111 protein-coding genes, 1 tRNA gene and 1 pseudogene (1 of these 113 only partly in view) are annotated in these 114,507 nt (G+C 58.1%); 68 read left to right on the top strand and 45 right to left on the bottom strand.

Annotated features, from left to right (window positions below):
• Positions 1-9 precede the first annotated feature (9 nt).
• Positions 10-501 carry a hypothetical protein gene (locus K3754_RS16915; protein WP_259938785.1) on the bottom strand — a complete coding sequence of 164 codons (492 nt, stop codon included), beginning with the start codon at positions 499-501 and terminating at the stop codon, positions 10-12.
• Between the two features lie 150 nt (positions 502-651).
• Complete coding sequence (locus K3754_RS16910; RefSeq protein WP_259938784.1) at positions 652-1,176, bottom strand: flavodoxin domain-containing protein; 525 nt, start codon at positions 1,174-1,176, stop codon at positions 652-654.
• A 220-nt stretch (positions 1,177-1,396) separates the two neighbouring features.
• On the opposite strand from K3754_RS16910, the gene K3754_RS16905 reads away from it, so the two are divergent.
• Positions 1,397-2,611, top strand: coding sequence for an adenylate/guanylate cyclase domain-containing protein (locus K3754_RS16905; RefSeq protein WP_259938783.1), 1,215 nt, complete (start codon positions 1,397-1,399; stop codon positions 2,609-2,611).
• A gap of 26 nt (positions 2,612-2,637) precedes the next feature.
• Here K3754_RS16905 and K3754_RS16900 read toward each other — a convergent pair whose 3' ends face one another.
• Entirely contained in the window at positions 2,638-3,525 is an 888-nt protein-coding gene (locus K3754_RS16900) for an adenylate/guanylate cyclase domain-containing protein (protein WP_259938782.1), read from the bottom strand.
• Positions 3,526-3,847: 322 nt separating this feature from the next.
• Here K3754_RS16900 and K3754_RS16895 point away from each other — a divergent pair, with 322 nt between their 5' ends.
• A complete protein-coding gene (locus K3754_RS16895; protein ID WP_203209971.1) occupies positions 3,848-4,591 on the top strand; it encodes a HisA/HisF-related TIM barrel protein in 744 nt (247 codons plus the stop codon).
• Positions 4,592-4,838: 247 nt separating this feature from the next.
• On the top strand, positions 4,839-5,495 hold the full coding sequence (locus tag K3754_RS16890) for a hypothetical protein (protein WP_259938781.1): 657 nt from the start codon (positions 4,839-4,841) through the stop codon (positions 5,493-5,495).
• A 2-nt stretch (positions 5,496-5,497) separates the two neighbouring features.
• On the opposite strand, the gene K3754_RS16885 is transcribed toward K3754_RS16890, so the two are convergent.
• From K3754_RS16885 to K3754_RS16860, 6 genes are all read right to left on the bottom strand, one after another.
• A complete protein-coding gene (locus tag K3754_RS16885; RefSeq protein WP_259938780.1) occupies positions 5,498-6,244 on the bottom strand; it encodes an IclR family transcriptional regulator in 747 nt (248 codons plus the stop codon).
• Positions 6,245-6,260: 16 nt separating this feature from the next.
• Complete coding sequence (locus tag K3754_RS16880) at positions 6,261-7,010, bottom strand: amino acid ABC transporter ATP-binding protein (protein WP_203209974.1); 750 nt, start codon at positions 7,008-7,010, stop codon at positions 6,261-6,263.
• The gene (locus K3754_RS16875) at positions 7,010-7,678 is read right to left on the bottom strand and encodes an amino acid ABC transporter permease (RefSeq protein WP_259938778.1); all 669 of its coding nucleotides are present in this window, start codon (positions 7,676-7,678) and stop codon (positions 7,010-7,012) included. Before K3754_RS16875 ends, K3754_RS16880 begins: the two co-directional genes overlap by 1 nt.
• 103 nt (positions 7,679-7,781) lie before the next feature.
• Positions 7,782-8,579 carry a transporter substrate-binding domain-containing protein gene (locus K3754_RS16870; protein WP_203209976.1) on the bottom strand — a complete coding sequence of 266 codons (798 nt, stop codon included), beginning with the start codon at positions 8,577-8,579 and terminating at the stop codon, positions 7,782-7,784.
• Between the two features lie 35 nt (positions 8,580-8,614).
• Positions 8,615-10,339 (bottom strand): thiamine pyrophosphate-binding protein, encoded by a 1,725-nt coding sequence (locus K3754_RS16865; protein WP_259943388.1) that lies wholly within the window; start codon positions 10,337-10,339, stop codon positions 8,615-8,617.
• 559 nt (positions 10,340-10,898) lie between these two features.
• Positions 10,899-11,516, bottom strand: a complete 618-nt coding sequence (locus K3754_RS16860; protein WP_259938776.1) for an alpha/beta hydrolase — start codon at positions 11,514-11,516, stop codon at positions 10,899-10,901.
• A 359-nt stretch (positions 11,517-11,875) separates the two neighbouring features.
• Between K3754_RS16860 and K3754_RS16855 the strand changes: the two genes are divergently transcribed.
• The 6 genes from K3754_RS16855 (at position 11,876) to K3754_RS16830 (ending at position 17,292) form a co-directional block, all read left to right on the top strand.
• On the top strand, positions 11,876-12,721 hold the full coding sequence (locus K3754_RS16855) for a GlxA family transcriptional regulator (RefSeq protein ID WP_259938775.1): 846 nt from the start codon (positions 11,876-11,878) through the stop codon (positions 12,719-12,721).
• Between the two features lie 61 nt (positions 12,722-12,782).
• Complete coding sequence (locus K3754_RS16850) at positions 12,783-13,430, top strand: ABC transporter permease (protein ID WP_259938774.1); 648 nt, start codon at positions 12,783-12,785, stop codon at positions 13,428-13,430.
• Positions 13,427-14,530 carry an ABC transporter ATP-binding protein gene (locus tag K3754_RS16845; protein ID WP_259938772.1) on the top strand — a complete coding sequence of 368 codons (1,104 nt, stop codon included), beginning with the start codon at positions 13,427-13,429 and terminating at the stop codon, positions 14,528-14,530. Before K3754_RS16850 ends, K3754_RS16845 begins: the two co-directional genes overlap by 4 nt.
• The gene (locus K3754_RS16840; protein WP_231024302.1) at positions 14,527-15,261 is read left to right on the top strand and encodes an ABC transporter permease; all 735 of its coding nucleotides are present in this window, start codon (positions 14,527-14,529) and stop codon (positions 15,259-15,261) included. Before K3754_RS16845 ends, K3754_RS16840 begins: the two co-directional genes overlap by 4 nt.
• Before the next feature lie 19 nt (positions 15,262-15,280).
• Positions 15,281-16,159 (top strand): glycine betaine ABC transporter substrate-binding protein, encoded by an 879-nt coding sequence (locus tag K3754_RS16835; RefSeq protein ID WP_259938769.1) that lies wholly within the window; start codon positions 15,281-15,283, stop codon positions 16,157-16,159.
• Complete coding sequence (locus K3754_RS16830; protein ID WP_203209984.1) at positions 16,156-17,292, top strand: mandelate racemase/muconate lactonizing enzyme family protein; 1,137 nt, start codon at positions 16,156-16,158, stop codon at positions 17,290-17,292. Before K3754_RS16835 ends, K3754_RS16830 begins: the two co-directional genes overlap by 4 nt.
• Before the next feature lie 700 nt (positions 17,293-17,992).
• Here K3754_RS16830 and K3754_RS16825 read toward each other — a convergent pair.
• Entirely contained in the window at positions 17,993-18,958 is a 966-nt protein-coding gene (locus K3754_RS16825) for a LysR family transcriptional regulator (protein ID WP_259938766.1), read from the bottom strand.
• Between the two features lie 93 nt (positions 18,959-19,051).
• Between K3754_RS16825 and K3754_RS16820 the strand changes: the two genes are divergently transcribed.
• The 5 genes from K3754_RS16820 (at position 19,052) to leuD (ending at position 24,759) form a co-directional block, all read left to right on the top strand.
• Positions 19,052-19,993, top strand: a complete 942-nt coding sequence (locus tag K3754_RS16820; RefSeq protein WP_259938765.1) for a TAXI family TRAP transporter solute-binding subunit — start codon at positions 19,052-19,054, stop codon at positions 19,991-19,993.
• 65 nt (positions 19,994-20,058) lie between these two features.
• Positions 20,059-21,894: a TRAP transporter fused permease subunit gene (locus K3754_RS16815; RefSeq protein ID WP_259938764.1), complete on the top strand. Its 1,836-nt coding sequence runs from the start codon at positions 20,059-20,061 to the stop codon at positions 21,892-21,894.
• Complete coding sequence (locus K3754_RS16810) at positions 21,891-22,721, top strand: amidohydrolase (protein WP_259938763.1); 831 nt, start codon at positions 21,891-21,893, stop codon at positions 22,719-22,721. The genes K3754_RS16815 and K3754_RS16810 overlap by 4 nt, the downstream gene beginning before the upstream one ends.
• Positions 22,718-24,139, top strand: coding sequence for a 3-isopropylmalate dehydratase large subunit (gene leuC, locus K3754_RS16805; RefSeq protein ID WP_259938762.1), 1,422 nt, complete (start codon positions 22,718-22,720; stop codon positions 24,137-24,139). The genes K3754_RS16810 and leuC overlap by 4 nt, the downstream gene beginning before the upstream one ends.
• Positions 24,136-24,759, top strand: coding sequence for a 3-isopropylmalate dehydratase small subunit (leuD, locus tag K3754_RS16800; RefSeq protein ID WP_259938761.1), 624 nt, complete (start codon positions 24,136-24,138; stop codon positions 24,757-24,759). Before leuC ends, leuD begins: the two co-directional genes overlap by 4 nt.
• Positions 24,760-25,166: 407 nt before the next feature.
• Here the strand turns inward: leuD and K3754_RS16795 are convergent, their stop codons facing one another.
• The 4 genes from K3754_RS16795 to K3754_RS16780 all read right to left on the bottom strand — a co-directional run bounded on the left by K3754_RS16795 (position 25,167) and on the right by K3754_RS16780 (position 28,061).
• Positions 25,167-25,808 (bottom strand): LysE family translocator, encoded by a 642-nt coding sequence (locus tag K3754_RS16795; RefSeq protein ID WP_259938760.1) that lies wholly within the window; start codon positions 25,806-25,808, stop codon positions 25,167-25,169.
• 219 nt (positions 25,809-26,027) lie between these two features.
• Positions 26,028-26,789 (bottom strand): ADYC domain-containing protein, encoded by a 762-nt coding sequence (locus K3754_RS16790; protein ID WP_259938759.1) that lies wholly within the window; start codon positions 26,787-26,789, stop codon positions 26,028-26,030.
• Positions 26,755-27,051 (bottom strand): hypothetical protein, encoded by a 297-nt coding sequence (locus K3754_RS16785; protein WP_259938757.1) that lies wholly within the window; start codon positions 27,049-27,051, stop codon positions 26,755-26,757. Before K3754_RS16785 ends, K3754_RS16790 begins: the two co-directional genes overlap by 35 nt.
• 59 nt (positions 27,052-27,110) lie before the next feature.
• On the bottom strand, positions 27,111-28,061 hold the full coding sequence (locus tag K3754_RS16780) for a homocysteine S-methyltransferase family protein (RefSeq protein ID WP_203209994.1): 951 nt from the start codon (positions 28,059-28,061) through the stop codon (positions 27,111-27,113).
• 543 nt (positions 28,062-28,604) lie between these two features.
• Here K3754_RS16780 and K3754_RS16775 point away from each other — a divergent pair.
• Positions 28,605-28,817, top strand: a pseudogene (locus K3754_RS16775) (DUF1330 domain-containing protein); the annotation flags it as partial.
• Positions 28,818-28,843: 26 nt separating this feature from the next.
• Here K3754_RS16775 and K3754_RS16770 read toward each other — a convergent pair.
• Complete coding sequence (locus K3754_RS16770; protein ID WP_203209996.1) at positions 28,844-29,791, bottom strand: GlxA family transcriptional regulator; 948 nt, start codon at positions 29,789-29,791, stop codon at positions 28,844-28,846.
• Between the two features lie 26 nt (positions 29,792-29,817).
• Here K3754_RS16770 and K3754_RS16765 point away from each other — a divergent pair, with 26 nt between their 5' ends.
• Together K3754_RS16765 and K3754_RS16760 are read left to right on the top strand one after the other, a co-directional pair.
• Entirely contained in the window at positions 29,818-31,080 is a 1,263-nt protein-coding gene (locus K3754_RS16765; RefSeq protein WP_259938753.1) for an MFS transporter, read from the top strand.
• A 27-nt stretch (positions 31,081-31,107) separates the two neighbouring features.
• Positions 31,108-31,728: a LysE family translocator gene (locus K3754_RS16760; RefSeq protein ID WP_259938751.1), complete on the top strand. Its 621-nt coding sequence runs from the start codon at positions 31,108-31,110 to the stop codon at positions 31,726-31,728.
• Positions 31,729-31,785: 57 nt separating this feature from the next.
• On the opposite strand, the gene K3754_RS16755 is transcribed toward K3754_RS16760, so the two are convergent.
• The 3 genes from K3754_RS16755 to K3754_RS16745 form a co-directional block, all read right to left on the bottom strand.
• The gene (locus tag K3754_RS16755) at positions 31,786-32,583 is read right to left on the bottom strand and encodes an anti-sigma factor (RefSeq protein WP_259938749.1); all 798 of its coding nucleotides are present in this window, start codon (positions 32,581-32,583) and stop codon (positions 31,786-31,788) included.
• Complete coding sequence (locus K3754_RS16750; RefSeq protein ID WP_259938747.1) at positions 32,583-33,089, bottom strand: RNA polymerase sigma factor; 507 nt, start codon at positions 33,087-33,089, stop codon at positions 32,583-32,585. The genes K3754_RS16755 and K3754_RS16750 overlap by 1 nt, the downstream gene beginning before the upstream one ends.
• 418 nt (positions 33,090-33,507) lie before the next feature.
• Positions 33,508-34,101 (bottom strand): ATP-dependent Clp protease proteolytic subunit, encoded by a 594-nt coding sequence (locus tag K3754_RS16745; RefSeq protein WP_259938745.1) that lies wholly within the window; start codon positions 34,099-34,101, stop codon positions 33,508-33,510.
• Positions 34,102-34,687: 586 nt separating this feature from the next.
• Between K3754_RS16745 and K3754_RS16740 the strand changes: the two genes are divergently transcribed.
• Both K3754_RS16740 and K3754_RS16735 read left to right on the top strand, forming a co-directional pair.
• Positions 34,688-35,323 (top strand): FMN-binding negative transcriptional regulator, encoded by a 636-nt coding sequence (locus tag K3754_RS16740; protein WP_203210001.1) that lies wholly within the window; start codon positions 34,688-34,690, stop codon positions 35,321-35,323.
• Between the two features lie 131 nt (positions 35,324-35,454).
• On the top strand, positions 35,455-36,804 hold the full coding sequence (locus tag K3754_RS16735; RefSeq protein ID WP_259938744.1) for a PLP-dependent aminotransferase family protein: 1,350 nt from the start codon (positions 35,455-35,457) through the stop codon (positions 36,802-36,804).
• 278 nt (positions 36,805-37,082) lie between these two features.
• On the opposite strand, the gene K3754_RS16730 is transcribed toward K3754_RS16735, so the two are convergent.
• Genes K3754_RS16730 through K3754_RS16720 form a run of 3 tightly spaced genes read right to left on the bottom strand, consistent with a single transcriptional unit; the run spans position 37,083 to position 38,490 of the window.
• Complete coding sequence (locus tag K3754_RS16730; RefSeq protein WP_259938743.1) at positions 37,083-37,730, bottom strand: hypothetical protein; 648 nt, start codon at positions 37,728-37,730, stop codon at positions 37,083-37,085.
• Between the two features lie 37 nt (positions 37,731-37,767).
• Positions 37,768-38,289 (bottom strand): SRPBCC family protein, encoded by a 522-nt coding sequence (locus tag K3754_RS16725; protein ID WP_259938741.1) that lies wholly within the window; start codon positions 38,287-38,289, stop codon positions 37,768-37,770.
• Positions 38,290-38,292: 3 nt separating this feature from the next.
• Positions 38,293-38,490 (bottom strand): tautomerase family protein, encoded by a 198-nt coding sequence (locus K3754_RS16720; RefSeq protein WP_203210005.1) that lies wholly within the window; start codon positions 38,488-38,490, stop codon positions 38,293-38,295.
• Between the two features lie 23 nt (positions 38,491-38,513).
• Between K3754_RS16720 and K3754_RS16715 the strand changes: the two genes are divergently transcribed.
• Positions 38,514-39,470 (top strand): LysR family transcriptional regulator, encoded by a 957-nt coding sequence (locus tag K3754_RS16715; protein ID WP_259938737.1) that lies wholly within the window; start codon positions 38,514-38,516, stop codon positions 39,468-39,470.
• A gap of 114 nt (positions 39,471-39,584) precedes the next feature.
• On the opposite strand, the gene K3754_RS16710 is transcribed toward K3754_RS16715, so the two are convergent.
• On the bottom strand, positions 39,585-40,223 hold the full coding sequence (locus tag K3754_RS16710) for a TetR/AcrR family transcriptional regulator (RefSeq protein WP_259938730.1): 639 nt from the start codon (positions 40,221-40,223) through the stop codon (positions 39,585-39,587).
• A complete protein-coding gene (locus K3754_RS16705) occupies positions 40,223-40,879 on the bottom strand; it encodes a hypothetical protein (RefSeq protein ID WP_259938729.1) in 657 nt (218 codons plus the stop codon). The genes K3754_RS16710 and K3754_RS16705 overlap by 1 nt, the downstream gene beginning before the upstream one ends.
• Before the next feature lie 111 nt (positions 40,880-40,990).
• Between K3754_RS16705 and K3754_RS16700 the strand changes: the two genes are divergently transcribed.
• The 10 genes from K3754_RS16700 (at position 40,991) to K3754_RS16655 (ending at position 48,980) form a co-directional block, all read left to right on the top strand.
• Positions 40,991-41,947 (top strand): alpha/beta fold hydrolase, encoded by a 957-nt coding sequence (locus K3754_RS16700; RefSeq protein ID WP_259938728.1) that lies wholly within the window; start codon positions 40,991-40,993, stop codon positions 41,945-41,947.
• 2 nt (positions 41,948-41,949) lie between these two features.
• Positions 41,950-42,408: an SRPBCC family protein gene (locus K3754_RS16695; RefSeq protein WP_203210010.1), complete on the top strand. Its 459-nt coding sequence runs from the start codon at positions 41,950-41,952 to the stop codon at positions 42,406-42,408.
• A gap of 26 nt (positions 42,409-42,434) precedes the next feature.
• The gene (locus K3754_RS16690; protein ID WP_259938727.1) at positions 42,435-42,881 is read left to right on the top strand and encodes an SRPBCC family protein; all 447 of its coding nucleotides are present in this window, start codon (positions 42,435-42,437) and stop codon (positions 42,879-42,881) included.
• Between the two features lie 279 nt (positions 42,882-43,160).
• Positions 43,161-43,730: a TetR/AcrR family transcriptional regulator gene (locus K3754_RS16685; protein WP_259938726.1), complete on the top strand. Its 570-nt coding sequence runs from the start codon at positions 43,161-43,163 to the stop codon at positions 43,728-43,730.
• A 55-nt stretch (positions 43,731-43,785) separates the two neighbouring features.
• A complete protein-coding gene (locus K3754_RS16680; protein ID WP_259938725.1) occupies positions 43,786-44,502 on the top strand; it encodes a hypothetical protein in 717 nt (238 codons plus the stop codon).
• Complete coding sequence (locus K3754_RS16675) at positions 44,499-45,497, top strand: SDR family oxidoreductase (RefSeq protein ID WP_259938724.1); 999 nt, start codon at positions 44,499-44,501, stop codon at positions 45,495-45,497. The genes K3754_RS16680 and K3754_RS16675 overlap by 4 nt, the downstream gene beginning before the upstream one ends.
• A gap of 335 nt (positions 45,498-45,832) precedes the next feature.
• Positions 45,833-46,417: a TetR/AcrR family transcriptional regulator gene (locus K3754_RS16670; RefSeq protein WP_259938723.1), complete on the top strand. Its 585-nt coding sequence runs from the start codon at positions 45,833-45,835 to the stop codon at positions 46,415-46,417.
• Positions 46,418-46,662: 245 nt separating this feature from the next.
• Positions 46,663-46,980 carry a DUF1330 domain-containing protein gene (locus tag K3754_RS16665; RefSeq protein ID WP_259938721.1) on the top strand — a complete coding sequence of 106 codons (318 nt, stop codon included), beginning with the start codon at positions 46,663-46,665 and terminating at the stop codon, positions 46,978-46,980.
• 57 nt (positions 46,981-47,037) lie between these two features.
• Positions 47,038-48,042, top strand: a complete 1,005-nt coding sequence (locus K3754_RS16660) for a zinc-dependent alcohol dehydrogenase family protein (RefSeq protein ID WP_259938719.1) — start codon at positions 47,038-47,040, stop codon at positions 48,040-48,042.
• Positions 48,039-48,980 carry an alpha/beta fold hydrolase gene (locus K3754_RS16655; RefSeq protein ID WP_259938717.1) on the top strand — a complete coding sequence of 314 codons (942 nt, stop codon included), beginning with the start codon at positions 48,039-48,041 and terminating at the stop codon, positions 48,978-48,980. Before K3754_RS16660 ends, K3754_RS16655 begins: the two co-directional genes overlap by 4 nt.
• A 367-nt stretch (positions 48,981-49,347) precedes the next feature.
• Here K3754_RS16655 and K3754_RS16650 read toward each other — a convergent pair whose 3' ends face one another.
• Both K3754_RS16650 and K3754_RS16645 read right to left on the bottom strand, forming a co-directional pair.
• Positions 49,348-50,154, bottom strand: coding sequence for an alpha/beta hydrolase (locus K3754_RS16650; RefSeq protein ID WP_259938716.1), 807 nt, complete (start codon positions 50,152-50,154; stop codon positions 49,348-49,350).
• Between the two features lie 203 nt (positions 50,155-50,357).
• Positions 50,358-51,086, bottom strand: a complete 729-nt coding sequence (locus K3754_RS16645; protein ID WP_203210020.1) for a FadR/GntR family transcriptional regulator — start codon at positions 51,084-51,086, stop codon at positions 50,358-50,360.
• A 149-nt stretch (positions 51,087-51,235) separates the two neighbouring features.
• Between K3754_RS16645 and K3754_RS16640 the strand changes: the two genes are divergently transcribed.
• The 6 genes from K3754_RS16640 (at position 51,236) to K3754_RS16615 (ending at position 58,984) form a co-directional block, all read left to right on the top strand.
• On the top strand, positions 51,236-52,324 hold the full coding sequence (locus tag K3754_RS16640; protein WP_203210021.1) for an ABC transporter ATP-binding protein: 1,089 nt from the start codon (positions 51,236-51,238) through the stop codon (positions 52,322-52,324).
• Positions 52,321-53,244, top strand: a complete 924-nt coding sequence (locus K3754_RS16635) for a carbohydrate ABC transporter permease (RefSeq protein WP_203210022.1) — start codon at positions 52,321-52,323, stop codon at positions 53,242-53,244. The genes K3754_RS16640 and K3754_RS16635 overlap by 4 nt, the downstream gene beginning before the upstream one ends.
• Positions 53,241-54,077 carry a carbohydrate ABC transporter permease gene (locus tag K3754_RS16630; protein WP_203210023.1) on the top strand — a complete coding sequence of 279 codons (837 nt, stop codon included), beginning with the start codon at positions 53,241-53,243 and terminating at the stop codon, positions 54,075-54,077. The genes K3754_RS16635 and K3754_RS16630 overlap by 4 nt, the downstream gene beginning before the upstream one ends.
• Before the next feature lie 48 nt (positions 54,078-54,125).
• Positions 54,126-55,442, top strand: a complete 1,317-nt coding sequence (locus K3754_RS16625; RefSeq protein WP_259938712.1) for an extracellular solute-binding protein — start codon at positions 54,126-54,128, stop codon at positions 55,440-55,442.
• A gap of 81 nt (positions 55,443-55,523) precedes the next feature.
• Complete coding sequence (locus K3754_RS19870) at positions 55,524-57,068, top strand: alpha-N-arabinofuranosidase (protein WP_311201441.1); 1,545 nt, start codon at positions 55,524-55,526, stop codon at positions 57,066-57,068.
• Positions 57,065-58,984 (top strand): NAD(P)/FAD-dependent oxidoreductase, encoded by a 1,920-nt coding sequence (locus K3754_RS16615; RefSeq protein WP_259938711.1) that lies wholly within the window; start codon positions 57,065-57,067, stop codon positions 58,982-58,984. The genes K3754_RS19870 and K3754_RS16615 overlap by 4 nt, the downstream gene beginning before the upstream one ends.
• On the opposite strand, the gene K3754_RS16610 is transcribed toward K3754_RS16615, so the two are convergent.
• From K3754_RS16610 to K3754_RS16600, 3 genes are all read right to left on the bottom strand, one after another.
• Positions 58,981-60,573 (bottom strand): GMC family oxidoreductase, encoded by a 1,593-nt coding sequence (locus K3754_RS16610; RefSeq protein WP_259938710.1) that lies wholly within the window; start codon positions 60,571-60,573, stop codon positions 58,981-58,983. The two genes, K3754_RS16615 and K3754_RS16610, sit on opposite strands and share 4 nt — an antisense overlap.
• A gap of 30 nt (positions 60,574-60,603) precedes the next feature.
• Complete coding sequence (locus tag K3754_RS16605) at positions 60,604-61,353, bottom strand: SDR family NAD(P)-dependent oxidoreductase (RefSeq protein WP_259938709.1); 750 nt, start codon at positions 61,351-61,353, stop codon at positions 60,604-60,606.
• Positions 61,354-61,986: 633 nt separating this feature from the next.
• Positions 61,987-62,412: an SRPBCC family protein gene (locus K3754_RS16600; protein ID WP_259938708.1), complete on the bottom strand. Its 426-nt coding sequence runs from the start codon at positions 62,410-62,412 to the stop codon at positions 61,987-61,989.
• A 697-nt stretch (positions 62,413-63,109) separates the two neighbouring features.
• Between K3754_RS16600 and K3754_RS16595 the strand changes: the two genes are divergently transcribed.
• Positions 63,110-63,910, top strand: coding sequence for an alpha/beta fold hydrolase (locus K3754_RS16595; RefSeq protein WP_259938706.1), 801 nt, complete (start codon positions 63,110-63,112; stop codon positions 63,908-63,910).
• 4 nt (positions 63,911-63,914) lie between these two features.
• Positions 63,915-65,264, top strand: a complete 1,350-nt coding sequence (locus K3754_RS16590; RefSeq protein ID WP_259938704.1) for an HWE histidine kinase domain-containing protein — start codon at positions 63,915-63,917, stop codon at positions 65,262-65,264.
• 206 nt (positions 65,265-65,470) lie between these two features.
• Here the strand turns inward: K3754_RS16590 and K3754_RS16585 are convergent.
• A tRNA-Thr gene (locus K3754_RS16585) sits at positions 65,471-65,545 on the bottom strand.
• 83 nt (positions 65,546-65,628) lie between these two features.
• Here K3754_RS16585 and K3754_RS16580 point away from each other — a divergent pair.
• The 10 genes from K3754_RS16580 (at position 65,629) to K3754_RS16535 (ending at position 73,770) form a co-directional block, all read left to right on the top strand.
• The gene (locus K3754_RS16580; protein ID WP_259938703.1) at positions 65,629-65,814 is read left to right on the top strand and encodes a hypothetical protein; all 186 of its coding nucleotides are present in this window, start codon (positions 65,629-65,631) and stop codon (positions 65,812-65,814) included.
• Between the two features lies 1 nt (position 65,815).
• Positions 65,816-67,084: a UDP-N-acetylglucosamine 1-carboxyvinyltransferase gene (gene murA / locus K3754_RS16575; RefSeq protein WP_259938701.1), complete on the top strand. Its 1,269-nt coding sequence runs from the start codon at positions 65,816-65,818 to the stop codon at positions 67,082-67,084.
• Positions 67,084-67,554 (top strand): DUF2948 family protein, encoded by a 471-nt coding sequence (locus K3754_RS16570; RefSeq protein ID WP_259938699.1) that lies wholly within the window; start codon positions 67,084-67,086, stop codon positions 67,552-67,554. The genes murA and K3754_RS16570 overlap by 1 nt, the downstream gene beginning before the upstream one ends.
• Before the next feature lie 304 nt (positions 67,555-67,858).
• Positions 67,859-69,427: a DUF4214 domain-containing protein gene (locus tag K3754_RS16565; RefSeq protein WP_259938697.1), complete on the top strand. Its 1,569-nt coding sequence runs from the start codon at positions 67,859-67,861 to the stop codon at positions 69,425-69,427.
• 120 nt (positions 69,428-69,547) lie between these two features.
• Entirely contained in the window at positions 69,548-70,849 is a 1,302-nt protein-coding gene (gene hisD, locus K3754_RS16560; protein ID WP_259938695.1) for a histidinol dehydrogenase, read from the top strand.
• Between the two features lie 96 nt (positions 70,850-70,945).
• Positions 70,946-71,425, top strand: a complete 480-nt coding sequence (locus tag K3754_RS16555; protein ID WP_203210045.1) for a UPF0262 family protein — start codon at positions 70,946-70,948, stop codon at positions 71,423-71,425.
• The gene (locus K3754_RS16550; RefSeq protein WP_203210046.1) at positions 71,426-71,896 is read left to right on the top strand and encodes a low molecular weight phosphatase family protein; all 471 of its coding nucleotides are present in this window, start codon (positions 71,426-71,428) and stop codon (positions 71,894-71,896) included.
• On the top strand, positions 71,893-72,285 hold the full coding sequence (locus K3754_RS16545; protein ID WP_203210047.1) for a ketosteroid isomerase-related protein: 393 nt from the start codon (positions 71,893-71,895) through the stop codon (positions 72,283-72,285). Before K3754_RS16550 ends, K3754_RS16545 begins: the two co-directional genes overlap by 4 nt.
• A 167-nt stretch (positions 72,286-72,452) precedes the next feature.
• The gene (locus tag K3754_RS16540; protein WP_259938691.1) at positions 72,453-73,154 is read left to right on the top strand and encodes a DNA helicase; all 702 of its coding nucleotides are present in this window, start codon (positions 72,453-72,455) and stop codon (positions 73,152-73,154) included.
• Positions 73,155-73,170: 16 nt separating this feature from the next.
• Complete coding sequence (locus K3754_RS16535) at positions 73,171-73,770, top strand: GNAT family N-acetyltransferase (protein WP_259938689.1); 600 nt, start codon at positions 73,171-73,173, stop codon at positions 73,768-73,770.
• A 6-nt stretch (positions 73,771-73,776) separates the two neighbouring features.
• On the opposite strand, the gene K3754_RS16530 is transcribed toward K3754_RS16535, so the two are convergent.
• Positions 73,777-74,127 carry a hypothetical protein gene (locus tag K3754_RS16530; RefSeq protein WP_238937783.1) on the bottom strand — a complete coding sequence of 117 codons (351 nt, stop codon included), beginning with the start codon at positions 74,125-74,127 and terminating at the stop codon, positions 73,777-73,779.
• 247 nt (positions 74,128-74,374) lie between these two features.
• Here K3754_RS16530 and K3754_RS16525 point away from each other — a divergent pair, with 247 nt between their 5' ends.
• The 5 genes from K3754_RS16525 to K3754_RS16505 all read left to right on the top strand — a co-directional run bounded on the left by K3754_RS16525 (position 74,375) and on the right by K3754_RS16505 (position 78,752).
• Entirely contained in the window at positions 74,375-74,941 is a 567-nt protein-coding gene (locus K3754_RS16525; protein WP_259938684.1) for an MAPEG family protein, read from the top strand.
• Positions 74,942-75,052: 111 nt separating this feature from the next.
• Complete coding sequence (lepA, locus tag K3754_RS16520) at positions 75,053-76,852, top strand: translation elongation factor 4 (RefSeq protein ID WP_259938683.1); 1,800 nt, start codon at positions 75,053-75,055, stop codon at positions 76,850-76,852.
• Between the two features lie 280 nt (positions 76,853-77,132).
• Positions 77,133-77,315 carry a hypothetical protein gene (locus tag K3754_RS16515; protein WP_259938682.1) on the top strand — a complete coding sequence of 61 codons (183 nt, stop codon included), beginning with the start codon at positions 77,133-77,135 and terminating at the stop codon, positions 77,313-77,315.
• 35 nt (positions 77,316-77,350) lie between these two features.
• Positions 77,351-77,863 carry an alkylphosphonate utilization protein gene (locus tag K3754_RS16510; RefSeq protein WP_259938681.1) on the top strand — a complete coding sequence of 171 codons (513 nt, stop codon included), beginning with the start codon at positions 77,351-77,353 and terminating at the stop codon, positions 77,861-77,863.
• A 58-nt stretch (positions 77,864-77,921) separates the two neighbouring features.
• Positions 77,922-78,752 (top strand): 3-keto-5-aminohexanoate cleavage protein, encoded by an 831-nt coding sequence (locus tag K3754_RS16505; protein WP_259938680.1) that lies wholly within the window; start codon positions 77,922-77,924, stop codon positions 78,750-78,752.
• Here the strand turns inward: K3754_RS16505 and K3754_RS16500 are convergent.
• Genes K3754_RS16500 through K3754_RS16465 form a run of 8 tightly spaced genes read right to left on the bottom strand, consistent with a single transcriptional unit; the run spans position 78,749 to position 86,520 of the window.
• Positions 78,749-79,225, bottom strand: a complete 477-nt coding sequence (locus K3754_RS16500) for a class I SAM-dependent methyltransferase (RefSeq protein ID WP_203210056.1) — start codon at positions 79,223-79,225, stop codon at positions 78,749-78,751. The genes K3754_RS16505 and K3754_RS16500 overlap by 4 nt on opposite strands.
• Positions 79,222-79,980 (bottom strand): polysaccharide deacetylase family protein, encoded by a 759-nt coding sequence (locus K3754_RS16495; protein WP_259938678.1) that lies wholly within the window; start codon positions 79,978-79,980, stop codon positions 79,222-79,224. The genes K3754_RS16500 and K3754_RS16495 overlap by 4 nt, the downstream gene beginning before the upstream one ends.
• Complete coding sequence (locus tag K3754_RS16490; protein WP_259938675.1) at positions 79,977-81,113, bottom strand: glycosyltransferase family protein; 1,137 nt, start codon at positions 81,111-81,113, stop codon at positions 79,977-79,979. The genes K3754_RS16495 and K3754_RS16490 overlap by 4 nt, the downstream gene beginning before the upstream one ends.
• Positions 81,110-81,697 (bottom strand): histidine phosphatase family protein, encoded by a 588-nt coding sequence (locus K3754_RS16485; RefSeq protein WP_259938673.1) that lies wholly within the window; start codon positions 81,695-81,697, stop codon positions 81,110-81,112. The genes K3754_RS16490 and K3754_RS16485 overlap by 4 nt, the downstream gene beginning before the upstream one ends.
• Positions 81,694-82,767: a glycosyltransferase family 4 protein gene (locus K3754_RS16480; protein ID WP_259938671.1), complete on the bottom strand. Its 1,074-nt coding sequence runs from the start codon at positions 82,765-82,767 to the stop codon at positions 81,694-81,696. Before K3754_RS16480 ends, K3754_RS16485 begins: the two co-directional genes overlap by 4 nt.
• Positions 82,767-84,008, bottom strand: a complete 1,242-nt coding sequence (locus K3754_RS16475; RefSeq protein ID WP_259938669.1) for a glycosyltransferase family 4 protein — start codon at positions 84,006-84,008, stop codon at positions 82,767-82,769. The genes K3754_RS16480 and K3754_RS16475 overlap by 1 nt, the downstream gene beginning before the upstream one ends.
• Positions 84,005-85,216, bottom strand: coding sequence for a glycosyltransferase family protein (locus K3754_RS16470; RefSeq protein ID WP_203210062.1), 1,212 nt, complete (start codon positions 85,214-85,216; stop codon positions 84,005-84,007). The genes K3754_RS16475 and K3754_RS16470 overlap by 4 nt, the downstream gene beginning before the upstream one ends.
• Before the next feature lie 23 nt (positions 85,217-85,239).
• Entirely contained in the window at positions 85,240-86,520 is a 1,281-nt protein-coding gene (locus tag K3754_RS16465) for a nucleotide sugar dehydrogenase (RefSeq protein WP_259938667.1), read from the bottom strand.
• 191 nt (positions 86,521-86,711) lie between these two features.
• Between K3754_RS16465 and K3754_RS16460 the strand changes: the two genes are divergently transcribed.
• Complete coding sequence (locus K3754_RS16460; RefSeq protein WP_259938664.1) at positions 86,712-89,141, top strand: mechanosensitive ion channel family protein; 2,430 nt, start codon at positions 86,712-86,714, stop codon at positions 89,139-89,141.
• A gap of 55 nt (positions 89,142-89,196) precedes the next feature.
• A complete protein-coding gene (locus K3754_RS16455) occupies positions 89,197-89,973 on the top strand; it encodes an MBL fold metallo-hydrolase (protein ID WP_259938662.1) in 777 nt (258 codons plus the stop codon).
• A 115-nt stretch (positions 89,974-90,088) separates the two neighbouring features.
• Here the strand turns inward: K3754_RS16455 and K3754_RS16450 are convergent, their stop codons facing one another.
• From K3754_RS16450 to K3754_RS16435, 4 genes are read right to left on the bottom strand one after another with little or no spacing between them, the layout of a single operon-like run.
• Complete coding sequence (locus tag K3754_RS16450; protein WP_259938660.1) at positions 90,089-91,243, bottom strand: ABC transporter permease; 1,155 nt, start codon at positions 91,241-91,243, stop codon at positions 90,089-90,091.
• Complete coding sequence (locus tag K3754_RS16445; protein WP_259938658.1) at positions 91,240-92,268, bottom strand: ABC transporter permease; 1,029 nt, start codon at positions 92,266-92,268, stop codon at positions 91,240-91,242. The genes K3754_RS16450 and K3754_RS16445 overlap by 4 nt, the downstream gene beginning before the upstream one ends.
• A complete protein-coding gene (locus K3754_RS16440) occupies positions 92,265-94,172 on the bottom strand; it encodes an ABC transporter substrate-binding protein (protein WP_259938656.1) in 1,908 nt (635 codons plus the stop codon). The genes K3754_RS16445 and K3754_RS16440 overlap by 4 nt, the downstream gene beginning before the upstream one ends.
• Positions 94,165-95,934 carry an ABC transporter ATP-binding protein gene (locus tag K3754_RS16435; protein ID WP_259938655.1) on the bottom strand — a complete coding sequence of 590 codons (1,770 nt, stop codon included), beginning with the start codon at positions 95,932-95,934 and terminating at the stop codon, positions 94,165-94,167. The genes K3754_RS16440 and K3754_RS16435 overlap by 8 nt, the downstream gene beginning before the upstream one ends.
• Positions 95,935-96,078: 144 nt before the next feature.
• On the opposite strand from K3754_RS16435, the gene K3754_RS16430 reads away from it, so the two are divergent.
• The 9 genes from K3754_RS16430 to K3754_RS16390 all read left to right on the top strand — a co-directional run bounded on the left by K3754_RS16430 (position 96,079) and on the right by K3754_RS16390 (position 105,864).
• Entirely contained in the window at positions 96,079-96,567 is a 489-nt protein-coding gene (locus tag K3754_RS16430) for a class I SAM-dependent methyltransferase (protein ID WP_259938654.1), read from the top strand.
• 163 nt (positions 96,568-96,730) lie between these two features.
• Positions 96,731-97,507 carry an IclR family transcriptional regulator gene (locus K3754_RS16425; RefSeq protein WP_259938653.1) on the top strand — a complete coding sequence of 259 codons (777 nt, stop codon included), beginning with the start codon at positions 96,731-96,733 and terminating at the stop codon, positions 97,505-97,507.
• 37 nt (positions 97,508-97,544) lie between these two features.
• A complete protein-coding gene (locus K3754_RS16420) occupies positions 97,545-99,641 on the top strand; it encodes a 3-hydroxyacyl-CoA dehydrogenase NAD-binding domain-containing protein (protein ID WP_259938652.1) in 2,097 nt (698 codons plus the stop codon).
• Positions 99,638-100,810, top strand: a complete 1,173-nt coding sequence (locus K3754_RS16415; protein ID WP_203210072.1) for an acetyl-CoA C-acyltransferase — start codon at positions 99,638-99,640, stop codon at positions 100,808-100,810. The genes K3754_RS16420 and K3754_RS16415 overlap by 4 nt, the downstream gene beginning before the upstream one ends.
• Positions 100,811-100,822: 12 nt before the next feature.
• Positions 100,823-102,028, top strand: a complete 1,206-nt coding sequence (locus K3754_RS16410; protein ID WP_259938651.1) for an acyl-CoA dehydrogenase family protein — start codon at positions 100,823-100,825, stop codon at positions 102,026-102,028.
• Positions 102,025-103,158 (top strand): acyl-CoA dehydrogenase family protein, encoded by a 1,134-nt coding sequence (locus K3754_RS16405; RefSeq protein ID WP_259938649.1) that lies wholly within the window; start codon positions 102,025-102,027, stop codon positions 103,156-103,158. The genes K3754_RS16410 and K3754_RS16405 overlap by 4 nt, the downstream gene beginning before the upstream one ends.
• Positions 103,145-103,573: a PaaI family thioesterase gene (locus tag K3754_RS16400; protein WP_259938647.1), complete on the top strand. Its 429-nt coding sequence runs from the start codon at positions 103,145-103,147 to the stop codon at positions 103,571-103,573. The genes K3754_RS16405 and K3754_RS16400 overlap by 14 nt, the downstream gene beginning before the upstream one ends.
• Positions 103,570-104,340 carry an oxepin-CoA hydrolase, alternative type gene (locus K3754_RS16395; RefSeq protein WP_259938646.1) on the top strand — a complete coding sequence of 257 codons (771 nt, stop codon included), beginning with the start codon at positions 103,570-103,572 and terminating at the stop codon, positions 104,338-104,340. The genes K3754_RS16400 and K3754_RS16395 overlap by 4 nt, the downstream gene beginning before the upstream one ends.
• Positions 104,341-104,370: 30 nt before the next feature.
• Positions 104,371-105,864, top strand: coding sequence for a class I adenylate-forming enzyme family protein (locus K3754_RS16390; RefSeq protein WP_259938645.1), 1,494 nt, complete (start codon positions 104,371-104,373; stop codon positions 105,862-105,864).
• A gap of 9 nt (positions 105,865-105,873) precedes the next feature.
• Here the strand turns inward: K3754_RS16390 and rpe are convergent, their stop codons facing one another.
• The 3 genes from rpe to K3754_RS16375 form a co-directional block, all read right to left on the bottom strand.
• The gene (rpe, locus tag K3754_RS16385) at positions 105,874-106,563 is read right to left on the bottom strand and encodes a ribulose-phosphate 3-epimerase (RefSeq protein ID WP_259938644.1); all 690 of its coding nucleotides are present in this window, start codon (positions 106,561-106,563) and stop codon (positions 105,874-105,876) included.
• A 97-nt stretch (positions 106,564-106,660) separates the two neighbouring features.
• A complete protein-coding gene (locus K3754_RS16380) occupies positions 106,661-107,662 on the bottom strand; it encodes an NAD-dependent epimerase/dehydratase family protein (RefSeq protein WP_259938643.1) in 1,002 nt (333 codons plus the stop codon).
• Complete coding sequence (locus K3754_RS16375; RefSeq protein ID WP_259938642.1) at positions 107,659-110,862, bottom strand: 2Fe-2S iron-sulfur cluster-binding protein; 3,204 nt, start codon at positions 110,860-110,862, stop codon at positions 107,659-107,661. The genes K3754_RS16380 and K3754_RS16375 overlap by 4 nt, the downstream gene beginning before the upstream one ends.
• Positions 110,863-110,962: 100 nt before the next feature.
• On the opposite strand from K3754_RS16375, the gene K3754_RS16370 reads away from it, so the two are divergent.
• From K3754_RS16370 to K3754_RS16355, 4 genes are all read left to right on the top strand, one after another.
• The gene (locus tag K3754_RS16370) at positions 110,963-111,982 is read left to right on the top strand and encodes an ABC transporter substrate-binding protein (RefSeq protein ID WP_203210081.1); all 1,020 of its coding nucleotides are present in this window, start codon (positions 110,963-110,965) and stop codon (positions 111,980-111,982) included.
• A gap of 72 nt (positions 111,983-112,054) precedes the next feature.
• Entirely contained in the window at positions 112,055-112,822 is a 768-nt protein-coding gene (locus tag K3754_RS16365; protein ID WP_259938641.1) for an ABC transporter ATP-binding protein, read from the top strand.
• A complete protein-coding gene (locus K3754_RS16360; RefSeq protein WP_203210083.1) occupies positions 112,815-113,621 on the top strand; it encodes an ABC transporter permease in 807 nt (268 codons plus the stop codon). The genes K3754_RS16365 and K3754_RS16360 overlap by 8 nt, the downstream gene beginning before the upstream one ends.
• Positions 113,622-113,783: 162 nt before the next feature.
• A protein-coding gene (locus tag K3754_RS16355; RefSeq protein ID WP_203210084.1) for a D-amino acid aminotransferase crosses the window boundary here: on the top strand, positions 113,784-114,507 show its 5' portion. Its footprint extends 206 nt past the window's final position; the window shows 724 of its 930 coding nt (coding positions 1-724); the start codon lies at positions 113,784-113,786; the stop codon falls past the right edge of the window.

Genomic DNA, 114,507 nt, shown 5'->3' with positions numbered 1-114,507 from the left:
ATCGTGATACTAGGCCGCGGCGTTGGCCTTTGGGGCTGCCGCAGTCTCAGGCGCGGCGGGCGTCTCCGCCGCAGGCTTGGACGTTAGCAGCGTTTCCATATAGGATTTGCTACCCTGAGCGGGTGAATTTGCAACAGGCGCAATGCTGTCGATCAACGCACGTGTGCGTGCCTGTTCAATCCGGTTCTCCGCTGCGCGGCGGTCGGCCGCGATCTTGGCCGCATCATCATCCAGAGCGGAAACAGATGCGCGAGATGGCGCGCCATCGCTGGCTGCAGCCGGACCTCTATCCGCAACCGGTTTGGCTTGCTCTGCCTTTGAGGGCGGGTTGGAATTATCAACTTCTGTCGTCTGCTCTGCCGCTTTCTGCTCAGAGGGTTTTGGCTCTTGCTTGTCCTGACCGTCAGACACTTCCGCCTTCTTGGGCGATTTGTCCTCTGGCTCAGAGTTAGCCGATGATGTGCCTTGCGGCGCACCGATGAGTGGCGAGATTAAGTTCATACTTGTGCCTCCTTAACTTTGAGATGGCTCTCGTGGAGCGCCGGTTAAAGTCGGAAACTGGCAGAACTATGGTAATTTCATGATGGGAAACCAGCGGGGCGCCAAATTTTGAACAGCGGCGGATCAGAAGGCTGCGGAGACCACAGGCGGTTAAGCATCCAAAAAGGCGCTGACCTCAGCACGCAGTCTGTCCCAATCAGTGAATTCGCGAACGCCGTCCACCAGATCGACCTCTCGCCCGTCCAAGAGAACATTCTGCACGATCTGGCTTTCGAAATAGCCGTAGCTGCTGGCGCGAACAGCACCGGCAAGCAGAAGCTCGCGGTTGGGTTCAAACCGTGTGCGCATTTCCATCTCGGTCAGATATTCCTGCGCTTCTTCAAGCCCGTCAGGGAATGCAGCCTTTAGGCTGACAGAAATGATCATGGTTTGCAGGGCTTGCAGATCTTCCCGACTGGCAGATACCAGGACTTCAAAGCCTTGCGGGTGACGTCGCTCATGCACCGGTGCGGCCAGGATGACCTTGTCGATACCTTCAAAAGAAATGGGCGCCAATCTGTCCGATGTGTTGAACAGCCGCACGCCGTGTCCCGCCGCACGTATCTGTGCCTCCACAGCGTCAACAACCTTGCCCGTCTGTCCTTCGACGGTTTCGTAAATAATGAGCAATTCCATTGTGCACCCCATCTCTTCCTCCGCCAGAAGGGCAGAGGTCCATCGCTGCTCAAGTGACCTGCAAGGTTATTTCTACATGTCTCGGGCGGACGGGCTTTGTTCTAGATCAAAGCGGCGGATTTATTCGGGCTGCATGTGTGCCGGTCGGCGGTTCATCTGCTAGGGTGTCTCAATATTTCGATGTTTTGGTCCAACGATGAGCGATGCCCAGAGGTGCGAGATGAAAAATTCACAATATCTTCTTCCGGCCAATGCGGACGACCCTTGGAGCCTGCTTGATCCAGCCAAGGTCAAGAAAGCTATCTCCATTCGCGATTACATGTTGGGAGAGGGCAGGTTCAATGCCGACGCAAACGACACGCTCACCACCTTGGCAGAGCAACTTGTATCTGCGGGGCTGCCATTACACCGATGCGTGACCATTGTCCGCATCTTGCACGCAATAAATTCCGCATCTTATCGGGTTTGGGAGCAAGGGCGAGGAGCTACCGCAAACGTCTTTCCATACATTGGAACGGCGTCAACCGAATATGAGACATCGCCCTCAGCCCTCGCGCATGAAACAGGGCGGTGGGTCCGGTTCAACCCTCAAGACCTACAGGAGACAGACTTCAACCTCGTGCCAGAACTCAAACAAGCCGGGCTAACGGACTACATCTGTGCGCCGACGCTCATGGCCAATGGAATGCAGAATATTTTCTCCTTTGCAACGCAGGCGGAGGCCGGCTTTAGCGACGTGGATGTCGCCCTGTTGCGGGCAACCTTTCCGGCAATCGAAGCCTGTCAGGAAATTCTTGTGATGCACCGGATCTTGAAAGAGGTCACACGGATGTACGTGGGCGAAGAGCCGCATGAGAGGATACTTGCGGGCGATGTGCATCGCGGCGAGGTGACCCGGCTCAGATCTGCAATCCTGTTTGCGGATATGCGTGAATTCACGCTGTTGACCTCTGATCTGTCAGCCGAAAGTGCGACAGCCCTTCTAAATGAATACTATGATTGCGTGGTTCCCGCTGTCGAAAACAATGGCGGCGAGGTTCTCAAATTTATCGGCGATGGTGTATTGGCCATTTTCCGTGCCGGGCAGGATGATGCGAAGGCTTGTGCCAAAGCACTGTGCGCGGCCCGCCAGGGGCGTCTGGCTGTGGCGGACCGGCGCAAGAGCGCGGAGATACAGTTTGACGTAGGTGTTGCACTGCATTTTGGCGAAGTTGCATACGGCAACATCGGCTCCGGTGCCCGGCTCGACTACACTGTGATCGGGCGCGACGTTAATCTGGCCAGCCGCTTGGCCGACATGTGCGGAACACTGGGCAAAGCGATCTTGGTTTCAGAGGAAATTCGCCAACATCTGAGTGACGAAGCCTTTGAAAATTGCGGCTCCTACGAACTGAAAGGGCTTGCTGGCAAGATCCCGGTCTTTTCGGAAGGCTAGGGGCTTGATCCTAGGATCCGGAACAGTCAGTCCGTGGCAAATTCGATCTTCATCTTCTTCGTGTCGAAAGACAGCGCATTCGCTTTTTCGGCCTTTTCATCCGCCCCCAGAAAAATCAGACCGCTGCCATTCAGCAGGGTGGTCCTTCGATGGATTGAGATCGCTTTGCCGTCATCGGTTTGAATGACGCTACCGGTGGAGCTGATGTCCGAAAATTCCAGCTCCCCTTGCCGCATCGAAACAACCGCATGTTTGCGCGAGACCCAAGCGTGGCCCATGACGATGTCATTGTCGATGGCGCGCCCGATGGACAGTTTTTCCCCCTCACCAACCTGCCAACTTCTGTCGGCATAAGCCAAACGGGCAAAGTCTGTGCCGTTAACCTGGGCCTTCTTGGGTTTGACAACTGTGGCCGTCTGCAAAGATAAATCGCTGGCAGAGCAGGAATAGACTCTGGTCGTCGTTTGTTTGCCCTTGAGCTGTAAATCACCAATCAGCGTCAGTTGCTGTTTTGATATTGGCATCAAGCCGTCAAAACATGCATCGCCCAGCAATATCTCCCCCGGCTTGGCTATGGATGCCAAACGGGCCGCTGTATTCACAGGCGTGCCGTAAATATCTCCGTCGTGGGTCAGAATCTCGCCAACGTACATGCCAACATGGACCGCCAAGTCGGCGTGCCAATCTTCATGGATCATCTTCATTGCGGCCTGAAACGCGCTGTCGGACTGATCGAAGTAGCTCAGCACATCGTCACCCTGCGATTTAACGCAATGCCCGCCGTGCTGCTCAATGATTTGGCGCATTCTCGTCAGGACATCCGTAATCTGCTCCAGGGCAAGCGCATCGCCTACAGCTTCATAAAGCTGCGTGCTGCCAGTGACGTCGGATATCAGAACGCAAGCAAATGGCATCGCAATTGGTCACCGGAAATCAATTGATAGGTTCGTTGGGGCAGGGAACGAGGGTAATTTTTTGAGGATACCGCGGCGTGGTTGGAAATAGCAACATTAACGATTTGGGGATCAGGACACCAGAATGGTTGGCTCCCGGACTGCGAAAGCAACGGATATCAGCCGTTGTCTTCGGGCTTGTGGCCGTCAGAACGCTGTTCGCTAATTTCAGTTTTGTCTCAAATTCTGCTATATTGGTCGCTTCTTCTCACGATTTTGAGCGCGAACCACAGCTACGGGTAGTGGGCCTGAGCCAAACGATCCCCTTGATAGGAAACCTGCCATGATTCTCTACCCCATGATTGAACTGCTCGAAGGTCGCTGTGTCAGCCTTTTCCGCGGGCGTACGGAAGAGCCCCAGATTTGGCATATCGACCCAATAGAAAAGGCCAAAAGCTTTGCCGAGGCGGGCGCGGAATGGCTTCACATCACCGACTTTGATGCGATGTCGGGTGATGAGCGGAATTCCGATCTCATCAGGGAGATCATTCGCGTCGTTGGAATCCCTGTTCAATTGGGCGGTGGTTTTCGAAGCGTCGAGCGCATCGCAGAGTGGGTCGACCACGGTGTGGGGCGCGTTGTCGTTGGCACGCTGGCATTGCGGCAGCCCGATCTGGTGAAGGAGGCGGCCAAGCTCTTTCCTGATCAAATTGTGCTCGCAGTGGATGTATTTGAAGGCCATGTGGTCAGCGACGGCTGGAAAGAGAAAAGCGCGTTTACGCCATCGGCATTTCTGGAGGCGTTCCAGAGCGATCCATTTGCCGCGATCATTGTGACCGACATCGGGGCGGAAATAGGAGATGCAGAAGACAGTGTCGCCCTGATCTCCCAACTGGCGAGCGAGGCCAATTCTCCGGTTGTGGCCAGAGGGCTGATCCGTTCCCTTGACGATTTGTCACGGTTGAAATTTGTGCCGCAGGTTTCGGGTGCATTGATCGGGCGGGCATTGTTCGATCGTAGCATCGAGATAGAGGATGCGCTTCAAATCGCACGCCCGGAAATCGGCAGCCGCGCCGAATTTATCTAGCAGACCGACCAAGACCACCAGACTGTCACCCCGATTGTCTGGTGGCCCGCCAGCCCGCTGGCTGTCCTGCCCATGAGTGCTTTGTCGGGGCAACCTCGGGAAGGGGGTACAGTACCTATGCCAAAGCTGGTTTGCCAAAAATTCCTAATTTTGCTAAAGTCAGGCTCCACATTCTCCTAGATTATGGGCCCTTATGGGACAGGTTCCACAGATAATTCATGTCACAAGACGGTGGCTACTGTCTGGTTTGAGTGCTTCATTGGCAATGGTTTCCTCTCATGGCGTTGCCAACGCAGAAGGAGGCGGAGGATCGGACGAGCGCCCGTCTTCATCCCACAATATTGATAAGAACCCACCAAAGAAGAGGTCGAAAAAAATAAGTGTAATCTACACGCAGAAAAACCTCAAAAACGTCAAAGACAGAGATCTCAGGACCGCGATCCGTGGCAACAAGGAGGGTCATAGTATTGTGATCGAAGGTTTCTCAAAAAAGATGTCATCGGTCATATTCGAGATGATGTTGGTTTGGCGAGAAACAACGCTTACACATTTCAATGACCTGACCAAACTTAGGACAAAAAAGAGCAGGAAAAGACGCCTGGAACATTGGCTTGTGCTGGCAGAAGACAGGGTTTCAGTGCTCGAATACATTGCGAGATCGCAAAAATCAATTGATCCTAATAACCCCGAACTCAGAAGAGTGAAGCGAATGTCAGAACTGATCCGTATCTGGTATCGCAATCCCATGGAAGGGGCGCTGAACAAGCCCCAGAAAAAGCCTGCAAAGAAAACACCCCAAAAGAGTACCCCAAAAAAGTCAGACACCAATGCTGTGACAGACTTCTTCACAAAACTCACCGGGAAAGAGGCGCCACAGAACGAGGAGGCTGCGGGCTCACGATGAGTTCAGCTGGCCCAATAATCGTCCCCGAACTGCTGTCCAATCGTTTGCAGTTCCTTTTCTAATATGGGGTCAAGATCCGCCGCATTTTTCTGCTGCGCTTGGTACGACATGCTGATGCCGATTGGATAATCGTTGGCGACGCCCATGATCGCCCCTGCGACGGAAACAATGCCGGGAAATGCTTCCTGGCGTGAATAGGCCAAACGGGTTTGCCTGATCTCATCTAGTTCTGTAATCAATTCGGTGCGCGTCTGAAGGCTTCGCCCCGTCAAACTTGGCAGGGTTTCATCATACAATTCTTTGATGGTGCGATCTGACAAACGACTTAACAACGCTTTGCCCATCGCTGTTGTATGCGCAGGTAGGCGTTGCCCCAGACGTACGGATATCAATATGGGTGTCGATCCCTGATGGTGACGCAGCAGTATGATTTCACGTTTGTCCAATACAGCAAGCCATGTGGAAAGACCCGTTAGAAGTGAGATATGGGCCAAACTTTCCGCGATGGCATCCAGATTGAAATTTAGCGGACGATATTGAACACCCAGTTCCCAGGCTAGCGGCCCTGCCACGTATTGGCGTGACTTGGGCACTTGTTCAATCAGTCCACTGTCACGTAGTGACGCCATCAGACGAGAGGCGCTGCTTCGTGGCAGGTCAAGTGCCGTGCAAATCTCGCTCACCGATATCGGCTTTGGTGATGCCGCAACAAGCTTCAAAGCCTTTGTCATGTTGTTGAGGGTCTTCATATTGTTTTGCTCGACTTCAGGCGTTTACAATCGCATTCAAAAACTCTTTGGTGCGTTGAGATTTTGGTGTGCTGAAAAAATCTGTTGATGGTTCGAATTCGACCACTTTGCCAGCATCGAGCAACATGGCCCAATCAGACACGGTTTTTCCAAATCCGATTTCATGTGTGACGACGATCATCGTAACATTCTTAATGCTCTTGAGTTCGCGGATCACCCCAAGAACCTCTTCTTTCTTTTCCGGGTCAAGGGCGGATGTGGGTTCATCAAACATCAACAGCTCCGGGTTCATGGCCAGTGCCCGCGCAATTGCAACCCTTTGGCGTTGACCGCCGGATAATTCGCAAGGGTAGGCTTGCATTCGGTCGGTGAGCCCAATGAGGTCCAGCAAGTCTTTCGCCTCATCTTCAGCCCTGGATTTGGGCGTTTTCATAACGCGTCGCGGGGCCAGCGTGATGTTATCCAACACGGACATATGGGGAAACAGGTTGAAGTTTTGAAACACCAGACCCGTACCCTGCCGTGCCGACTCCCGTTGATTGGGATCGCTCAAATCAACATGCCGGTCGCCGATCGTGAGCGAGCCAGCTTCAACCTGCTCTAATCCGTTCAGGCATCGCAGGAGGGTGCTTTTGCCACAACCACTTGGCCCACATATCATCAGCGTATCGCCTTTATTGATGCTTAAATCAATATCGCTAAGAATGGTCGTGTCCCCATATTTCTTAGTCAGGCCGCTAATATTAAGAAAAGGTTTCTCGGACATCAGACGCTCTCCCATTTGCGAAGTTTCTCGAGGCGACGCATTGCCACAGTGAAAGACAGGATGAGTGCCACATAAACAACGGCAGCCCCTGTATAGAGTTCGAGAGGACGAAAGAATTGAACAGTCAGTTCCTGTGCGCGGAACATCACTTCGGGCACAGCAATCAGCACGGTGACAGTGACGTTCTTGATTATCGTAATATGCACATTTGTCAGTGCGGGAAGGGTTGAGAAGAAGCCTTGGGGGATGATCACAAACCTCAAAGTGTCCATTTTCGACAACCCGAGTGACCAGGCCGCCTGGCGCTGCGTGCCGGGAATTGCTTGCAAACCACCACGGAAGGCCTCACAGGCCAGCGCACTGCCGTTCAAGGACAAGGCAAGTATGCTGCTTTGTGTCGGGCTCATTGATAGGCCGGTGAGAATTGGAAATACATAATGAATCCAGATCAACAGGACCACAACCGGCAAGGTGCGAAATACATCTACGACGACAGAGCTGGCCATGCTGAAAATACGGACGGGAGAAAGATGTGCCGCCGCCAATATCATGCCGACAATTGTCGCTATTAAAATGCTTGGAAAGGCGATGATGACCGCATACCAAACACCCCCGGCAAGGTAGTCCCCGTATTGGAATAGAATTCCAAATTCAAAATTGTAGTTCATGCCGCCCTCTCCATCATATGATCCTCGGTTTATCTAGGGTCTTGATCCTAGGCCGAAGCCTGTAAAGCTCCGGCCCAGTTAAATTGCAGTCAGCCAATGACGTTTAGTTCGGGCCAGTCGCCAAGCTAGCAGGCATGCCCCAACGTTCGGCAAGTTCAACATACCATCCACGCAATTGCATCGTGTGGATATAGGTATTCAAGAACACCAGAAGCTCCGGATCGTCATATCGCACAGCATGATTCAGGCTATTCCATTCAATGACAGAAGGATCAAACTCGAGCGCCCGAAGTTCTGAGCGTTCTTCGGCGCGTTTCGTGTTGGAGATTGAATCGCCAATATAAGCAGCTGCTTGGCCCTGCATCACTTCAAGTACGGCAGCACCAGTATCTGAATAGGACGCCACCTCTGCCTTGTCGAACACACGTGCCGCCAGCCGATGCGCGCTTGTACCCGAAACGACTGTGATTTTATTTCCCTCTTGGTTCAGGTCTTCGCTTGTTTGAAAGGGGCTGTCAGTGCCGACCAGCGCCAGAGGGGATAGGAAGCCCCAACCATCGGTAAACGCGACGGCTTTTGAGCGTTCAGGCGTTGCGCCCATGCCCGTCATGATAACGTCCCATTTGCCGGCCTGAAGACCAGCAATCAGCCCGCTCCAGGTGGTGTTGATCAGTTCGATCTCGATGCCCGTCAGCTCTGAAAGCATTGCAATATCGTCAACGATCAGGCCTTCAAATTCCCCGCTGGATGGGTTTTTTGCAACAAACCCATTCCAAGGGGCAACACCAACGGTCATCTTGTTTGACGACATGATCCGGTCAAATGTTTCCCCGGCCCAAGCGGTCGTGGAAATTGTACATACCGCAGCAACGACAATACTTTTAATCAGTGAATACACCATGTTTTAGTCCTCCATGTATTGGTTTCTTGTTCTGTTTAGTGACTTGTTGGGGCATCTCCGTCGCGATCCAGCCCCAGGATCGGCGCCATGGCACGATTGTCCACGACGACATCTATGAGGTAGAGTTTCTTGCTTTTCAGGCCGCGGTCGACGGCGGCTGGTATCTCGGCTGGATCTTCAACACGCTCCCCGTCACAATGAAGTGCCTTGGCAAGAACCGCGTGGTCGATATCCGAAAGATCGCACTCTCCGTATTCATCGAACAACTTTTGCTCAAAGTGCTTTTGGAAGCCTAGGGTTGCGTTGTTGATAACAACAACAACGACGGGAATATCGCACCTCGCAGCAGTCTCCATCTCGGCCATGACATAACCGAAAGCCCCGTCCCCTGTCAGGCAGACAACCTTCGCACTCGGGTCAGCTAGCTTAGCGCCGAGGGCCGCTGGCAAAGACCAACCGATACCGCCCGTGCCACGGGGCGACAGGATGCGCCCGCCGACGGATACATTATCGATATGGCTGAACGCCCAGCCGGTAACATAGCTTGCATCCGTCACCAAAATGGTCTGGGGATCCATCCGATTGGATATTTCGCCAAGGACGCATTCAGGACGCATTGGAATCGCCGTTGAGGTAGAAATTTCCTTGAATGAAGCTTTCCACTCGTTGTTCTTCGCAACAAGCGCCTCGCCAATGGCACCGGACCGGCCGGGTTTGTTGGTGACGGGCGATGCTATAAGCTCGGCCAGTGTCTCGCGGGCGTCGCCGATCAATGTCACATCCGTCCGGAAATTCCGTCCCGGTTCCTCGGGATCAATATCAAGATGGATGATACGTGTTTCAGGCCCCGGCTGTTGCCAGTTCATGTAGCAAATCTGGCCTGTTCGCGATCCAACGATCAGGACGACATCAGCCTTGCTCACGGCCTCATTCGAAATATGGCCACGTCCATATATGCCACTGGTTGACGATCCCAACGTACCCGCCGAAAGCGGGTGACTGTCGGGTATTGTGCCGCGTCCGTTCATTGTCGTTGCAACCGGAGCACCAAGGCGCTCGGCTAGGTCGATTACCTCTTGCGAGGCCCCTGACAGGATGCTGCCGCCTCCGGCAATTATGACCGGCCGCTCAGCACTTGCCAACAACCCTGCTGCCATCTCGATTTCAGCTTTGGCCGCTCTGGGCCGTGAGGCTGGGAACGTCGCGAACTCCAGTTCGGCATATGTATCCGCTGTCGTTTCGATATTCATAATATCAGCCGGGCATAATATTGCGACCGGGCCAGGGCGACCGCTGGTGGCGCTGCGAAATGCTCGTCGAATTACTTCGCAACAACGTTCTGGCGTATCAATCCGCAAGACCTTCTTGGTAAAGGGAGTGAGCGCTGCAATATGGTCAATCTCGCTGCTCGCATTGCGTTCACGCTGGTTTGCAGGGATCTCTTGAATCAAGGCGATGACAGGGATCGAGCTTTTCTGTGACTCGAGCAAACCGGTAATCAAGTTGGTGGCACCTGGCCCGAAAGTGGATGTGCAAATGCCCGGACGCTTGGACATTTTGGCATAGCCATGCGCCATGATCGCCCCGTGTTTCTCGTCCCGGATGGTGATCGGTCTGATCTTTGTTCGATCTAGATGGTGATAGAGATAAACCGGATCCTCCATACCAAAGAGAAACTCGACGCCATACAAGGCCAGCGTATCAGCCATCAACTGGGCCACTTTGGCGGTTCTCGTCTGGCTCGATAGTCTTTCGTGCATCTCGAATAAGCTCCATATAGCGGGATTAATTTTCACCTAAAGCGAAGCATCTGGATGTTTTCCTGTCAAAATATTATTGAAATAACGCCAATATTAAGCATCGGCGCCAGACAATTGTCCCACTATATGAGAAGTTGCAGTTCTGACTTTGCCAATTTCTCGGTGCGCGTGCATCGAATCAACATATTCGATGACTGGCTCCCGATGTCCTCAGCCAAGTTGACGGGGCACGGATCAGCATAGATGTTTCTGCTTCGCGCAGCGCCCATCTGAGGTTGACATCACGGGCGTTGACGATGTTGGCAGGATTTGTTTTTCACCAAACTTGCGGCGCGAAGGGGTTAAGCCGATCTATGGTGCCGCCATTTTAGACGAGGTGAAGCGGTCAGGATCATCGACAGCGAAGTGGTAACTGTGCGCTGCAAATGAACCACTCGCCGCCATTGCTATCGGCAAGCTCGCGGGTCATCGACGCGGGGTTTGCCATGCGACTTGTCAATGACCTTAGAAAGCCCTGCGGGAGGCTTGCTTAATTGTGCTGCCGTGACCCAGGAAGAGCCTACCCCAAGGCCAACGACTGAAGCCAGCGCCCTGCGGTCAGCACGGCCTGTGTTGCAGGAGCCTCTTTGCCAGCATCACGCAAGAAGCCGTGCCCTGCACCCGGCGTCACATGGACGTCGAAGGTTCCAAGTCCATGCAGTATATTGCGGTCATCGGCCAAAGGCTCGCGATCCCCGGTGAGGACAAGGCAGGGTGGTAACCCCTGCTCCCAACGCGCGGAAAGATCAGGAGCGCCAAGACGCCCATACATCTTTTTGACTGCTGCGGCATCGAGACCGTTTTCCTGGCTTCCCCATCGCTCAACAGACGCCCCCGGCGCTGCGCCAAGTGCGGGATAACCCAGCACCAGGGCCTCCGCCAGATCGGAGCAAGCCAAAGCAAGCGCACCACCGGCGCTGTCTCCGCCGACATAGACTGGTCCTGTTATCCGGCGACACCAGTTGCGGGCATGTCGGGCCTGCGTGGGCCATTTTGCCTCGGGCGCAAGTGGCCAGAGTGGCAGTATGCAGGTCATTCCGGCGGTCTCAGCGATCCATGCGGCCGGGGCCAGCGCCCGCAAAGGGTGACCGGCGACAAATCCACCGCCATGCCACCAAAGCAGCGTTGCTGCATTCATGGACGAATGCGAAGGATCAACGATCAATGCACCCTTCACCCGCCGCACGGTAACGCCAGGCGGCAAACAACCGCGCTTCCGCCCTTCGATCCGGTGAGCGCGTCGTAATGTTTCGGAAGATGCCGTTGCCCAATTCGTCATTCGGGACTACTAACCCGACATTGGTCTAGGATGCCAGTAATGACAGGCACTGTAGGTTTGCTTTTTGCTTTATGATGTCCGTAGATCGCAACAGATATCCCCAGTTCGTTCTAAAACACCCCCCCCGCAAACCTAAGCGAGTGGGCGTGGTCGTGCTGCGCGGGTTCCCTGCCATGGCATTCGCTGCGTTGATCGAGCCAATTCGCGCGGTAAATGGAATGACGGGACAACCCTTCTACGACCTGAAGGTGATCGGATGTGACCCCATTGTTCCATCCTCGGGGGTGCTGTCTGCGCGGCCCGATCTCATCGCGCCGGCGTTGCCAGATATGGATCGTATCATTTTGTTATCTGGAGGCGATGCAGCAACGGTCGATCTTGCCCCGCTTTTGCCTTGGCTTCGAAAAATGGACAGAATGGGGGCTGAGATAGGGGCCGCCGCAGATGGTGCCTTTGCGCTCGCTCGGGCAGGATTGTTGAACAGTCGGCGCTGCGCCGTGCATTGGACCGCGCGCGCCGCCTTTGCGACGCGGTTTCCGGAAATTCCTCTTGAACCCAGCCTCTGGGTGATCGAAAGGCGGCGGCTGACATGTGCGGGCGGTACGGCGGCGCTGGATATGTCGCTCGAACTCATCGCGCTTGACGCAGGCGCTGCTTTGGCGGACGCGGTGGCGGACTGGTTCAGTCATACCCGGCGCAAGGGCGCGGGTGCGCTTGGACCGCCGCCGCCAGCAGCGACCTTGCCGGAAGGGCCCATTCGGGCCGCCGTCACGGCATTGGAACAACAGATCGAGACCGGGTTCGATGTCCACGCACTGGAAACGGAGTCAGGTCTTGGCCGCGACGCTCTCGAACGTCGATTTAATGCAATCCTCGGTGAAGGACCGGCGGCCTACCTGCGCCGGATGCGCCTGAATCGTGCGGCAGAACTGCTCCAATCTACGGACCTATCCATCGCGCAGATCGCCCTTGCCTGCGGATATGCAGATGCGGCGGCCTTTTCGCGCGCTTTCAGAACCAAAACCGGTAGTGCGCCAAGGAATTTGCGGCGGCCAGCACATTAGCGGCGGCTGAGGGCAAAGCGCCAGCTTCGATTCGGGCGTCCCTTGAGAAAAGGGGGACGCCATGGAAACGATCAACTTCGCAGCTCAGAACTGGCAGGTGATCCTGGAACGCGCGGGCGAGCATATCGTCATCGTTGCCGCGGCCGTGGGCATTGCCATCCTAACCGCCGTGCCGTTGGGCATCGCGATCACGCAGAACCGGCGCGCGGCGGATGCGGTTCTTTATGCAGCGTCAATCCTTATTACTATCCCCTCTGTCGCGTTGTTCGGGATCATGATCCCTTTGCTGGCCCCCATCGGCCACGGCATCGGCGCGGTGCCCGCCGTGGTGGCCATTGTGCTCTACAGCCAGCTTCCCATCGTGCGAAACACATATACAGCTATCGCCGATGTCGATCCTGCCCTCCGCGAGGCCGCAATGGGTATGGGAATGCGCCCCTTTCAAAGGTTGGGACAGGTGGAGATCCCGTTGGCCCTTCCCGTTATCATGGCGGGTGTGCGTACGGCGGTCGTGATGTCCATCGGCGTCACTGCCATCGCCGCCTATATCGGCGCGGGTGGCCTGGGTACTTTCATTAGTCGGGGCATCGCGCAATCCGACCCGCGCCAGCTGATTACCGGTGCCGTCGCTGTCTCGCTGCTGGCCATCGCGGCGGATCTTGGCCTTGGCGCTTTACAGCGCGCTCTGACGTCGAAAGGCATCCGATGATCCGTCTGGAAAATGTGACCAAGGTGTTTGACACCGTGACCGCCGTGGACCGCGTGAACCTTGAGGTGCCAAAAGGGGAGATCTGCGTCCTGCTTGGCCCATCGGGCTGCGGCAAGACAACGACGATGCGGATGATAAACCGGTTGATCGAACCTACCTCGGGCCGCATCCTGATCGATGGAGAGGATGTGACGCAGGGCGATCCGGTCAAGCTGCGGCGGCGCATAGGTTACGTCATCCAACAGATCGGCCTGTTCCCCAACAAGACCGTGGTGGACAACATCTGCACCGTGCCGGATCTACTGGGGAAGCCGCGCAAGGAGAGCCGCGCCCGGGCGGCGGAGCTTCTGGAGATGGTGGCGCTGGACCCGGCGGTCTTCCTCAACCGCTACCCGCGCGAGCTGTCAGGTGGACAGGCGCAGCGCATCGGAGTGGTACGCGCGTTGGCCGCGGATCCGCCCGTTATGTTGATGGATGAACCTTTCGGTGCCATCGACCCGATTAACCGCGAGGTCATCCAGGATGAGTTTCTGCGCCTGCAACGCCGCCTTGGTACGACGGTGGTTCTGGTCAGCCATGATCTAGACGAAGCGATCAAGCTCGCGGACCGGGTCGCGATTCTGCGTGACGGCCGCCTGATGCGCTACGCCCCACCAGCGGAGCTTTTGTCCGATCCGGGTGATGCCTTTGTCGAGGACTTCTTGGGCCGTGACCGTGCGTTGAAACGCCTGCGGTTGGTGTGCGCGGGCGACGCGATGGACCGCAATCCACCGCGCTTGCTGCTGTCGGACACGCAGGCCCGCGCGCGTGAAATTTTCGAAGCGACGGCGGCACCAGCCCTCGTCGCGGTCGGCCCGCGCGGACGGCCGAGAGGGCTGATCACCCGCGCCGCTGCCGATGGTGCGGGCACGGTGGCCGAACACGCCACACCCGTCGCCGCCACCTGCCGGGTAGAGGATGATCTGCGCCTTGCTGTTGCTGCAATGCTGGCCGACAACATGCCAATCATCCCCTGTGTGGATGCCGAGGGCATTCTACGTGGCACGTTGAATTTCGCCGACGTGACTGCCGCCCTTTCAGAAAAGGATACGGCACCGTGAGGCTGCTTCTATCCTCTTTCAAACCGCTGCGCGGACCGGCGATCCTGCTGGGCGTCTTTCTGGCGGGCGCGTGGTTCTGGGCATCGGGGCTCGGCCCCTCGCTGATGTCTTACCGTCCCGATATCGCTTATCTCGGCGTGCAGCATGTGATTTTGGTGCTGTGGTCCGGGGGCTTGGCGATCCTCGTCGGTTTGCCTGCAGGCGCAATCCTGTCACGCCCCCGGTTTCGCCGTGCGTCGGAGACCGTGTTGCAGGTTTTCAACCTAGGCACCACGATCCCCACGCTGGCAGTGCTTGCGCTGTCGATGTCGTTGCTGGGCATCGGCACGCCACCTGCCGTCTTTGGCCTCTTCGTGGCCACCCTGCTGCCCATTGTGCGCAACACGCACGCTGGGCTCTCCGCCGTTGACCACAGTTTGATCGACGCCGCGCAAGGCATGGGAATGACACCCTCGCAAACGTTTTTCCGCGTTGAATTGCCCAACGCGCTTTTCGTGATTTTCGCCGGGTTGCGCACGGCGCTGGCGATCTGCGTCGGTACCGCCCCGCTCGCCTTCCTGATCGGTGCGGGCGGCTTGGGCGAACTTATTTTCACCGGCATCGCTCTTTACGATCAAGGGATGATGCTGGCTGGAGCAATCGCGGTGGCAGCACTCGCGATCTTCACCGACTTCCTCGTGGGGCGCCTGCAATGGGCGCTGGTGCCGCGAGGGGTCAATCCACTCCGATGACCAACAAAAGGATTTGAACATGATACGCAATAAACTGATGGCCCTTGCCGTCGCCATGGGCATGGCGGCCCCCGTTGCCGCACAAGAAATTACCGTTGGCGGCAAGGGTTTCACTGAACAGCTCATACTGGCCGAAATGACCACCCGCCTTCTGGAAGCCAACGGTTTCGAGGTTGAAAAGGCCGATGGCATGGGCACCACCGTGGTGCGGCAGGCGCTGGAATCGGGCGCTGTCGATCTTTACTGGGAATATACCGGCACTTCGCTGGTGACCTTCAACAAGGTCGAGGAACGCCTGTCGCCCGAAGAAACCTACCAGCGAGTGAAGGAGCTGGATGGAGAAAAAGGGCTGGTTTGGTTGGCGCCGTCAAACGCCAACAACACATACGCCTTGGCGATCCGTAAGGATGACCCCGTGACCGAAGGGATGGCGACTCTCTCCGACCTCGCCGCCGCATATAGCGAGGGCCGCGCAGTGCTGATGGCCACAACAGCAGAATTCCCGCGCCGCGACGATGGCCTTCTGGGCTTGCAGGAGACCTATGCTTTCGAAGCGGGGCGCGCGAACATCCGTCCCATGGATGGCGGTCTGGTCTTCGATGCGCTATCGAGCGGTAACGTTAACGTCGCCGTTGTGGGCGCAACTGATGGCCGGATTGCAGCGATGGACCTGCAACTGCTTGGGGACGATAAAAGTTTCTTTCCCAACTACGCGCTGGTCCCCGTCGTGCGGGCCGAAGTGCTAGAGGCCAATCCGCAGATCGGCACCCTGCTGGAAGATCTTTCCGGTCGGCTGAACGATGCGACTATGCAGCGACTGAACGGAATGGTGGACGTGAACGGTCAATCCGTGGAACAAGTGGCTGAAACCTACCTGAGTGAAGAAGGCCTGCTATGACGGACGGCGCATCCGCCCCCCGCGCGGGGGCGCCTGTCATCGACAGTATCCGGGTGACGCCTCTGCGTCACCCACTGCGCACCCCCTACCGGTGGTCGCAGGGGACAGAAACGCATTTCCACACTCTGCTGATTGAAGTGCGGTCGGGCGATCTGACGGGCATCGGTGAATGCACCGCTGCTCCCGATCCGCAGGCCACCGGGATGATTGTCCGGCGCGTCGCCGAGGGGCTGACCGGGCAAGACCCTTGGCACCATGCCGGACTTCTTGCTGCGGCGTGGAAGAAGCACTGGACGGTCTGGGGATGCGTCGTGCCACGGCAGTTCGCACAGGTCGCCAGCGGGCTGGAGATGGCCTGTCTCGATCTTTGCGGCAAGCTGGCGGGCCGGCCGGTCTGGGACTTGCTGGGGGGCGCGGTCCGCGACAGCGTGGGCTACTTCCATTTTCTTCAGGGGGAAACACCGGAAGAACTGGCCGAAGATGCACGCGACGCAGTGGCCAGGTCCATGCCTGTCCTTTACCTGAAAGTCGGGATGGGCGAGGCACGCGACATTGCGTCGGTCCAAGCCGTTCGCGCCGCGGTTCCCAACACGCGGCTGCGGCTAGATGCCAATGAAGGTTGGCCAGTGGAAGTGGCATTGCGCATGCTGCGCAGGATTGCAGAATACGATATCGAGTATGTCGAACAGCCCACGCCTGCCACCTCGACCGAAGCGCTGGCGCGGCTGACTGCGCGTTCGCCCATCCCGATCGGGGCGGATCAGGCGGTGTTCTCGATTTCAGACGCGCACCGGGTTGTGGCAAACGGCGGGGCAGACATGCTTGCAGTTGGCCCACGCGAAGCGGGGGGGCTACGTGCAACGCGGCATGTAGCGGCGCTGGCCGAAGGCGGTGGCATGACACTGTGTATCCATTCCTCGATGACGACCGGCATAACCACCGCCGCCGAACATCACGTCGCGCGGACGATCCCAAACCTTGACGATGCGAACCAGATCATGTGGCAACTGCTGGAACGCGATATCGTGGCCGCGCCCGACCTGACCCCGGTTGCAGGGCACCTTGCTCTGCCAGCGGTTCCGGGGCTGGGCATCACGCTTGACCCACGCGCTGTCGACGCCGCCCGTGCCTGATACAACAGCGGCGACCTCCGGATCGGAACTGACCAGATCTCGCGGCGAATTGCACCGTAAGAAGCTGGTAGCCGGAGGAAGCTAAGGAGCCGGAATGAGTGGGCAAACCTTGGGGAGTTCCTCCGACAGCTGTGGTTCGCTGGCGATTTGACTTGCTTGTTCCTGCTCTGATTTGACGAAGTCACCGGCGATTGCGATGGGCGGTTGTGTGCCTGCAATGATGGCAAAATTCCCGCAATGTTCCCTCGGCAGCTTTTGTTACCCAATCCGCTGTCGGTTTGAGAGGTGATCGGGCGCCGGCCTGTGACCCCCTTGGTGTGCCCGTTCATCAGACCGCGACACGACCCAGGCGCGGACCCGGCTCGCATGTGCCCAATCGCTGCTTGAATTCGGATATCGCCTTCGCGGACAAGGTCGAGGCTATTTCAGCATTCCGCCTGACCGCCCTATGTCGCTGTCAGAAGGGCAGGGCGGGTCGTCGCACAATAAGCCTTCGTCAGCGGCGCCCACGCCGTTGGAAATTGCATTGACGCCCTGCGCATCCGCGACCAGACGGAAATGGGATCGGGCCACAGCCCTATGCTCCGCTTGATATCCTGACAGGCTATCTTGAGAAATGCACCTCTGAGGGACGTTTCAAATAGGCGGCCGTGCCAAGGTGAGCCAGACAGTTCATATTAAATGGTCGCAGCTCGTGAGCTCAAACCACTGCACGCAGTTGGCGGAACTCTTGCAGGACCATTTCTCGGAACAAACGGCGGGCGGCGAAAGAGGGACTGTCAGCACGCGAGATCAAGAAAGTGTCCAGCCAGGCCCAGGGTTCCGGAACATCATGAATGCGTACCGTTTCACGGTCTGCCAAGCGCTCCAATGTAGACAAGGGCAGAACCGTCACACCCATTCCGGCCGCCGCACAGCTGATGCGCATCTCGATATTTGCCATTTCAATCAGCCGGATCGGAGCATGCGCCCCCTCGGACCACCACTCTTCTACCCTTGCACGTTGAACGCAACCGGTTGGTGCCGCGAGAAAGGTAAATTCGTCGGCGTCCGTTATTTGATCTACCGTCAGGGCAGAGACCAGCACCAACCGTTCACGACGCACCTGTTCGGCCTTGAACAGTGGATCACGGACTTCACGATTGACAATTGCACAGTCAAGTTTGTGGTCGCGTACACCCGCAATCAGGGTTTCTGTCACGCCTGAGGTGACCTCGAGGCTGACATCGGGATAAGACAGGTGGTACTGCGCAAAAACACGCGGCAGATAGAGCGTGGCGGCGGTATCCGTGGCTCCCACTTTCAATGTACCCTGGGGCAGATCGTCGTGACGCACCGCTTTTTCCGCCTCATCAAACAGCACCATCGCCTTTTTGGCATAGTCCAGCAGCACCCGGCCTTTCGGGGTCAGGATCATTCCTTGCCGTTCGCGTAAGAAAAGAGGCTGACCGATCTCCTGCTCGAGCTGTCGGAGCCGTGCGGTCACCGCCGAAGGAACGCAGCACAATTTATCGGCCGCCCGAGTGACGCTGGCGGTTTCGGCAACTGCCTGAAAAGTCTTGAGCGCTGAAAGGTCCATGACCGCTCCATCCATGAGAAAAACTGTCGCCGGTACAATAGCGGAAAAAGGCAGGCACGGTCCATTCGTCATTGGAGAAGGCGGCATTCAGATAATATCAATTGCGTTGTGGCACCCGCATTGCATCCTGTCGGGACATTTACCGCCGGGACTGTTCATGGCGGATCTAGGGAGGATCAGATGATGAAGTTTCTATCGACACTGGCGCTAGCCGCTATGGTTTCAAGCCCGGCTGCTGCCGACACGCTACGCTGGATGACAGGTTCGCCGGGCGGGTCTTTCTATCCACTGGGCGGCGCACTCAAAGGGTTCCTGGAAGAGGAACGGCCCGATCTGAAGCTGGAGGTGGTGAACGGTGGTGGGATCGCCAACATCAAGGGCGTGGGCACAAATAAGGCCGTGCTTGGGTTTGCCAACTCGGTCACGACGGTCGATGCACTTAACGGTGCCGAGCCGTTTGGCACGCCTCATACCGATGTCTGCAACGTGGCCGCACTTTACCCGCAGTATTTCCAGATGGTTGTCCTGAAGGACAGCGAGATCAAATCACCTGCGGATTTCAAAGGCATCTCGCTTGCCAGCCAAAAGGCGGGTACCACGGGGGAACAGTTTGCCCGGCTGGTGCTCGGCGTGAACGGATTGAGCTATGACGATCTGGGACGCTTGAATCAAGTCGGTTACAACGATGCCGTTTCGATGATGAAGGATGGAAACGCTGATGCCTTCACGCTTGTGACCACGGCTCCCGCCGGTGCGGTCATGGACCTTGCCGCGGCGCGAGACATCCGCATGTTGCCCGTAGCCGATGCCACATATGAAACGCTGAAGCAGAATATGCCGGGCCTGCAACTGGGGGCGATTCCGGGCGGTACCTATCAGGGTGTCGACGAGGACACGGCCGCGCTGACTTGGTCGGCTCACATTATCACGCGCTGCGACGCACCGGACGACTTGATCTATGCGCTGACCCGCAACGTCCTTGAACATGCAGAGGCGCTTGGCGGTGTCGCCAGCGCAGCCAAGGGGCTGGACCTGGAACGCATGAGTCAGGATTTAGGCGTGCCATTCCATCCCGCAGCCGCAAAGTTCTATGCCGAGAACGGCATTGAGGTTGCCAAGTAATCCTGCCGATTAACATCAAAGCCCCTCGCCGGAGATGGCGAGGGGCCGCATTCAGGTTTCATAACATGCGTCATCTCGTAACTCTTGGCAGGGCAGTGGCCTTGTTTATGGCTGTCTATCATCTGTGGATTGGCTATTTCGGGGCGCCAAACGCGCTTATCATGCGCAGCGTGCATCTGGGTCTCGTGCTTACGATCACCTTCCTGATGATCGACTGGCGAGGGAAGAAGGACACACCGGGAATAGCCGAAGTGGCACTGGTTCTCCTGTCCATCGGAGTTGCCGCATACCCTATTGTTGAAATCGACTATATCTATAACCGCTTCTATCTGATTGACCCGATCAAACCCGCCGACTGGGTGTTTGGTATTGCCGCAAACCTGTTGGTGATCGAGGCCGCGCGTCGTTTGATGGGGTGGCCGCTGGCCATTACCGCAAGCATTTTTCTGGGATATGCGATGTTCTTTACCAATATCGCGCCGGGTGAATTGATTGAACAAACCTACCTGACGACTGAAGGCATTTTTGGCATCCCGCTAGCTGTATCGGCCACTTTCATCACGCTATTTGTCCTGTTCGGAGCATTGATCGAGAAGATGGGGATCGGCCAGTTTTTTGTCGATTTCGCGCTGGCTCTGGCTGGGCGCACTTCGGGCGGTGCGGCAAAGGTGGCGCTGATTACCTCGTCGCTGTTTGGCACAGTGTCCGGAAACGGCGTTGCCAATGTCATGACAACCGGTGTTTTTACCATCCCGATGATGAAAAAGGCCGGGTTCCGGCCGAATGTCGCCGGCGCGGTCGAGGCTGTTGCTTCAACCGGTGGACAGATCCTGCCGCCTGTCATGGGCGCGTCGGCCTTCCTAATGGCCGAGTTCATCGGCACATCCTATGCCCAGATCTGCCTTTATGCGTTGATCCCCGCGTTGCTCTATTACGCCACCGTATTTGCCGCGATCCACTTCGAAGCGCGGGCCACAGGTCTGGAGGGGTTGCCGGCGGATCAGACGCCAAAACTGGGCAAGGTGCTGATCGAGAACGGACATCTTTCCATTCCGTTGCTCGTGATTATTCTGTCGCTGGTCTCCGGTTATTCGGCCCAATTCTCTGCTCTGGCCGGTATTGCCAGCGTTGTTCCCGTGGCCCTCCTGCGCAAGTCGACACGCAGCAATGTAACGGTCCGTAATGTTCTGGATGCGCTTGTAGAGGGTGCGCGCAACGCGGTGCTGATTGCCACGGCCTGTGCCACTGCCGGTATTGTAGTCGGGGTGATTAACATCACCGGCATTGGGCTGGATTTTAGCCAGGCCGTGCTTCGCCTTGCAGACGAGAACCTATACTTGGCCCTTATCCTCGCCTCAATGGCCGGCATTGTGGTCGGCATGGGGATTCCGACCGCACCGGCCTATATCGTTCAGGTCGCGCTGTTCGTGCCGACACTGACAGAGTTGGGAATTCCGGTGCCGGCGGCGCATATGTTTGCATTTTATTTTGCCATTTTGTCTGGCCTTACCCCACCTGTCGCCATCACGGTTTATGCGGCAAATGCCATTTCGGGTGCGGGGCTTTGGCAGGGATGTGCAGCGTCGATGAAGCTTGCTGGTACGGCTTATGTCATGCCATTCATGTTTGCATTGTCACCTGCAATCCTGACACTTGGCACCGGTTCCGAGATTGCGCAGACGGCACTGACCGCGCTTTTAGGTGGTGTATTGCTGGCAGCGGGCTTTCACGGTTGGTTGCTGTCCTCGCTTGCTGCACTCCTGCGTCCCGTCGCGGTGGTGGCAGGGCTTTGCCTGCTGGGGCCGTCGGGGCTGCTGGATCTGGCCGGACTGGCACTTGCGGCACCGGTGCTTTTTCTTTCAGCACGCGCACGTCGCAACCCTGAGGAGACCGGGGCATGATCCGCACCGAGGCACAGCTGCTGCCCGCGGGGGCTTGCGACACACATATGCACTTCTATGACCATCGATTTCCCGGAGCGGCGAGCGCGGTGAAACCCACACCGCCGGATTTCTCGACAGAGGACTACCGCGCGACAATGCGGCGTCTGGGGCACAGCCGCATGGTGGTCGTTCAACCCACAACCTATGGGCTGGACAACCGATTGCAGTTGGCCGCGGCGGCCGAATTCGGACAGGACGCCAGAGTGGTGGTCGTTGTTGACGAGACTGTGACCGATGCGGAATTGGCCCGGCTGGACGCGCAGGGTGCCTGTGCAGTGCGCTTTTTCATGTGGAAGGGCGGTGCGCTTGGGTGGGATAGTCTGCAACCGGTCGCCGAGCGGATTGCCCCTTTGGGCTGGCATATCGAACTTCATATTGACGGCGCGACACTGCCAGAACACCTCGAGCGACTTCTCGGGCTGCCTTGCCCTGCGGTGCTAGACCATGTTGGCCGGTTCCGAGAGCCCGCGCCCGAAGGGCATCCGGCGGCACGGGCTTTGGAGGCTCTTATGGATACAGGACGCTGGTGGGTCAAACTGTCGGCACCGGGCCTCCAATGTAGCGAGGGGCTGCGTGCGCGGGTGGAGCGGCTGATCGAGCGAACGCCAGACAGGCTGGTTTGGGCCACGAACTGTCCGCATCCGGGGCAGTTGCAGCCGCCAAACGAGTTGGAAGAACTGCGAACCTGGCTGGATTGGATTGATGATCCGGCCCTTGTTCATAAGATTTTTTGCAGCAACCCAGAGCAACTATACAGATTTCGCCAGTTCGAGGACGCATCATGACACGGACCCTGTATGATAAACTCTGCGATAGCCATACAGTGCGGAAGATCGACGACAACCGGCTGCTTTTGTACGTCGATCTGCATATCATGAATGAATACACCAGCCCGCAAGCCTTTGCCGGCCTGCATGCGGCAGGACGTCCGGTGTGGCGACCAGAGGCGCATCTGGCGGTTGTGGATCATGTGAACCCGACTCGCGCCATCTCGTCATTGGACGAGATGACGGACAGTGATGCCCGGCTACAAATTGAAAACTTGGGCCGCAATTGCGCACGCCACGGGATTGAGCTTTTTGACCTGTTCGACCGCAGGCAGGGGATCGAGCATGTGGTGGTGCCGGAAAACGGCTTTGCGCATCCGGGCAAGGTGATCGCTTGCGGCGACAGCCACACCACCACTTATGGTGCGTTTGGTGCGCTTGGCTTCGGGATCGGCACTTCGGAAATCGAGCATGTTCTGGCCACGCAGACCCTTGTCTACACCAAGCTGCGGAACATGCGGGTGACCTTTACCGGCGAAATGCCACCGGGGTTGACAGCCAAGGATCTGGTCATGGCCTTTATTGCAAAGGTTGGCGTGTCTGGGGCAGTGGGCCATGCGGTCGAATTTGCTGGCGCTCCGGTCAATCTGCTTTCGGTCGAAGGGCGGATGACAATGTGCAATATGGCCGTCGAAGGCGGCGCACGTGTGGCGTTGATCGCGCCGGATGCAACGGTATTTCGTTACCTGCAAGGGCGGCCACGCGCACCGAAGGGTAGGGATTGGGACACCGCCAAACAGGAATGGGCCAACTGGCAATCCGATCCTGATGCCAACTTCGACATCGACATCGACATCGATGTAGCTGCTATCGCGCCTCAGGTCAGTTGGGGCACCAGCCCCCATCAGACCTGCGGGATTGACGGGGAGGTTCCGGCGCCGGAGCACGCAAATGATCCAATGGAACGAGCCGCGCAAGAACGCGCATTGGAATACATGGGGCTTGAGCCGGGTCAACCGCTTGGGGCGATAGAAATCTCACATGCGTTCATCGGTTCCTGCACCAATTCCCGCATGGAAGACTTGCGCGCTGCTGCGGAAGTGTTGAAGGGCCGGAAAGTGTCTGCTGGTGTTTCCGCGATAATCGTCCCGGGGTCGCTTGCCGTGCGACGGCAGGCCGAGGCAGAGGGGCTGGATCGGGTATTTATCGAGGCAGGCTATGAATGGCGCAATTCGGGATGTTCCATGTGCCTAGCTATGAATGATGACATACTTGACGCTGGCGCCCGATGTGCATCGTCCACCAACCGGAATTTCGAGGGACGACAGGGTACCGGTGCCCGCACCCATCTGATGAGCCCGGCGATGGTCGCAGCGGCCTCCGTAGCGGGTCATTTGGTCGATTATCGGGAATTTCTGCCAGGAGCACAGACATGACACCTTTCACTTCGGTTACTGGAATCGCCGCACCCATGCCGTTGCCGAACATCGATACCGATGTGATCATGCCCAAGAAATTTCTCAAGCGGATCGACCGGGAGGGGTTGGCTCAGGGTGTGTTTCACGATCTGAGGTTTGACGAAAATGGAAATGAGCGTTCTGGTTTCGTATTAAATCGCGCCGGATATCGTAACGCTCGATTTATTGTGGCGGGCCGCAACTTCGGCTGCGGTTCTAGCCGCGAACATGCGGTCTGGGGGCTTTTGCAACAGGGCATTCGCGCGATCATCGCGCCCAGCTTTGCCGGGATCTTTTTCGGAAATTGCGAGAAAAACGGACTATTGGCCGTAGAGCTGCCCGAAGACAAACTAACCGTCCTTCTGGAAACGATCAGCGATGGCGATAGGGCCGAACTGACTATCGACTTGGACGCTCAGAAAATTCGGCCAGCGCAGGGCGCGGCCTTGGAGTTTGACATCGATGCAGGCCTACGCAGGAACCTGATGCTTGGGCTAGACCATATTGAGGAAACCCTGCAATACGCCGATGACATCCGTGCATACGAGGTCAAAAATGGCCTAGTTTCCGAACCAAGTCGGGGCAGTGCGGAGGCTTGAAATCAGCGCTGATTCATAAATCATTGCTGTTGCAGTTAGGTGGCTCCTCGCTTGATCACGCTACGACTTCGAACAATTGATTGATGGCCTCCCGCTCGCCGGATGCCCATTTGCTTGTTTTGAAAGAGGCCACGTTTGATACCTGTTGCCCGCGCTGTGACGTTGTAGGTTCGTCCATGGCCTGAGATGTCGAACGAGGATTACCGTTGCGGTTATCAGGCAGTTCGCTCCGGCACGTTGAAAAAGCACGGCGCATCCGTCACGCACATCGCATTCATTCCAAAGAGATGTTGCTTGGGATTCTTGAGAAGTACCGCTTTGGCCACCTATAGAAACTGGGAAAGGGAGCCAGCATCAAAAATCGTTTTCGCAGGTTTCCGTTCACCAGACGACGCTTGCGCCATTGATTATGCCCGGCTGGCCAGCAACTTTAGACCGGCGAAAGCAAAGAAGGTGCCTAGGACGCCTTGAATGACACGTCGGGAATTGCCGTACAATCGCACCATCGCCGGGGTCGAGAATGCAACCGCATACATCAGGTGGATGGCTACCGAGAGCATGAATGTCCCGAGCACGATGACAGCTCCTACCCAAAGCGGCGCTCCTTCCTTCAGACCCAGGGAAATGATTGCAATCCAAGCAAGAGCTGCCTTCGGGTTGGTCATTTGGATGATATAGCCACGCTTGAAATATCCATATGGGGTCCGCCGTCCGCCTGCCAACTCCCTTGGTTCAATATCATGGGTTGAGGCTGCGGATTTGAAGGATTTGTAAGCAAGCCAAAGAAGGTAAAGACCACCGAATACTTTGATTGCCAAAAGAGCTGAAGCATAGGTGGAAAGTATAGCTGACAAACCAAAGACTGTCAGTATGGCCCAAGTAAATGATCCGCTCGCAACGCCCATCGCCAAAGCCATACCGGAGGATCGACCGACGCTCATTGAGGTGCCAATGACAGCAAGAATATTAGGTCCGGGGCTTGCGATGGCCAGTAGAAATGCAGAATAGGCAAGAAGGATTCCCGGGAGGTAGATGGATATTTCTTGCATGGTATCGCCTTCGTTCGAATATACGGTTGTTCACACAATGTTCCAAAGTCATCGCTTTGGCAAACAAAACCTCATATTGGCTTTGCCGATACAGGGCAGAGCATGTTGCAGCTAATGAGCAAAAGCGCTTCGTCAGCAAAGCTGAGCCTAAGTAACAACACTTCGAGAGGTGGCTTCGGTGCCGGTCAGATTACCGTTATTCTTCTAAGTTCTCGGCGACTAATCCTGAACATAAAAGGGAAATGACCCGTTACTCAAAAGCGTTTCCCGCGCGATTTCTGAAGTTCCCTGCCTCTGAACTAAACGGTCCGGACAGTTTTTTAGGACATAGTCCAAACCAGCTTGGAAACGGGTCCTGTAGATGGTTATCGCACCATCTGCATCCCAATCCGCTTCGTGCAGCATGTCTTGAACATTGGACGATGTGTTGATCCCCTTTCGATCCCAGACATCAATCGGAGTGCCATCGCGCGTGGTGCCATGCCCAGTGCCGCAATAGTCCGCACGTACCATTCGAATACAGGCCTGGTGAAAATCGCGCAGCTCGGCGTCCCATGGCAGATATCCCCATGTGACACATTTGCCTATCGGTCCGTTTGTGCAGGCCATTGTCAAACCTTCGGGGGACCATGACATATCTGTTCCCCACGAGCCGGAAAGTGGAATTGCGCCAACCGGTTCGCCATCTTGATCGCCGCAGGCGGAACCGTTTTCATCAGTGAGAAAATAGACATTGTACTGGCTTGTCTCTTCAACATGCGTGACGGTGATCTCCGCATTGCCCGCACCTCCCTCCATCTGAAGCACCGCGCCCGCAGGCAAGGGAATATCCGCCTTGCCCGTCGTGGCCATGGCGATGAGTGCAAAGGTCAAAACCAATCGAGTACAGTTCATTTTAACAAACCTGAGTTGTGGCACGCGGTTGACCCGCGTGCCTTGTTTTTCTTTAGTGTTTGATGACCAAACGGCCGTTCTGTGCAACAATGGATGACGAACCGTCGAAATCGAAGTCGTTCAGATGAAAGCCATTGAGTGCCAACCGGTTCAGAGCAAGCCGATTTAAGGCCAAACGGTTCAGCGCCAGACGATTAATGGTCAGCGCGTTGATGGTAAGTGCGTTAAAAGTAAGCGCATTTGTCTTGACTTCGACAGTCTGCGTTCGAGTTTCAGCAATCGCGCCTTGTGCAAACAGAAGTGCGCTCAGCGTTGCGGCAAGGGCCGTGTTTTTGTGGTTCAGTTTCATAGTATATCCCTTTTCAAGTTTGGGGTTGGTTGATGGGTTGATCTGTCTGGCTGGATGGCTCACGCAGCCCGCGCGCAACACAGATTGTTGGCGATTTCGGCGATGTGCCGACTGTCTGTCCCGCAGCAGCCGCCAAACACCGACAAATGAGGCAACTGCGCCTGCAAAGTGCCATAGCTGGCGCCAAGTTCGGCTGGATTGCCGTCATCCAGAACGTCGGCGTTGTCGAGTTCTTCGTGGCTGAGCCGTGAGGCATTGGCGCGGATGCCGCGCAGCCGCTGCAACCAAGGCTCCTGACTGCGCAGAGCGTCTTCAAAATGCTCAGGATGGGCGCAGTTGACCATGAAATAGGCCGCTTTGCCGTTTGTTGCCGCGTCCGTCTGGGTGATCGCCTCGCCAAGCGGAGTGCCATCTGCAAGGCAGCCGTCAGTCTCTACCGTAAAGGCGATCACCGCAGGGATCTGCACCTCCACGGCGGCCCGGACAATGCCGACCGCCTCATTCACTGTGCACAGTGTGAAGGCGCTGACCATATCGGCGGCGGTCTGTGCGAACCATCCGACCTGATCCGCGTGATAGGCCTGTGCTTCGCTCGCTGTCATCGCAGTATCGGCCTGATAGCCATCGCCGCGCGGCCCGATGTTGCCGGAGATAACGACCGGATGGGGCAGGGCAGCTTTGTCACGCAAGGCGCACATCATCTCGATCGCCTGCGCGTTGAAGGCCTGCAATGCTTGCCGGTCATGACCCAACTCTTGGCCCCAACCCGGACTGGCCCGCCAGGTTGGCGCTTCCAGCAAGAAGCCCATCTTCCGCTGCCTGGCGATCTCCAGATGGCGTTCAAAATAGGTTTCAAGCTGGGCGCGTCCCTCCGCTGTACCAAGTAGCGGATAGGAGGCAAAACAAGGCAGGTCGATACCTTCGTGAAAGACCAAAGTGGTTTCAAGCCCACTGTCGGTGAGCAGTGCATGACCGTTCAATTGGGGCAGGGCGTTTCTGTACGTGTGCATAGGGTTACCATCCGTGACAAGAGTGAATGAGACGGGATAGATCGCCCGCCTGATGATCCTGAAGCGGCACGCCAATGTCGGACATAAGGTGCCGATTGATGCCTTCTGCGCCGGAACCGCTAAAGGTGGTGCGCGGCCTCGGAAATGCAGTCAGCAAGGATGTAAGACAATTTTGAAAAAACATGGTCGTTCCTCTTCAGTTCACGACCGTTACGCAGCAACTTGAAAAATTATTCTCGGCTGGCAATTATTTTTCAGAAAGGGATGGTGGTTGAGACTCCGGCGCGCCATCGTGTTCCAGAAACAACGCTTTGAAATGCAATGTGTTTGGAGCGTTCGCTTGCGATTTTTCTGAATGGTGATTTTCTTTCGCAGCGTGTCAAATAGGGGAATTCCGTCATTTCGATTGGCACATATAGGAGCGGGTTCACCCGGCAGCAGTCATTCTAGAGTGAAACAAGGAGCCAAAATGCCAGCCTACGTTATTTTTCAAGAAGAAATTCAGGATCAGGAAAAGTTCGCCGAGTACAAAACACTTCCCCGGCCTCGATCTCGCAATTCGGAGGAAAGTTCATTGTGCGTGGCGGTGACATCACTGAGCTGGAAGGCCAGTTTGAGTATGAACGGATCGTGGTAATTTCTTTTCCTGACAAGGCTGCCGCACTTGCCTGGTACAACTCGACAGAATATGAGCCAGCCAAGAACATGCGGCTGTCATGTTCGTCAGGGGTGAGTGTCCTTGTCGAGGGGGCTTAACGGGCCGGGCATTTGCACAACATGGCCTATTGGCCAAAGTTCTCAAGATATTGGCGGATATCGAGACCAAACCGGCGTTTAAACGCACGGCGCATGCGTTGAAGATCACCAAACCCACTGCGCGCGGCCACCAATTTTAGCGCAAGCCCCTCCAACAACAGCCCCCGTGCGTGATCTACCCTTACACGTTCGACAAACTGGCTGGGCGTGCAGCTCATTTCACGCTTGAACCGCCGCGACAAAGTGCGTTCATTCATGTTACCGACCCGGCTGAGGGCATCGATTGTCCAGTTGTTTTCCGGTTGTGAAACGACCTGTTCAATCAGTTTGGACAGATCTGTGCTATCCGAAAACTGGCTGGGCAGATGGACCGCGAATTGGCTTTGCCCGCCAGACCTGCGCAATTGAATAACCAGCTCCCGCGCGCAATCCAGAGCGACCTTGGCACCGCAATCTTGCCGTATGATGTGCAGAGCCAGATCAATTCCCGTGGTCACCCCGGCAGACGTAAATACGTTGCCTGAGATGCAGAATATTTTATCGAGATCCCAACGTACCTGATCATAGGCTTGTATGTCCTTTGACCGTGTCCAATGCGTTGTCGCTTCGCGATCGTCCAAAACCCCGGCTGCCGCTAGGATCAACGCGCCGGAACAGATCGAAATGAGACGATGTTCGTTTGGGTTCGCCTTTCGATCGCGGATGATGTCCAGAAGGTGGTTGTGGGTCAGCAAAGGTTCAACGCTGCCGCCGGGTATCAGGAGGTCGCCGCGGGCCGATCCTGCTTCCAGCATGGCATCCGCCCCCAACAGCAACCCGCAAGACGCTCGAACCGCAGCACCGTCGAGAGTCACAAACCGAAGCTCATAGGGCTTGCGACCATGGACTTGCGCCGCTTCAAACGCTTGGACAGGGCCCGAGACGTCCAAAAGGTTGACCCCGTCAAAAAGTAGAATTTCGATTGAACGCCGCATGGGTGGAGTCCGTTTTTGATGCTTGATTGTCATATCTGACAATCAGAAAAGTCGATATATGGCAAGTGTTAACAAAAAAAGTGCACCAAATGACTGGGCTCAGCCTTCTTCAAAACCGGAATTTTTTCGGACTTCTCACGGCCAATACTGTGCTTGGCTCTGCCATGCCGATCCTAATCATTCTTGGGGGGCTGGCTGGCCTGATGCTCGCCCCCAACACCGCATTGGCGACACTGCCAGCATCGGTGCAAACCTTGGCGGGGCTTGTCTGTGCTGCGCCAATATCCTTGTTGATGGGGCGTCTAGGGCGAAAGCTGGGTTTCTTTCTGGGCGGAGCATTGGCTATTCTGGGCGCGGTTTTGGGAGCGTATGCCTTGATGGCTGCCTCCTTCGTCCTGCTCTGTTTGGCCCATTTCATGTTGGGCATCGCCCTTGCGTCCTATCAGTATTTTCGGTTTGCGGCGGCAGAGGTGGTTGAAGCTACCTGGCAACCAGTGGCGATCTCGTTGATGTTGACTTCCGGTTTGGTGGCGGCGTTTCTCGGCCCGCAAGTGTTTATTGCGGCAAAGGATGCCTATGCAGGGATCCCGCTTCTGGGTGCATATTTGGCAATCGCCGCGCTGTCGGTTGCAGGGGTCGTGCCTCTGGTCTTCGTCCGCATTCCAAAAATCTCGCCCCCTCTCGAAAAAGGAACATCCTCGAGGCATCTTGCCTGGTCCGCTTTGCGCCGACCCGAGGTGCGGGGTGCCATTTTGGCCGGGGCTCTGGCGCAGGGGGTTATGGTTTTTCTAATGGTCCCAACCCCGATTGCTATGATTGGTTGTGGATTTGATGAGGCCATCGCGGGCGACGTCATCCGCTGGCACGTGGTGGCGATGTTTGCACCGAGTTTTTTCACCGGCTTCCTCATCAAACGGTTTGGCGCTATCAGAATTGTTCTGCTGGGGTTTGCCATGCTCATCGCATCTGCATGCATTGCAGCAAGCGGGATAGCTTCTCAGCATTTCTACCTATCACTGATCTTGTTGGGCACGGGTTGGAATTTTGGCTTCATTGGAGCCACGAGTATGCTGGCAGCATGCGTCACGATCCCCGAAAAGCCCGCAGTCCAAGGATTGAATGACACGTTGATCGCTTTGTCTTCGACTGTTTTTGCCTTCCTCGCGGGCGCGATCATTGCGGTCTACAGCTGGCCCATTCTGGCGGGGATCGGATTGGCGATTGTCCTGTTGGGACTTGCTGGTCTGCTGGTTACAGGTCGCATTCAGCGCCGCGCTGGCGCCAATTGATATCAAGTTCATTCATCTGGAAAACAAATGTCATCAATCGATTTGGATTCTGCTGCGGCAGTACTTTTTGCAATTGCGGCAACCGGTCTGCTGGGCTCGCCCGGTCCGGCGATTGCGGCGCTCCTGGCCGTGGGGCGCACATTTGGCTTGAAAGATGGCATGCGCTTTTATCTGGGCTTGCAACTGGGGCTAGGCACGGCTGCCGCTATCAGTGCGGCAGGTCTCATTTCGCTGTTTGTGGCTTTTCCTGCGGTTCAAACGGTTATGGTCATTATCGCCACGGCCTATCTGCTGTATCTCGCCTGGAAAATCGGAAGCGCACCTGTCTCACCTAAGGCCCAACAGAAACCACAGCCACCACGGGGCGGTTTTCTGATGGCGGGAGTCGTCCTGGGGATGACCAATCCCAAGGCCTATGTTGCCTTCGCGTCGCTTATGGGCAGCTACACCTTGGTCACGAATAGCGTCACTGCAGACGGTGTCTGGAAATGGGGCATCGTCGTAACAGTGATGATTGTCGTTGATATTCTATGGCTTTTGGCTGGCGTCTTATTGGGCCGCGCAAACCTGCCACCATTTGCAGAGCGCGTTTTGAACATGTCCCTTGCTTTGATGATCCTCCTGGCAGCCTTGCTGGCCTTTCTCTAACGGCAGTTAGACAGCGGTCCCAAGACGGACCAATCACGCAGCGCTACGCCTGAGACGCTACAACGAAATCGCTTGGGCGGCCGCTTGCTCGATCACATCCTGCCGTGCCTTTGGTCCGACCACAACGTAAGCACCGCCGTTGCTGCGCCAACTGACCATGTGGTAGCCGCCAATTTGCTGCGCTTTGCTTGATTCAGTGTCGGGTTTGTCTGTTTTCAGAAAGCATAGAGCAACGACATCGCCACTTTCAGTTGTGTAAACCAGCTGGGCAACTGGCTTTCCTGTGGCGACCAACAGCCTGGCACCTTCGAAAGTCAAGCCAACGGCAGTGAGATCCGGTGTTTCAAACGAGACTTCAACGGTTTTGCCCAACCATGCTTCAATGTGATCGACGTCTGATGCGGGCACCTCCACAAGATGACGCGTCTGGGTTTCGTAAACCGCGTGGTACTCGGCAATATCGCGAAGCCAGCCCGGCGGCACCGTTGTGGCCGCAGTTTCGAGACCCGGAGCCGCACCACTTTTGGATAAACTCTGGCCGATCACCACACCGACTGCCAAGAACGCGACACTGGCTGCGATCTGGATCATCACTCGAAGGTGACTTGGGGCGTCCGAAATATTTGCAGGTGCGGGGGGCGCGGCTTCAATCGCATGGATCAAGTGCGCCGGCACTGGCAACTCCAACATCCGGTCGAGCTCTTCCCGAGCCCGAGCGTCTGCATCCACGATACTGCGATAGATTTCCGCCACCGATGGATCATTTTCCAAAAGATCCTCAATCTGCTCGGCGTCTTGGGGTGAGAGCTCGCCGTCAATATAGGCGCTGAGCTTCTGAAAAAGAACTTCGTCCATCACATCGGCTCCTTCTCGGTCAGCCGCTCACGCAGGAGTTGCCGCGCTCTACTGATGCGGCTCATCACTGTGCCAATGGGCCAGCCCAGATGTGCAGCGGCTTCTTTGTAGCTATATCCCTCAACAGAGACGAGCAACAAAACCGTCGCAAGCTCGGATGGCAATTGCATGATTTTCTGCCCCAACTGCCGTCCAGCCAGCGCATTTTCCCCATTGACCGTGGTATAGAGCTCGCCGGTTTCAACTGCATCGACCTGCCCTGCTCCCAGTCGCACCTTACGTTTGCGGGTTTCGCTGAACCAGTGGTTGCGGGCAATTCGGAAAACCCACCGGTCCAGATCTTGGTGGGGGTGATATTGATCCGAATAGCGCAACGCCTTGGCACAGGTATCCTGAACCAAATCATCTGCATCCGGAAGGGACCCGGTCAATGACAGTGCATAGCGCCGCAAGCGTGGCAGCATCGCGATTAACTCTTGGCGCAATTGGAAATCATCGGCAGACAAGACGGAGAACCTTTTTGATGTCCTTAAGAACCAGTGCCAGAACAGACGCATTTGCACGTCCATTTCGTGGAGCCGTGGCAAGCTGGAAGAAGGGGATTGAACGCTTACAATCATGATATCATTTCCAATTTTCCGCGCAGGAACAAGCCTTCCACCACTAAATACGCGCCTATGGGCGGATTTATTTTGCGCCTGAAAAACACTGTCTTTTTTCGATGCAGTAATGTCTGGAAATGATAGATTTTGACGGCAGTGAAAAGACCTCTTGGACAGGATTTCTGGAGTGACTGCTCAAACGCGATGCCCAAAGAGAATCGCGTTAAAGAGTTCCACCAGACTGGGAAGTAAAAGATGGTTTTCGCTCATTGAACTGAGATACGACAATTCGGGCGATCTCGCAAAGTGGATGTCTATCAGTTTAGTCAAGATCATCAGCAGATCGAATAATCTTTCCGACCAACCCATAGTCAACTGCTTCTTTCGAAGTGAGCCAGAAATCTCGCTTGGTATCTTCTGCTATCTTCTCCGGTGTTTGCCCGGTCGCCGCAGCAAAAAGATGATCAAACCGATCACGCATGATCTTAATCTGCTCGGCTTGGATCATCATATCCGATGCTTGCCCCCCGATGCCACCAGAGGGTTGGTGCAGCAAGAACCTGGTGTTGGGCAGGCAATAGCGATTTTCCAATTTGGCACCGACAAAAATCAAGGCACCGGCACTCGACGCCCAGCCGGACGCAATGGTGCGGACCTTCGGGCGAATAAATTTGATCATGTCGTGAACCATATCGCCTGATTCTACGTGTCCGCCAGGGGAAGAAACAAACAGATTGATCGGGTCATCGCTTTCTTCTGCAAGTGCCAATAGATGCGTTACGGTTTCTTTGGCCAGCTTGTCATTTACCTGACCGGAGACAACCACATTCCGGCTTTGAAACAGAAGCTGTTCTACGCGAGGGGACGGTTTGTCGTTTTTTGGATGGTCACCTGTGACGGGTTCGTTTTCGTTCACATTCAAGTCCTATTGATGGCCTCACCCTTACGCAGACTCCCCGCCAAGGCAAAGTAACGTCGTCTCCGGGTCGTGGCTGTTTGAATTAAGATCAAGGGATCCAGTTTCGGCCTATGCTCCATTTTCCAAGCCATCCAGGCGTCTTTGCGTTTGGTCAGGATTGAAAAAATCTGTTGCGGCCTGAAAGGGCCTTCGGCGAACCCCAAGATAGGAAGGCAAATTGTAGCAACCTGCAGGCTGTTAACAAATGACAGAGTAACGTCATTTTCCGCCAACCTTTGGAGCCTTTCGCAATTGTTCATCTGGTATGGTCAAATTTTTACATACTGGATGGATACAAAGGCCAGTTGGAATGCGATCTGCCAGTGAACAATGGATTTCAGATAAAGCATGACGATCTCATTTGCTGATTTTGAAGTGACGCAGATGCACGCTGAAGGAGGGAAACGTCATCTACTTGGAAGAGCCGATAAATCCCGTTCCGGACGGGCAGATTCATTTGTGCCGCACACCCCCGGATGGGCCAGTTGTCCTGGATCTTTGATCTCTCAACCGTTTCTCAACAAGTCCGAACAGGAGCCACAAAATGTTTCAGCCGCCCGTTTTCCGCGAAGATGACATCGAGGTCATGCACGCCATGATCCGAGAAAACCCCTTTGCGAGCCTGCTGTCACTGCAGAACGGAGAGATGGTATGCGACCATATTCCCATGATGATCCATGCGGAGGAGTCGGACCAAGGGACACTTCGTGGGCATATTGCCCGTGCCAATCCAATGCGCCGGCTTGTTGATCACGATGCGAGGGCCCTGGTCGTCTTTACCGGCTTGCACGCCTATGTGACGCCATCGTGGTATCCATCGAAAGACATGCATGACAAAGTTGTGCCAACTTGGAATTACATTTCTGTTCATGCGCGGGGCAAGATTGACCTGATACATGATGAAGCGTGGATTTTATCCCATCTGAATGCATTGACGGATCTGCACGAGGAAGGGCGGGAAAAACCGTGGACGGTTTCCGATGCACCTAGTGAGTTCATCCATAGGCAGTTGCGCGGCATCACGGGCATCGAAATCAAGATTGAAAGCCTGCAAGGCACCTGGAAAGTCAGCCAAAATAAAGAGACCGCCGACAACGCAGGGGTGGCGGAGGGTCTGCGGTGCGAGCATGCGCAGGCCGCACGGGACATGGCAGCGATTGTCGAAACACGTCGGCGTTAGACTGAACGGTCGTCTGCATCGCTAAAGGATGCTATCAACATTTCTGGTTGTGGAGTATCTCGTGGTCGAATGAACTGATGGCTCAAAAGGCAAATATCCCGTTCTCAATCGACCGCACATCGAGAATCCCGATGTTTGAACAGATTTGTTCGGCCATCCGGCAGGCGATCATAGATGGCGACCTGGTTGAGGGGACCAAGCTTGCGCCGTCCCGGTCGTTTGCAGCGGACTTGGGCGTTTCGCGGTCCACGATCGTGACAGTGTACGACCAATTGTGTGCGGAGGGATATATCACAAGCGTGCCTCGCTCCGGGATGCTGGTGTGCGCCATATCCGAAACCCAATTTAAACCGCGGCAGGAAATCCAGAACAGATTTGAGGATGAGGTACAGACCCTGCCGCAACCCCTTTTAGGCGGTCAGCCGGATATGGAGTTGTTTCCCCATCGGCAGTGGGCCAAAGCTGTGGCCAAAGTCTGCCGGACAAATCCACAAGCGATGTTGCTTGGTGGCGGTCGGTTCGGGAATTTTGAGCTTCGAAAGGCAATTGCCAGTCATGTCTTGGACTGGCGCGGGATCGAGACCTCTCCTCATCAGATCATAATCACTGCTGGCTCAACCGATGCACTTGGAATCTGTATCCGCACCCTGGCAAAAGCCGGGGACAGCATTGGGTTGGAAAATCCGGGCTACCCGCCGGTACGCAATTTCGCCAAGGCCATGCAGCTGGTGCCCGTAGACCTGAAAATTGGGGATCAGGGAGCCGAGGTGCCGCTCCCCGGGCAAACCCCAAGGCTGTCGATCCTAACCCCGTCTAACCAATCCCCGCTTGGCGGCGTGATGTCGCCCCGACGGCGTCAGGAATTTGTGGCCTGGGCCAAAAGACATAAAGCGTGGATCATTGAAGACGATTATGACAGTGAGTTCCGCTATGCCGGTCATCCAATCCCAGCGCTGGCAGGCTTTGACCATCTTGATCGCACGATTTACATCGGCAGTTTTGCAAAGATCTTTTCCAACCTACTCAGGATAGGTTACCTGATTGTTCCGGCTGAACTGATCGGGAAATTCCGGGTTTCGTTGGAGCGTTTTGGTTTCAGCGCCAGCTACATGCCGCAGCAGGCATTGGCCGAGTTTATTCAAACCGGAGCTTTCTATCACCATTTGCGCAAGGTTCGACGTATCTACAAAGAAAGGCGCAAATATCTGATTGGGAGATTGTCGGCTGATCTTGCTGAGTTTGGCTGGTTCACCGATCATCAAGCAGGGATGCAAATCGCCTTTCACCTCAGGACCAGCTTCCAAGACACAGTGGTGTCTGAAAAGGCAGAAAAGCTTGGCGTCACCGCGCAACCCTTGTCATCATTTGGAACCAGTGACGTGTCCTATAATGGGTTAATCCTGGGGTTTTGTAACTACACAGAACCGGAAATCGACCGGGCTGTGGCCACCTTAAGACAAGTCATGCTTGGGCAATATTAGCCGTCCAGCGGGTGCGCCTCTGACCAGTCATGGCCGTCGCTCTTTCCAGACCTTGATCGTGATGATGTCCCTGGCCCGCCACCGTAAAACGGCCCGGGAAATCCAGCTTTCAGCGGTCCAGAACTGGAGAGCAGAGCCCGCTTTCATCCACAAGTGCGAACATCGCGTCAGTCGGCAGGGCGAAGAGACTAAAGGCGAATGTGATGAGGAAACGAACGACTTGCGATCCAGTGATAGAAAGAAACGAGGGCCGGCCATCCGGCCCTCGTGTGATGGGCTTACATCTCTACGTAGGTGCCACCGTGGATGTTGGCGAAGTTGCGAAAATCCACGGCGAGTGCCTCTCCGACCGCGGCGGCCGCGTTCCCGCCCATGTCTTGCGCTTCGTCAAAATAGATGCGCGTGGTGATCAATGTGCCGTCAACCCCCTTGTCCTCAAGCGTCCAGATCACGAAGAAATCCTTGATTGGAAGCGGCACGGTGCTGCGTTCCATATCCAGATCGTAGGCAATCATGCGGTTCTCTTCGACTGCGAAGATGCGTTCATAGGCTGTGCCTGCTCCGCCCACGAAATCGCAGCGGCGCACAGACCCCATGCCCAACTCGCCCGGTGTTTCAGAGGCCGAATGATCCCAGGTCAGCGTCTCGATCTGAAGTGACCAATCGGCGTTGCCCGAGTGAACCAGCGGGAAGGCTTCTTCGGGCGTCATGGGCAGCAAGAGCGTCTGAACGGACTGCAGGGGTGCGTCGATATAGGCGCCCAGATAGCCACTTTCATAGGTGTAATCGGTCAAAGCATCAGCAGATGTGACGGCGGCGAATTCGCCGTACTTGGCGGTTCGTTCGGCTTCGACATTGGGCATCTGTTGTGCTGAGAGTGCGGTCGAAATTGTGAGGGCGATTGCAAAGGAAAGCAGATGTTTCATGGTCTTCTCCAATTTTTTGAGGGGTGGTTGCGGCCGGTCAGGCCATGGCCTGCCGCGCGGCGGCGGCTTTCTTAGACGCATCGACCTTGAGCTTGCGAGGCGACGGTCGACCTGTTTCGGCATAGACCTTCAGATCGTCGATGGTCTCGGTCAGGGCCTTCTTGAACTGCATCTTCATCATCCAGCCCATGAGTATGTTCATAGGAAAGGCGATATCGGCGCGCAGGGTCATGCTGGCCTTGGTGCCATTGCCGCTGGGGGTCAGGTGCCACGTATTGCGCAGCCCTTTCATGAAGCCAGGCATCTTCGCCCCGGTCGCCGAGTAGGACACGATATGGCGGGAGTCGTCATAGGCTTCGATTGTTTCCGTGAACGGTCCGAGCGAGGTTTCGCAGACGCGCCCCGCTGCCGGGGCATTGGCGACCTTCGGCGTGCCGGGCCTTGCGCCTGACACATAGACCGAGCTGGCCCAGTCTCCGGCGGAGGTGTAGTTCGGTCCTACGATGTTCCAGACCTTGTCCAGCGGCGCGTTGATTTGTCGTATGATGTTCAGCTCCATTGTTCAGCCCACCACCTGACCGCCCATCGCGTAGCCGCCTTCGGCGGTTTCCTCGATGTGGACGTTGATATGTTGCTTGATATCGCCCTTGCCGGTCGCGGCTGCGACCTGATTGAGGCTATCGGTGAGCTTGGTCACGATCTGAGCCTTCTCGTCCTTGGACCAAGCTGCCTGCGGGACGGTAACGCGAATGGTTGGCATGTCATTCTCCTTTGGTATTGTTGATGTCGACAGATTGCGCCGGGCCGGTTATTGCCTCAATGCAGGAATATGCAGGTCAGCCTGCACAGATGCAGGAGGTGACTGTGAGACCAAGTGAACGACTTGATTGGGACGATCTGAAACTCATCCTTGCCCTGGCAGAGGCGGGCTACGTGACCCGCGCCGCAGAAAAACTGCGGGTCGACCAGACGACGATCCCCCGCCGGATCAGGCGCCTCGAAGACCGGCTCGATCTGAAACTGATCGAACGGATCAAGGGCGGCGTTGTTCTGACTGCCGCTGCCGACGATCTGGTGCGCATCGCCCGCACGGTTGAAACCGGTATCGACGACGCGCTGGCCGCACCGCTGAAAGCCCCACCCGTGACGGGCACGGTCAAACTCTCGGGGACGGACTTCATGCTGGATCTTCTAACCGACACGCTTGTCGATCTCGGGCGACGGTTCCCGGGGCTGGTGCTCGACCTCAAGCCGACGAACGCCTACCTCAGCCTTGACCGGCGTGAAACCGACGTGGCGATCCGGCAGGCCGAAAGCCCCCATGACGGTCTGGTGGGGCGGCGGCTGCCCGCGATCGACCTGGGCATTTACGCGCCGCCAAACCTCGCCCATGATGCGCCGGGCAAGCCTTGGCTATCGTGGTCCCTGCCGCGCGGCGTCAACGAAATCGATGACGTGATCCTGCGCCATGACCCGCAGGGGCGGATCGTCGCGCGCGTCGACAGCATGATGGCGCAGGCTCGCTTATGTGCAGGCGGCATGGGTTGCGCATGTCTGCCAAAGGCCTTTGTCGCGGCATACACAGAGCTTTCGACGCTTGTCGAGATTTCGGACGGGCCGTCCTACCCCGCGTGGGTCGTGACCCATGAGGAACTCCGCCACGTCCCCCGCGTGCGCGAGGTCATGAAAGCTGTAGCGGCAGGATTAGAGCGCGTCGCAAAGGGTGGAGTCTCATTCTGAGAAGCCTCAGGTCTGCGAAAAAAACCAATCCGACTTTTGTCACACGCCAGTGGGATGATATGCAGATTTGCCATTGGAATGGCTACAGCAGCAAGAATGAGCGTCTTGTGTCCACTAATGGGATGTATTTGCTGCTTCACCCAGCAGTTCAGCTTGGCCTGTTTCTGCCCAGCCCCTGACTGTCCGTACCGCTTCGCTTATGAAGCCCGCTCCGCCTGACGCATCGCCAGCTGCGCGGTTCAACACCATTGCTGCGATCACCGCGCCCTTGACGAACTCGGCGCCAGAGGCGGGATCGACGTCGATGCGCACCTTGCCATGCGCACGCCCGCGTATCAGCAAGGCCGCAACCTCATCTCTTAGCGTATCGAAATGCTTGTTTGTTGCTTCTCGCAGTGGGCCACTATCAAGGGCTGCGTTCTCGACCGAAGTGTTGACCATCAGGCATCCGAGATGCCGCATGGTTTCGGGATGCGGCGTGACCATGCCCTCCAAGATTTCGACGATGGCTTCGGTATCGTCGCGTGCACGAAGCACCTGATGGACATAGGTGTCAGTATCGCCCGTATAAGAGGCCAGCGCCTCCAGCATTAGCCCTTCCTTACCTCCGAATTCCGTACGGATTGCAAAGCGGCCGAGGCCGGTCTCCTCCTCGATAGCGCGAATGCCCAAGCCCTGGTAGCCGTGTTTCCAGAACAGGTCTCGGACGCGGTCGACGACCTCGGCGCGGTTATAGCTTTTTGGACGTGCCATTACAGTTCCTCCACGATGTCTTTTAGTCCCTTCGCCAACAATGATCCCGCCACGCGGTTTCCATGGGCAGGATAGAGCTGAACCGGCTTGTCTCTCTCGATCTGCGCCAGCGCCCATGCCTTGTACATCAAAGGGTCGCCCAGGCACATGGTCGTAAAAGCGCCGCGCGATTTGGGGACTGCGGCAGGGGTGTCGTCCGTACCCGTGGGGCCGGCAAAGGCGTCGCATACGGCCCATGCAACGCCGTCGGCGCATTTGGCACGCAACCAGACTTCAGCGGCTTTCAGACCATCCGGGATGATCAACGTCACATCGCCCGCAAACGTCGGCATCTCGGCAGAGGGCCGGAACCCCAGCCGCTTTTCCAGCCGGTCGAGCGCAGCTTCCGGAGCGGACACTGCGGCGTCCGGAAACGCGGAAAGCCAATCGGCAACGCCAAGATGGTGGAATGGTGACGGCGCAATAATGGCCGAAACCCCGCCAAGGTCGCGGGCGACGGCGATGGCGTCCGGATCGGGTGCGGGAATCGGTGAATACAGCACCAGCCCGCCACTCGCAGCACGCGCCGCCATCATCCTTGCAGCGCCTCTGCGTGCCGTGAAAAGCACATTGGTTCCGGGCACAAGCATCAACGGCTGAAGGGGTTTGGAGGGCATGGCGTATTTCCTTTGGATTCTACGTTGACTTCTTTTTCGCTACATGTGTAGTGTTAAAGCACTTCATGTGTAGTGATACGCCGACTTTACCCACCTGACCAGAGGAAATCCATGAAACATCTACTCCTTTCCACCGCGCTTCTCTTTGCGGCAACGCAGGTATCCTTGGCTGAAACGCCACGCGAGACACATCGCGCGATGCTCGACCGCGCCAACATTGGCGGTCACGGTATCGCTTATCTCGACCTTGGCCACCCTGACGATCCTGCTGTCATGTTGCTGCATGGCATCCCGACATCGTCCTACCTTTATCGTGACGTCGCCCCGCGTATTGCCGCCGCAGGCTACCGCGTGATCGTCCCCGACCTTTTGGGACACGGTGCATCTGACCGCCCCGACGATATGGCTGTCTATGCGACTGAGGCCCGCGCCGCTCGCATGTTAGAGCTGGCAGACTCACTCGGAATTGAACGCTTTGCGCTGGTTCTTCATGACGTCGGTGGCATGACAGGTTGGTCGATGGTGGGGCAGGCGCCTGAACGGCTAACATCCATTGCCGCCACCAATACCCTGGCAGGTCTCGATGGGGTCACGCCCGCGCCACTGGTCATGCAGATGATGGCGGGTCAGGTCTCACCCATGGACGCCTTCGCCGATCTGGACGACCCGGCAGTCGCGCGCGAGATGGCGCAGATGTGGATGGACCAGGGCTATTCCGGACCCGGCACAGCACCTGCACAAGAGGTTGACGCCTACGGTATGGATCTGGTCGGGGCAGGGGCCGCCTACAGTGCCTTCTTCGGCATGGCCGTCCCTGCCTTCATGCAGGGTGGGGAGGCGCTGGCCGCCGATCTGGCCGCCTACGACGGGCCGACTGCCATCATCTTCGGTGAACAGGACGGCTTTTTCGCGCCCGATATCGTCATTCCTGATCTCGCGGCCAAGCTTGGCACGGACGAGGGCGACATTACTCGCATTACCGATGCCGGACACTTCCTGCAGACCCAGGCACCCGACGCCTATGTCGCAGCACTTACTGCCTTCCTCAATAACAATCTGGAGAACTGAAAATGGCCAAAGTCACCACACGCCGCGAGATCGACGCCCCCGCTTCCGAGGTCTGGAAAAGCCTTGACGACTACGGCGGTATCGCGAAATGGAACGACAACCTCGCCGCCTCGCGCATTCTGCCGGGCAGCGCCGAAACAGGTCTGGGCGCAAAACGCCAGTGCGATCTGAAGGCGGACGGCAGCCAATACCTGCGCGAGACCATCAACCAATACGAGCCGGGCCGTAAGCTGGGCCTTGTGATTGACGACACAACCATGCCGATGAAAGGCGCGACCTGCCTGTTCGAGGTTCGCGAGATCGGGCCGAACAAGAGCGAGTTGATCTTCACGATGGACTTCAAACCGCCCATGGGCCCGATCGGCATGCTGATGCTGCCGATGATGAAGCCGATGCTGCGCGGCAAAATGGCCAAGGCGCTCGATGGTAATGCCCGCCATGTCGAACGTTTGTTTGCCTAAATACCACAATATCGAAAGGACCGAAAATGACCAAGACATCCGCTTCCGTCAGCTTTGCGACCCATATCGACGCGCCACTCGACGCCGTTCGTGCCGCCGTGCACGACCCGGCATGGAGCAACTGGATACCGTTCCTGAAATCCGACACCTGCCATGGTGACACCGCAGGGTCTGCGCGTGTCTGCGTCATGGCGCATCCCGACCCGCAGCTTGATGGTTATGAGCTGCAGGAGACCATCGTGGAGAACGACCGGGATACTGGCCGTTTCGGCTATGCCATCAAAAACCCGCCTTTCCCGGTCGAAAACCTGGGCGGCGTTGTGACGACTGAACAGACCGACAACGGCGTTCTCGCAATCTGGACGGCGCATTTTGACGCTGACCCCGCGGTGCTGGAGGAGATCAGACCGATGATGGTCCAGTCCTATCACGCTGCATTCCAAGGCCTTGAAAGTCACGCGAACAAGGCGTAAATGATTGCGGGGTCGGTCCATTTCCACCGGCCCTGCTACGCGGCCTTAAGCCTTTCTCGAAGGCAACGCCTGGCTTCTGTGCCGCCTGCGTTGTGAGGCACTCCGGGTTTGATGCCTAACGCCAGTCCAGAAAGAACTTGATCGCACCGTCTCTAGCGGCCTGTTCCACTAGACTTCGAACATCTACTTTTTGTGATTTCGCGCTGCGTTTACGCAAAACTTTGCACGACTGAATCGAAAGCTCTTGATAAGAGAATGAGCGTTCTGTAAATTGAATGTATGCCACGCCCACGCACATATGATCCTGATGAGGCACTCGACGCAGCGATGCTCCTGTTCTGGAAGCGAGGCTTTGCCGAGGCATCCTACGACGATCTTACCAAAGCAACCGGAGTCAGCCGCAAGAGCCTTTATGCGACTTTCGGAGACAAGCGTTCCCTTTTCCTCAAATCCCTCGAACGCTACCGCAGGACACAAGCCGTCACCATTCTTTCCGAACTCGATAGCGAAGACGCAAGCCTGGCCACGATCACGGCCTTGTTCGAACAGATCGGCGCAATGGCCAAGTCGCCCGCAGGGCGCACGGGATGTCTGATGGCCAATACAGCCAATGACGAAACGGCCCATGATCCGGATGTTCATGACCAGATCGAACGTCACCTGTCGCGCACCAGCGCGCGGTTTCGCACGGCGCTTGGACGCGCGGGTGTCGCGCAAGACCGGGCCGGGCCGTTGGGGGACTACCTGACGGGATTGCTTCAGGGTCTGTTCGTTCTCGCGCATGCCGGTGCGCCCGCGCACATGATCGACGCCACTGTTTCGGAGGGCCTGCGGGCGGTACAGTCGTGAGCTTTCATTTACCCATTAGGAGAATGATCGTTCTGCATTTAGCACGGCGTGGCAGATGACAGTCTCTACACTTCCGTTTCTGTTCGCGGCGCAGATCGCCTTCGGACTGCTGTTTGGCTTTCGCGCGTCTGCAGCGGGTCTGCGCACGATGGGCGGGATAGCCGCCGCACTCTCCGTCTGGGCATGCGTTACCGCATGGATGGCCCTTTCCGGGATTTACGATTCCGGCCTGGTTCTGTCCTTGATGCCCGGCCTGTGGTTGCCTGTCGTGCCGTTCATTCTCGTTGGCATATTCCTGTTGTCGCATGAGCAGCGTCAGACGATTTTTCACATCGCCGGAAATACTCCATCTCACTGGCTGGTCGCCGTCCAATCATTGCGCATTCTGGCAATCGGAACGCTTATCAAGACGGCTCAGGGCACGTTCCCGCTCGAAGTTTTGTTGGCGATTGGCCTGACCGATCTGGCCTTTGGTCTTTCGGCGCTTCCGGTCTTCGTGTTGGTGCGCAAGAAACGCATCCACAAAGGTGCGCTCGTTCTCTGGCATCTCGTCGGGGTCGCCCTGATCCTCGTGCCTGGCATGCTGGCTCTCCAGACGGGACTGCCGGGACCGATGCAGATGTTCGACCGGTACCCGACCTCAGCCGTCATGCTCGATTGGCCGATGGCGCTCGGTCCGACCCTCGTTGTTCCGGTCTTCCTTATCTTCAACCTACTCGGTGCGGTCGCGGCCTGGCGCGCGGCTTCCCCAAACGAAGGATCTCAGACATGACTACATCGGAAACCCGAACCCTCGTTCTCGGTGCGACCGGGCATGTTGGCTCACAAGTCGTCAAGGCACTATTAAAGCGCGGTCGGCCCGTCCGGGCGCTCGTGCGCAAGCCGCACGCGAAGGTCCACGGTGCGGAGGGCTTGGGCGATCTGGACTACGCCGTGGGGGATCTCGCCGACCGCGAAAGCCTGCGCCGGGCGCTCGATGGTGTCGATATCGTCGTGTCTTCGGCGAATGGTATCATCCCGTCCGGCAAGACCATGTCGGTCAAGTCCATCAACCGTGACGGCCACGACGCGCTGATCGAAGAGGCAGAACGCGCAGGTGTTCGACAGTTTGTGCAGTCTTCCGTTCCGACGTGGGAAAGAGAACACACCGTGCCGGAGCTGGCGGGCAAGCGGGCGCTGGAAGCGCGGCTCGCGGCATCCTCCATTCCGGCGACCATTGTGCGCAATCCGGCGTTCATGGATGTCTGGCTGGTCATGGGCGGCTGTCGCCAGCTGATCGGTCCCGATCCCCATGCAACAACGCGCCGCCCTTATGGCTTTATGCGGATGTGGCAGGCAATGACAGGCAATCTTGTCACCCGGCGCGGTGTGCTGCTCGCCCCCGGCGGGGGTCGCCACGGCGCACCCTTCATCGCGACCCGCGATGTGGCCGAAATATTGGCAGGAGCCGTCGGGCGCGATGATTGCCTAAATCGTATTATCGAGGCGGGCGGGCCGGAGTGGGTCACGTGGCACGAGGTGGCAGAGAAGCTGTCTCGCAAGACCGGACGCAAGGTGCGACCGGTCCCGATGAAGGCATGGTTCGCGGCGACAGGGCAAGGTGCGATGCGGCCGATCATGCCCTCGGCGGCCAATGTCCTCGCCCTCGTCAAACTCGTCGCCGCCCACCAGCCGCGATGGGAAGACCCGCCCATCGTGGAGGAGCTGGGTTTGCCCGAACAGATGACCCTAGACCGGTACATTGAACAGAACTGGAACACCAACTGATGCACGAACTCACCCCGGCAACTCGGATGGCTTTTCATCGTCCTTAATCTGAACCTCCGCCTTCTTGTTTTCACTTTGCGCTGCAACCGCTGGTGCGCGATCTCACGCTTGGCGTCGACTAAATAATCGCGAACTTCGGTGAGCACCGCGAAGAAGCGAAGCTGGGGCGTCGGCGTTGTCACGCGCGCAGGTGTCGAAGATCGGATCAATATTTTTAGCACAACTTGGGTAAGAAAACGCGTCCGCCGGAATTGACACGGCCTCCGTGCGGCTCCGTTCTTCTTTAACGCAGACGAATTAGTTGACTTTCTTCACTGATCGGTGAATAAGGTCATATGGCACGCCAAATTGCATACGATCCAATAGCCCTGCGGACCAACCTTTTGTCGGTGTTCTGGCGACAGGGCTACGCGGAAACGTCGCTCAACGACCTTGAGGCAGCGACGGGGCTGAATCGGCGGCAGCTCTACAATGGGCCAGGCGATAAGCTCGCTATGTTTTTAAAGGCGATGGATGATTTCGCTGACCAGGCTGGGCGCATGTTTCTGGCCCCTCTTGAGGTTGAAACGGCAGGCGTGCGCGAGATCGCAAACCTGCTAGACACCTTTGTGGAGCTGTCACAAGCAAAGGAAGGCCCTAAGGGGTGTCTTGTTTGCAGCGTTTCGCAAGAAGAGGTGTCGGCGGTTCCGGAAGTGCACACTCGTGCGGAAGCCTATTTCGACCGGATCAAGGCAGCTTATTGCAATGCGCTGACCCAAGCGGCGAAGCGGAACGAGGTCAATTTAAATTCTGAAGACATTGCCCAGCGCAACGCACGGCTGTTCGCGGCGCACGTGGCGCTGTGCATCCTTGGTCGGGCCGGACGCCCCGTCGATGAGCTTCGTGCCATCGCGGCGGATGCGGTGGCCGATCTAAGCTGAAAAATTTCACTATTATTCACTAATCGTTGAAGAAAGGGTGCTGCAATGGAACAAGTTGGAAATCTGACAGGGGCTCGATCGGTCGCTGCGCCAGCGGACTTTGCGTTCCCAACAATTTCACTAAAATCGGGTGCTAGGCAACCGGCAGACTCCGCCATCCATTTCATTCGGAAAAACCACCCGAATCCATCCGGCGCAACCTGTCGGACTGGCTGTGCGATCGCGTTCAATCGGAGAACTGACCCATGAGCGATACCTCTCCCGTCTACATGATCGTGATGCTGGATATTGACGACATGCCTGCGTTTTTCGAGGATTATGCAAAACCGTTGCAAGCGATCCACGCCAAACACGGGGTCGAGGTACTGGCCGCGACGCCAGAACCACAAGTGTTGGAGGGCGAATACGCCAAGTCCTTCACCGTGATGCTCAAGTTCGCGTCCGCAAAAGCGCATGCCGACTGGTGGGCCGACCCCGATTACCAACCCCTCCGCAAGCGGCGGCATGAACTGACCAACACGGATACCTCGGTGGCGCTGGTCGTGCCGTCCTTCGCGCCCTGAACCTTTACCTCGCCCCATTTTCTGGGCGCGGACGCTCCCCCTTTGAGAGAAATTTCCATGCCCAAGACTGTTCAATTTGACACCCTCGGCGGCCCAGACGTGCTGCATTTCGTGGACAAGACCGTGCCGCCTCCCCAAGAGGGTGAAGTACAGATTGCGGTCAAGGCCGCAGGCCTTAACCGTGCTGAGTTGCTGTTCATCGCTGGGCAATATCTGATCGAACCTGTTCTTCCGTCCGGTGCGGGCGTCGAGGGCGCGGGCGAGATCGTCGCGGTTGGCCCTGAGGTCAAAGAATTCTCTGTTGGCGACCGCGTGGCAATTACACCGGGGTTTGACCAGCTGAAATATCTCACGCTGGGAGAGATCGTGAACATGACCACCTCGGCGCTGGAACCAGTCCCGGAGGCGGTGAGCTATATCGATGCCGCCGGCTTCTGGATGGCGTTCGGAACGGCCTTCGGGCTGTTGGTGCAGAAAGGCGGGCTGACCAAAGGCACCGGGCAAGCTGTGGTGGTGAATGCGGCCAGTTCCTCGGTCGGCATGGCGGCACTTCAGATCATTAAGGCCCATGGTGGCAAATCGATCGCGATCACGCGCACTGACAACAAGGTGGCGGCGCTCAAAGAGGCGGGCGCGGATCATGTGATTGTCACCGAAAACGAGGACGTGGTGGCGCGGATCATGCAGATCACTGATGGTCGAGGGTTCGATATCGCCTGTGACGTGGTGATGGGCACGGGGGCAACGACGCTTGCCGCAGCGGCAGGGACGGATGCGACGCTGGTGGCCTATGGCCTGCTGTCGGGTGAGGTCCCCGCGCTGCCTTTCGAGGCCATGATCCGGCGCGGCTTGACGGTAACGGGCTTTCATCTGGTTTGGCAGCTGCTCGATCACCCCGCGCGGCGCGCAGCGGCAGTAGCGCATCTGTCCGGGGGGCTGGCGCGTGGCGACGACCGGCCCGTGATCGACAAGGTGTTCCCTTTCGATCAAGTGGCGGACGCCTACCGGCACATGGCGTCCAACGCGCAACTTGGAAAAATTCTGGTGGAGATGAATACATGACTGACGATTTTCAAGCCGCGCAAAAGCGCGCACAACAGATGGTCCGCAAGCTCGGGATTGTCGATGCCTATCCGTTTGATCACCACTTTGCACAAACGCCGATGGGCGTGATGCATTACGTGGATGAGGGCGCTGGCGATCCGGTGCTGATGCTGCACGGCAACCCCACGTGGTCGTTTCTGTACCGGGACTTCATTGCAGCGTTATCGGACGCTCACCGCGTCATCGCGCCCGATCACATTGGTTTCGGGCTTTCAGACAAACCGCAAAACGAGGCGTCCTATACAATTGACGCTCACATTCGCAATCTGGAGGCTTTGGTCACCAATCTCGATCTTCGCAACGTCACTCTGGTCATGCAGGACTGGGGCGGGCCCATCGGCCTTGGTATGGCTGCGCGCCACCCCGACCGTATCAAAGATATCGTGGTGATGAACACCTTCGGCTTTTACCCGCCTGCTGCGGGGATGGACCCGGACAATCTGAAACTGCCAGTGCCCCTGCGCGTGATGCGCAAGCCGGGGATCGGAGATTTTATTGTCCGTCGCCTTGGCTTTTTCGAACGCATCGTGATGAAGCTGGCGACCGCCGACAGTGCCCGTCTGAAATCGGTGCATCATGCTTACAAGGCTGTGTTCGAAGGGCGGCAGGATCGCGCTGGTGTCATGGCGTTTCCGCGCTTGATCCCCACGCGCACCGCCGACGCCAGTGCACAAATACTCATCAACGAAACTGGGCCGTTTCTGGACAATTTCTCCGGAAGAGCTCGGATATTTTGGGGTATGAAAGATCCGCTTTTCCCTGTCGCCGCGCTCGACGCGTGGGAAGCGCGTTTGCCCAATGCCGAGGTAACGCGTTTGCCGATGGCAAAACACTACCTGCAGGAGGACGCGCCTGACGTAATCATTCCTCAGTTGCGCACTTTCCTCGAGGGATGAGGTCTTTGGGCATGCCACGACAACAGCTGCTGGAGCAGCACGACCGTGAAATCAAAAGTTGAGGGGGGTGCCGCTGATTGCCTCGGAGGCCACTGTTTGGGCTGTCGTCGATGTGATCGTCCTGACGATCTAGCCCGGGCTTACACAACTGCGCTGGAGGTTGGTCCGCGCTGGCGGGAGCGCATCGGTAGAACGCTGGAGCGGATGCCGGGAACGAAACCGATCCTTGAGAGCCTCGGCAGATGAGCCTTATCCATGCGGCTGACGCCGATTACCCCAACAGCTCCCCGACCAAACGGCCCCTGAAGCCACCAATACTGAGCTACAAGCCTCATTGCTGCAGGACATCGTGTTCGCTGGCCGGAGCTCAAGTCTGTTCGAATGCCGCAAGCCGATCCGCGAACCAATCGACATGAGGCATGAGCGAAGGCAGCAGGAGATCATGCAGTATGGCCCCGTGATACAGCCCCTCCATCATACGGCTCTCAACGTGCCGCCTGGCCGACAGCAACTTGCGTTCCAGTGCCTCGCTATCGCTGCGCAGGCAATCTGTTTCGGCGATCAAAAGGACCGTGGGCGGAGCATGTGACAAAGGACCATGCAGCGGCCGTGCACGCCAGGGCCGCTCTCCCGGTGCATAGGAATTCCAGAAATACTGCATCTCCTGCGTGGTCAGCGGATGCGTGCCGCCACCGTAGGTCCGGTGGCTTTCTGTTTCGAAGTCGTCGTCGAAGGCTCCATAGATCAGTCCCAGACCGCAGACCGCCCGCTCTGGCAATGCCAGCGCGCAGGACAGCGCCAGATTAGCCCCGGCCGAGTCGCCCGCCAGTATCACGGATTCATCCTTAGCCAGGGCCGCGATTGTTCGCTGCAGATGATCAGGCGCCGCGGGAAACGGATTCTCCGGAGCCAGCAGATATCTGAGGGACAACACCTCGCGCCCGGTCTTCAGCGCAAGCAGATCGCAAAAGCGAGCGTGCGTTTCCGGGCCCAGAAAGACCCAACCACCGCCATGCACATAAACGATCCGCGGACCGGGCTGCCGCGTTTCGGGCCGGTGGCGTATCCCCTCGCGAATAGGTTCGCGCGTAACACCATCGACAAGTTCCTGCGCGTAAAGAAGGGCAAGCGGTTCCAACTGTCTACGGTATTCAAGCGGATCGAGATCCAGCAAAGCCGGACGCCCTTCGGCATCGCGGGCCAATCTGGCAAGAGCCCGTTGAACCTCCTCATGGATTCTGGCGTTCCGCGTCACTCTTTCGACATCCCTTCAGACGATCCAACACACTTTCCAAGCACCATGCGGTCTTGGTTAGTCTTTAACCATCTTTTCATATTTGGACCAGTTTAGATACCAAATACTCTAATGCCACCTTCCTACTTCGGACCATTGCCTTTGACGGTATCGGGGTGAAGTTCGCCTGTAGCGAGGTTCAGGTGGATCCTGTCGAGGTGATCATGCATCGCCTGACGGGCCCCTTGCGCGTCCCTTTTCAAAAGTGCTTCGATAATCTTGCGATGATCTTCGACAGCCAGGTCCCGCATCGGCGCGGTCGAGAAATGGTCCTCAAGCCGTTGGTACAGCTTGCCGCGCTGCATCTCCCAAAGCTCGACGACCAGACGCGCCACAGCCCTGTTGCCCGAAGCTTCTGCGATCGCAATGTGAAAATCTCGATCAGAGGGGTGTCGCAGATCATACCGGCGAGGCCCGGCAGAAAAGTCGGTGAGGAGGTTTGAAATCCGCACAAGATCCCCGTCCGATGCGTTCAGCGCGGCGTGGAGTGCGGCTTCGCCCTCTACAATCCTCCGCGCCTTGATAATATCGAGGGGCGGAACATCCGCGCTGTGTGGCATGGGGCGGGCGTAAGCGCGTGACAATCCGTCCGCCGTCACGAAAACTCCGCTGCCAGGCTTGATGTCCAGAATGCCATCCAGCTCCAGCCGTACCAACGTCTGGCGCAGCGTCCCGCGACTGACACCGAGGCTCGAAGCCAAGCTGCGCTCCGATGGCAAACGCTGCTCCGGTGCCACCTCACCGTTCACGATCATGTCGATCAGATGCTGTGCGATCTGGTCATTGAGCTTGAGCGGTTCGAGTTTTTCCATGGGTCTTCCTGTTTCGCATAATCGGCATTTGTAGAGCACCATGGGATGCGCCTCAATCCTGCAAGACCTACCGCAAGGAAAAAAACACTTGACCTGGCATTCTCAAACTGGTTCACATAATAAACCAATAGTCAGTATGAGAGAAGCTTGTGAGCGATATCTCCTTTGTCAATCTTTCAAAGAGCTTCGGCTCTGTCACGGTCTTTCAGAATCTTAATTTGAAAATCGAGGCAGGGGAGTTCATCGCATTCCTCGGGCCATCGGGATGCGGCAAATCCACATTGCTGCGGATGGTCGCGGGTCTGGAAGGGGTCGATGCGGGCGAGATACGTATCGGCGACCGCCGCGTTGATACCCTCGCACCGGGTGCGCGTGGCGTCGCCATGGTGTTTCAGCATTACGCGCTCTATCCCCACATGAGCATCGCTGACAACATCGCTTTCGGTTTGCGCAACATCGGTATGGAGAGTGCCGAGATCGACGAACGCGTGGCCGAGGCCGCCGAAATGCTGGAAATCACCCCGCTGCTGGCCCGCAAACCCGCACAGCTGTCAGGTGGTCAGCGACAGCGAGTGGCAATTGCTCGGGCGCTGGTAAAAAAGCCCGAAGCCTTTCTCTTTGATGAACCTCTGTCCAATCTGGACGCTGCGCTGCGACTGCGGACGCGGATCGAGCTCGCCCAATTGCACAAACGCACCAAAGCCACGACCATCTTTGTTACCCATGATCAGGTCGAGGCAATGACATTGGCCGACCGCATTGTAGTCATGCGCGAGATGCGGATCGAACAGATCGGCGCGCCGATGGAGATCTACAACGCACCGGCCAACGCCTTCGTCGCTAGTTTTGTCGGGTCGCGGCCGATCAACATGCTGCCCGTCTCTTTGGCAGAAGGCAGCGGTGGCATAGCGATGGCTCGTTTGCCGGACGGGTCGGTGCTGCCGACCACGGTGCCACTCAACAGCATCAACGCGGGACCGCATCAGCTTGGTCTTCGAGCGGAAGCATGTATGCCCGATCCGGAAGGGGCGCTGTCCGGCAAGGTTGAGATTGTCGAGCATCTCGGGGACCGCACCAGCCTTCACCTGCGTCTGCCCGACGGCTCACCGCTGGTCGTTGAGGCCGACGGGCAAACACATATTTCGTCAGGCGACACAGTGCGTTTTGGTGTGGCACCCGACCGTCTGCACATTTTCGACGCCGAGGGACTGGCGTACAATCCGGTGCAAGTAAAGTGACGGCGATACACCCTGATAGCACCAAGGCACCGCGCCGTGCCGCCAGCCGCACGCTGGAGTCTCCCGATATCCGCAACGCGGTATTCGTAGCGCCGTTCCTGTTGGCATACGTCATCCTCCTGCTCTACCCATTGTTTTACGGCATCTGGATCAGTCTTCAGCGATATGACCTGTTCGACCTGTCGGCCGAGTTCGCGGGTCTGGAAAACTATTACCGGCTGTTGGACGACGACATCTTTTTGGGTGCGGTGCGCAACACTTTCATATTCGTCGGCATGACGGTCCCGGTCTTCGTCGGGCTCGGTCTTGCACTGGCCCTGGTGCTCAATCGCCGGACCCGTGGTGCCGCCATCATGCGCGCCATCTTCTTCGGCACCTCTGTTCTGTCGGTCACCATCGTTACCATCATCTGGAAGGTGGTCCTGATGCCGAGCCAGGGGTTGGTCGGCGCTCTTGCCGAACCCCTCGGCGTGGAGCCGGTGGCCATGCTCTCGCACCCCGATCTGGCATTGGTTGCGGTTGCTATGGCGACGGTCTGGTGGGTTCTGGGTCTGCCGATGATCCTGTTTCTCGCGGCGCTTCAGCAGATCCCGGATGACCTCTACGAGGCTGCCGCGCTTGATAACGCGGGGCGATGGACGACCCTGACCAAGATCACCCTCCCTTCAATCAGACGGACATTTGTCGTGGTAACGATTTACCAGGTCGTCGCGCAATTCCAGCTGTTCGGCCAGTCACTTCTGATGACCGGGGGAGGGCCCAACAACCGCTCACGCTCCTTCGTTCAGTTCATCTATGAACAGGGCTTCAAGAACTGGGATGTCGGCTATGCCGCCGCCGCGTCCGAGGTGCTGTTTCTCATCATTGCCGTCGCTGCCCTGGCGCAATACGCATATTCGGTTCGGGGGCAGACAAGATGATGGTCGGCGTTCACAATCGTCCCGCCTCCCGTGCGATCAGCCTCGCAGTTGGCGTGTTCGCCGTGGTCTGGATACTGCCCGTCCTCTGGGTGCTGATCCTGTCGTTCAAGCCGAACGAGGTATTGATGCTGTCCGGCGATCCAGTCTGGGTGCCACCTTTCACGTTCAAGAACTACATCAATATCATGGAAACCTCATCGGTTTTCCGCTGGCTTCTGAACAGCGCGATCGTATCGGTCAGTGCAACCGTTGGCGTACTTTTTGTGTCGTCACTGGCGGGCTACGGCTTCGCCCGGCTGAACTTCCCGTTCCGGCGCACCCTATTCGTGATCGTGCTGATCGGTCTCGCGATTCCCGAGCAGGCCGTAATCATCGCGCGCCATCAACTGTTCACCGACTGGAATTTGCACAACACCTACACCGGTCTGGTTTTGCCGCATCTTTCCCTGCCCTTTGGCGTCTTTCTGATGACGCAGTTTTTCCGCGGCATTCCGCGCGAACAGGATGAGGCGGCGATCCTCGACAATGCGTCGCGGTTCAAGGTGTTTTGGTCTGTGCTGCTGCCGCAAAGCATGCCGGTGCAAGCAACGCTGGGCATTTTCACCTTCTTGCTGGTCTGGAATGACTACTTCTGGCCGCTGATTTCCGCCACGCGTCCCGAAATGTACACCCTGACAGTGGGCATCGCATCCGTGCAAGGCAACTTCGCCCAGTCAGAAGGGCTGGGATATCTGATGGCGCAAGCGGTGTTCGCCGGGCTGCCCGCCCTGATTGTCTACCTGATTTTCCAAAAACAGATCATTGGCGCAGCGGCGGGAACCGCCGGGCGCTGAAAGTCCAACGCCGGCAACGGCAGAACCAATCAACCGGGAGGAGAACCAATGAAACACCTGAGATACACCCTGATAACGAGTGTTGCTGCCTGCGCGTTTGCGGCTCCCGCACTTGCCGAAAAGACGGAGATCAGCGTCAGCCGCTTCTTCGGCTCTTGCGAAGCTGACTACGGAGATGTGACCGAAGCCGCAAAGGGTAACGGCGAATGCGGGATCATCACAACTTTGATCAATGAATTCAACAACACATCAGACAGCTATCAGATCAAGGAAGAGGTTGTGGAGTGGCCAGGCTATGACCAGCTGACCGCGCGACTGCGCAACGGAGAGCCCCCCACCATTTCCGTGATGCACCAGTCGATACTATCCAATTATGCATCACGCGATCTATTGATGCCGTTGGGCGACAAACTAACCGAAGCGGGTGTCGATCTTGGCGACATGACCGACGCCGCCCGAGCCGGTGTGACCAAGGCGGGCGATGTTTACGCCATGCCTTTCGACACGTTGGGCTGGCTGTGGCACACCAATATGAACCTGATGGAGGAAGCCGGCATGGTGAATGGCGACGGCACCCCCGTCACCCCATCCAGCGCCGATGATTTCATCACTCAGGCACGGCAGTTCAAGGAAGCCACAGGCAAGCCGTATCTGTGCGAGGCCTCGGTTGGCAACGCGCAGGTCTATGCCCGCACGCTGTTCACCTTGCTTTATCAGCAGGACCACAACTTCTTTGCCGATCCAACCATGATCAACCTCAACAGCGATGCCACGCGCAACTATGTCGATCTGTTTAAAACCCTCTATTCGGAAGGCCTCAGCACAACAGACTACGATTATTCTGCGGCAACGGCGGCATTCCCGCAGGGCGAATGCGGCGTCTACATCATGGGCACTTGGCTGATTGACACCTACCAGCAGGAATCGCTGAAGGACGAAAGCGCGCTGGCTGGCGGTTATTTCGTCCAGCCGTTTCCCCAGCTTTTTGCTCAGGACGGCATCTGGTCCGACGGCCACGCCTGGGTGATCCCCAAACAGGATCTCAACGCCGAGGAAGAAGCCGCTGCTATCGCGTTCTTGAAATTCCTGTGGGACAACAACCTGCACTGGGCGCGCACCGGCCATTTGCCGGTCCGCAGTTCGATCATCGAAAGCGAGGAGTTCAAGTCCCTGCCTGCCCGTGACCGGCTCGAGCGTGTCGCACTGCATGCCACTCCGTTCCCGCCAGAAGTCAAGCGGCAGTTCACCGTGACTGACTATGTCGGGGAAGAGATGCAGGCGGCGGTCAACGGTCAAAAGACCGTGGACGAAGCCATCGCCGCTGCCGAAAAGCGGGTGAACGACATGCTTGCCCGGGCAAACTGAGTATTATCTCCCCACCTTCCGGCAGCGTCACTTCCAAAGGCGCTGCCGGCATTTTGAACCCAAGCTTACGGAAATCTGAACATGGCGCATGCTCTCTATTCGCTCCACCCGTCATTCACCATTGGCGAGGTTGATCCACGCATCTACGGTTCCTTCGTCGAACACATGGGGCGCTGCGTCTACACTGGCATTTTCGAGCCTGACCATCCAAGCGCCGATGAAAACGGCTTCAGACAGGATGTGGCCGAACTGGTGAAAGAGCTTGGCGTAACTGTCGTGCGCTACCCGGGCGGCAATTTTGTCTCCGGCTACAACTGGGAAGACGGCGTTGGCCCGGTGAAGGACCGCCCGGTGCGGCTGGATCTCGCCTGGGGTACGCGCGAGCCCAACACCTTCGGCACAAATGAATTCATCGACTGGTGCCGCCAGACAGAGATCGAACCGATGTTCGCCGTCAACCTTGGCACCCGCGGCATCGACGACGCCCGTCGCTTTGTCGAATATTGCAACCATCCTGGCGGTACCGAACTGTCCGATCTGCGGCACGAGCACGGCTATCCCGAACCGCATGGGATCAAGTTCTGGTGCCTTGGCAACGAAATGGACGGCCCATGGCAGATCGGCGCCCGGCCCGCTCGCGAATACGGGCGGCTGGCGCTTCAGGCGGCCAAGGTGATGCGCTGGGTCAACGACGAACTGGCCCACACCCGCGACTACCTCGCCAACATGGGGCAGGGGGGTGGCAGGACGCAGCTTGACGATGACCGCTTTCTGACACTTGCGGCTTGTGGGTCTTCCAACCGCGAGATGAAGACCTACGCACGATGGGAATATGACGTGCTCGACGAATGTTTCGAGGCAGTCGATATCATTTCGTTGCACACTTATTTCAAGAATCCGGAAGGCACGACCGAAAGCTTTTTGGAAAACATCGACCGGCTGGACGATTACATTTCGGAAGTGATTGCAATTGCCGATGCGGTTGCGGCCACCCGGCGTTCGCCAAAGCGGATCATGCTGAGCCTCGACGAATGGAATGTCTGGTACAAATCCGGCCACCCAGTCGATACGCTGGATGAGGGTTTCCCCGAACATCCGCCTCTTATCGAAGAGGTATTCGACGCCAAGGATGCGATGGTTGTTGGCGGCGCTCTGATCGTGCTTCTCAACCACGCGGACCGTGTCAAGGCCGCCTGCACTGCGCAGCTTGTCAACATCATCGCGCCGATCATGACCGAACCGGGGGGGCGGGCTTGGAAGCAGACGATCTTTCATCCCTTCGCTTTGGCTTCGAAATACGGGCGCGGTACGGCGCTCCGCGCTGGCCACCAGGACGGTGCCAAACTCGATTTCGCCGCCACCCGCGATGGTGACCGTGTGACTGTCTTTGCGCTGAACCGCGATCTAAAGGAGTCCTGCGAGTTGCGCGTGGACGTTTCGGGTCTGGGTATCGACAACGTGGACGTCGCATTGGCAGTCGGCAACACAGATACGGAATTGACCAACACTGCTGAGGCCGACAACCTCGCCCCGGTCAACATAGAAGGCGCCAAAATCGAAGATGGCCACCTCGTCGCCAGCCTACCGCCGGCAAGTTGGTGTGTTCTTTCCTGCCTGCCCGGATGATCCAGCCCATGCTCGACGCCGCCCATCCATTCGCCACTGCCGATGAAGCTACGTTGCGCCGCATGGTCGCGGTCGCCAACGTGCCTGCGCTGATGATGACGCTCATGCATCTGGAAGGGGACGACGCCGTGCTTTCGTCAGGCATCACCCCAGACACCGACATGCTTGAAGGGCGGGAAGACGGGTTGAGCGAAGCTGATCGCGATGCCATCCGCGCCCGCGCGGTCAAAGCGGCGCTAGACTGGCGCACCTCAGGCCGGGACTTGTGGATACCGCCGCACGCCGTACTCGATCATGCGTCTACGCATATCATCGGTCAGGACACCCCGGACAGCTATGCACCGCTGCTGCGCGAGGAACTGCCCTTCGCCGGACCAAATCGCCCGGCCTGGCGCGAAAACGAGGTTCCAAAGGGCAACTGCGCCGAATGGCCCGTCGTGATCATCGGCGCTGGCATATCGGGCATCGCCGCCGCTGTGCGCCTCAAGCGTGCAGGCCATCCCTTTGTGGTGCTGGAAAAGTCCGATAGCCTTGGCGGCACCTGGCGCGACAACACCTATCCCGGCTGCCGCGTAGACACGCCCAACCATATCTACTCCTACAGCTTCGCGGCCGATCACGACTGGCCAGCCCGGTTCTCGGACCAACAGACGATCCGCGCCTACCTCGAAGAGGTTGCCGCCCGCTTTGACCTGATGGACCACATCCATTTCGGGGCCGAGGTAGTGGCAGCCGACTGGAACGAGGACAGTGCCCACTGGACTGTCCGTCTTGCTGACGGAACGACACACACGGGCCGGGCCCTGATCTCCGCCTTGGGTCAGCTGAACCGGCCCAAGACCCCGGACCTTCCCGGCCTGGACACTTTCGCTGGTGCCGCTTTCCATTCCGCCCGCTGGGACCACGCGGTCGATCTGCAGGGCAAGCGCGTCGTGGTCATCGGCACCGGTGCCTCGGCCACGCAATTCGTCCCCGCCATCGCCGACAAGGTCGCTCACCTGACCGTCCTGCAACGCTCGCCACCATGGCTGGTGCCGACGCCCGACTATCACGACACCTTGCCGGAAGAAGAACGCTGGCTGATCCGACACTGGCCGTTCTATGCCGAATGGTATCGTCTCTGGCTGTTCCGCCGCGATGGTGTCGATGGTGTGCTGCCGGATCTTTTCTGCGAGGAAGGCTATGCAGGCGATAAAGCTGTCAGTTCCCGCAACGCATTGATGCGCGATCTTTGGGTGAACTATCTCCAGGAACAGACCGGCGGTGACGAAACCTTGCTGGCCAAGATGATGCCCGACTATCCCCCCTGCGCCAAACGCCCCTTGCGAGACAATGGATCGTGGGTTCGTACGCTTCGGCGTGACGACGTGAGCCTGATCCGTCAGGGGATCGACCGGATCGAAGGTGATGCCGTCATCCTGTCGGATGGCACCCGCATTCCTGCAGACGTACTGATCTTTGGCACCGGGTTCCAGGCTGATCGCTTCTTTGACGGGATCGAGATCACCGGTCGCGACAGCGCCTCCATGGCCAAAGCGATGGCGGACCCCTGCGCTTATCGCGGCACTTCTGTGCCAGGGTTTCCTAACCTCTTCATGCTTTATGGGCCGAACACCAACACCGTCGTGGGTGCAGGCATCATCTTCTTTGCGGAATGTTCGGCGCGGTATGTGCTGGGATGTCTCAACCACATGATGACCGAAGGTTTTTCCAGCATGGAAGTAACAACCGAGGCGCTGGAAACCTACACTGCGCGGATGGACGCGATGAATGCCGAACGCGCCTGGGGCGTACCGGGCGTGGACAGTTGGTACAAGAATGCCGCCGGTCGCGTCACGCAAAACTGGCCGGGAACGCATTACGAGTTCTGGGACATGACACTGCGGCCAGACCCGGACCATCACGTCTTCCGCTAGCGCGCGTCGTCCAGAACCAGATCGGCTCCCTTTTCAGCCAGCGCAAAGACCGCCGCCTGCGTGTTGCCGGACGGGATTGCTGGCATAACGCTGGCGTCGATCACGCGCAGGTCGTCAACACCTCGCACCCGCAGTGTCGGATCTGTCACGCTTTCCCCTTCACGCCCCATCCTGCAAGTGCCACTGGCGTGATAGATGGTCTGGCCGGTTTCACGGGCAAAAGCCTCCCATTCCGCGTCCGTATGACAGTCAGGCCCTGGCGCGGTTTCCTTCACGCAATGCTGTGCCAACGGCGCGGTGTTCACAATGTCGCGTGCACGGCGCATGCCTTCGATCATCACCCGCAAATCTTCGGGATGGGACAGCATGTTGGTGCGGATCGCCGGCGGGACTTTCGGATCCGATGACACCGCGTGGATCGACCCCCGTGACTTCGGGCGCAGTTGACTGACCGCCAGCGTGATTCCCGGATGGCGGTCGAGAATGCGTTCGGCCGCATTGGCATAGCTTGCGTGCATGAAGAACAACTGGACATCGGGCCGCTCGGCTTCGGGCACGGCACGCAAGAACGCACCGGCAAGCCCGGTGCCGAGAGTCAGTATACCTTTTCGTGTCACGGCATAGCGAAGCACTGCCGCGGCCAGACCCAGCCCACGGGTTTGCTGGTTCAGGGTCGAGGCACCTCTCACTTCCCAGGAGAGGCGGGTGCAGAAATGATCCGCGTAGTGCTCACCCACGTGAGGGTTGTGAACCAATGGGTCGATCCCCAGTGCCTGCAGGCGTGGCGAGTCTCCGACGCCTGATAGCTCCAACAGTTGGGGGCTTTGAACGGCGCCTGCTGCCACGATAACCTCCCGCCGGGCCCGAACCTGAGAGACCTCTCTTCCGCGGCGGAAGATCACGCCGGTCGCGCGGGCTTTATCGATAGTGATCCGTTCAACCGAGGCATCTGTCAGTACTTCGAGATTTGCACGCCGCAACGCCGGGGCAAGATAGGCATGCCAGGCGCTTACCCGTCGTCCATGTTGCTGATTGACCTGGTAGGTGCAGACCCCCTCCTGTTCGCCGGCATTGTAATTTGGGTTCTGCGGCAGCCCCGCAGCATGTCCCGCTTTGAGAAAGAGTTCCGCAATATAGGGGCGCTCTTCTGTTTCTGCGACAGGGATCATACCGCCGGTCCCGGTGCTGTTGTGACGGAGGCCGATGCCGTCGACCCGCTCGAAGTAGGGCTGGATGGCCTGCCAACTCCACCCGTCACAACCCATCTCGGACCAGGCGTTGTAATCCTCGGGTTGACCGCGCACCCAGATCATCCCGTTGATCAGGCTCGACCCACCAAGCCCTCTCCCTCGCGGGATCGCGATAGCGCGGTGCCCGGTTGTGGCTTCCGGTTCCGTTGCGAAACGCCAATTATGTCGATGTGATACCAGCAATTTCTGGAACCCGGCCGGGATATCGACCCAAGGTGAACGGCGCGCCGATCCAGCTTCAATGACAAGAACCCGGTGAGCGCCATTTTCGCTCAACCGGTGTGCCAGTACGCAGCCGGCGGTGCCACCGCCGATAATGACGTAATCAGCTTCGATCATGTCCGGCTCCTGTTCGGGGGTGATGTCCAATCAATAGGTCGCGCGTCCACCGGTCATGTCAAAGACTGCAGCGGTCGAATAGGAGCAACGGTCGGAGGCGAGGAACAGGGTCATGTCAGCGATCTCGTCGACCGTCCCCATCCGTCCCATCGGGATTTTCGACAGCATGTAATCAATCTGAGCCTCCGTCACGTCCTTGAGCATCTCGGTTTCGATTACCGCCGGCGTGATGGCATTGACGGTGATGCCTGTCGTCGCAAGTTCCTTGCCCAGACTCTTGGTCAGCGCGATCACGCCTGCCTTTGACGCCGAATAGGCGCTGGCGTTGGGGTTGCCTTCCTTTCCTGCAACCGAGGCGATGTTGACAATCCGGCCCGAGCCGCCCGCGCGCATGTAAGGGACGGCGGCGCGGCAGCAATGGAAGGTACCGTTCAGATTTACCTGCATGACCCGCGCCCACTCCGATGGAGGGAAGGCTTCGACCAGCGCGTTTGGCCCGGCGATCCCTGCGGAGTTGACAAGGGTATCGAGACCATTCATGTCGTCGGCCGCCTTGTCCATAGCGACCTGAACCGCGTCCGGATCAGCGACATCAACAGTCATAGCACGCACGCTGCCGCCAATGCGCGAAACGGCTTCATTCAGCGCCTCTTGCGAAATATCCCAAAGACAAACCTCGCCGCCCTGTTCGGCAAAACGTTTCGCTATGGCAAAGCCCATCCCTCGCGCTGCACCAGTGACGACTGCGCGGCGTCCTTCAAATCCGGGCTTGGGGGTCATGTTGTGATTTCCTTTCAGTTCTCGTTGCCATTGCGTCCAGTTAAAACGGCTGCTCTGGCGTCTTGCGGCTCCGGATAAATCCATCACGACACGCAAGAATATTGGTTCATTAAGTGAACCGTAAATTGAAACTTTCGGCACGTCAATCTTACATCGTCGACATAGCCTAAAAGCAATATAATAGGAATATTTTGGGAAATAGGAGCGAAACCTGGCAAAGGAACTATTACGGGCTTCGTTCAGACTTTGATGGAGTGTATCGGTTTGGATCTGTTGATGAACCAATATTCGAACCGCCCAAATATGCCCAAGTTGCTGTCAATGCCAAACCTCTGTCCCTTGCACACAACGGAATCGTCAGTTGACAGACAAAGAGCCATAGCCGTTTTGCGCGCCGCTCAGATCTGTCCACGGGACGATTGGCGCTGTCTCACAGCTTTTCGGGAACTGCTGCATTGCTTTTGGATTGGCCCTTGGAGCCGCCACAATTGTCACGCGCCACCGAGGCAAATTTGATATCGACGGTGTAAAGTGTGCGATGTTCTTGCGCGAGTGAAATGAATTGACTTCCGACCAACCTCTGATGTCTTGGCGGGACTGGCGGAGGAGACGTGCAGTCGATAAATTTTTGGCCTAGAGATGTGCTTCGCACCAAGATTTCAAGCCAGCATTCTCTTGCTTCAATGCGAGCCTGATGGGCAGGTAAAGCAATGGTGCCAGAAAAGGTGCCAGACGACCATTGAGCCGTAATGAAATCAAGCTTTCAGCACCTCGAGCGGACTTCCGGACAATGTGAGCCGCCTCCATTTGCAAGCCGCTCCCACCGCTCTGCCATGCAAACTGATGCCCTTCATCAAAGCGGGTAACCCGCCAAAGCTTCGCCCGCTGTCCAGGCTGCTTCACTCTGGTTACACTTTCCAACCCGAACGGACCGGAATCGATCCTTTCAACCGAAGTAACCGTCGGCGTCCATTGCGGCCAGTTCTCTACGTCCGTGACAGCAGACCAGACAGATGCCGGATCGCTTTGAATTTCAATGGTATCTTTTATTGTGTACATTCAACGTCTCAAAAGTAACAGAACGGATCAGAATGCGCTGAGGCGCCCCTGGTTTTATCAACACCTCCCCCATTGGCTTGAGCTATAGGTCTGCGATAAAACCGAGCCGTTTCAGATTTAATCATATCGACTGTTCGAACAGCTGGACCGCCTTTTCAAACTTGTCCCGGCAGCCGGGGTTACAGAAGCCGACGACCTCGCCTTTGTAGATTGTCAGTGAATCCGCGGAAACTGGATCACCTGACCAAGGGCATCTATCGTTGCGACAATCTTCCAATTTCAGTTCTGCCATGGGTTCATACCTCGTGGTTTCGACGCAAGCAGAGTTACCACATCAGAAACTCATGTGTCAGCGTCGTATCCTGGACAAACTGAAGGCAAAATCAGACACCTGTCGGCATCGCCATTCAGCCGCTGGCCGCCTGGCCTTGCATTTAGGCACGGGCTACGATCACGGCAGTTCAAAAAACTAAATTTGCTTTCAATGTTGAAAGGCAGAGTGATTGGTTGAACGCCCAGACTGTAGAGTGGCTGAAAGTCTTTCAGTTGAGGAAATCAGGTGGAAAATTGCGGGCATTGGTGCGCCTTGTTTCGGGGCGCACATGGTCGTTTGTTCTTGAGCTTATCCAGGGGTAAGCTGCCCTGTCTTTCGGGAAGTTATCATATACTGTGCTCGGGAATCACTGGTGCGAATGCAATGTCCTTTTTGAAGAACCACAATGTCACTCAGTCTTCTGATGGGGGGCGAACCATCGTCTTTGTTCATGGCTACGGCTGTGACCAGAACATGTGGCGTTACGTTGTTCCACTGCTTTTCGGGACGGGCAAGATTGTACTCTATGATCTCATGGGGATGGGAAAATCAGACGCCGCCAACTACGATTTTGACAGGTATCAAAGCTTGACGGGCCATGCTGAGGATTTGGTCGGAATTCTTGATGAACTAGATGCTGTTGACGCGGTACTTGTCGGGCACTCGGTGGGAGGAACAATTGCCGCTCTGGCCGCGCAAATGGTCCCTGACCGGATCAAGGCGTTGGCACTTATTGCTCCCTCTCCATGCTTTATCAATGATGCAGATTATGTGGGAGGGTTTGATCTGGAGACCATTGAAGGTCTGATCGACCTCATGGAGCAGAATTTTCTGGGTTGGACCTCTCAACTCGTGCCCACCATCACCGGACAAAAGGCGGATGGTCTGGCCTCTACCGAGTTGGCTGAAAGCTTTTGCCGCGCGAATCCAAAGATTTCAAAGCACTTTGGTAGGGTAACATTTTTGGCAGACCACAGAGAGGATATGAGCAAGATCCATTGCCAAACCCTTATCGTGCAATGTTCTGACGATGGACTCGCGCCGCTGAACGTAGGTAATTGGTTGGCTTCGGCGATCCCGTCAAGTGAGTTGAAGGTCGTAGATGCGACAGGCCATTGCCCTCACATGACTGAACCAGCAAAAACTGCCGACCTTCTGGCGGAGTTTTTGGAAACACTGAAGTGAAGTGATGGCAAAGAGTATCCTGAGTGATGACTTAATTCATGAGGCCCCATGCGCTTTCTTGGTAACGGATCTGAGAGGTACAGTGTCCTATGCGAACAAGACCCTCTCTGATTGGTTGGGCTGGGAGCTGGGCGATCTGGTTTCTGTTTCAAAGCTACACAGCCTTTTTGATCCGGCCAGCAGACTTTATTTTGAGACACAGATTTTCCCGAAAATTCTGCTTGATGGGCAGGTGAAGGCAATTTCCTGTTCCCTTCAAACGAAAGACAGCAATTCCGTTATCCCGGTGCTCCTAAATGCGAAGCTTAGAAAACTCGCGGACCAAAACGCTGGAGAAATACACTTCGCTTTGTTTGATGCTTCCGAGCGGACAAGTTTTGAAAGGCAGTTGCTTGAAGCCAAGTCAGAAGCGGAGGAATTGGCCGCGATCGTTCGACATTCTCCTGACGGTATTCTGAGGTGCGATAGTTCGGGCCTGCCTAGACGCATGAACCCGGCTGCAGTGATGATGATGGGCTTGGAGAGTGCTGAACCACCTCAAAGAAAGGTGAGTGACCTTATTGAGATGACAGGGGAACGCAAAGACTGGTTTGACTATGCGCTGAACCGGCTGAGCGAAAATGCAGGACATGTTCGGTTTGAGACTTCTGACGACAAAGGTCGTTTTTTTGAAATCTCGGTTGCCCAGATTGATCAAACAGAAAACCCTTACGCGTCAAAAGAGTATTCGATCATTTTGACTGATATTAGCAGTCGGGTTAAGGCACAGAACCGCCTCAACTTGTTGGTCGAAGAACTGAATCACAGGGTTCGCAATATTTTCGCAAACGTGAGCGGCCTGGTGCGATTGTCTTTGCGTGGCGACAAGTTAAAAACAGATCGAGACAAGCTGCTTGGTCGGTTGGATAGCCTATCAAACTCCCACAACCTGGTGACTGCCAATCTATGGAAGCCGACAGAGCTATCGGAATTGATAGTTCCGGTGATAGCACAGGCCAGCGATAATCAGCAGATCAGTTTCGATGGCCCTGACGTTAAGGTTGGTTCGAACCAGTTCAAGGCCTTATCGATGGCGTTCCACGAGCTAACAACCAATGCAAGGAAATACGGCGCATTGTCGGTATCGGGTGGCCAAGTTGAAATAACATGGTCACTTTCCGGCAGTGACAATCGCAATCTGCACATTCGCTGGTGCGAGCGAGGTGGCCCGCCGGTGGTGACACCCCAAAGAACCGGCTTTGGAACTATCATGCTCAAGCAAATGCTAAGCGCAGAGTTTGATGGTGATATATCCATGAACTATGCCCGTGACGGTCTTGAGTTTGATTGCACAGGTCGATTGAGATCGGACTAACCAAATTGAAAGCAACGGCAACAAGCCAACAAGACCAGAGCCTTACCACCTCTTGCCAATGATTTGCGTTTCTGGAGTGAACGGCTGAAAAACGAGCAAAACCCAAAGAAGCAACCGATGTGTCATCGATTGGATGGGGTAAAGGCGGACCAATAGCGAGAGCCTAACGGCAGCTATTTGATAACACTAGATTAATCGGGGTTCCATGGTGCTGCTGGAGAGAATCGAACTCTCGACCTCTCCCTTACCAAGGGAGTGCTCTACCTCTGAGCTACAGCAGCATCGTGGCGGGTGATTAGCTGCAAAATAATATTGGTGCAACCCCAATCTGGACGCCTTTGTGCGCCTGCGTTAGACAAGCGTCATGGCAAAGGCTCCCGCAGATCAAAAACCGGTAAAACAGGCGCAAATCCGCGAGGATCGGTTGAAGGCCGCGCTCAAGGCCAATATGGGGCGGCGCAAGGCTCAGGCACGGGCGCGTAAGACGCAAGACAAGACCGCGCCAGATACAGGCAACGGGCCGGATGGCTCCGAACAGGAAAGCAGATAACATGGATTCAATTCTGGTCAGAGGTGGCGGCAAACTGAGTGGGCAAATTCCGATTGCGGGGGCCAAGAACGCCTGTTTGGCACTGATGCCAGCCACCTTGCTGTCGGATGAGCCACTCACATTGACCAATGCGCCACGGCTCAGCGACATTCGCACCATGACAGAACTGCTCGGTTCGCTTGGGGCCGAGGTGACATCGCTTCAAGAGGGCAAGGTGCTGGCAATGGCGAGCCATGGGCCAATCAACACCCGCGCCGAATATGACATTGTCCGCAAGATGCGGGCATCCAATCTGGTGCTTGGACCGCTGTTGGCGCGTGAAGGCCATGCAGAAGTGTCCTTGCCAGGCGGCTGTGCCATCGGCGCGCGCCCCATGGACATCCACACCGATGGTTTGGCCAAGATGGGCGCCGAGATCGATCTGCGCGATGGCTATCTGCACGCCAAGGCGGATGGTGGCAAACTGAAGGGCGCGGTGATCGACTTTCCATTTGCCTCCGTCGGCGCCACGGAGAATATCATGATGGCGGCCACGCTGGCCAAGGGCACAACCGTGATCAACAACGCCGCCCGCGAGCCAGAGATTGTGGATCTGGCCAATTGCTTGCGGGCGATGGGCGCTGAGATTGACGGCGACGGCACGTCAACCGTGACCATCCAAGGGGTGGACCGCTTGCATGGTGCCACGCACCGTGTGGTCACGGACCGGATTGAGCTGGGCACCTATATGCTGGCCCCTGCGATCTGCGGCGGCGAGGTGGAGCTATTGGGCGGGCGCATCGACCTGCTGGCGGCCTTCTGCGAAAAGTTGGATGCGGCTGGTATCTCTGTCAGCGAAACCGAAAACGGGCTGAGCGTTACCCGCCGTGAGGATCATATCCGGGCGGTCAACGTGACGACCGAACCTTTCCCCGGATTTCCCACCGATTTGCAGGCACAGATGATGGCCCTGCTGTGCACGGCTGACGGCACATCGGTTTTGGAAGAGAAAATCTTTGAGAACCGGTTTATGCATGCCCCCGAACTGATCCGCATGGGCGCAGATATCGAGGTGCACGGCGGCACGGCGACGGTCAAAGGTGTGGCCAAACTGAAAGGCGCACCGGTGATGGCGACGGATCTGCGGGCCTCTGTGTCTTTGATCCTTGCGGGAATGGCCGCCGAAGGGGAAACAACCGTCAGCCGCGTTTACCATCTTGATCGCGGCTATGAGCATGTGGTGGCCAAACTGCGCGGCGTGGGCGCGGATATTGAACGGATCAAAAGCTGATGAGCATGGACGCCCGATTTGAGGATGGCCGCGAGGCACCGCTGAACCTTGGTGCGCTGGATGTGGCGGATCTTGAGGTGATCTCGTCGCTGGCGCAAGACGCGGTGTTTCCGGCCTCCGAGATGACCTGGGACAGCAAGGGCAGACGTTTTGCCTTGCTGCTGAACCGGGTGCGTTGGGAAGACGACGGCAAAACCCGTCATGCCCCGGAACGGGTGCAGTCGGTGCTGCTGTTCTCAAACGTGCAATCGGTCGCCAGTCAAGGCGTGCCAAAAGGCGATGCCGATGTGATTCTGTCCCTGCTGACCATCACGTTCGAAGAGGCGGACGCGCCTTCGGGCCATGTTTTGCTGACCCTTGCGGGGGATGGTGCGATCCGACTTGCCGTTGAGGCGCTGGAGGTCACGCTCAAGGACGTGACGCGCCCTTATGTCGCCCCGTCAAAGAAGCTTCCCGACCATCCAGAGTGATTAAACCCGGATGGGTGAGGTGCCCAATCGCCCCTTTAAGGTGTTTCAGTCGAATTAAATTCAGTTCCTGATTGTGGGCATGAGCCATTGCTGTACAGTGGACCAAACACTGTAGAACTTCAGCACTAAATGGCTTTTGATTATGGCAAATGTACACATTGACGGTCCCCAAGTCCTTTTGGACGGGACCACCCTCAACGGGTTGCCATATTTCGGGCGGACAAACTACTTTTTGGCCCAAAGTGTAGAGATCGGCGGAAAGACTTTTTCAATCTCTTACCGCAGCTTCTCTTTTTCCGAGACGATGCTCATTATCGAATTGGGAGACACCCTGCGCACAGAGATCAGCGGGACTTTTCAGTACAGTGAAGACGGTCAGCTTTCTGGAACAATCACTGGCGCGCGCACCGTGTATCAGCCGTCAGAGTTGATTACGAATGACGATCAACACATGGTTCCTGCACCCCCCGAGACATGGATCGAGATCACCGGGGCGAGCGTTTCAATTTCCGCGCAACAACCGAACGACGGATTATTGGACCTTGAGGGCAACGTCATCGGTTCCGACCATGGCGCCATCCTCTGGGATGAACTCATCCTTGGCGGTGATGATGACATTACGGTCAGTGCAAGTTGGCAGAGCGATGAACCTCCGGTCATTCACGGGTATGGTGGCGATGATGTGATCCGGGAGGAAGATCCTTGGACAATATATCATCTTGATGGCACCTTCGGCGATGACCAAGTGGCTACGCTGCAAGAAAACGCATCCCCCGAATTGGACGAACCCATCATTGGCGACCTGATCGTTTGGGACTTTCCAAAACCAAATGACGCCGTTTTCCATGGCGACGCAGGCAACGACCACATTACAGCGGCTGAGGGCAATGACACGTTGTTTGGTGGTGAAGGCGACGACACGCTTGTCGCTTATAGGGGAGAAAATCGGCTCATCGGGGGCGCTGGCGACGACAGCCTTTCCGGAGGATATGGCGAGACAGCAGTCTTTGCGGGGGAGAGTGACGAATTTGCAATTTCCGTTTTTGTGTCTTCCGAACCAGACCACATAGCGAACATATCGGATCAAAGTTCCTTCGCGATAATTGCCGATCCCGACATTTTGCCCTACCAACCTCAGCCAACGATCCTTGTTGCAGACCGTGTATTGAATAGAGAGGGCAACGATACCCTCAACGGGATCGATTTTCTGGAATTTTCGAACGCCACAATCGACACTGATGTGCTGTTGTCGGCGCTTGAACTGAGCGTGAACCAAGCCCGCGAAATCACCGCGCATTACCTCGCGGTTCTTGATCGCGCACCGGACGCGCAAGGGCTGTATTTCTGGGGCAGCAAGATCGCCGAAGGGATGAGCATGGACGATCTTGCCGGGCATCTCTCAACCTCTCAAGAGATTGCGGATCAATACGAGGATCTGTCTCTGAGCGTGGGCGAGTTGCAGGCGATTGCGCAATCCGTCCTGAACCGCAGTCTGGATCCGCGCGGATTGGAGTTCTGGTCTCGGATGGCCGAAGAAGGCAAGGTTGATCGCAGCAACTTTGCATTGGAACTGATCAAAGGCGCAGTGCCACGGTACGATCCAAAAGACACCCCCGAAGAAACTGCCCAACGGGCGCTGGATCATGCCTATCTGGACAGCAAGATTGACCTGGGGCTGTACTATTCAGCCGTCAAAGGGATGAGCAATCTGGACAATGCCGATGCGATTTTTGCCGGTCTGGATGGTAGCGAAGACAGCGTAGACGCAGCCAAAGCGATGATCGACGATCTTCACAGCGATGCCATGGAAGCAAACAGTGGCGAAATGATCATCACCATGGTCGGGATCGCGGGCGATCTTTTTGACGGATAAATAGGGGAGGGCGCGGCAATGCATCCGCTTGAGCCGCCAAACCATTCCCGTTAAGCAGCAGCCAACCCCATTGCGCCCAGCCCTTCGGTCAGGTGCGCCCCTGTTGGAGCATTGCCGCCCATGCCCTTAACCCTGAACGCCGCTGCGCCGGATTTCGAGACCGCATTTGCCGCCCTGCTGGGGGCCAAGCGGGAAGACAGCCCCGATGTGGACGCCGCAGTGGCCGATATCATTGCCGATGTCCGGACACGGGGCGATGCGGCTGTCATCGCGCTGACGGAAAAGTTTGATCGGGTCACGTTGTCGCCGGAAACCCTCCGCATCAGCCCGGCAGAGGTCACCGCAGCGGCAGCAAAGGTCAGCGCTGAGGACCGCGCTGCACTTGAACTGGCTGCAACCCGCATTCGCGCCTATCACGAGCGCCAATTGCCAGAAGACGCCGAATGGACCGATGATGCGGGCGCGACCCTTGGCTGGCGTTGGACACCGGTTTCGGCGGCGGGTCTTTATGTGCCGGGCGGACTGGCCAGCTATCCTTCCTCGGTGTTGATGAACGCAATTCCGGCCAAGGTGGCAGGCGTCCCGCGTTTGGCAATGGTCGTGCCGACACCGGATGGCGTGCTAAATCCACTGGTGCTGCTGGCGGCGCAGATCGCCGGCGTGGATGAGATCTACCGCATCGGCGGGGCGCAAGCGGTGGCAGCACTTGCCTATGGCACCCAGACCATAGCCCCCGTGGACAAGATCACCGGCCCCGGCAACGCCTTTGTTGCAGCCGCCAAACGGCGGGTGTTTGGTAAGGTGGGCATCGACATGATTGCTGGACCCTCCGAGATCCTGGTGATCGCGGATGGCGATAATGATCCAGACTGGATCGCCCTTGATCTGCTTAGCCAGGCCGAACATGATCAAAGTGCGCAATCCATTCTGATCACCACCGATCCCGCCTTTGGCAGAGCGGTGAGCGCAGCGGTGGACAGACGCCTCGAAACCTTGGAGCGGCGCGAGATCGCGGGGGCAAGCTGGCGCGACAATGGCGCGATCATCACGGTGCCGGATCTGGATGTGGCGGCCGAATTGTCAAACCGGATTGCGCCTGAGCATTTGGAGCTGTGCGTGGCGGACCCTGTTACCCTTTCGGACAAGATCACCCACGCGGGCGCGATCTTTCTTGGGCAATGGACGCCAGAGGCGATTGGCGATTATGTCGGCGGGCCCAACCACGTCTTGCCCACGGCGCGGTCTGCGCGGTTCTCTTCCGGCCTCTCGGTGCTGGACTTTATGAAGCGCACGACCTTGGCGCGGATGACCCCCGATGCACTGCGCCAGATTGGCCCGGCGGCAGAGCGGCTGGCAGCGTCCGAAAGTCTTGAGGCGCACGGTCTGTCCGTCACCGCACGGCTCCGTAAACTCAACGGGTGACGCAGCCGGTCAATGGTGCGCCGCTGCGGGCCATTGCACCGCTATGGTCACTGGCGTATGCAAACCTCGTAATTGTTTGAGAAAAGGATGCGCCGGATGTCCCGCATCACCCATATCGCACTTGATGACGCGAACCTGCCGCCGCCCACGCCTGAGATCGAGCAGGAGCGCAAGGTGGCGATGTTTGATCTGCTGGAGGACAACACCTTTGTTCTGCCGCAGCGCGAAGAACGTGCGGTGCCCGACGGTCCGTACCACCTTGGCCTGTCCATCCGTGACAAGCGTCTGGTCTTTGATGTGAACACCGAAGCCGAGGAAAAGGCAGCGGAATTTCACCTTTCGCTGGGTCCGTTCCGGCAGGTCGTCAAAGACTACTTTCAGATCTGCGAGAGTTATTTTGACGCGGTGAAGAAACTGCCGCCCAGCCAGATTGAAACCATCGACATGGCCCGCCGCGGGATCCACAACGAAGGCAGCCGCGTGTTGCAAGAACGTCTTGAGGGCAAGGCAGAGATCGACATTGACACCGCCCGCCGCCTCTTTACGCTCATTTGTGTTCTGCATTTCGGCGGTTGAATGACCTCAGGCTTGCCACAATCGGTGCTTTTTTGCTGCGATCATAACGCGGTGCGGTCCCCCATGGCAGAGGGGATCATGAAAAAGTTCTATGGCACCGATACCTACGTGCAGTCTGTTGGCGTGAAGAACGATCTCGAGATTGATGGCTTTTCCATCGCGGTTTGCGCCGAGATGGACGTCGAATTAAGCCGCCATCGGTCCCGCAGTTTTGACGAGATGGAACAATGGGGCGATGATCTTAGCTCATTTGATCTGGTGATTGCTCTTAGCCCGGCCAGCCAACGCCGGGCGCTTGAATTAACCCGTTTTTTCCATCTCGATGTTGAGTATTGGCCGATCCTTGACCCGACCGGCCTGGGCGAGACACGTGACGCCAAACTGGTGCAGTTTCGCGCCGCCCGAGACCAGATTGCAAGCCGGCTGGTGGAACGGTTCGGCCCCCCCAAAGAAGCAGAAGACCTTTCATGACAGATATTATCCAACGCTATTTCGAAGCCTTCAACGCCGGTGATACCGATGCCATGATCGAATGCCTGTCCGATGACGTGGCCCATCACGTCAATGAAGGCGACATCCGCATCGGCAAACCCGCTTTTGCCAGCTTTTGTGACCACATGACCCGCTGCTACCGGGAAAATCTGACGGATATGGTGATTTTTCACAACGAAGACGGCACCCGCGCTGCGGCAGAGTTTGTCGTCAACGGCACCTATCTGGCGACTGACGATGGCCTGCCCGAGGCAAAGGGACAGACCTATAAGCTGACCGCCGGATCCTTTTTTGATGTGGCTGATGGCAAGATCACCCGCGTGACCACCCGCTATAATCTCAGCGATTGGATCGCGCAGGTTTCCTGACACTTGATCGAGGCTGGCGTTGCGCCTAGGCTGAGGCACGGCGCCGCCCGTGCCGCCCCCCTCCGCCGGGGAAGCATGTGACATGCAGGGCAATTGGCAAAGCTTTGAACCTGCACGCGCCGCCACATCAGGAGGGATTGTGACACCTGCGCACAGGAGGTTTCAAAATGCTGTTATCCGCCCCGATTTTTGTTCTCAAACGCAAGGCTCGACAATTGTCCCGCACGGGAAAACTGTCCCATAGCGCGGCTCTGGACCGTATTGCAGTTCAGGAGGGTTTCCAAAACTGGAGCCATCTGGCCAAACGTGATGCGGACACCGGCCGCGCGGCCCGTCTGCTGGCGCAGTTGCAGCCTGGCGATCTGGTACTGGTTGCCGCACGGCCCGGCGAAGGCAAGACATTGCTTGCGTTGGAGATTTTGGCCGAAGCCGCCGCGGCGGGGCAGGGGGCATCCTTTTTTACGTTGGAGTATTCTGCAGAAACCGTCAGGGGATTGCTGGCCGAAACCGGGCTGGAAGGACGGGCAATCAATATTGATACCTCGGATGGCATTTGTGCCGGTCATATTGTAGAAACTCACGCCGCTGCCCCCAAGGGCGGGGTAATTGTCATCGACTATCTCCAACGCCTCTGTGAAAGCCGCAGTACCCCCGACCTGGACAGCCAGCTTGCCACGCTCAAAGACTTTGCGAAGGCCCGCGGGCAAACGATCATCTGCCTCAGCCAGATCGACCGCCGCTTTGATGGGGCAGGGCAAAACCGCCCCGGCCTTGCAGATGTGCGTCTTGCCGATCCAGCCGATTTGCGCATCTTCGATCGATGTATTTTTTTGAACGCCGGTAAGATCAGCCTACAGGCGTTTGCCTGACGAACAGAGGATGACAATGGCAACACCAGATCTAATAGATGTCCGCGCCCTGACCGGCGCGGACCTCGCACCGGCCCTCGCGGATGTGGCCCGCCTGCGGATCGCTGTTTTCCGCGACTGGCCCTACCTTTATGACGGGGATCTGGCCTATGAGGAGGGGTATCTGCAATCCTATCGGGATTCGGACCGTGCTGTCGTCGTTGGGGCTTACAAAGGCGCTGATCTGGTCGGTGCCAGCACAGGCACGCCGCTGGCCGATCACGCGGATGATTTCGCCGTTGCATTTGACGGCACGGGCATCGCTTTGGATGATGTGTTCTATTGCGCGGAAAGTGTCCTGTTGCCTGAGTATCGCGGGCTTGGCATCGGGCACCGGTTCTTTGACATCAGAGAGGCCCACGCCCGCCGGCTGGGGTTTTCCAAATGCTGTTTTTGTGGCGTGGTTCGGCCAGCCGATCACCCGCGACGCCCCGCAAGCTATCGCCCGCTGGATGATTTCTGGCGCGGACGGGGCTATGCCCCGCTGCAAGGGGTGGTGGCGCAGTTCAAATGGAAAGACATAGGTCAGGCGGATGAAACGGCCAAACCGCTGCAATTCTGGATCAAGGATCTGTAGGTCGGATCAGGACGCAGAGCAAAGCTCGGCCGCGACCTTGCCATAGGCTTTCCACGCTTTCCAGAACCGTTCGTTGCTGGCGTTGTCGGATTGCCGGATTTCCTGCAATTTGTGGGGATCGCTGAACATCTTGGCGCCGCGCCGTTGATCGGCATTCGACAACTCGCGATCCGCAACCGCCTGAACACAGCCACACCGCGCCCGCGAGGCGGCTTTGCGGTTCGCCTGCTGGCAGGCTTTCTGGATGGGTCCGGTGGCAAAAAGAACCGGTGCCGGTTTGTACCCCCGTGCATTGGCACTGCTATAGCGAGACCCGCCGCAGGCCGTCAGCCCCAACATCGCAACAAGCGCTATCATTATCCGCAACATCGTAAACTGCCTCGATTTGTTGGCCCCGGGTTTGCCCCGTTCAGACCCTTTCTGCTTTGGCCAAAGTATGACCTATTCTGCGCAAAGGGGCAATTCACGTTTGTTTGGTCCCGCCCGCATCAGCGGCAACCGCCTCTTGGTTTTGGCGCAGACCGGGCAAGGGCTGGTTTTCCGGACTTGCCGCAACCGCATGAATGCCGCAGTTTGTCTGTTCGGACCCAAAAGGCAAATTTTCATGTCCCCTGCAAAAGACAAAAAGACAAAGTTCCGTGCAATTATCATCGCCTATCCTGCCGCGCTGGTTGCCATCGCTCTGGCCTTGAACCTGCTGCTGTTCGGGGTGGATCCGGCCATCGTGGCGTTGCCAAGCAAACCTTTGATCGGGGCGCTGGTGATCGGTGCGCTGCTGCTGGTGATCAATCACTCGGTATTGATGACCACAACCGAGCTGACGCGACTGAAATATGATCTTAAGGCGACGCCGGAGGAATGGGAGGCCAGCGAACGCAGCCCTGCGGACATCAGCGCAAAGGCGCAGATGGAACTTGAGCGTCAGCACAACGCTCACCGCAACGCCACGGAAAATACTGTCTATTTCGCCATGCTGGCCCTCACCCTTTGCCTGATTTCCCCGGTTCAGATCGCGGCGCAGATCTGGATCATCTGCTTTGCGCTGGGACGCCTTGGCCATGCCTTTGCCTATCTGACGGGGCGTGACGGAGTGCGCGGAATTTGCATGAGCATCAGCCTGATTGCGCTTTATGGGATGGGGACCTATCTGGCGCTGGCACTGATCGTTTAGACGCGGCAAGACCCGCAGCGGTTCGGCCCAAGCGCCACAGGGGTTTGAGCCATGTCGGGGCCACATTGAATCCACCTTGACCAACCCACCAAAGCGCATCATATCCCCTGCATGACACCGCTTTCACATATCCGCAATTTCTCCATCGTGGCGCACATCGACCACGGGAAATCCACGCTTGCCGATCGCTTGATCCAATCCACGCACACCGTGGCGGATCGCGATATGAAAGAGCAGATGCTTGACAGCATGGACATCGAACGCGAACGCGGCATCACGATCAAAGCGCAGACCGTGCGGATCAATTACACCGCCAAAGATGGTGAGGAATATGTCCTCAACCTGATCGACACCCCCGGCCACGTCGACTTTGCTTATGAAGTCTCCCGCTCCATGCGCGCGGTTGAAGGCTCGCTTCTGGTGGTTGACAGCACGCAGGGCGTCGAGGCGCAGACATTGGCAAACGTCTATCACGCGATTGAGGCGGACCACGAGATCGTGCCGGTGCTCAACAAAATTGACCTGCCCGCCGCCGATTGTGACCGCGTCGCCGAACAGATCGAGGACGTGATCGGGATTGATGCCACCGATGCCATCCGTGTGTCGGCCAAAACCGGCATCGGCATTGATGAAACGCTTGAGGCCATTGTCACCAGACTGCCCGCGCCGAAAGGCAACCGTGATGCGCCGCTCAAGGCGATGCTGGTGGATTCGTGGTACGACAGCTATCTCGGTGTGATCGTTCTGGTGCGGATTATGGACGGCGTGCTGAAAAAGGGCGAGCGTGTGCGCATGCTCTCCAACAACTCCACCCACCATGTTGACCGCATCGGCGTGTTCCGTCCCCAGATGACCGAGATTGACGAGCTTGGCCCAGGCGAGCTTGGCTTTCTCACGGCCTCGATCAAACAGGTCCGCGACACCCGCGTGGGGGATACGATCACGCACGAAAAGAAGGGCACAACCGAGGCGCTGCCGGGCTTTAAACCATCGCAACCGGTGGTCTTCTGTGGTCTCTTCCCCGTAGATGCCGCCGAATTCGAAGACCTGCGCGACAGCATCGAAAAGCTTGCCCTCAATGACGCCTCTTTCAGCTTTGAGATGGAAACCTCTGCCGCGCTTGGCTTTGGCTTCCGCTGCGGCTTTCTTGGCCTGCTGCACCTTGAGGTGATCCGCGACCGGATCGAACGGGAATACAACATTGACCTGATCACCACCGCGCCCTCGGTGATTTATGACATCCACATGAAGGATGGCACGGTCACACAGCTGCACAACCCCGCCGACATGCCCGACATGACCTTGGTCGATCACCTTGAGGAACCGCGCATCAAGGCAACGATCCTTGTGCCTGACGAATACCTCGGTGATGTGCTGAAACTGTGCCAGGACCGCCGCGGCATCCAGGAAGACCTGACCTATGCCGGATCGCGGGCGATGGTGGTCTATGATCTGCCGCTGAACGAAGTGGTCTTTGATTTCTATGACCGGCTGAAATCGGTGACCAAGGGCTATGCCTCATTTGACTATCAGATGATCGGTTACCGTCAGGATGCGCTGGTGAAAATGTCGATCCTTGTGAACGACGAACCGGTGGATGCGCTCTCCACCATGGTCCACCGCGACCGGGCCGAGGCCCGCGGCCGTGCAATGGTCGAAAAGCTTAAGGACCTGATCCCGCGTCACATGTTCAAAATCCCGATCCAGGCGGCCATCGGCGGCAAGGTGATCGCGCGTGAAACCCTCTCTGCGATGCGCAAGGACGTGACGGCGAAATGCTACGGCGGCGATGCGACCCGTAAGAAAAAGCTGCTGGAAAAGCAGAAAGCGGGTAAGAAGAAAATGCGCCAGTTCGGGAAGGTGGATATCCCGCAAGAGGCGTTTATTTCGGCGCTTAAGATGGATGGGTAGACGGGTTTCACCGGGCCAGTTGATCTGTGGTCGTTTTTGTAATTGCGATGACTGATTGAAAGCGGCTCTACGCACCCCATTGAACAACATGTTTTGATTGCGCCCCAATGGTTCGAGTGGGGCATCACTGCGTCGCAACCTCCAAACCCAATGCAATTGATCTGGCCTCAAAACCTTCCAATCAAACCCAACAAACCCTTTCCCTTTTGACTCAAATCAAAGCGTTGCCTGCCGCCGCCCGATACCTTTCCGGTAACATCAAATCGGAAAAGGTCTCCCCATGTTGCGCTTGGCTTCCATGCTTTATTCCATCATCGGCTCCTCCCTTGCCGGGGCCGGTGTCATTGCTGTTCTCGCGTCCGGATATGACACATTGACGCCCATCCTGATCGCAGCGGCGGCGGGCGCGGTTGTGGCTGTTCCGGTCACGCTGATGGTGGCGAAAAAGATCACCAGTCTGTAGTTTCGCATGGATCACCAATGGGGTAGGGCAGGGGCATGACATGTCCTCTTTGCACCGCATCCGATACGCCTTTGATCGAAACGCCAGTTCCGGGCGGCCCTGAGGGGGCGTCTGTACACATCTGCACCACCTGCGCCGATGAGATCGCCAGCGCTGCGCCGGCACCGGATCATTTCCGCGTGCTGGCCTCCACCATGTGGTCCGAAAATCCGGCGATACAGGTTCTGGCCGCCCGCATTCTTGCGCGATTAGAGACCGATTGGGCCCGCGATCTGGCCGATCAGCTCTATCTGGATGACGAGACCCGCGCTTGGGCGGATAACGTCCCCCAAGACAGCGCGCACCGTGACAGCAACGGTCAACCGCTGAGCCAGGGTGATACGGTTGTTCTGATCAAGGATCTACCGGTCAAAGGGGCGGGCTTTACTGCCAAACGCGGCACGGCGGTGCATAGAATATCGCTTGTGCAAGACAACCCCGCCCATATCGAAGGGCGCGTTGAGGGGCAGCGGATCGTCATCCTGACGGAGTTTGTCAAACGCCGCTGACGCTCGACTTCGGCGGGGCGCTGTGGAACACTGGCGGTGCCTTAGCTGAGGAAACCCCATGTCTGATCCCTGCATCATCTGCGTTGCCATCACCGGCTCTGTCCCGACCAAAGCGGCCAATCCCGCCGTCCCGATCAGCGTATCGGAGCAGATCGAAAGCACCCATGCCGCTTTTGAGGCAGGGGCCAGTATTTGCCACGCCCATGTGCGCAATGCGGACGAGACGCCATCCTCGGACCCCGAGAAATTCGCAGCATTGCAAGAGGGCGTGATCAAACATTGCCCCGGCATGATAATCCAGTTCTCTACAGGCGGGCGCTCCGGTGCCGGGCAGGCGCGGGGCGGCATGCTGCCGCTGCGCCCCGATATGGCGTCGCTCTCGGTGGGGTCCAATAATTTTCCCACCCGCGTTTATGAGAACCCGCCGGATCTGGTCGATTGGCTGGCGAGCGAGATGCGCACCCATGAAATCAAACCAGAGATCGAAGCCTTTGACCTCAGCCACATTCACAAGGCCGCAGAGATGAACCGCGACGGGCGCATTCCGGGGCAGCTTTATATTCAGTTCGTGATGGGGGTGAAAAACGCCATGCCCGTCGATCGCCCGACCTTTGATTTTTATATCGAAACGGTCAAACGGCTGGCCCCGGATGCACAATGGTGCGCGGCGGGGATCGGGCCAAATCAGGTTGTGCTAAACGAATGGTCCATCGCGGCAGGCGGTCACACCCGCACCGGTCTCGAAGACAACGTGCGCTGGGACAAAGAGACCCTTGCCCCATCCAATGCGGCGCTGGTCCAACGCGCCGCAGATATTTGCGAAAAGCACGAGCGCCCCGTGGCGACCCCTGCGCAAGCTCGGCAGATCTTAGGCCTGCGTCCGGCTTAACTGCGATAAAACAGATAGCGTTCCGGGTCGATCGTGTCAGGTCCGCTGACTTGGGTGAACCCGGTCAGCGGTTGTTGTGAGACGATCAAGCCGTTCGGCACCATCAAAGGCGCGATCAGAGGCGACAGCCGCGCGCCTTCCTCGACATCCTTTTCCTTGACCCCAAAGCCAAAGTCATAATGCGCCAATGCCATTTGCACCCCGCGCTGTGCCAGTCCGGCCAGCATGGCATCCGCCTCGCCTTGCAGGAAGTTCTCTTGCGGCGGCACGCAGGACGGATGCGGCTGCAACACGCGGTCGATCACCCAAATGCGCCGATTGGGCAATTCTTGCCGCAGGTGGTCATAGGTGCGGCCATTGCCCAGGCCCATCTCCAGAACATCGCCCGCGACATCGGAAATGGTGTGCGCCGCCCAGTTCAGGCCATCAATCTGCGCCTCCAGTCTGCGGCGCATGGATTCCAATCGGCTCACGGCAGATTCCCTTTCAGATCATGTAAATTGCACGGCTTTGCGCCGGCCTCCAGCAAAGTGCCAAGGCAGGCTTCGGTAAAGGCCCAGATCTCTTGATCATGCACGAGGTGATGGGTCAACAGGCCAAGGGGTTCGGTTGCATCCGCGCGGCCGAAACGGCGGTCCTGCAGGTTTTGCACTAATGCGGCGATCTGTGCCTCTGGCGGAGCCAATCCGCCGCCACCCTTCCAAAAGATCGGGTCGATATGGGTATTGATTTGCACGAGGTCAGGCGCAGCAAGCCGTGCGGCACGGGGGGTAAAGGTGGACAGCCCCGCGAATCCCAGATCAGGCAAGGCGGCGATGTAACCCGCATGAATGCGGTTCCACGGCGGCACAAACAGCGGCAAAAGATCTGCAGCAAACATCTGTTTCAACGTGCCAAGGCCTTGTGCCATCTCATCTGAAGCACCTGCTCTGGGCCGCCCGAACTCCGCCTTCTTTTGACCCTGTGCCGCATGGTTGTCATGAGCCCAGCCATGGACCATCGGCACCGCCCACGGACCGTTGCACACCCCAATAAGGGATGGATGCGCAAACTTGGGGATCACTGCCAGATGAACCGGCAGGCCCAGCGTTTCGGCCAAGCCGGTGAGTTTTGCCAGCGCCGGGCTGTCTTTGATGGCGTCGTCATCGCGCCACCAGATCGGCAGCACCCGTGCTTCGCGCTGCCAGATCGCCATCTCGGCGGTCAAGGGGGACCAATCAATGCTCACCTTTGAGCCTCAAGCAGCAGCGCGGTGATACGCACGGTCTCTGCGGCGCCATCCAGACCGGTGGTCATGGGCGAACGGTCAGGGGCATCTATAACCTTTTGCACGGCTTGCCGCAGTCTCTCTGGCGTCAGATCGGCGCTGTTGATCGTGGCGATGCCGTCCTGCTGGGCCAAAGCGCGGGCGCGAATACCCTGCTCAACCTCATTGCCTGCGTCAAAGGGCACAAACACTGCCGGGCATCCAGCCTGAAGAACATCCAGCGCGGTGTTGTAGCCACATAGGGAAACGGAGGCTGCCGCATTGTGCAGCATCGCGCGAAAATCGGGGCGGGCTGGTTCGATGATCACGTTGTCCGGCGTTTGGGACGCCAGGGCGGCGCAACGTTCGGCAGCATCCGCGCCACCCAGCAACAGCCGCCAGGGCCGCGCCGGATCGCCCGCTGCGGCCTCTAGCGCGGCGGCAAACACATCACGGCCCACATCGCCGCCGCCAGCGCTGACGATCACCTCGCTTTTGCCAGCGTCGGTTGGGCTGTCTGAGACCGGCGGCGCAACAAAGCCGGTGTAGTGCAAACGCGATGCCAGTGCCTCGGTCACCGGCCAGCTGAGATGCAGCGGGGTGATCCGGGGGTCGGCATGGACCAGCACACCGTCGTAGAAGCGTTCCAGCATCTCATCGGCAAATGCGGCCTTCTTGGGCTTGGAAGGCGGCGCCAGAATATCGCGAATCGAGGCCAGGATCAGCGGAGGTTTGTCCTGCGCCTTGGCCGCCTCCAACAATGCGATAAACTCTGCGCGCAGCACGCGGCGACCAAAGGGGAACAGCTCTGTGATCAGAACATCCGGCGCTTGATCGTCAAGCGAAGACAAAAGCGCGTCAAGCCGCCCGTACAGCATCGCGTCATCTACTGGGTTGCCTGCCGCCGTCAGCAATTGGGCAAAGTTCACTCCGTCAGAGCGCAGCGCGGGCAGTTGCAACAGCGCCGCATCACCCGGATCCAGCTGCGGCGCCGGCACTCCGCCCGAGACAACCACTGCCTCATGACCTGCCTGCATGAATGCCTTTGCCAGCGTCAACGCCCGCGACAGATGCCCGGTGCCAAGCAGATGGGTCACAACGATCATGACCTTCATGGCGCAGCTTCAATCAAACGAACCGGATCGCCCGGAACAGACCATGTGCCATCGTCAATCTCAATCACGAAAAGCCGGTTCCGTTTCACCGCAAAGGGGGCCGGTCCATCAAAATTCCATCCCGTTGCATGGGCCAAGAGCACCCGCATCACGCCGATATGGCAGACCGCGACGTGATCCCCGTGCAGGGTCTCTGCCCATGGCACCAAGCGATCCCGAAGGGTAGCGGGGCTTTCCCCGTTTGGCGGGGTGTAACCCCAACCCCAATCCTCAATATCCAGGTAGGAGACATCGGGATCGGCCTTAAGCTCCGCGCCCTTCAGGCCTTCCCAATCGCCCCAGTTCATTTCAAGCAGCGCCGCGTCCGTTTGCGCGGCACGGCCCGCCACCAGCTTTGCGGTGTCTGCGGCCCGCGACAACGGGCTGGACCACAGATGCGCTGCATCCCATGGCGGTGGCAACCGCAGCCGGGACAGTTGCGCAACTGCCTCGGGGTCGAGGGCGATGTCCGTGCGCCCCTGAATGCGGCCCGCGCGGTTCCATGGTGTATGGCCGTGACGCAAAAGGGCAAGGCGGGCGTTCATCGCACACCCACCTTGGCCAATCCGACGCGCAATACATCTGCGGCAGCGGGCAACAGGTGACGTTTTGCGATCATGCTGCGTGCCTCCAATGCGGCTTTGTGGCGTTGGGCCGGTTTGTTCATCATATCCGTGATCCGCGCCGCCAATTCGGCAGGTCCGTCTTGCACCGCCGGCTGGGGCGCTCCTGCCAGAACCTCGCGCACTCCGGGACGATCTTGCGCAACAACGGGCAAGCCAGCGGCCTGCGCCTCTAGATAGACCATGCCAAAAGCCTCGTCGACACCGGGCCAGAACAGCAGGCTGGACTGGCGATAAATCTCCTGAAGCGCGGATGTGTCCAGTGCGCCAAGGAAGCGGACATTGCCCCGGAATGGAGCCATCAAGGCTTCAACTTCGGCGCGGGCGGGACCATCACCGGCGATCTGCAAGCACCAATCTGTATCCGGCAACAGTGCCAAAGTCTGGGCGATGATCTGATAAGACGGCAACTTGGCCGCGCTGCGCATCATCCCAACGGACAGCATCGGACCGGACAAACCTGAGGACACAGGCAAGGTGTCACGGTTCAAGAACGGCGGCAGATGGATCAAGACCTGCGATCGCGGAGCATCGCGGAGCAGGGTTTCGGCGTCATGTTGAGTAAAATAGAAAATCACCTGAGCCGCGTCAGAGGCGGCTTCGGCGGCTTTTGCAAATGCCGCCCATGGCCCCTCAAGGCGTTTGCGGGCGCGGGTGGATTCAATTTGCAAATATGGGATATCCAGCGCCGCCGCCACCTGCGGGCCAATGAGATCCGGCGCTTTGTAGTAGTTGTGATAGGTCAGCCAAGCCTGCCAGCCCGCGCGTTTCCCTGCCTCTGAAACACGGGAAATTTCCTTTGCGGCCTGCGCGATAAGATCGGCCTGCACTTCTTCGTTGCCCATACCGTCCCGGCTGCGAAATCGGCTGGCCAAGGAGACTTCTGTCCCCCTTTGCGCCAGGGCCGCGACCAGCCCGCGTGCGATGCTGCGATCTCCTGATGGCACCGGATCATCCGGCGGCTTCATTGGCGCATAGAAGGCAAGACGCATCAGCCCGCCTGCGCCAGCATCGCCAGCAGCCGCTTTTTGAGATGCTCAATCCCCGGGTGCATGAGGAAATCCTGCGTGAGCCGCCCATAAGCGGCCTCGGCCATCGCGGCCCCTTGTGAGGGATCTGAGGCAAAGTCGACCATCGAATCGGCCAATGCGGCGGGCGCATCATCGCTGAGAACACCATGGGTGCCGCTATCGATAAATTCGGGGATGGCAGACACCGGTGTGCTGAGGATTGGCAGCTTCTGGCTGGCCGCTTCCATCAGGACATTTGGCAGACCGTCGCGGTCGCCATCTGCCGCAATCCGCGAGGGCAGGACAAAAAGATCAGCCGCACGCATTGCCGCGATCACTTCAGGCTGATCGCAGGCACCGCGCCATGTGATCCGGTCTGCAATTCCATGCGCCGCCGCACGGTCCTGCATCACTGCATCCAGGGCACCGCCGCCAATATGGGTCCAGTGCCAATTGAGCGATGCAGGCAGCAGCGCCAGCGCATCTATGAGATTGTCAAAGCCCTTCTTCTCCACCAGACGCCCGACGGACATCATGTGAAACGGCGCATCGGTTCCGCGCATCATCCGGTCGGGCGGAGCAGGAAACCGCGCCAGATCCAACCCGTGATACACCAGATCAACCCGACTGGGCGTATCGGCCAAACCTTGCAAATGCTCTGCGCCAAAACCGGTGCATGTCGCCCCGAAAGCCGCACCATGAGTAGCCGCCGACAATTTCTCGCGCAGCTCCCACTCTGGCGACGTCCAGATGTCCTTGGCATGGGCCGAAAATGACCACGGCATGCCACGCAAGATCGCGGCATAGCGGGCAACAGAAGACGGCGTATGCAGAAAATGCGCATAGATGCCCGCCACATCGCCGGGCATTTCCGCAGCCATCACGCAAGCCTGCCCCCAACGGCGGCGGCGGTTTGCGGTGTCGTCGCGCTCTACATCTGCGGCAAAGGCCGCAGCTGCGGCATCAAAACCGGGCATTTCAGCGGCAGCCCCCATGGCGATGGCTACGCGGCGCGGTTCATTACGCAGGTATTCCGGCAGATACCGGATCTTGGCCTGCAACCGATCATGCAGAGGATGGGTCTTCTTGTCGGTCGGATGACGCAGCGACCAGATGTCAAACTTCAGTCCGGCCTCTTCCAGCGCGACAAGTTCCTGGGCGATGAAGGTTTCGGACAGCCGTGGCCAGCCTTTGACCACAACAGCAAGTTTGGGATGGCTCATGTGTCTTTGTCTTTCTGCATCAGCGCGCGGGCGCGTTCCACCACCACGTCCAGGCCGTCCAGCAGCCCGTCGGCGCCGGCATCCGATGGTTTGCCCTGCTGAGGCAGGTTGCGAATGGCGCGGATCATTGCGTCTGTGGTCATGCCATCGCGGGTTTCGTCCAGCATCCGCACCAGACCCAGTTGCTCGGCGCGGCTGGCTCTGATCCATTGCTCGAGCCGCGGCTTGGTGCGCGGCACAATCACCGCGGGCCGGTCAAAGGACAGAACCTCACAAAATGTGTTATACCCGCCCATGCAAATCACGCCCTCAGCCCCGGCAAACAAAGCTTCGATCCGGCTGTCAAAACCCATGGCGGCCACCCGGCCATCCAGCTTGGCAACACGCGCGTCAAAGGCATCACGGACCTCGCCAGACAGGAACGGCCCGTAGATCAGAACCGCCTTGGGTGATAGGTCAGGATCCTGTTCATAGGCCGAAAGCACCAGCGACACCATCGCCGCTCCGTCCCCGCCGCCGCCGGGCGTGATCAGCACATAGGGGTGATTGGGCGTTTCCGTGGCATCGGTCACTTCACGGCGCAGGTAGCCTGTCCAATGCATGCGGGCACGGGCGGCTTCTGACAGGGGCAAGCCTTCAGTAGGGTCATAGACATCGCGCACGCCATAGACCCAGATTTCATCGTAATAGCGTTCGGTCGCCTCAACGGCGCCTTTGCGGTCCCACTCGGCGGCCAAAACGTCGGGCTGGTCCAGCACGTCACGCAAGCCCAGAACAACCCGCGTTCGCCCCTCTTTGCGCAGCCATTCCAAAGTGGTCAAAAGCTCCCCGCGAAAGCCGGTGGGTTCTTTGTCCACGATCAGCAAATCGGGCTGGTATTGCTCCACCGCACTTTGGATCAAACCGGCGCGCAGGGCCGTGGTGCGGTCAATATCAAGACCAAGGGTCTGGCTGATGTAACTGCCATCGGGCAGCTTGGTCACGCCGGGCAGGCGGATATGGTCAACACGTTCAGGAAAAGTAAATCGCCCCGCAACGGGTGATCCGGTCAGAATGATCGCCGAGGCGTTGTCATCCCCTTCGGTCAGCGCAGAGGCCAGCGCCCGCGACCGGCGCAGATGTCCAAGGCCAAATGTGTCGTGGCTGTAGAACATCACCCGGCGAGAGGCCGCGCTGCCGTTGATCGGCCCGTCTTCGGTTTGCGCCATAAAATTCACCTGCCGATATCCGTTCAGAGCCTCAGATCACTGCCTGATTTACCAAAAATTCCCTTGATGTCATAGAGCACGGCCCCCGGTTTGCCCAAGGCGCGGATTGCCTCAGCGCCCATTGTGACAAATTCACGGTGTCCGACCGCTACAATGATAGCGTCATAGGTGCCTTGCTGCGGCTCTGCAATGCCGCTGACCGCGTGTTCGCCTTGCAACCTGTCCACGCCGACCCATGGGTCATGCACATCGGCCTGCACGGAATAAGACGCCAGTTCGCCGACAATATCCGCAACCCGCGTGTTGCGCGTGTCTGCGCAGTTTTCCTTGAAGGTATAGCCAAGGATCAGCACCCTTGCCCCGCGCACACCAATATCGCGGGCCAGCATCGCCTTGATCAGGGTTTGGGCCACATGGGCGCCCATATGATCATTGATGCGCCTCCCGGCGAGGATCACCTGTGGATGATAGCCAAGCTGTTCGGCCCGGTAAGTCAGGTAATAGGGATCAACCCCGATACAATGCCCGCCCACGAGGCCGGGGCGGAACGGCAGGAAATTCCATTTGGTGCCTGCGGCCTCCAAGACCTCAAGCGTATCAAGGCCAAGCCGGGCAAAGATCAGGGCAAATTCATTGACCAATGCAATGTTCAGATCGCGCTGGGTGTTCTCGATCACTTTGGCCGCTTCTGCGGTCATGATGGAGGAGGCGCGGTGCAGGCCCGCCTTGACCACGGGGGCATAAATCGCCTCGACGCGGGTCAGGGTCTCTTCATCCTGCGCGGCGATGATTTTGACCACGTTTTCCATGGAATGTTCGGCATCGCCGGGGTTCACTCGTTCTGGGCTATAGGCCAGCTTGATCTGACGCCCGGCCTCAAGCCCGCTGCCAGCGGTCAAGGCTGGTCCGCAGACCTCTTCTGTGACGCCGGGGTAGACCGTGCTTTCCAAGATCACCACGGCACCGTCGGTCAGATGCGGCGCGATGGTGGCGCAGGCCCCAAGCACCGGGCCAAGGTCAGGCGTCTTGGCGTCCGTAATCGGGGTTGGAACGGCGATGATGAATGCCGTGCACCCCGCAAGATCAGCAGCATCATGGGTAAACAGCGCCGATGACCCCGAAACAGAGGCATCCGAGACCTCCCCATTGGGATCGCGCCCAGCGCGCAACGCCGCAACCGCAGGTGCATGGGTATCAAGGCCAACAACATCAAACCCCTCCCGTGCCAGTGCCACCGTCAGAGGCAAACCCACATAGCCAAGGCCCAGCACAGCAATACGTTCGGTTGTGGAGGAGTTTGCCATGGGCCGTTCCTTGGTTCTGTCGTCGTTTCGGGGCCCAAAGGCATGCCATTGCTATGGCATAGTTTCATCCGTCATGCAAAACGGTGCACGGGCCAAACGCATAATCGTGACTTGGGGCGATCACCCTTTAATTGCAATGGGCTGGTGGCTGACTTAGCGTGAGGTAAGGCCAGATGGCCAGTGGGGGATTTATGCGGTTTGCGATTTTGCTTTTGACGGTTCTTGGCCTGTTTTTGGGCGGGCTGTCATTGCCGGCGTCCGCGCAGGGCTTGGGATCCTTGATGCCCGCGAAATCCCAGACAGAAGACGCGCCCGATATCGACGAAATCATGAAGAAGGCCGCCGAGAACGGCGTCGGTGTTGTGGTCATAGACCGCGATGGCAATCTGCTGAGCCAGGACACTGCGCGCCCGGAAGCCTCTTCGCCTGATAGCGAGGCAGGATCCTCCGCTTTGATGGAAACGCAGGATCAAATCGTCAAGTTCCGCTCTGCCTTGATAGACCGCCTGCTGGATCTGCCAGACGCCTTTGCCGAGGTCGGATATATCCTCAGGGCGGCCAGCCCCGATGGAACCATCACCGCCTTTGGCAAAGCAGTTCTTTACAGCCTGTTGCTGTTCGCAGCAGGCGCCTTTGTCGAGGCGCAAATCTTTGGCAAACGGATCGCCCGCAGTTTTGTCGTGGCCCGCATTCAGGAGAGCCCGGTCGGCTATGTCGAGAAAATGCCGTTCCTGATTTTCCGGTTCCTGATGGGGGTGGGCGGGATCCTGGTGTCGATGCTGGTGGCCTATATTCTGGGCTTTATCGTCTTTGGCCAACTCACAGACACGGCGATGCAGTTCACGGCAGCCTTGATCAATATTGCCTATTTCACATGCCGGTTCGTCGCCGGGCTGTGGCGGATGATCCTGTCGCCGTTCCTGTCGCAATACCGCATACCCGCTCTGACTGACGCCGAAGCAAAGCGTTTGCATCGCTGGCTTTGGATTTTGGCTTCGCTGGACATTTGCAGCATCCTGTTCGGTGTCTGGATTGGCGAGCTGGGGCTGAATTACGATGTTTATGCCTTCCTGTTCTCGGTCATGTCCGCAGTTATCGTGCTGTTGAATATCCTGCTGGTTCTGGTCAACCGACGGGCCATCTCCAACGCGATGCGCAATGGTCGATCGCCGTCCGAAAGCAGTTTTATCATCCGCACCCTTGCCCGTGTCTGGGCACCGGCTGTGATCCTCTATGTGTTGCTGGCCTGGTTCAATCTGACCTTTGATCTGGTGCTGGCCAACCCCCGCGGGTTCCCCCTGATTGCGGGGGCTTATGGGATCTTGATCTCGATCATCGTGGTTTACGGGGTGATCAACTACCTGATCGAACGCAGCTTTGCCCGCGCCCGCGCGATGCGGCAATTGAATGCCATCCGCGATGAGGAAGAAGCCAAGGCCCGTGCACTGGCGGATGCCCAGTTGGGCGAAACCCCAAACAGCGAAGCCGAGGCCGCGCGTCTGGAGCAGGAGCTGGCCGAAGCCCGCGCCGCCGAAGAAGCGGCCCGCGCGGCGCAGCCCACACGGCATTCCCTCAACTCATTCGAAGCGCTGGCACGGCGTGTTGCCGGTATCCTTGCCTTTGTCGCAGGCACCTATGCGTTCTTCTATATCTGGGACAACGAAAGCGCCGAAATGGTCGAAAGCTTTGCCGACAGGCTGCTGGACATCATGGTCATCATCTTTATCGGCTATATCGTCTACCACGCCTTCCGCATCTGGATTGACACAAAGATCGCCGAAGAATCGGGTGATCAGGAAGAGGGCGAATTGGGCGATGAGGGCGGCGGATCCTCCGCCAGCCGTTTGGCGACCCTGTTGCCGTTGTTCCGCAATATCGTGTTGATCGTGGTTGTCGTCACCATTGTCCTGATCGTGCTGATGGAGATCGGGATCAACGTGGGCCCGCTGTTTGCCGGTGCGGGTATCGTGGGGGTTGCTATTGGTTTTGGGTCTCAGGCTCTGGTGCGGGATGTCTTTGCCGGGGCATTCTTTTTGTTCGATGACGCGTTCCGCAAAGGGGAGTATCTGGATGTTGGCGGGGTCAAGGGCACGGTCGAAAAAATCTCGGTCCGGTCGTTTCAGCTGCGCCATCATCTTGGTGCGTTGCACACTATTCCCTTTGGCGAATTGCAGGTGATGACCAACTATTCCCGCGACTGGGTGATCATGAAACTGCCCCTGCGGGTGACCTATGACACGGATGTGGAGAAGGTGCGCAAACTGATCAAGAAGCTGGGTCAGGAACTGCTCGACGATCCGGTGATTGGTGACAATTTCATCCAGCCGCTGAAATCCCAAGGCGTGATTGAGATGCAGGACAGCGCGATGATCATCCGGGTCAAGTTCATGACCAAGCCCGGTGATCAATGGCTGGTGCGCAAGAAAGTCTATGAGGAAATCCGCGAATTGTTCGAACGCGAAGGGGTCAAATTTGCCCACCGCGAAGTCACCGTGCGGCTGGCTGATGGCAAGGTGGAAGAACTAAACGACGAACAAAAGCGGGCAGTGACAGCGGCCGCGCAGGCCCATGTCGATGAGGAACAAGAAGAAGAGCAGGGCGGCGGCGGTGACGACCGGTAAGTTGAAAAGGTCCGCCCTCCTTCTAGATCACCAAGCAGCAACCCAGGAGAGCGAGATGACCCACCCAAGCCGTAGACGTTTTATTGCCGGCGCCGCAGCCGGCGTTGGCACGATCACATTGCTGCCGTTCGCCGCGCGGGCCGCAGCCCATGCCAGCGACAGTTTCGACACCCCCGGCGGCATGATCAAAGTGCACCCCGTGGCCCATGCATCCATCGTGATGGAAACCCCCAAGGGCACGATCTATGTCGATCCGGTGGGCGAGCCTGCCCAATACGAAGGGTTCCCGGAGGCCGATCTGGTTTTGATCACCCATGAACATGGCGATCACTACAATGCGGATACGCTCAAGGCTTTGGTGAAAGATAACACAAAGCTGATCACCAATCCGGCTGTGTTTGGCAAGCTGTCGGAAGAGATGAAGGCCCAGGCCTCCGAGGTGGCCAATGGAGGGATGGCTGATTATCAAGGCCTCAAGATCGAAGCGATCCCGGCCTACAACATCACCGAAGAGCGCAAGAACTTTCACCCGCAGGGCCGCGACAACGGCTATGTGCTCAATTTCGAGGGCTTCCGCGTCTATATTTCAGGCGATACGGAAGACATCCCGGAAATGCGTGCGCTGAAAGAGATTGACCTCGCCTTTGTCTGTATGAACCTGCCGTTCACGATGGATGCAAATGCAGCGGCATCGGCGGTGTCGGAGTTTGGTCCGCGGTTTGTCTATCCCTATCACTACCGTGGCCGCGATGGCGGCACGCAAGATCCCGAAGCCTTCGCCAAGATGGTGGGGGGCGATACAGAGGTTCGGTTTGCGCCTTGGTATGGCTGACCTGGTTTCGGGTGCCTTGCGGCACCCGACCGATGCGGGGGGCCAGCCTCCCGCACCCCCCGGAGGTATTTAGAGCCAAAAAGGGGGAGGCAGGGTCAGGTCAATCGGGCCTATTCTAGCTTTTGTACGGATCGAGCGAGGCGCGTAGCCCGTCACCGAGGAAGTTGAAGGCCAGCACCACCACGACGATGGGCAACATCGGAATCGCCGTCCACCAGTAGATTTCAATGCTGGCAAGGTTCTGTGCATCGTTGAGCATCACCCCCCAGCTGACCGCGGGCGCCCGCAGGCCGAGGCCGAGGAAGCTGAGCGCGGTTTCGCCAAGGATCATCGCCGGGATCGACAGTGTGGCGCTGGCGATCAGGTGGGACATGAAGTTGGGCAGCAGGTGTCTGCGGATCACACGGGCGGGCCGCGCGCCCATCATTTCGGCGGCCTTGACGTATTCTTCTTCGCGCAAAGACAGGAATTTTGAGCGCACCGCACGGGCAAGGCCGGGCCAGTCAAGGATGCCCAGGATGATTGATATGATAAAGAAGACCGCCACCGGCCCCCAGTTTGAGGGCACCGCAGCCGAAAGGGCGAGCCACAAGGGCAGTTCCGGCAGGGAGCGCAAAATCTCGATCGCGCGGTTGATGATCCAGTCGGTCTTGCCGCCAAAATAGCCTGCCATCGCACCAAAGGTGATGCCCAGCAGGAAAGACACGGTGATGCCGATGATCCCGACGGTCAGGGACAGCTGTGCCCCGTAGAGGATGCGGCTGAACACATCGCGGCCCAATCTGTCGGACCCCCAGAGGAACAGCGTTGCGCCTTCGGGGGCGCAGACCAGATGGGTATCTGACGGGATCACGCCAAAGAGGTTGTAGTCATCCCCTTCGCAGAAAAATTCCAGCGGCATGGGGCGGGTTTCATCCGTGGTGTAGGTCCAGCGAAAATTGACCAGATCGGCCTTGGCTGTCACCGGATAGACGTATGGCCCGACAAAAGATCCCTCGTGCCACAGGTTGATGCTTTGCGGTGGGGCATAGAGATAATCGGCGCTGCGTTCGTTGGGCGTATAGGGCGCGATGAAGCCGGCGACGGGCAGCATCAGGTAACACAGCAACAAGAACACACCGGACACCAACGCCAGCTTGTGCCGCCGGAACTTGCGCCAGGTCAGCAGCCAACCCGGCGCATCCATTTCCGCCCGTTCCGGGGCGCTGATGTCGGCGTCGTCGATCCATGGTTCGGTGTCGACAAAACGGTTGTCCGGTTGAATGCTCATGCGCCGCGCCCTCCGTACCGGATGCGGGGGTCAAGCAGCACCAGCAACATGTCTGAGATCATCGTGCCGATCAGGGTCAGGAGTGCCACAAACATCAGGACAAAGGCCGCGAGGAACTGATCCTGCGATTTCAACGCTGCCAGCAGGTAAGGTCCGATCGTTTGCAGACCCAGTACCACGGAAACCAGAACAGAGCCCGACACCATCGCCGGCAGCAGGTTTCCGATATCCGCGACAAAGGGGTTGAACGCCATGCGCAGAGGGTATTTCGCCAGCAATTTGGCTGGGGCCAGACCCTTGGCCTTGGCGGTCTCGACGTAAGGTTTGCTCAGCTCGTCCAGCATATTGGCGCGCAGCCGTTGCATCATGGCGGCCGCGCCGGAGGTGCCGATCACAAAGGTGGGCACAATCATATGCAGCAGAATGGATTTGACCTTGGGCCATGACATTGGCTGGCCTTCATAGACCGGATCCATAAGCCCGCCGATGGGCAGGTTGAAATACTTGTGGCCATAGTAAAACAGGATCAGCGCCAGCAGGAAGTTGGGGGTCGCGAGGCCCAGATAGCCCACAAACCCGGCGGTGTAATCCACCCAGGTTTCCGATTTCGCTGCCGCCAGCACCCCCAGCGGCAAGGCAATCAGGTAGACAAAAAGGACTGCCGCCAGATTGACCAGAACCGTCAGCCACAGCGCATCACCGACAATCTCGCCAACGGGGCGGTCAAATTCGAAGGACCAGCCGAAATCCCCTTGGATCAATCCGGAAAACCCGTTTGGACCCGGCGAGAAGCCGACCCAGATCAGGTATTGTTCCCACAAAGGCCGGTCGAGCGCATATTCGGTGCGCAGGAATTCGGCCTTGGCGACCCCCTCTGCCTGCCCCGTGGCCCGCAGTTCGGCGATCTGGTTTGACAGGTAGTCACCGGGTGGCAGGTTGATGATGGCAAAGACAAGAATCGACACGACCCAGAGGGTGAGCAGCATTGTGAAAAACCGGTAGACCGCATAGCGGAGAAACATCATTGGGTCACCTGCTGTAGCGGGTTCTCGTAGTAAAATTCGTCGATCCGGTGAATGCCGAAGTGGGCGCCGGGTTCAAAAGCCCAGATCCCCGTCTCGGGAACGTTACGCATTTGTTTGGAAACCACAACCGGTTGCGGCGCTTCGGACAGGATGCCGATGGCGTATTGCTGATCGGCATGGATATCCAGCATCTCGCGCCAGATCGCGCGGCGCTGGGCGGGATCAAAGGTGTGGCTCCAATCATCGGCCAATTGCATCAGCCGCTTTGGGTCTTTCATATCGGGCGCTTCGCCAGCGCTGCCGGAAGTCTGGTAGTACTGTCCCCATTTAGGCCAGGAAAAGAATTCCTGATTGGTCGGGGCGAGGTATTTGGGCGAGGTGGCGGGCGTTGGCAAGCCGTTGTCCCAGCCAAACCAGATCGCCGCCATGCTGACACCGGCATAGACCCGGTTGCGCAGGATATCGCGGTCCAGCGGGCGCATGATCAGCTTGATGCCCAACTCGCGCCAGGTGTCCGTGACAATGGCGAGTGCGTTCTCTACCTCTTGGCGCTCACCGGCGGTTTCGATCACAAATTCCATCGGGCGGCCATCGGGCAGTTTGCGAATGCCCGCAGGTGTGCGATCAGTCAGCCCCATTTCGTCAAGCAGGGCATTGGCACGGGCCACGTCCAGCGTTGCCCAAGAAGTCAGATCCTCGGGGTCGTGCAGGGGGGAGGACGAGAGCGCAGTCATGCCGCCCTCATGCGCCAATCCGAAATAAAGTGCGCGGTTGATCATCCGACGGTCGATGCCCAGGCTGAGCGCCCGGCGGAACCTCACGTCGCGCATCACCTCGCGCCAGACCGGATCGCGAAAGTTCAGATTGGGATAGATCGCGATCTGGCTGGCCGCGCCGTTGGCCCACAGCAAGGTGCGATAGTTCCCGCCGTCGCTCTCGCCTTTCTTGAGGATCGAAATATCCGGAAAATCAAGTCCACGGGCCTGTAGATCTACTTCGCTGGCGTTCGCTTTGGCGGCGATCAAACCGGCGCTGACAATCGTCATCTCGACCACATCGATGTAGGGCAACTGTACCCCGCGTTTGTCGATCCGGTGGTAATAGGGGTTGCGCACAAATAGCTTGCGCGATCCGCGTCCGCTTGCATTGATCCAAGGCTGCAAGGTCGGCAAGGCAGGATTGTCGAACTTGTACATGTTGTCGCGCTTGTTGTGCAGCGCGGCCCAGCTTTTAACACGGGCGCGGCGGACCTCTTCGGCAAGGCTTTCGGTTTCGGCGAAATCAACGTGGAACTGGCGCAGGTAATGGGCGGGCCGGTAAAGGAATGGTGGGCTGGCCTGCGCCAATAGCGGCAGGAAATTGGAATTGGGCGTTGGCCATTCAAAGACAACCGTATGGGCATCGGGGAACGTGACGCTGCCCAGATTGCCATCGACGACCATGAAATCCGGCGGGCCGGTTGGCGTAATCTCGTCATTGTTGACAACGTTTTCCCACCAGTAACGGAAATCTTCCGAGGTAAACGGCGCACCGTCCGACCATTTGTGGCCGGGCCGCAGATGCAAGGTATAGCGGCGATCCTCGAACACTTCGAAATCGCGCAGGATATCGGGATAAAGCGAATAATCCGGTGCATAGCCCACCAGACGGGCATAGCCATAGACCACCATCTGCCGCACATCCTTGGTGCGCGAAACCAAGGTGCGCAATGTGCCGCCTTGGGTGCCATAGGTGCGCCCCTTCGCCTCCAGATCGACAACCAGGGGCACCTCGGGCAAACGCTCTGCAATTGGCGGCAGGTCGCCGTTTTGCACTTCCATCGCCCAGAAGGAGGTTTCCTGCGTGCTGTCCTGCGCCCAGGCCGGCGCGGCGAGACAAAGCAAAAGGCAAAGCAGTTTACGCATGACAACGCACCATATGTCCGGGTTCCAGTTCACGCAGCGCGGGCGCATCCGGCCCGTCAAAACGGAACATATCCGGCCAGGATGTCGGCGCACCCGCGCCCTTGGCCACCAGATCAAGGTCAATGGGGCGGGACATGTCCGGCTCTGGCTGCGCGGCGATCAACGCCTTGGTGTAGGGGTGTTGGGGATTGTAGAACAGTGTGTCGGGCGGGGCTTGTTCGACAATGACACCGGCCCGCATCACCGCCACCTCATCCGCGATCCGCGCCACAACGGCCAGATCATGACTGATGAACAGATAGCTCAGATGGGCATGATCACGGATGTCCTCCAGCAAACTCAGAATTTGTTCCTGCACCGAGACATCAAGTGCCGAGGTCGGCTCATCACAGATTAGCAACTTGGGGTCCAGGGTCAGCGCCCGCGCGATCGAAAGCCTTTGGCGTTGGCCACCCGAAAACGCATGCGGATAGCGGCCCAGCATATCGGGGTTGAGCCCCACCAGCCGCAGCATCTCTGCCGCCTTGTCACGGCGGTCGGCACGGGTGCCGATCTTGTGAATGTCCATCGGCTCGGTCAATGCATCCTGCACCCGCATTCGCGGGCTGAGCGATGAATAGGGGTCTTGGAACACCATCTGCGCCTCGCGCTGGAACGAAGTGCGCTGTGTCGTGGTCATGTCATGAACAGGCAGGGGCTCTTGTCCGCCGCCCGGATGGAACAGCACCTCGCCGCCCGCATCGGGGCGCTCTGAACCCAAGGCGACCCGTGCACATGTCGTCTTGCCAGAGCCACTTTCGCCCACCACGGCAAGGGTTTTGCCGCGCTCCACCTGTAGGTTCACATCGCGGCAGGCCGTCACCTGCACCGGTTTGCGCCATCCGCCCGCCCGCAAGGTGAACGTCTTGGTGACGTTGCGCAGATCAAGGATCACGTCATCGCGCACCATGGCCCGTGCCGGTTTGGCAACTTCGGGGATCATCGGCGCGGCGGCAAATAGTTTGGCCGTGTATTTATGTGCAGGTGCGCCCAGCACATCGGCGGCGCGGCCCGCTTCCATGACGCGGCCCTTGTTCATCACGACAACCTGCTGCGCCATGTTGGCCACAACGCCCAGATCATGAGTGACAAGGATCACCGCCATGCCGGTGTCTTGCTGCAACTTCCGGATCAGGCCCAGCACCTGCGCCTGCGTGGTGACATCCAACGCTGTCGTTGGCTCGTCCGCGATCAACACTTCAGGCTTGGCCACCATGGCCATCGCGATCATCGCTCGTTGGCGCATCCCGCCCGACATTTCAAAGGGATAGCTGCGCCAAGCGCGTTCGGGATCAACAAAGCCGACCTTCTCAAACTGTTCCAGAACCTCACACTTGGCCGCGCTAAGGCTCAGCCCGCGATGGATGTGCAACACCTCGGCCACCTGATTGCCGAGCCGGTGCAAAGGCGAAAGCGACCGCATCGGTTCTTGAAAAATCATCGAGATCTGGTTGCCCCGAACCCGGCGCAACTGTCGTTCCGTGGCATCCAGCAGGTTCACTGCACCGCCGCTTCCGGCAAAACTGATCCGCCCGCTGCGCATCTGCGCGGCTTCGGGCAGGATCTTGAGCACGCTGCGACAGGTCAGCGTTTTGCCGGACCCGCTTTCCCCGACCAGCGCGAGCGTTTCTCCGGCATTGACGGAAAAGCTGACATCGCGCACGACAGGTTCTGCGTTTCCGAAGCCGATCGTAAGCGCATCTACTTCGAGTATTGGTGGCATTTTGGTCCTGTCGTCAGGGCAAGGTGATACTTTGAACCAGAGTGAAGCCGATTCCGGCGCATTCGTCCAGTAGCAGGTCGCAACTGCTGGACATGATGCCTACATTCCTCAATGTAGCGACAAGATTGCCCAAAGGAGCCTACCATGAGCAGACTGGATCTCTTTATCGCCCGAATGGTGTCACAACGCGCCTGTCTGGATCATGCCAATGCATTGACCGAGGGGATGGCAGGTCCAGTGTTCGAATTGGGGCTGGGCAATGGCCGGACATATCACCACATGGTCGAAACCATGCCGGACCGTGAGATCTATGTGTTCGAACGGGCGGTGGCCTCACACCCCGACAGCACCCCGCCCGAGGATCGGCTGATCCTGGGGGATGTGCATGACACGTTGCCCGCCGCACTGAAACGGTTTGGCCCCACGGCGGCGTTGATCCATGCCGATCTTGGGGGGCACAATCGGGCCAAGAACGATGCTTTTGCGCGGGCAATCTCGCCGCTGGTTGAACCCATGTTGGCCAAGGGGGGCATTATGGTCGCCAGTGACCGGATGTATTTTGACGCACTCGAAGAGTTGCCCTTGCCGCCAGAGGCCTTTCCGGATCGTTGTTTCATCTACCGCGCTGGCTGACCGCCGCTGATCGATATTCCCTGCTGGCTGCTCTTGCGTCTCTTTTGAGAGCGGACTAGCTTGCGTTGCGGAATTTATTGAAACGGTGTTTTGCAGTGCGAAACAAAGCGGATGATCTGAACAAAAGCCGGCATGCCGGGATGCCCTGCGCGGAGTCCTTGCGATGACTGCTGCGCCCAGAGACCGGAAGTTCGCCAATACACTGGCGCGGGGTCTGGGCCTTTTGCAGGCCTTTCGCGCCAGCGACGATGGTTTGACCAATGCCGAGATTGCAGAGCGGACCGGCCTGCCCAAGCCAACCGTGACGCGCCTGTCTTATACGCTGTGCGCATTGGGATATCTCAGCCATGGCGCCCGCAATGACAGGTTTCGCTTGGGGCCGGCGGCGGTTGCGCTTGGATCGGTTGCGTCCCTCTCTGTTAGTTTTCTCGATCTGGCGTCCAATACGCTTCAGAGGTTGGCGAACCAGACGGGCACATTGGCGCTTGTCGCGGTGCGAGATGGCGACCGGATGCTCTTGGCCAAAACGTGGCGGCCCGAGGGGGTTTCTGCGATCTGGCTTGATCCCGGCCACCGGGTCCCGATCTATGGCTCCTCCTCTGGGCTGGCTGTTCTGGCCACCTTGGGCGACGACCGTTTCGCCGCGCTTGAGCCTGATGAAGCGCTCACCCGTTACCGGCAGGACGGTTATGACCAACTGATCGGGAAGGGTTTTACAATTGCGCCGCAGCCAACCCGATATGCCAGTACAGTCAACGCGGTCAGCGTGCCCTATTATGCCAGTGAGTTTGGAGAATCGGTGGCCTTTACCTGCGGGGCGCTGCCGCAGGATCTGCCCGATGACCGAATGATGGCCGAGGTTGGCCCAGCGCTGCGCGATGCTGTGCGCAGCTTTGAAAGACAAAACGGTTTGCCGCCCGCCCTTGCGCGGCGCGGTTAGATACATCCGAACAGAACACCAAGGAGCCTATGAGAACATGAGCGACAAGATTGCCTATAGCCGCCACGGAGATATTGCCGTGCTGCGCATTCAGAACCCTCCCGTTAACGCCCTGAGCAGGGCCGTGCGTCAGGGTTTGTCCGATGGCATGGCCCGCGCAGAGGCCGAAGATGGCGTGCGGGCGGTGCTGATACTCGGCGATGGCCGCGCCTTTATTGCTGGCGCAGACATCACCGAATTTGGCAAACCTCCGATGGAGCCGAACCTGCCAGATCTATGTAGCCGCATCGAAGCCTCTCCGTTGTTGGTCGTGGCCTCCATGCACGGGGTCAGCCTTGGTGGCGGTCTTGAGGTTGCGCTCTGCGCCCACTACCGGATCGCGCAGCCTTCCGCGCGCGTGGGCCTGCCCGAAGTGCATCTGGGCATCTTGCCCGGTGCTGGCGGGACGCAGCGCTTGCCGCGTTTGACCGGCGCGGAAAAGGCGGTTGAAGCGATCACCACAGGCCGCCACATCAAAGCGCCCGAAGCCTTGGAGCTGGGCATACTTGACCGTGTCGAAGAGGGCGATCCGGAGGCCGTTGGTTTGGCCTACGCCCAAGAGTTGCTCGACCAGAATGCACCGCGCCGCCCGGTCAGCGAAATGCCCGCCGCGGCAGGGATCGATTGGGATGCAACTTATGACGCCGTGTTGAAAAAGGGCCGCGGCCAAATCAGCCCGACCACAGCCGTTCGGGCCGTGCAAGCGGCCAGCGAGTTGCCCTTTGATCAGGGAATCCTGCGTGAGCGTGAGCTGTTCATGGAGCTGATGAACACCGATCAGCGCAAAGGCATGATCCACGCTTTCTTTAACGAACGCGCCGTTAGCAACCTGCCGGAACTCAAAGGCGTTGAACCGCGCGCCTTGCAATCCATCGGCGTGATCGGCGGCGGCACAATGGGCGCTGGCATCGCCACGGCGGCGCTGTTGTCGGGCTTTGGTGTGGTGCTGATCGAGATGAAAGACGAGTTTGCCGCCGCCGCGCGCGAGCGGATCGCGGGGAATCTGCAAGGGGCGTTGAAGCGCGGCAAGATCACTCAGGACAAATACGATGCCCTGATCACCCAGGCGCTCACCGTCTCCACCAGTTACGACAGCCTGTCCAACGTCGATCTGGTGATCGAGGCGGTGTTCGAGGACATGGCCGTCAAACGCGAGGTGTTTGGCAAGCTCGACGCGGCTTGCAAACCCGGCTGCGTGCTGGCCACCAACACCTCTTATCTGGATGTGAATGAAATTGCCGCTTGCACATCGCGCCCGGCGGATGTGATCGGCCTGCACTTCTTTAGCCCGGCCCATGTGATGAAACTGCTTGAAGTCGTGGTCGCCGATCAAACTGCGCCGGATGTTGTTGCAACGGGTTTTGCGCTGGGCAAGGCGCTCGGCAAGGTCAGTGTGCGGGCCGGTGTCTGTGACGGCTTTATCGGCAACCGTATCCTGGCCACCTACCGCACCGCCGCCGACCACATGGTGCTGGACGGCGCAACGCCCTATCAGATCGACAAGGCATTGACGGATTTTGGCTTTGCCATGGGCCCATTTGCCGTGGCCGATCTGGCGGGGCTCGACATTGGCTGGATGACCCGCAAGCGCAAAGCGCCGGACCGCCATCCGCAGGAACGTGTGCCGACATACATCGACCGGCTGTGCGAGCAGGGCCATTTCGGCCAGAAAACCGGCGAGGGCTATTACGTCTATGAAAAAGGCAAACGTGGCGGCACCCCGAACCCAAAAATTGCCGAACTGATCGCCGCCGAACAGCAAGAGCTGGGAATTACGCCACGTCCTTTCACCGATCAGGAGATTGTACGCCGCTACATGTGTGCCATGGTAAACGAAGCGGCCAAGGTCGTGGGCGAAGGCATCGCCCGCCGCCCCTTGGACGTCGATATGACATTGCTCTTTGGATACGGTTTCCCGCGCTATTGGGGCGGGCCAATGAAATGGGCCGACATTCAGGGGCTGTCTGCCGTTCTGGCGGATATTGAAAACTATGCAAAGGAAGATGCCTGGTTCTGGGAACCTGCGCCCCTTCTCAAACAACTGGCCTCCGAGGGCCGCACATTTGATGATTTGAACAAGGAAGCCTCGAAATGAAACAAGCTGTTATTGTCTCCACCGCCCGCACGGGCCTTGCGAAGTCTTTTCGGGGTTCGTTCAACATGACCCATGGCGCCACCATGGGCGGTCATGCGGTTGAACATGCTGTCAAACGGGCGGGCCTCGATCCGGCGCAGATCGAAGACGTCTATATGGGCTGCGGCACGCCCGAGGGTGCGACCGGTGCCAACATCGCACGCCAGATCGGTTTGCGGGCAGGTCTGCCGATCACAACCTCCGGCGTCACGGTCAACCGGTTCTGTTCGTCCGGCCTGCAAACCGTTGCCATGGCGGCCAACGCCATCACGCAAGAGGGCGCAGGCCCGATGGTTGCAGGCGGAGTCGAAAGCATTTCGATGGTCCAGCCCCACATGAAACATGTCCCCGATCCATGGCTGCTTGAGCACAAACCGGACGTCTACATGACCATGATCGAAACCGCCGATATCGTTGCCGAACGCTATGGCCTCAGCCGCGAATATCAGGACGAATATGGCCTGCGCAGCCAGCAATTGATCCATGAGGCACAACAGGCCGGCAAATTCGACGATGAAATTGTGCCGATGACCACAACGATGGGCATGAAGAACAAGGAAACCGGCGAAGTCACGACTCATGAGGTTGTTGTTGACCGCGACGAATGCAACCGCCCCGGCACCACCATGGAAGGTCTCTCTGGCCTGCAGCCTGTGCGCGAAGGCGGCTACGTCACAGCGGGCAACGCCAGCCAGCTCTCCGACGGTGCGGCTGCCGTTGTCGTGATGGACAGCAAGGAAGCCGAAAAAGCCGGTCTTGAACCGCTTGGCGCGTTCAAAGGCTTTGCCGTGGCGGGTTGCGAGCCGGACGAGATGGGCATCGGTCCGGTCTTTGCCGTGCCGCGTCTGCTGGAACGGCACGGGCTTAAGGTGGATGATATCGACCTGTGGGAACTGAACGAGGCTTTCGCCTCCCAGTGCCTCTATGCACGGGACCGTCTGGGCATCGACCCTGACAAATACAACGTCAACGGCGGCTCCATCGCCATTGGCCACCCGTTTGGTATGACAGGTGCACGGCTGACAGGGCATCTGTTGCTTGAGGGCAAGCGTCGCGGTGCCAAGCTGGGTGTTGTGACCATGTGCGTTGGCGGCGGCATGGGCGCTGCTGGCCTGTTCGAAATCTACTAAGGGAGCGGCCCAATGGACCTGCGCTATTCAGACGAAGACAAGGCCTTTCGCGACGAAGTCCGCAGCTTTCTCAAGGAAAAGCTGCCCAAGGAGTTCAGCGACAAGATCCGCAAAGGTCAGGAGTTGGGCCGCGAAAATCAGGAACGCTGGCATGCGATACTGAACGAGCAGGGCTGGCTTGCGCCGAACTGGCCAAAGTCCTTTGGCGGGGCGGAATGGAACGCGGTGCAGCGGCATATCTTCGAAGAAGAAGCCGCCGCCGCCAACGCACCGCGCATCGTGCCCTTTGGCTTGTCGATGCTGGCCCCTGTGCTGCAAAAGTTTGGCTCCAAGGAACAGCAGGACTATTGGCTGCCGCGCATTCTGTCGGGCGACGACTGGTGGTGTCAGGGCTATTCAGAACCGGGCGCTGGGTCCGATCTGGCCTCTTTGAAAACTACAGCTGTGCTGAATGATGCCGGCACCCATTACATTGTGAATGGCCAAAAAACATGGACGACCCTTGGCCAGCACGCCAACATGATCTTCTGTCTGGTGCGCACCAACAAGGACGTCAAACAGCAAGAGGGCATTTCGTTCCTACTGATCGACATGAACTCGCCGGGCGTCGAAGTGCGCCCGATCATCCTCTTGGATGGCACCCATGAGGTCAACGAGGTCTGGTTCACAGACGTCGAAGTGCCGGTGGAAAATCTGGTGGGCGAGCAGGACAAGGGTTGGACCTACGCAAAATACCTGCTGACCCATGAGCGCACGAACATCGCGGGCGTCGGCTTTTCCCAGGCCGGCCTGGCGGCGGTCAAACGGGTGGCGCGGGCGGAAATGGCCGGGGGCAAACCACTGGCGCAAAACCCGCATTTTGCCGCCCGGATGGCGCAGGTCGAGATTGATCTGATGGCGATGGCCACCACCAATCTGCGCATTATTTCTCAGGCCGCTGCTGGCAGCGCGCCGGGCGTTGAGGCGTCCATGCTCAAGGTTAAAGGTACGATCATCCGGCAGGAAATCAACGATCTGGCCCGCCGTGCGGTCGGCGCATATGCCATGCCCTTCGCCTCAGAGGCGGTCGAAGGATCAAACGCAGGCCTGCCTGATCCACATGATGCGGGGCCGGTGGCCGCGCAATATTTCAACTACCGCAAGCTGTCGATCTTTGGCGGCTCGAACGAAATTCAACGTGGCATCATTGCCAAAGTTAAGATGGGAGGTGGCGCATGAACTTTGACCTGACCGAAGAACGGCAAATGTTGCAGGACACCCTGCGCCGGTTTCTGCGTGACCGCTATGACACCGCAACACGCAATGCCATTCTCGACAGCGACAGCGGCATGTCCTCAGACATCTGGGCGCAACTGGCCGAACTGGGCGTCATCGGCGCGCTGTTCACCGAAGAGCAAGGCGGCTTTGGCGGCAAGGGCTTTGATCTGGCCGTGGTGTTTGAAGAACTGGGCCGCGCTGGCGTGGTGGAGCCGGTTCTGGACAGTGCTGTTCTCGCGGGCGGCTTGCTGGCGGATCTGGGCAACGAGGCGCAGCAGGCGCATGTTGAAACCCTGATTGGCGGCGGGCTGCATATGGCCCTCGCCCACGGCGAACCCTCCAGCCGCTATGACCTGAACCGCGTGCAAACCACAGCCAAAACAGATGGCGACGCCATCGTGCTGAACGGTCACAAGGCCGTTGTGGTCAATGCAGAAGCCGCCGACTATCTGGTGGTTTCGGCCCGCGAAAGCGGCGCTGTGGACGATGAGGCGGGCATTTCGCTGTTCCTTGTACCGTCGGACGCCAAAGGTCTCACCATTCAGGGCTACGCCTTGCTGGCTGGTGGCCGCGCCGCCGAAGTGATGCTCGACAATGTGCAGCTGACCGCCGCAGACCGCTTGGGCGAGGCGGGCAATGCCTTCGCCGCTATCGAGGCGCGGATGGCTGCGGCCAGCGTGGCTCAATGCGCTGAAACGTTGGGCGCGATGGAAACCGCGACAGAATTGACTCGCGACTACCTCGGCACCCGCAAACAGTTCGGACGTCCCATTGGCACCTTTCAGGCGCTGGCCCATCGGTTCTCTGATCTGCTGATCGAGATGGAGCAGGCCCGCTCTGCCGTGATCAATGCCGCAGGGCATCTTGAGGAAGATCGCAAACTGCGCGAGATCAACATCTCCGCCACCAAAAACCTGATGGGCCGCGCCGGTCGTCTGGTTGCCGAAGAAAGCATCCAGATGCACGGCGGCATCGCGATGACGCAGGAATATGAACTGGCTCATATCGCCAAGCGGATCACCATGGCCGATCACCGGTTTGGCGACACGGATCATCATCTAGAGCGGTTCATCTCCCTTGCCGCCGCCTGAACACGATAGCCTGATCCACGACGAAACCGGCACGCAAACGCTGATTGGTTACGTCGTGGATGTGGGTGATCCGGACGGGCGCGGGCGGTGTTGGCTTGATATCGGGCCGCAACACACCAACCGTCATGGCGTGCTGCATGGCGGAATTGCGACGGCCCTTTTGGACAACGCCAGCGGCACCACCGGATCACTGACGGTGGACGCCACGGGCAAGGCACCGTTTCTGACCGTGACCCTGACAACCCAATTCATCGCCCCCGTAAACGCGGGCAAACGGGTCACCGCGATGGGCCGGGTCACGGGTGGCGGGCGCAGCATTCTCTATATCGCGGCGGATCTGGTGGATGAAGATGGCCGCCTTATCGCCAGCTCCACCGGCGTATTCAAACGTGTCCCAAAGGAACGACTGACATGACCGCACGGCTTGAAGACAAGGGTGATCGCCTGATCATCTGGAATGGCAACACTGATAAACGCGGGGCGCTGTCACCCGAATTATATGAGTGTATCGCCGCCGCGATGGAGCAAGCGCAAGATCCCCGTATCCGAGCCGTGATACTGACCTCTGAAGGGGGGTTCTTCTGCGCGGGCGGCGATCTGAACGTACTGATCGCACGCCGCAAAATGGCAGAGGCAGACCGCCGCGACCGTATTGACGATCTGCACGATCTGGTGCGCAGCATTCGCGCCTGCCCCGTGCCGGTGATCGCCGCCGTTGAAGGCGGCGCTGCAGGGGCAGGGCTGTCCCTGGCGCTGGCCTGTGATCTGATCGTCGCATCGGAAACCGCCAAATTCACCGCCGCCTATGTCAAGGCTGGCTTGGTCCCCGATGCGGGCCTCACGGCTGCCTTGGCACGGATGATCCCGCGCCCGCTGGCGATGGAAATGTGCCTGATGGGCCGGCCTGTCATGGCACAGCGGTTTGCCGATCTCGGCGCGGTCAATCTGATCTGCCCCGAAGGTCAGGCGATGACCGAAGCCATGGCGCTGGCCGATGCGCTGGCCGCTGGTCCGCGCAAGGCGCAAGGCACCATCCGCGGGCTGGTCGGCGCGGCCTATGACGTGACCGAAGCTGCGCAGCTTGATGCCGAACGCGATGCGATGGCCCATGCCGCCGGACAGGCCGAAGCGGCCGAGGGTATCGCCGCATTCTTGGAAAAACGACCACCAAATTACCGCTGATCACGCAGCCAACAACAGGGAGGGAACCACATGCAACGGGTTGAGGATTTTCTGGCCGATCAAGTGCAAACCGCCCCGCATGCCCTGTCACTGACCGACAGCATTGGCACCCGCTGGAGCTTTGCCGATCTGGATGCCGCCAGCGATGATCTGGCCGCGCAACTGGCAGAGGCCGGCGTGCAGGCCAATGACCGGGTTTTGATGCTCTCGGAAAACTGCGCCGCTGCGGTGGCGGTTCTTTTTGCCTGCTGGAAGATGGACGCCGTGGTGATCCCGGTCAACGCCCGCCAGTCCCCTGCAGAAGTGGACCGTGTTCTGGCGCACGCTGCCCCGGCGGCGGTGGTGATGACCGATGCGGTGTCGCCCGATGCGGGGGCACATGCGCACAGATTGCAGGCCAGCACCATCTCGGGCCGGTTTGGCACATTGCAGCTGGCAACCCCATTGCGCAGCCAGCCTGACGCCGATCTGGCCGATGTTGCGGTCCTGCTTTACACCACGGGCACAACCGGCGACCCCAAGGGCGTGATGCTGACCCATGACAATCTGCGCTTCGGCGGCAAAGCCTCGGCCAACCTGCGCAATATGACACCAGACGATCTGATCTATGGCGTGCTGCCGATCACCCATGTCTTTGGCCTCGCTTCCGTTGTCACTGCGTCTTGCTATGCTGGTGCCTCTGTGCAGCTGGAGGCCCGGTTTTCCGCCGCCAAGTTGTTTGCGGCGCTGAATGAAGGTGTCACGCTCTTGTCAGCGGTGCCGCAGATGCATGCCTTGCTGATGCAATACACCAAAGAACAAGGCCTCGACCGGCTCGGCTCGCCTGACCTGCGCTATGTGTCCTCGGGCGCGGCGCCGCTTGATCCGGCATGGAAACGCAAGGCCGAGGCGTTCTACGGAGTCGCCCTGCAAAACGGCTATGGCATGACCGAAACCACAGCGGGCGTCTGCGCATCGAACAATCCCATCGGATCGCCTGATATCTCGGTTGGTCCCTGCCTGCCCGGTGTGGAGGTCATGATCGACGACAGCGTGCCAGGCGGCCGTGATGGCACTGGCGAGGTGTTGACGCGCGGCGCGCACATCATGAAAGGCTATTATCGAAATCCTGAGGAAACTGCCAAAGTGCTGACCTCCGATGGTTGGATGCGGACTGGTGATCTGGGCAAGATCGATGAAAACGGCTTTCTGCACATTCTTGGCCGCTCAAAAGAGCTGATTATCCACGGCGGCTTCAACGTCTATCCGCCCGAGGTCGAAGCGGCGCTGAACGACCATCCGCAAGTGATTCAATCTGCCGTTATTGGCCGGATGAAAGATGGCGATGAACAGGTGCTGGCCTTTGTGCAGATTGCTGAAGGGGATGATCTGACCGTGGAAACGCTCCGCGATTTTGTGAGGGACCGGTTGACTGGCTATAAAAGGCCCGCGCAGATCATTCTCGGCACGGCGTTGCCCGCCGCGCCCACAGGCAAGATCCTCAAACACAAATTGCTCGACACATTTGCCGATCAACTGACCTGACCAAATAGCTTAGGCGTAAACGCCCGCCGCCGCCTCACGGATCGCTTTGATGTTGGTCCCGTAAGGGGCCGGATCGCTGACCGAACCGCCTTTGAACACGGCTGACCCTGCAACCAAGACATCGGCCCCGGCCTGCGCCACGATCGGCGCGGTTGTCGGGTCCACGCCACCGTCAATCTCGATATGCACGGGGCGGTCACCGATCATCGCCCGCAGGGTTCTGATCTTATCGCTCATGTCGATGAATTTTTGCCCGCCAAAGCCGGGGTTAACCGTCATCACACAGATCAGGTCGGTCAGGTCCAGCAGATGCGCGACCGCCTCGGCCGGGGTGCCGGGGTTCAGCGCGACACCGGCCTTGGCCCCTGCGCCGCGAATGGCTTGCAAGGTACGGTGAATGTGCGGACCGGCCTCCACATGGGCGGTGATCACATCCGCGCCTGCATTGGCGAAGGCATCAATGTAGGGATCGACCGGCGCAATCATCAAATGCACATCCATCACGCCCTTGATATGCGGACGGATCGCGGCGCAGGTGGTTGGGCCAAAACTGATGTTGGGCACAAAATGCCCGTCCATCACATCCACATGCACCCAGTCGGCACCCTGTGCCTCGATGGCCTCACATTCAGCGCCGAAGTTGGCGAAATCGGCGGCAAGGATCGACGGGGCAATTTTGATGGAACGGTCAAAGGTCATGGCGCTGGTCCTGTGTTGGCAGTTTGGCCGCGTCTTAGCGGGTCAATGGGCATGTGACCAGTGCAGACTGGCCCAAGATGCACAAAGGCCGCAGATCTCAGACCTGATAATAGGCGCGATACCAATCGACGAAGGCCTGCAAGCCGTCCTTGATATCCGTGGTGGGGCGATCCCCGATCAGTGCCGTCAGCAGCTGAGTGTCCGCCCAAGTGGCAGGCACGTCACCGGGTTGCATATCATGAAAGGTCTTGATCGCCGCGCGCCCGCAAGCGCTTTCAATCGCGGCAATGAAATCAAGCAACTTCACCGGGCTGTCATTGCCGATATTGACCACCCGAAACGGCGCCACGGCTGAGACATTGTCATGCGCCACAGGCGCGGCGGGATCGGGGCGTTTGTCAATCAGGGCCATAATCGCGCCGACCAGATCATCGACATAGGTAAAGTCGCGCTGCATCTGGCCATGGTTGTAGATGTCGATAGGATCACCGTTCAGGATCGCCTTGGTGAACTTGAAATGCGCCATGTCAGGACGGCCCCATGGCCCGTAAACCGTAAAGAACCGGAACATGGTCGTCGGCAGCCCGTAAAGGTGGGCATAGCTGTGCGCCATGGTTTCTCCCGCCTTCTTGGTGGCTGCATAGAAGGACATCGGGCTGTCCACCTTGTCTGTCTCTGCATAGGGCAGGTCAGTGTTCGCGCCGTAAACCGATGAACTGGACGCCAGCAACAGGTGCTCTGGCGGGAAGGTCCGCGCGGCCTCAAGCAATTCGAAGGTTCCGATCAGGTTCGCCTCAACATAGGCCCTCGGCATATGCAGCGAATGGCGCACGCCCGCCTGTGCCGCCAGATGCACGACGATATCCGGTCTGTGCTGTTCAAACAGGGTTAACAACACACCGGGCGTTTCGATCTTTTCGTTCACCACCTGAAACCCAGGATATTCCAGCAACATATCCTGCCGCCGTTTCTTGAGCCCGACGTCATAATAATCCGACAGGCTGTCCAGTCCGACCACCTGCCATCCGGCCTCAAGCAACGCGCGAGAGGTGAAATAGCCGACAAATCCGGATGATCCGGTGACAAGTGCGGTTTTCAAAGGTCAATCTCCAGGGTCGCACCCTCATGGGCGGCGCGGGATTGGCACAGGATCATGGAGGTCTCACGTTGTGTGGCAGACAGCACAAAATCGCGGTGTTCCACTTCGCCGGCCTTCACACCGCATTTGCACACGCCGCAGATCCCGTCGGAACATTTGATGTCCACAGGTACCCCTGCGGCAATCAGCGCATCAGAGGCAGATTGATCCGCAGCGACCGCAATCTCGCGGCCCGAAGACAGGCGCAGGGTGAAGGGTGTGTTCACGTATTCAGGCAGTTCCGGTGTTGAGAAATATTCAAGATGCCGCGCGTCTTCGGGCACCCCCGCAGCCTCGGCCGCGTCCATGACCGATTGCATATAGGCATCCGGCCCGCAGGTGTAAACGTGGCTGCCCTTTGGTAAGGCGGACATCAGTGCAGGTAAATTCGCGCGGCTGCCCTCGTCTGACAGATGCAGATGCACCTGATCCTTCCAAGGCATCTGCGCCAGGAACGCAAGAAACGCGGCAGAGGCGCGGGACGATGACGAATAATGCAGGGCAAAAGGTTTGCCCAATGCGTGCAAGCGGTGCGCAAAGGCGATCATCGGGGTTACACCGATCCCGCCTCCCATCAACAAGGTCTGCGCGGCGTCTTCAACCAGTTCAAAATGGTTCACAGGTTTGGAAACAAACACCCGCCGCCCCTTGGTGAACACCCGGTGCAGCAATGCCGATCCGCCGCGCCCCTGATCCTCGCGCAGCACCGCAATCCGGTAGCGGCTGCGGTCTGCCGGATCACCCAGCAGGGAATAGGGTCGCAAGAATTCAGGCGCGACCACCAGATCCAGATGCGCCCCTGCCGTCCATTCCGGCAAGTCGTGCCCTTCGGGATGGGCAAAATCGTATAGCGTCACCCCATCGCTCATCTTTTCCGCGTTGACGATGCGCAGATCCAAAACCGGCGCATCACTGCCAACATTGTAAAGGTGCAGGTGGTCTGTCTCGCCTCGCGCAGATTTTGCACGATGTTCATCAGCGGTGATCAGATCGGCATGCGCCTTGATCCCGGCCTCGCGGTTCATCGGGTCAGGATAGGGCCAGGGATGCGCAGCCAGCGGCGCGGGGTAGACCGCCAGTGTCTGATCCTCGAACTTCAGGTCCAGATCGGTTTGCAGATCGCGGGCATTCACCGGGGCTGCGGGCGTGTCATAGCTGCCATCGTCCTGCAATTCGACATCCCACCACCACTTTTTGACCGGGTTCAACCGGCCCTTGCCAACCTTGTCGTCCAGCTTGGCCAGCATCGGCGCGGCCTGCGGAATATGTGTCGCGGCCCAGCGGAACGGCGCTTCGGCAAAGAGCCCCTCAAGATTCCACGGGCAGGTTTTCATACAACGCCCGCACATCGCGCCGCCCTGATTGGTGATCCGGTAGGTGGCGCACTTCTGGCTGTCGGATTTCCAGATCTCATAGCCGTTGAACATCTTTTTTGGCCCGGCGGTGATCGCACCAGAGGGGCATTCGCGGGCGCATTTGTTGCAGGCCTCACAAAACTTTTGCAGGCCAAAATCAATGGGCTTGTCATGGGTGACGGGCAGGGTGGTTGTCACCACACCGGATTTCAGGCGCGGGCCAAGGAACGGGTTGAGGATCACCTCGCCGATGCGGCTGACCTCACCCATGCCGGCCAACAACAACAAGGGTGGCTGCAACACATCGCCGTCCATCACCGTATGCGCCTTGGACGGATATCCAAGGTTGCGCAGATGTTGGGCCAGAACCCCACCCAACATGGAAAACCGCAGATAGGCCCGCATGCTTTGCGACACCGCGATCCAGTCGTCGCCCGACGATCCTTCCATGGTGTCGAAGCCCTGATCAATGATCATGCTCAGGGATTGATCATGGGGCGGATCTATGGGTGTGCCAGTGGCGTCATGGCTGTACCATGTCCAATCCGGACAGGCCGAAATACCGGCGGCGTCCGCGCCCAGAAAATAGCTGGCCGCCTTGAGGTTGGCGGCATTGCGGGTGGCGTCATGCTGCGCCGGATCAGGATGCACCGCACCGTCCTGCAACAGGATCAAAGCCCCCAGCAAACGCCGTTGCGCCGCGGCAGGGGCGGATTTCACCACGTGATGACCGCCCTTCATGGCGTTTTGCACTTTTGGCCCCATATCGCCGAACTGTCCCCGCGCAAACAGATCGGCGCGTTTGGGGACTCGCGGCACGTTCGGCGCGTCGATATAGGTGGTTGGATCATCAACCCGTTTGAGGGTTTCAAACGGGTGCGGTCCCTGCGCATAGCCGCGTTTGGCATAAGGGTCGTGATCGCGGGCGCTGGTGCCGCCATGGGTGCCAAGCTGCCAATGCGGGCCTTCGAGAGCCGCCCAAGGCTGTTCGCGCAGCGGGGCCAGCGGCAGGTCGTCGGACAGGGCCATGTCTGTCGTCACGACCGCCAGGCCGAAGCGATCACCGATCCAAGGCGCTTGCAATGTTCCGCCCTCCCAGACCGCCAGTCCCGCCGCAATCGCCAGTTTGCCCAGATGCACATCTGATGTGGTGGCCGAATGCACCCGCGCATCAAAACCAAGCTGCCGGATATATTCGGCCAGCACGGTGGCATTTTCACTGGCCCTGAGGCAGGCGCGTTCGGCCTGCGCATTCATGATCCAGTCGCTGCCCGGTTCGTCCGCCTTGGGATCGCGGGGAAAGGCCGTCAGAATCACCAGCGCATGATGGTGATCGCCAAGTGGCTGCGCCGGTGCCTCGGCCGCATCGCGCAGGTTCGCCATGATCACATCGACACCAGCGGCCAATGTCTTGGTCTGCCGCTCGCGCAGGTCACGGGCCAGTGCATCGGTGGCAGGGTTGTGGCGGGGTCGCGCCAGCCGCGCCGCATCGGGCAGTGCGCAAATGCCGACCATGCTGGCATCGTTGTAATAGCCAAAGGATTTGAGGTGCTGACTGCGCACCAAGGGATCATCGGGGATCGCTGCTTTGGCCGGGTTGACCTTGCCGCTGCGCACCACATCCATCATCGCCTGAAACGGACCCATTGCATTGACAATGCTTGCCGGGTCTTCGGGCCGCTCGAAGTTCAGCGTCGGGAAAGGCAGGTCAGGCAAATGCGCCAAGGGTCCGGCCAACCGGCGCAAACGTTCCAGTGGATATGATCCCATATGCATGGGCCGCGATTTGGACGAGAAAAATTTCATGCCACAGCAGGTGCCACAGCGGCGCGTGAATTGCCAGTGCCGCGCTTGACTCTGCCGGACCGCCTTGACCATGCTACTGCCAGAAATGGGGAGTAGGAATATGATCACTTTTAACCGCCGCCAGACCTTGGCCACGATGGGCGCTGCCGCCGCTGTTGGCCTTGCCGCGCCCGCGATTGCACAAAACAAGAAAATCGTTGTCGGTGCGCTGCGCTTTACCAGCCATTCGGGCAGCTTTGTCGCCTTTGAACGGGACTACTTCAAAGAGGCCGGTCTTGATGTCGAACTGCGGTTCTTTCAGGCCGCACAGCCAATGGCGGTGGCGATTGCCAGCGGCGATGTCGACTATGCCGTGACCGCCATTTCCGGCGGCCTTGTCTCACTGGCCCAAAAAGGCGCGATCAAGGTGATCGGTGGCGCATTGCAGGAAGAACCCGGCATTGACGGTCAAAAGTTCCTGGTCTCTGACGCGGCCTATCAGGCGGGCGTCACATCCCCGGCGATGCTGGATGGCAAAAGCTATGGCATCACTCAGGCGGGATCATCCTTCCATTACATGGGGTCCAAGATGGCTGCCGCAGAAGGGATCAACCTGACCTTCAAGCCGCTGCAAAAGGTCGGTGCGATCATCGGTGCACTGAAATCGGGGCAGATTGATGGCTGGTCCATCGTGCCACATATCGCCAAGCCCCTGGCAGGCTCGGGCGCAGTGCATATCATCGGCGATGTGGCCGATTATCTGCCCGATTATCAGGTCACGACCGTCTTTACCTCGGCCAAGAACGCCAGCGAAGATCGGGATCTGACACAAAGTTTCCTTGGCGGGTTCTCCAAGGGGGTCGCGGACTACAACAGCGCGATGATCGCCAAGGACGGCGGCGAGGATGGCGTCAACGCCATGGTCGATCTGATCCATAAATATGTCTACACAGACCGCCCCCGTGAAAAGGCGGCACCGTCGATCATCAACGGCACGATGCGCCTGAATGAAGGTGCGGCCCTGAATGTGGCCAGCGTCCGCGACCAGCTTGAATGGTTCCAGTCCGAAGGTCTGGTGGATGCGGATATCACGCTGGATCAACTGGTCGACACATCCTACGTCAAAACAATGGGCGCCTGAGCGGCACAGATCGCATGTATCAGGGGCCGGGCTTTCCGTCCGGCCCTTTTGTATTGGAATGAAGGCTGCGCCATGGACCTGCGACTGGACAACATCGGCCATCGCTACGGTGACACCGAAGTGCTGCGTGACATCACGCTGGAAATCCCATCTGGGCAGATTGTCTGTCTCGTCGGGCCATCAGGCTGTGGCAAATCCACCCTGCTGCGGCTGATCGGCGGGCTGGAAGAACCCGGCGGCGGGCAGGTGCTGCAACTGGGCGCAGCGCCTGAGGGTTGCCTGAACCCGCTGACCTATATCTTTCAAGATTTCGCCCTGCTGCCATGGCGGTCGGTACGGGGCAATGTTGAATTGGTGCTTGAAGATCACCGGCTGAGCGCGTCGGCGCGCGGCGAGATCATTGATGATGTGCTGGCCCGCACCAAGCTCAGCGAATTTGCAGATGCCCTGCCCAAACAGTTGTCTGGAGGCATGAAACAAAGGGTGGCCATTGCCCGCGCACTGGCCGTGCGCCCGGCAGTGATGTTGATGGATGAACCCTTGTCGGCGCTGGACAGCCAGACCCGCGAATTGCTGATGGATGATTTGATCGGCCTGTGGACACGGCAACCCTTCACGGCGGTCTATGTCACCCACAACCTCGCCGAAGCGGTGCGCCTGGGTCATAAGATCGTCGTGCTGTCCCGCAGGCCGGGCCGGATCCGGGAAGTTGTGACGCTGAACACGCCGCTGGTCGAACGTGCTTATGGTGATGCGGCACTTGAGGAACGGCAACAATATCTTTGGGGTTTGATGCGCGAAGAAGCTGCTGCCGCCGATGCGGAGCTGATTCATGTCTGACACCAAAGAATTGCAGGCCCAGAAGGTCACTTTCAGAGGTGGCGGTTTCATCACCCAGCGCAAACGCGGGGTTGGGATCGTGGTGTTTGTGCTGCTGATCGTGCTGGCCGAATGGGGCACGCGCAGTGGCGTTATTTCATCACTGACCCTGCCGCGGCCCAGCGATGTGGCCGCGACCTTTGGGGAACTTTATGCATCCGGCCTGCTGTTCAAACATTTGATCCCCTCCCTGACACGGCTGGTGATCGGGGCCAGCATGGGTGCGGTGATCGGGATTTCGGTCGGCGTGTTGATCGGACTCTTCAGCCTTGTGCGGGCGGGGCTGGTGCCACTGGTTGCGGCGATCTTTCCTATTCCCAAAATAGCGTTGTTGCCGCTGTTTGTGATCTGGTTCGGCATTGATGAGGCCAGCAAATATGCGTTGATTGCCTTTGGCACGTTCACGCCCACAGTGGTGGCGACCTATGCGGCGGTCGACAACGTGGACCGCAGCCTGATCCGCATGGGGCAAAGCTTTGGACTGACTTGGTGGTCGATCGTGCGCAAGATCGTGCTGCCCGGAGCCATGCCCGGTATCCTGTCAGGGCTGCGGGTGTCACTGACCATCGCGATTATCCTTTTGGTGGCCGCTGAAATGCTGGGCGCGCAATACGGGATCGGGGCCTATATCCTTGAGGCAGGCAGCCTTTACGATCTGGAACGTTTGTTTGCCGGCGTGGTGATCTTGTCGGTGCTAGGGGTGGCGGTGTCTTCGGCGATTGCGGCGCTGGAACGGCGGGTGCTGCGCTGGCGGGTCTGAAGGCAAGAGGGGGCCAGCCCCCATCGCCGCATGCGCGGCGCTTCCCCCGGATTATTTATGGCCAAAAAGGGGGCGGAACGGCGATCCCTCGAAAGGCGGGACATGTGTGGCAGGGGTTTTGAAACCTGTTATCAAGACTGAAGAACCAGAAACGGACTTTTTATGACTGACCATTCCACCACCCATGACGCCGAAGAAGACATTCGCAACCGCGACATCAAGATCTATGTGAACGGCGAGATCGTGCACCGCGATGAAGCCAAAGTGTCGGTCTATGACAGCGGCTTTATGCTGGGGGACGGGATCTGGGAAGGGATGCGCCTGTATGGCGGGGTCTGGGCGTTCTTTGACGAACATATGGACCGGTTCTTTGGTTCCTGCAAAACCATCGCGATGGATGTGGGCATGGACCGTGCCGGCATCGCCAAGGCGCTGCGCCAGACGGCGGCGGCCAACGGGATGACCGACGATGTGCATTGCCGGCTGATGCTGACGCGGGGGATCAAGGACAAGCCGTTCCAGCATCCGGCGCTCAGCACCTCTGGCCCCACCTTGGTGATCATCATGGAGCATTCCAAGCCGGTGAACCGCCTGCAATCGGCGGGCATTTCGCTGGCCACGGTGCCGCAGGTTCGGGGCCTGCCCAACAGCCAGGATCCCAAGTTAAACAGCCATTCCAAGCTCAACTGCATCATAGCCTGCCTGCAAGCCGAAGCGGCGGGCGCGGATGAAGGATTGATGCTAGACCCGCATGGGTTTGTGAACACCACCAACGCCTGCAACTTTTTCATCGTGCGCAATGGCACGGTTTGGACCTCGACGGGGGATTACTGCATGAACGGTGTCACGCGGCAAAAGGTGATTGACTTGTGCCGGGCGAATGACA

The sequence above is a fragment of the Sulfitobacter sp. M368 genome, from assembly GCF_025141875.1.
Lineage (GTDB): Bacteria > Pseudomonadota > Alphaproteobacteria > Rhodobacterales > Rhodobacteraceae > Sulfitobacter > Sulfitobacter mediterraneus_A.
Note: the sequence above shows the minus strand (reverse complement) of the source record. Positions and strands in the feature narration are given on the sequence as shown.

Bases quoted from the DNA above. Each gene is read 5' to 3' on its own strand.
- K3754_RS16915 (WP_259938785.1), bottom strand. From the start codon at position 501: ATGAACTTAATCTCGCCACTCATCGGTGCGCCGCAAGGCACATCATCG.
- K3754_RS16910 (WP_259938784.1), bottom strand. From the start codon at position 1,176: ATGGAATTGCTCATTATTTACGAAACCGTCGAAGGACAGACGGGCAAG.
- K3754_RS16905 (WP_259938783.1), top strand. From the start codon at position 1,397: ATGAAAAATTCACAATATCTTCTTCCGGCCAATGCGGACGACCCTTGG.
- K3754_RS16900 (WP_259938782.1), bottom strand. From the start codon at position 3,525: ATGCCATTTGCTTGCGTTCTGATATCCGACGTCACTGGCAGCACGCAG.
- K3754_RS16895 (WP_203209971.1), top strand. From the start codon at position 3,848: ATGATTCTCTACCCCATGATTGAACTGCTCGAAGGTCGCTGTGTCAGC.
- K3754_RS16885 (WP_259938780.1), bottom strand. From the start codon at position 6,244: ATGAAGACCCTCAACAACATGACAAAGGCTTTGAAGCTTGTTGCGGCA.
- K3754_RS16880 (WP_203209974.1), bottom strand. From the start codon at position 7,010: ATGTCCGAGAAACCTTTTCTTAATATTAGCGGCCTGACTAAGAAATAT.
- K3754_RS16875 (WP_259938778.1), bottom strand. From the start codon at position 7,678: ATGAACTACAATTTTGAATTTGGAATTCTATTCCAATACGGGGACTAC.
- K3754_RS16870 (WP_203209976.1), bottom strand. From the start codon at position 8,579: ATGGTGTATTCACTGATTAAAAGTATTGTCGTTGCTGCGGTATGTACA.
- K3754_RS16865 (WP_259943388.1), bottom strand. From the start codon at position 10,339: ATGCACGAAAGACTATCGAGCCAGACGAGAACCGCCAAAGTGGCCCAG.
- K3754_RS16860 (WP_259938776.1), bottom strand. From the start codon at position 11,516: ATGAATGCAGCAACGCTGCTTTGGTGGCATGGCGGTGGATTTGTCGCC.
- K3754_RS16855 (WP_259938775.1), top strand. From the start codon at position 11,876: ATGACGGGACAACCCTTCTACGACCTGAAGGTGATCGGATGTGACCCC.
- K3754_RS16850 (WP_259938774.1), top strand. From the start codon at position 12,783: ATGGAAACGATCAACTTCGCAGCTCAGAACTGGCAGGTGATCCTGGAA.
- K3754_RS16845 (WP_259938772.1), top strand. From the start codon at position 13,427: ATGATCCGTCTGGAAAATGTGACCAAGGTGTTTGACACCGTGACCGCC.
- K3754_RS16835 (WP_259938769.1), top strand. From the start codon at position 15,281: ATGATACGCAATAAACTGATGGCCCTTGCCGTCGCCATGGGCATGGCG.
- K3754_RS16830 (WP_203209984.1), top strand. From the start codon at position 16,156: ATGACGGACGGCGCATCCGCCCCCCGCGCGGGGGCGCCTGTCATCGAC.
- K3754_RS16825 (WP_259938766.1), bottom strand. From the start codon at position 18,958: ATGCCGCCTTCTCCAATGACGAATGGACCGTGCCTGCCTTTTTCCGCT.
- K3754_RS16820 (WP_259938765.1), top strand. From the start codon at position 19,052: ATGATGAAGTTTCTATCGACACTGGCGCTAGCCGCTATGGTTTCAAGC.
- K3754_RS16815 (WP_259938764.1), top strand. From the start codon at position 20,059: ATGCGTCATCTCGTAACTCTTGGCAGGGCAGTGGCCTTGTTTATGGCT.
- K3754_RS16810 (WP_259938763.1), top strand. From the start codon at position 21,891: ATGATCCGCACCGAGGCACAGCTGCTGCCCGCGGGGGCTTGCGACACA.
- leuC (WP_259938762.1), top strand. From the start codon at position 22,718: ATGACACGGACCCTGTATGATAAACTCTGCGATAGCCATACAGTGCGG.
- leuD (WP_259938761.1), top strand. From the start codon at position 24,136: ATGACACCTTTCACTTCGGTTACTGGAATCGCCGCACCCATGCCGTTG.
- K3754_RS16795 (WP_259938760.1), bottom strand. From the start codon at position 25,808: ATGCAAGAAATATCCATCTACCTCCCGGGAATCCTTCTTGCCTATTCT.
- K3754_RS16785 (WP_259938757.1), bottom strand. From the start codon at position 27,051: ATGAAACTGAACCACAAAAACACGGCCCTTGCCGCAACGCTGAGCGCA.
- K3754_RS16780 (WP_203209994.1), bottom strand. From the start codon at position 28,061: ATGCACACGTACAGAAACGCCCTGCCCCAATTGAACGGTCATGCACTG.
- K3754_RS16770 (WP_203209996.1), bottom strand. From the start codon at position 29,791: ATGCGGCGTTCAATCGAAATTCTACTTTTTGACGGGGTCAACCTTTTG.
- K3754_RS16760 (WP_259938751.1), top strand. From the start codon at position 31,108: ATGTCATCAATCGATTTGGATTCTGCTGCGGCAGTACTTTTTGCAATT.
- K3754_RS16755 (WP_259938749.1), bottom strand. From the start codon at position 32,583: ATGGACGAAGTTCTTTTTCAGAAGCTCAGCGCCTATATTGACGGCGAG.
- K3754_RS16740 (WP_203210001.1), top strand. From the start codon at position 34,688: ATGTTTCAGCCGCCCGTTTTCCGCGAAGATGACATCGAGGTCATGCAC.
- K3754_RS16735 (WP_259938744.1), top strand. From the start codon at position 35,455: ATGTTTGAACAGATTTGTTCGGCCATCCGGCAGGCGATCATAGATGGC.
- K3754_RS16730 (WP_259938743.1), bottom strand. From the start codon at position 37,730: ATGAAACATCTGCTTTCCTTTGCAATCGCCCTCACAATTTCGACCGCA.
- K3754_RS16725 (WP_259938741.1), bottom strand. From the start codon at position 38,289: ATGGAGCTGAACATCATACGACAAATCAACGCGCCGCTGGACAAGGTC.
- K3754_RS16720 (WP_203210005.1), bottom strand. From the start codon at position 38,490: ATGCCAACCATTCGCGTTACCGTCCCGCAGGCAGCTTGGTCCAAGGAC.
- K3754_RS16715 (WP_259938737.1), top strand. From the start codon at position 38,514: ATGTCGACAGATTGCGCCGGGCCGGTTATTGCCTCAATGCAGGAATAT.
- K3754_RS16710 (WP_259938730.1), bottom strand. From the start codon at position 40,223: ATGGCACGTCCAAAAAGCTATAACCGCGCCGAGGTCGTCGACCGCGTC.
- K3754_RS16705 (WP_259938729.1), bottom strand. From the start codon at position 40,879: ATGCCCTCCAAACCCCTTCAGCCGTTGATGCTTGTGCCCGGAACCAAT.
- K3754_RS16700 (WP_259938728.1), top strand. From the start codon at position 40,991: ATGAAACATCTACTCCTTTCCACCGCGCTTCTCTTTGCGGCAACGCAG.
- K3754_RS16695 (WP_203210010.1), top strand. From the start codon at position 41,950: ATGGCCAAAGTCACCACACGCCGCGAGATCGACGCCCCCGCTTCCGAG.
- K3754_RS16690 (WP_259938727.1), top strand. From the start codon at position 42,435: ATGACCAAGACATCCGCTTCCGTCAGCTTTGCGACCCATATCGACGCG.
- K3754_RS16685 (WP_259938726.1), top strand. From the start codon at position 43,161: ATGCCACGCCCACGCACATATGATCCTGATGAGGCACTCGACGCAGCG.
- K3754_RS16680 (WP_259938725.1), top strand. From the start codon at position 43,786: ATGACAGTCTCTACACTTCCGTTTCTGTTCGCGGCGCAGATCGCCTTC.
- K3754_RS16675 (WP_259938724.1), top strand. From the start codon at position 44,499: ATGACTACATCGGAAACCCGAACCCTCGTTCTCGGTGCGACCGGGCAT.
- K3754_RS16670 (WP_259938723.1), top strand. From the start codon at position 45,833: ATGGCACGCCAAATTGCATACGATCCAATAGCCCTGCGGACCAACCTT.
- K3754_RS16665 (WP_259938721.1), top strand. From the start codon at position 46,663: ATGAGCGATACCTCTCCCGTCTACATGATCGTGATGCTGGATATTGAC.
- K3754_RS16660 (WP_259938719.1), top strand. From the start codon at position 47,038: ATGCCCAAGACTGTTCAATTTGACACCCTCGGCGGCCCAGACGTGCTG.
- K3754_RS16655 (WP_259938717.1), top strand. From the start codon at position 48,039: ATGACTGACGATTTTCAAGCCGCGCAAAAGCGCGCACAACAGATGGTC.
- K3754_RS16645 (WP_203210020.1), bottom strand. From the start codon at position 51,086: ATGGAAAAACTCGAACCGCTCAAGCTCAATGACCAGATCGCACAGCAT.
- K3754_RS16630 (WP_203210023.1), top strand. From the start codon at position 53,241: ATGATGGTCGGCGTTCACAATCGTCCCGCCTCCCGTGCGATCAGCCTC.
- K3754_RS16625 (WP_259938712.1), top strand. From the start codon at position 54,126: ATGAAACACCTGAGATACACCCTGATAACGAGTGTTGCTGCCTGCGCG.
- K3754_RS19870 (WP_311201441.1), top strand. From the start codon at position 55,524: ATGGCGCATGCTCTCTATTCGCTCCACCCGTCATTCACCATTGGCGAG.
- K3754_RS16615 (WP_259938711.1), top strand. From the start codon at position 57,065: ATGATCCAGCCCATGCTCGACGCCGCCCATCCATTCGCCACTGCCGAT.
- K3754_RS16610 (WP_259938710.1), bottom strand. From the start codon at position 60,573: ATGATCGAAGCTGATTACGTCATTATCGGCGGTGGCACCGCCGGCTGC.
- K3754_RS16605 (WP_259938709.1), bottom strand. From the start codon at position 61,353: ATGACCCCCAAGCCCGGATTTGAAGGACGCCGCGCAGTCGTCACTGGT.
- K3754_RS16600 (WP_259938708.1), bottom strand. From the start codon at position 62,412: ATGTACACAATAAAAGATACCATTGAAATTCAAAGCGATCCGGCATCT.
- K3754_RS16595 (WP_259938706.1), top strand. From the start codon at position 63,110: ATGTCCTTTTTGAAGAACCACAATGTCACTCAGTCTTCTGATGGGGGG.
- K3754_RS16590 (WP_259938704.1), top strand. From the start codon at position 63,915: ATGGCAAAGAGTATCCTGAGTGATGACTTAATTCATGAGGCCCCATGC.
- K3754_RS16580 (WP_259938703.1), top strand. From the start codon at position 65,629: ATGGCAAAGGCTCCCGCAGATCAAAAACCGGTAAAACAGGCGCAAATC.
- murA (WP_259938701.1), top strand. From the start codon at position 65,816: ATGGATTCAATTCTGGTCAGAGGTGGCGGCAAACTGAGTGGGCAAATT.
- K3754_RS16570 (WP_259938699.1), top strand. From the start codon at position 67,084: ATGAGCATGGACGCCCGATTTGAGGATGGCCGCGAGGCACCGCTGAAC.
- K3754_RS16565 (WP_259938697.1), top strand. From the start codon at position 67,859: ATGCTCATTATCGAATTGGGAGACACCCTGCGCACAGAGATCAGCGGG.
- hisD (WP_259938695.1), top strand. From the start codon at position 69,548: ATGCCCTTAACCCTGAACGCCGCTGCGCCGGATTTCGAGACCGCATTT.
- K3754_RS16555 (WP_203210045.1), top strand. From the start codon at position 70,946: ATGTCCCGCATCACCCATATCGCACTTGATGACGCGAACCTGCCGCCG.
- K3754_RS16550 (WP_203210046.1), top strand. From the start codon at position 71,426: ATGACCTCAGGCTTGCCACAATCGGTGCTTTTTTGCTGCGATCATAAC.
- K3754_RS16545 (WP_203210047.1), top strand. From the start codon at position 71,893: ATGACAGATATTATCCAACGCTATTTCGAAGCCTTCAACGCCGGTGAT.
- K3754_RS16540 (WP_259938691.1), top strand. From the start codon at position 72,453: ATGCTGTTATCCGCCCCGATTTTTGTTCTCAAACGCAAGGCTCGACAA.
- K3754_RS16535 (WP_259938689.1), top strand. From the start codon at position 73,171: ATGGCAACACCAGATCTAATAGATGTCCGCGCCCTGACCGGCGCGGAC.
- K3754_RS16530 (WP_238937783.1), bottom strand. From the start codon at position 74,127: ATGATAGCGCTTGTTGCGATGTTGGGGCTGACGGCCTGCGGCGGGTCT.
- K3754_RS16525 (WP_259938684.1), top strand. From the start codon at position 74,375: ATGTCCCCTGCAAAAGACAAAAAGACAAAGTTCCGTGCAATTATCATC.
- lepA (WP_259938683.1), top strand. From the start codon at position 75,053: ATGACACCGCTTTCACATATCCGCAATTTCTCCATCGTGGCGCACATC.
- K3754_RS16515 (WP_259938682.1), top strand. From the start codon at position 77,133: ATGTTGCGCTTGGCTTCCATGCTTTATTCCATCATCGGCTCCTCCCTT.
- K3754_RS16510 (WP_259938681.1), top strand. From the start codon at position 77,351: ATGACATGTCCTCTTTGCACCGCATCCGATACGCCTTTGATCGAAACG.
- K3754_RS16505 (WP_259938680.1), top strand. From the start codon at position 77,922: ATGTCTGATCCCTGCATCATCTGCGTTGCCATCACCGGCTCTGTCCCG.
- K3754_RS16490 (WP_259938675.1), bottom strand. From the start codon at position 81,113: ATGAAGGTCATGATCGTTGTGACCCATCTGCTTGGCACCGGGCATCTG.
- K3754_RS16485 (WP_259938673.1), bottom strand. From the start codon at position 81,697: ATGAACGCCCGCCTTGCCCTTTTGCGTCACGGCCATACACCATGGAAC.
- K3754_RS16480 (WP_259938671.1), bottom strand. From the start codon at position 82,767: ATGCGTCTTGCCTTCTATGCGCCAATGAAGCCGCCGGATGATCCGGTG.
- K3754_RS16475 (WP_259938669.1), bottom strand. From the start codon at position 84,008: ATGAGCCATCCCAAACTTGCTGTTGTGGTCAAAGGCTGGCCACGGCTG.
- K3754_RS16470 (WP_203210062.1), bottom strand. From the start codon at position 85,216: ATGGCGCAAACCGAAGACGGGCCGATCAACGGCAGCGCGGCCTCTCGC.
- K3754_RS16465 (WP_259938667.1), bottom strand. From the start codon at position 86,520: ATGGCAAACTCCTCCACAACCGAACGTATTGCTGTGCTGGGCCTTGGC.
- K3754_RS16460 (WP_259938664.1), top strand. From the start codon at position 86,712: ATGCGGTTTGCGATTTTGCTTTTGACGGTTCTTGGCCTGTTTTTGGGC.
- K3754_RS16455 (WP_259938662.1), top strand. From the start codon at position 89,197: ATGACCCACCCAAGCCGTAGACGTTTTATTGCCGGCGCCGCAGCCGGC.
- K3754_RS16450 (WP_259938660.1), bottom strand. From the start codon at position 91,243: ATGAGCATTCAACCGGACAACCGTTTTGTCGACACCGAACCATGGATC.
- K3754_RS16445 (WP_259938658.1), bottom strand. From the start codon at position 92,268: ATGATGTTTCTCCGCTATGCGGTCTACCGGTTTTTCACAATGCTGCTC.
- K3754_RS16440 (WP_259938656.1), bottom strand. From the start codon at position 94,172: ATGCGTAAACTGCTTTGCCTTTTGCTTTGTCTCGCCGCGCCGGCCTGG.
- K3754_RS16435 (WP_259938655.1), bottom strand. From the start codon at position 95,934: ATGCCACCAATACTCGAAGTAGATGCGCTTACGATCGGCTTCGGAAAC.
- K3754_RS16430 (WP_259938654.1), top strand. From the start codon at position 96,079: ATGAGCAGACTGGATCTCTTTATCGCCCGAATGGTGTCACAACGCGCC.
- K3754_RS16425 (WP_259938653.1), top strand. From the start codon at position 96,731: ATGACTGCTGCGCCCAGAGACCGGAAGTTCGCCAATACACTGGCGCGG.
- K3754_RS16420 (WP_259938652.1), top strand. From the start codon at position 97,545: ATGAGCGACAAGATTGCCTATAGCCGCCACGGAGATATTGCCGTGCTG.
- K3754_RS16415 (WP_203210072.1), top strand. From the start codon at position 99,638: ATGAAACAAGCTGTTATTGTCTCCACCGCCCGCACGGGCCTTGCGAAG.
- K3754_RS16410 (WP_259938651.1), top strand. From the start codon at position 100,823: ATGGACCTGCGCTATTCAGACGAAGACAAGGCCTTTCGCGACGAAGTC.
- K3754_RS16405 (WP_259938649.1), top strand. From the start codon at position 102,025: ATGAACTTTGACCTGACCGAAGAACGGCAAATGTTGCAGGACACCCTG.
- K3754_RS16395 (WP_259938646.1), top strand. From the start codon at position 103,570: ATGACCGCACGGCTTGAAGACAAGGGTGATCGCCTGATCATCTGGAAT.
- K3754_RS16390 (WP_259938645.1), top strand. From the start codon at position 104,371: ATGCAACGGGTTGAGGATTTTCTGGCCGATCAAGTGCAAACCGCCCCG.
- rpe (WP_259938644.1), bottom strand. From the start codon at position 106,563: ATGACCTTTGACCGTTCCATCAAAATTGCCCCGTCGATCCTTGCCGCC.
- K3754_RS16375 (WP_259938642.1), bottom strand. From the start codon at position 110,862: ATGAAATTTTTCTCGTCCAAATCGCGGCCCATGCATATGGGATCATAT.
- K3754_RS16370 (WP_203210081.1), top strand. From the start codon at position 110,963: ATGATCACTTTTAACCGCCGCCAGACCTTGGCCACGATGGGCGCTGCC.
- K3754_RS16365 (WP_259938641.1), top strand. From the start codon at position 112,055: ATGGACCTGCGACTGGACAACATCGGCCATCGCTACGGTGACACCGAA.
- K3754_RS16360 (WP_203210083.1), top strand. From the start codon at position 112,815: ATGTCTGACACCAAAGAATTGCAGGCCCAGAAGGTCACTTTCAGAGGT.